The sequence below is a fragment of the Vreelandella indica genome (genome assembly GCF_037070225.1).
GTDB classification, from domain to species: domain Bacteria; phylum Pseudomonadota; class Gammaproteobacteria; order Pseudomonadales; family Halomonadaceae; genus Vreelandella; species Vreelandella arctica.
The window spans coordinates 57,422-171,019 of the sequence record NZ_JBANSO010000001.1 but is presented as its reverse complement, the minus strand read 5'-3'; the positions used below and the strand labels follow the sequence as shown (position 1 = coordinate 171,019).

107 protein-coding genes (2 of these 107 only partly in view) are annotated in these 113,598 nt (G+C 54.8%); 83 read left to right on the top strand and 24 right to left on the bottom strand.

Annotated features, from left to right (window positions below; translation table 11 throughout):
• From murG to lpxC, 7 genes are all read left to right on the top strand, one after another.
• Positions 1-402, top strand: the 3' portion of a protein-coding gene (gene murG, locus V8L71_RS00810) for an undecaprenyldiphospho-muramoylpentapeptide beta-N-acetylglucosaminyltransferase (protein ID WP_336273033.1). It extends 693 nt beyond the left edge of the window; the window shows 402 of its 1,095 coding nt (coding positions 694-1,095); its start codon lies beyond the left edge, outside the window; its stop codon occupies positions 400-402.
• A gap of 17 nt (positions 403-419) precedes the next feature.
• Positions 420-1,868 (top strand): UDP-N-acetylmuramate--L-alanine ligase, encoded by a 1,449-nt coding sequence (gene murC, locus V8L71_RS00805; protein WP_101146289.1) that lies wholly within the window; start codon positions 420-422, stop codon positions 1,866-1,868.
• Positions 1,865-2,806, top strand: coding sequence for a D-alanine--D-alanine ligase (locus V8L71_RS00800; RefSeq protein ID WP_101146221.1), 942 nt, complete (start codon positions 1,865-1,867; stop codon positions 2,804-2,806). The genes murC and V8L71_RS00800 overlap by 4 nt, the downstream gene beginning before the upstream one ends.
• A gap of 24 nt (positions 2,807-2,830) precedes the next feature.
• Positions 2,831-3,544 carry a cell division protein FtsQ/DivIB gene (locus V8L71_RS00795; RefSeq protein WP_101146220.1) on the top strand — a complete coding sequence of 238 codons (714 nt, stop codon included), beginning with the start codon at positions 2,831-2,833 and terminating at the stop codon, positions 3,542-3,544.
• Positions 3,545-3,858: 314 nt separating this feature from the next.
• Positions 3,859-5,148 carry a cell division protein FtsA gene (gene ftsA / locus V8L71_RS00790; RefSeq protein ID WP_101146219.1) on the top strand — a complete coding sequence of 430 codons (1,290 nt, stop codon included), beginning with the start codon at positions 3,859-3,861 and terminating at the stop codon, positions 5,146-5,148.
• A gap of 34 nt (positions 5,149-5,182) precedes the next feature.
• Entirely contained in the window at positions 5,183-6,358 is a 1,176-nt protein-coding gene (ftsZ, locus tag V8L71_RS00785) for a cell division protein FtsZ (RefSeq protein ID WP_101146218.1), read from the top strand.
• A 133-nt stretch (positions 6,359-6,491) separates the two neighbouring features.
• Complete coding sequence (gene lpxC / locus V8L71_RS00780; protein ID WP_101146217.1) at positions 6,492-7,403, top strand: UDP-3-O-acyl-N-acetylglucosamine deacetylase; 912 nt, start codon at positions 6,492-6,494, stop codon at positions 7,401-7,403.
• A 178-nt stretch (positions 7,404-7,581) separates the two neighbouring features.
• Here the strand turns inward: lpxC and V8L71_RS00775 are convergent, their stop codons facing one another.
• Positions 7,582-8,046, bottom strand: coding sequence for a DUF721 domain-containing protein (locus tag V8L71_RS00775; RefSeq protein WP_176303110.1), 465 nt, complete (start codon positions 8,044-8,046; stop codon positions 7,582-7,584).
• Positions 8,047-8,159: 113 nt separating this feature from the next.
• Here V8L71_RS00775 and V8L71_RS00770 point away from each other — a divergent pair, with 113 nt between their 5' ends.
• The 4 genes from V8L71_RS00770 (at position 8,160) to V8L71_RS00755 (ending at position 13,715) form a co-directional block, all read left to right on the top strand.
• Positions 8,160-8,522, top strand: a complete 363-nt coding sequence (locus tag V8L71_RS00770) for a hypothetical protein (RefSeq protein WP_101146215.1) — start codon at positions 8,160-8,162, stop codon at positions 8,520-8,522.
• A 104-nt stretch (positions 8,523-8,626) separates the two neighbouring features.
• The gene (gene secA, locus V8L71_RS00765; RefSeq protein WP_336272935.1) at positions 8,627-11,353 is read left to right on the top strand and encodes a preprotein translocase subunit SecA; all 2,727 of its coding nucleotides are present in this window, start codon (positions 8,627-8,629) and stop codon (positions 11,351-11,353) included.
• 54 nt (positions 11,354-11,407) lie between these two features.
• On the top strand, positions 11,408-12,637 hold the full coding sequence (argJ, locus tag V8L71_RS00760; protein ID WP_101146213.1) for a bifunctional glutamate N-acetyltransferase/amino-acid acetyltransferase ArgJ: 1,230 nt from the start codon (positions 11,408-11,410) through the stop codon (positions 12,635-12,637).
• Between the two features lie 121 nt (positions 12,638-12,758).
• Positions 12,759-13,715, top strand: a complete 957-nt coding sequence (locus V8L71_RS00755; RefSeq protein ID WP_101146212.1) for a Nudix family hydrolase — start codon at positions 12,759-12,761, stop codon at positions 13,713-13,715.
• 92 nt (positions 13,716-13,807) lie between these two features.
• On the opposite strand, the gene V8L71_RS00750 is transcribed toward V8L71_RS00755, so the two are convergent.
• Both V8L71_RS00750 and V8L71_RS00745 read right to left on the bottom strand, forming a co-directional pair.
• Positions 13,808-14,710: a carbon-nitrogen hydrolase gene (locus tag V8L71_RS00750; protein ID WP_101146211.1), complete on the bottom strand. Its 903-nt coding sequence runs from the start codon at positions 14,708-14,710 to the stop codon at positions 13,808-13,810.
• Positions 14,711-14,720: 10 nt separating this feature from the next.
• Positions 14,721-15,788 carry an agmatine deiminase family protein gene (locus V8L71_RS00745; RefSeq protein ID WP_101146210.1) on the bottom strand — a complete coding sequence of 356 codons (1,068 nt, stop codon included), beginning with the start codon at positions 15,786-15,788 and terminating at the stop codon, positions 14,721-14,723.
• A gap of 180 nt (positions 15,789-15,968) precedes the next feature.
• On the opposite strand from V8L71_RS00745, the gene V8L71_RS00740 reads away from it, so the two are divergent.
• The gene (locus V8L71_RS00740; RefSeq protein WP_101146209.1) at positions 15,969-17,210 is read left to right on the top strand and encodes a lipoprotein-releasing ABC transporter permease subunit; all 1,242 of its coding nucleotides are present in this window, start codon (positions 15,969-15,971) and stop codon (positions 17,208-17,210) included.
• A 25-nt stretch (positions 17,211-17,235) separates the two neighbouring features.
• A complete protein-coding gene (locus tag V8L71_RS00735; protein WP_101146208.1) occupies positions 17,236-17,964 on the top strand; it encodes an ABC transporter ATP-binding protein in 729 nt (242 codons plus the stop codon).
• A gap of 23 nt (positions 17,965-17,987) precedes the next feature.
• Here V8L71_RS00735 and V8L71_RS00730 read toward each other — a convergent pair whose 3' ends face one another.
• The gene (locus V8L71_RS00730) at positions 17,988-18,539 is read right to left on the bottom strand and encodes a DUF2062 domain-containing protein (RefSeq protein WP_008956819.1); all 552 of its coding nucleotides are present in this window, start codon (positions 18,537-18,539) and stop codon (positions 17,988-17,990) included.
• 97 nt (positions 18,540-18,636) lie between these two features.
• Between V8L71_RS00730 and V8L71_RS00725 the strand changes: the two genes are divergently transcribed.
• Genes V8L71_RS00725 through murB form a run of 7 tightly spaced genes read left to right on the top strand, consistent with a single transcriptional unit; the run spans position 18,637 to position 26,270 of the window.
• Positions 18,637-20,904: a DNA internalization-related competence protein ComEC/Rec2 gene (locus tag V8L71_RS00725; RefSeq protein ID WP_101146207.1), complete on the top strand. Its 2,268-nt coding sequence runs from the start codon at positions 18,637-18,639 to the stop codon at positions 20,902-20,904.
• A gap of 56 nt (positions 20,905-20,960) precedes the next feature.
• Complete coding sequence (msbA, locus tag V8L71_RS00720; RefSeq protein ID WP_101146206.1) at positions 20,961-22,697, top strand: lipid A export permease/ATP-binding protein MsbA; 1,737 nt, start codon at positions 20,961-20,963, stop codon at positions 22,695-22,697.
• Complete coding sequence (gene lpxK / locus V8L71_RS00715; RefSeq protein ID WP_101146205.1) at positions 22,694-23,722, top strand: tetraacyldisaccharide 4'-kinase; 1,029 nt, start codon at positions 22,694-22,696, stop codon at positions 23,720-23,722. The genes msbA and lpxK overlap by 4 nt, the downstream gene beginning before the upstream one ends.
• Positions 23,723-23,735: 13 nt before the next feature.
• On the top strand, positions 23,736-23,981 hold the full coding sequence (locus V8L71_RS00710) for a Trm112 family protein (RefSeq protein WP_101146204.1): 246 nt from the start codon (positions 23,736-23,738) through the stop codon (positions 23,979-23,981).
• Positions 23,981-24,757, top strand: coding sequence for a 3-deoxy-manno-octulosonate cytidylyltransferase (gene kdsB / locus V8L71_RS00705; protein ID WP_101146203.1), 777 nt, complete (start codon positions 23,981-23,983; stop codon positions 24,755-24,757). The genes V8L71_RS00710 and kdsB overlap by 1 nt, the downstream gene beginning before the upstream one ends.
• An 18-nt stretch (positions 24,758-24,775) precedes the next feature.
• Positions 24,776-25,240, top strand: coding sequence for a low molecular weight protein-tyrosine-phosphatase (locus V8L71_RS00700; RefSeq protein WP_101146202.1), 465 nt, complete (start codon positions 24,776-24,778; stop codon positions 25,238-25,240).
• 1 nt (position 25,241) lies between these two features.
• Complete coding sequence (murB, locus tag V8L71_RS00695) at positions 25,242-26,270, top strand: UDP-N-acetylmuramate dehydrogenase (protein ID WP_232774781.1); 1,029 nt, start codon at positions 25,242-25,244, stop codon at positions 26,268-26,270.
• Between the two features lie 103 nt (positions 26,271-26,373).
• On the opposite strand, the gene rne is transcribed toward murB, so the two are convergent.
• Positions 26,374-29,640, bottom strand: coding sequence for a ribonuclease E (gene rne, locus V8L71_RS00690; RefSeq protein WP_336272934.1), 3,267 nt, complete (start codon positions 29,638-29,640; stop codon positions 26,374-26,376).
• 731 nt (positions 29,641-30,371) lie between these two features.
• Between rne and V8L71_RS00685 the strand changes: the two genes are divergently transcribed.
• Genes V8L71_RS00685 through sppA form a run of 3 tightly spaced genes read left to right on the top strand, consistent with a single transcriptional unit; the run spans position 30,372 to position 33,145 of the window.
• Positions 30,372-31,313 carry an RluA family pseudouridine synthase gene (locus tag V8L71_RS00685; RefSeq protein WP_336273032.1) on the top strand — a complete coding sequence of 314 codons (942 nt, stop codon included), beginning with the start codon at positions 30,372-30,374 and terminating at the stop codon, positions 31,311-31,313.
• A 35-nt stretch (positions 31,314-31,348) separates the two neighbouring features.
• Entirely contained in the window at positions 31,349-32,002 is a 654-nt protein-coding gene (locus V8L71_RS00680) for an HAD family hydrolase (RefSeq protein WP_176303125.1), read from the top strand.
• A gap of 24 nt (positions 32,003-32,026) precedes the next feature.
• The gene (sppA, locus tag V8L71_RS00675; protein WP_336272933.1) at positions 32,027-33,145 is read left to right on the top strand and encodes a signal peptide peptidase SppA; all 1,119 of its coding nucleotides are present in this window, start codon (positions 32,027-32,029) and stop codon (positions 33,143-33,145) included.
• A 48-nt stretch (positions 33,146-33,193) separates the two neighbouring features.
• On the opposite strand, the gene V8L71_RS00670 is transcribed toward sppA, so the two are convergent.
• On the bottom strand, positions 33,194-33,811 hold the full coding sequence (locus V8L71_RS00670) for a Maf family protein (protein WP_336273031.1): 618 nt from the start codon (positions 33,809-33,811) through the stop codon (positions 33,194-33,196).
• A 231-nt stretch (positions 33,812-34,042) separates the two neighbouring features.
• Here V8L71_RS00670 and V8L71_RS00665 point away from each other — a divergent pair, with 231 nt between their 5' ends.
• From V8L71_RS00665 to V8L71_RS00595, 15 genes are all read left to right on the top strand, one after another.
• On the top strand, positions 34,043-34,573 hold the full coding sequence (locus tag V8L71_RS00665) for a YceD family protein (protein ID WP_336273030.1): 531 nt from the start codon (positions 34,043-34,045) through the stop codon (positions 34,571-34,573).
• A gap of 36 nt (positions 34,574-34,609) precedes the next feature.
• Positions 34,610-34,780 (top strand): 50S ribosomal protein L32, encoded by a 171-nt coding sequence (gene rpmF, locus V8L71_RS00660; RefSeq protein WP_008956805.1) that lies wholly within the window; start codon positions 34,610-34,612, stop codon positions 34,778-34,780.
• 43 nt (positions 34,781-34,823) lie between these two features.
• Positions 34,824-35,876 (top strand): phosphate acyltransferase PlsX, encoded by a 1,053-nt coding sequence (plsX, locus tag V8L71_RS00655; RefSeq protein WP_336272932.1) that lies wholly within the window; start codon positions 34,824-34,826, stop codon positions 35,874-35,876.
• Positions 35,877-35,984: 108 nt separating this feature from the next.
• Entirely contained in the window at positions 35,985-36,944 is a 960-nt protein-coding gene (gene fabD / locus V8L71_RS00650; RefSeq protein ID WP_336272931.1) for an ACP S-malonyltransferase, read from the top strand.
• Positions 36,945-37,002: 58 nt separating this feature from the next.
• Entirely contained in the window at positions 37,003-37,746 is a 744-nt protein-coding gene (fabG, locus tag V8L71_RS00645; RefSeq protein ID WP_101146194.1) for a 3-oxoacyl-ACP reductase FabG, read from the top strand.
• Positions 37,747-37,870: 124 nt separating this feature from the next.
• Entirely contained in the window at positions 37,871-38,104 is a 234-nt protein-coding gene (gene acpP, locus V8L71_RS00640; protein WP_008956801.1) for an acyl carrier protein, read from the top strand.
• Positions 38,105-38,296: 192 nt separating this feature from the next.
• Positions 38,297-39,535 carry a beta-ketoacyl-ACP synthase II gene (gene fabF / locus V8L71_RS00635; protein WP_008956800.1) on the top strand — a complete coding sequence of 413 codons (1,239 nt, stop codon included), beginning with the start codon at positions 38,297-38,299 and terminating at the stop codon, positions 39,533-39,535.
• A 6-nt stretch (positions 39,536-39,541) separates the two neighbouring features.
• Positions 39,542-40,354 carry an aminodeoxychorismate lyase gene (gene pabC / locus V8L71_RS00630; RefSeq protein ID WP_336272930.1) on the top strand — a complete coding sequence of 271 codons (813 nt, stop codon included), beginning with the start codon at positions 39,542-39,544 and terminating at the stop codon, positions 40,352-40,354.
• 47 nt (positions 40,355-40,401) lie between these two features.
• Positions 40,402-41,409, top strand: a complete 1,008-nt coding sequence (gene mltG, locus V8L71_RS00625; protein ID WP_336272929.1) for an endolytic transglycosylase MltG — start codon at positions 40,402-40,404, stop codon at positions 41,407-41,409.
• Between the two features lie 46 nt (positions 41,410-41,455).
• Positions 41,456-42,109, top strand: coding sequence for a dTMP kinase (tmk, locus tag V8L71_RS00620; protein WP_336273029.1), 654 nt, complete (start codon positions 41,456-41,458; stop codon positions 42,107-42,109).
• Positions 42,100-43,086 (top strand): DNA polymerase III subunit delta', encoded by a 987-nt coding sequence (locus tag V8L71_RS00615; RefSeq protein ID WP_101146190.1) that lies wholly within the window; start codon positions 42,100-42,102, stop codon positions 43,084-43,086. Before tmk ends, V8L71_RS00615 begins: the two co-directional genes overlap by 10 nt.
• Positions 43,087-43,129: 43 nt before the next feature.
• On the top strand, positions 43,130-43,465 hold the full coding sequence (locus tag V8L71_RS00610; protein ID WP_101146189.1) for a PilZ domain-containing protein: 336 nt from the start codon (positions 43,130-43,132) through the stop codon (positions 43,463-43,465).
• A gap of 69 nt (positions 43,466-43,534) precedes the next feature.
• Positions 43,535-44,365: a TatD family hydrolase gene (locus V8L71_RS00605; RefSeq protein ID WP_101146188.1), complete on the top strand. Its 831-nt coding sequence runs from the start codon at positions 43,535-43,537 to the stop codon at positions 44,363-44,365.
• Positions 44,366-44,402: 37 nt separating this feature from the next.
• The gene (locus V8L71_RS00600; protein ID WP_101146187.1) at positions 44,403-44,966 is read left to right on the top strand and encodes a DUF1285 domain-containing protein; all 564 of its coding nucleotides are present in this window, start codon (positions 44,403-44,405) and stop codon (positions 44,964-44,966) included.
• Positions 44,963-47,176 carry an ATP-dependent helicase gene (locus tag V8L71_RS00595; protein ID WP_336272928.1) on the top strand — a complete coding sequence of 738 codons (2,214 nt, stop codon included), beginning with the start codon at positions 44,963-44,965 and terminating at the stop codon, positions 47,174-47,176. Before V8L71_RS00600 ends, V8L71_RS00595 begins: the two co-directional genes overlap by 4 nt.
• A 105-nt stretch (positions 47,177-47,281) precedes the next feature.
• Here V8L71_RS00595 and V8L71_RS00590 read toward each other — a convergent pair whose 3' ends face one another.
• Positions 47,282-48,946 carry an electron transfer flavoprotein-ubiquinone oxidoreductase gene (locus V8L71_RS00590; RefSeq protein WP_101146185.1) on the bottom strand — a complete coding sequence of 555 codons (1,665 nt, stop codon included), beginning with the start codon at positions 48,944-48,946 and terminating at the stop codon, positions 47,282-47,284.
• A 473-nt stretch (positions 48,947-49,419) separates the two neighbouring features.
• On the opposite strand from V8L71_RS00590, the gene V8L71_RS00585 reads away from it, so the two are divergent.
• From V8L71_RS00585 to V8L71_RS00505, 17 genes are all read left to right on the top strand, one after another.
• The gene (locus V8L71_RS00585; protein WP_101146184.1) at positions 49,420-50,169 is read left to right on the top strand and encodes an electron transfer flavoprotein subunit beta/FixA family protein; all 750 of its coding nucleotides are present in this window, start codon (positions 49,420-49,422) and stop codon (positions 50,167-50,169) included.
• Positions 50,170-50,225: 56 nt separating this feature from the next.
• On the top strand, positions 50,226-51,152 hold the full coding sequence (locus V8L71_RS00580) for an electron transfer flavoprotein subunit alpha/FixB family protein (protein ID WP_101146183.1): 927 nt from the start codon (positions 50,226-50,228) through the stop codon (positions 51,150-51,152).
• 201 nt (positions 51,153-51,353) lie between these two features.
• A complete protein-coding gene (locus V8L71_RS00575) occupies positions 51,354-51,965 on the top strand; it encodes a superoxide dismutase (RefSeq protein WP_101146182.1) in 612 nt (203 codons plus the stop codon).
• Positions 51,966-52,218: 253 nt separating this feature from the next.
• The gene (gene nrdH, locus V8L71_RS00570) at positions 52,219-52,440 is read left to right on the top strand and encodes a glutaredoxin-like protein NrdH (protein WP_008956787.1); all 222 of its coding nucleotides are present in this window, start codon (positions 52,219-52,221) and stop codon (positions 52,438-52,440) included.
• A 9-nt stretch (positions 52,441-52,449) separates the two neighbouring features.
• Positions 52,450-52,884 (top strand): class Ib ribonucleoside-diphosphate reductase assembly flavoprotein NrdI, encoded by a 435-nt coding sequence (gene nrdI / locus V8L71_RS00565; RefSeq protein ID WP_083832196.1) that lies wholly within the window; start codon positions 52,450-52,452, stop codon positions 52,882-52,884.
• Positions 52,866-55,046: a class 1b ribonucleoside-diphosphate reductase subunit alpha gene (gene nrdE, locus V8L71_RS00560; RefSeq protein ID WP_269801094.1), complete on the top strand. Its 2,181-nt coding sequence runs from the start codon at positions 52,866-52,868 to the stop codon at positions 55,044-55,046. Before nrdI ends, nrdE begins: the two co-directional genes overlap by 19 nt.
• Positions 55,047-55,126: 80 nt before the next feature.
• A complete protein-coding gene (nrdF, locus tag V8L71_RS00555) occupies positions 55,127-56,098 on the top strand; it encodes a class 1b ribonucleoside-diphosphate reductase subunit beta (RefSeq protein WP_035566164.1) in 972 nt (323 codons plus the stop codon).
• 138 nt (positions 56,099-56,236) lie between these two features.
• The gene (locus tag V8L71_RS00550; RefSeq protein ID WP_101146181.1) at positions 56,237-56,824 is read left to right on the top strand and encodes an HNH endonuclease; all 588 of its coding nucleotides are present in this window, start codon (positions 56,237-56,239) and stop codon (positions 56,822-56,824) included.
• A gap of 90 nt (positions 56,825-56,914) precedes the next feature.
• Positions 56,915-57,109 carry a hypothetical protein gene (locus V8L71_RS00545; RefSeq protein WP_101146180.1) on the top strand — a complete coding sequence of 65 codons (195 nt, stop codon included), beginning with the start codon at positions 56,915-56,917 and terminating at the stop codon, positions 57,107-57,109.
• Positions 57,110-57,113: 4 nt separating this feature from the next.
• The gene (locus V8L71_RS00540) at positions 57,114-57,314 is read left to right on the top strand and encodes a hypothetical protein (protein WP_157826476.1); all 201 of its coding nucleotides are present in this window, start codon (positions 57,114-57,116) and stop codon (positions 57,312-57,314) included.
• Between the two features lie 118 nt (positions 57,315-57,432).
• A complete protein-coding gene (locus tag V8L71_RS00535) occupies positions 57,433-57,837 on the top strand; it encodes an NUDIX hydrolase (RefSeq protein ID WP_101146179.1) in 405 nt (134 codons plus the stop codon).
• Between the two features lie 209 nt (positions 57,838-58,046).
• Complete coding sequence (locus tag V8L71_RS00530; protein ID WP_101146178.1) at positions 58,047-58,829, top strand: DUF3450 domain-containing protein; 783 nt, start codon at positions 58,047-58,049, stop codon at positions 58,827-58,829.
• Positions 58,826-60,172 carry a MotA/TolQ/ExbB proton channel family protein gene (locus V8L71_RS00525; RefSeq protein ID WP_101146177.1) on the top strand — a complete coding sequence of 449 codons (1,347 nt, stop codon included), beginning with the start codon at positions 58,826-58,828 and terminating at the stop codon, positions 60,170-60,172. Before V8L71_RS00530 ends, V8L71_RS00525 begins: the two co-directional genes overlap by 4 nt.
• A gap of 1 nt (position 60,173) precedes the next feature.
• Entirely contained in the window at positions 60,174-60,716 is a 543-nt protein-coding gene (locus V8L71_RS00520; RefSeq protein ID WP_101146176.1) for a MotA/TolQ/ExbB proton channel family protein, read from the top strand.
• Positions 60,709-61,116: an ExbD/TolR family protein gene (locus V8L71_RS00515; protein ID WP_101146175.1), complete on the top strand. Its 408-nt coding sequence runs from the start codon at positions 60,709-60,711 to the stop codon at positions 61,114-61,116. Before V8L71_RS00520 ends, V8L71_RS00515 begins: the two co-directional genes overlap by 8 nt.
• Positions 61,113-61,886, top strand: a complete 774-nt coding sequence (locus V8L71_RS00510; protein WP_101146174.1) for an energy transducer TonB — start codon at positions 61,113-61,115, stop codon at positions 61,884-61,886. Before V8L71_RS00515 ends, V8L71_RS00510 begins: the two co-directional genes overlap by 4 nt.
• 4 nt (positions 61,887-61,890) lie before the next feature.
• Positions 61,891-62,961 carry a tetratricopeptide repeat protein gene (locus tag V8L71_RS00505; protein ID WP_336272927.1) on the top strand — a complete coding sequence of 357 codons (1,071 nt, stop codon included), beginning with the start codon at positions 61,891-61,893 and terminating at the stop codon, positions 62,959-62,961.
• 139 nt (positions 62,962-63,100) lie between these two features.
• Here the strand turns inward: V8L71_RS00505 and xthA are convergent, their stop codons facing one another.
• The gene (gene xthA / locus V8L71_RS00500; protein ID WP_101146172.1) at positions 63,101-63,928 is read right to left on the bottom strand and encodes an exodeoxyribonuclease III; all 828 of its coding nucleotides are present in this window, start codon (positions 63,926-63,928) and stop codon (positions 63,101-63,103) included.
• Positions 63,928-64,182, bottom strand: a complete 255-nt coding sequence (locus V8L71_RS00495; RefSeq protein WP_101146171.1) for a hypothetical protein — start codon at positions 64,180-64,182, stop codon at positions 63,928-63,930. The genes xthA and V8L71_RS00495 overlap by 1 nt, the downstream gene beginning before the upstream one ends.
• 144 nt (positions 64,183-64,326) lie before the next feature.
• Between V8L71_RS00495 and rhlB the strand changes: the two genes are divergently transcribed.
• Together rhlB and dinG are read left to right on the top strand one after the other, a co-directional pair.
• Positions 64,327-65,601, top strand: coding sequence for an ATP-dependent RNA helicase RhlB (gene rhlB, locus V8L71_RS00490; protein WP_232774769.1), 1,275 nt, complete (start codon positions 64,327-64,329; stop codon positions 65,599-65,601).
• A gap of 5 nt (positions 65,602-65,606) precedes the next feature.
• On the top strand, positions 65,607-67,736 hold the full coding sequence (gene dinG / locus V8L71_RS00485; protein WP_336272926.1) for an ATP-dependent DNA helicase DinG: 2,130 nt from the start codon (positions 65,607-65,609) through the stop codon (positions 67,734-67,736).
• A 57-nt stretch (positions 67,737-67,793) separates the two neighbouring features.
• On the opposite strand, the gene V8L71_RS00480 is transcribed toward dinG, so the two are convergent.
• A complete protein-coding gene (locus V8L71_RS00480; RefSeq protein ID WP_101146168.1) occupies positions 67,794-68,870 on the bottom strand; it encodes a 3-deoxy-7-phosphoheptulonate synthase in 1,077 nt (358 codons plus the stop codon).
• A gap of 391 nt (positions 68,871-69,261) precedes the next feature.
• Between V8L71_RS00480 and rpoE the strand changes: the two genes are divergently transcribed.
• From rpoE to V8L71_RS00455, 5 genes are all read left to right on the top strand, one after another.
• Positions 69,262-69,861 carry an RNA polymerase sigma factor RpoE gene (gene rpoE / locus V8L71_RS00475; RefSeq protein ID WP_008956771.1) on the top strand — a complete coding sequence of 200 codons (600 nt, stop codon included), beginning with the start codon at positions 69,262-69,264 and terminating at the stop codon, positions 69,859-69,861.
• 297 nt (positions 69,862-70,158) lie between these two features.
• On the top strand, positions 70,159-70,884 hold the full coding sequence (locus tag V8L71_RS00470) for a sigma-E factor negative regulatory protein (RefSeq protein WP_336272925.1): 726 nt from the start codon (positions 70,159-70,161) through the stop codon (positions 70,882-70,884).
• A 55-nt stretch (positions 70,885-70,939) separates the two neighbouring features.
• The gene (locus tag V8L71_RS00465) at positions 70,940-71,977 is read left to right on the top strand and encodes a MucB/RseB C-terminal domain-containing protein (protein ID WP_101146166.1); all 1,038 of its coding nucleotides are present in this window, start codon (positions 70,940-70,942) and stop codon (positions 71,975-71,977) included.
• Positions 71,961-72,461: a SoxR reducing system RseC family protein gene (locus V8L71_RS00460; RefSeq protein WP_332870628.1), complete on the top strand. Its 501-nt coding sequence runs from the start codon at positions 71,961-71,963 to the stop codon at positions 72,459-72,461. The genes V8L71_RS00465 and V8L71_RS00460 overlap by 17 nt, the downstream gene beginning before the upstream one ends.
• Positions 72,462-72,594: 133 nt before the next feature.
• On the top strand, positions 72,595-74,019 hold the full coding sequence (locus V8L71_RS00455) for a DegQ family serine endoprotease (protein ID WP_336272924.1): 1,425 nt from the start codon (positions 72,595-72,597) through the stop codon (positions 74,017-74,019).
• 140 nt (positions 74,020-74,159) lie between these two features.
• Here V8L71_RS00455 and V8L71_RS00450 read toward each other — a convergent pair whose 3' ends face one another.
• Entirely contained in the window at positions 74,160-74,660 is a 501-nt protein-coding gene (locus V8L71_RS00450; protein WP_336272923.1) for an MgtC/SapB family protein, read from the bottom strand.
• Positions 74,661-74,944: 284 nt separating this feature from the next.
• On the opposite strand from V8L71_RS00450, the gene lepA reads away from it, so the two are divergent.
• The 7 genes from lepA (at position 74,945) to acpS (ending at position 81,264) form a co-directional block, all read left to right on the top strand.
• Positions 74,945-76,759: a translation elongation factor 4 gene (lepA, locus tag V8L71_RS00445; RefSeq protein ID WP_336272922.1), complete on the top strand. Its 1,815-nt coding sequence runs from the start codon at positions 74,945-74,947 to the stop codon at positions 76,757-76,759.
• 15 nt (positions 76,760-76,774) lie between these two features.
• Positions 76,775-77,578, top strand: a complete 804-nt coding sequence (gene lepB / locus V8L71_RS00440) for a signal peptidase I (RefSeq protein WP_336272921.1) — start codon at positions 76,775-76,777, stop codon at positions 77,576-77,578.
• A 67-nt stretch (positions 77,579-77,645) separates the two neighbouring features.
• Positions 77,646-78,338 carry a ribonuclease III gene (rnc, locus tag V8L71_RS00435; protein ID WP_035566125.1) on the top strand — a complete coding sequence of 231 codons (693 nt, stop codon included), beginning with the start codon at positions 77,646-77,648 and terminating at the stop codon, positions 78,336-78,338.
• Positions 78,335-79,234 carry a GTPase Era gene (gene era, locus V8L71_RS00430; protein WP_336272920.1) on the top strand — a complete coding sequence of 300 codons (900 nt, stop codon included), beginning with the start codon at positions 78,335-78,337 and terminating at the stop codon, positions 79,232-79,234. Before rnc ends, era begins: the two co-directional genes overlap by 4 nt.
• An 8-nt stretch (positions 79,235-79,242) precedes the next feature.
• On the top strand, positions 79,243-79,938 hold the full coding sequence (gene recO, locus V8L71_RS00425; protein WP_176303157.1) for a DNA repair protein RecO: 696 nt from the start codon (positions 79,243-79,245) through the stop codon (positions 79,936-79,938).
• Between the two features lie 52 nt (positions 79,939-79,990).
• Complete coding sequence (gene pdxJ, locus V8L71_RS00420) at positions 79,991-80,821, top strand: pyridoxine 5'-phosphate synthase (protein ID WP_336272919.1); 831 nt, start codon at positions 79,991-79,993, stop codon at positions 80,819-80,821.
• 62 nt (positions 80,822-80,883) lie between these two features.
• On the top strand, positions 80,884-81,264 hold the full coding sequence (gene acpS / locus V8L71_RS00415; protein WP_336272918.1) for a holo-ACP synthase: 381 nt from the start codon (positions 80,884-80,886) through the stop codon (positions 81,262-81,264).
• 55 nt (positions 81,265-81,319) lie between these two features.
• Here acpS and V8L71_RS00410 read toward each other — a convergent pair whose 3' ends face one another.
• Positions 81,320-84,052, bottom strand: a complete 2,733-nt coding sequence (locus V8L71_RS00410) for an ATP-binding protein (protein ID WP_336272917.1) — start codon at positions 84,050-84,052, stop codon at positions 81,320-81,322.
• 91 nt (positions 84,053-84,143) lie between these two features.
• Between V8L71_RS00410 and cysM the strand changes: the two genes are divergently transcribed.
• From cysM to V8L71_RS00370, 8 genes are all read left to right on the top strand, one after another.
• The gene (cysM, locus tag V8L71_RS00405; RefSeq protein ID WP_336272916.1) at positions 84,144-85,052 is read left to right on the top strand and encodes a cysteine synthase CysM; all 909 of its coding nucleotides are present in this window, start codon (positions 84,144-84,146) and stop codon (positions 85,050-85,052) included.
• 2 nt (positions 85,053-85,054) lie between these two features.
• Entirely contained in the window at positions 85,055-86,458 is a 1,404-nt protein-coding gene (rlmD, locus tag V8L71_RS00400) for a 23S rRNA (uracil(1939)-C(5))-methyltransferase RlmD (protein WP_336272915.1), read from the top strand.
• Positions 86,459-86,535: 77 nt separating this feature from the next.
• Positions 86,536-88,812, top strand: coding sequence for a GTP diphosphokinase (relA, locus tag V8L71_RS00395; RefSeq protein WP_336272914.1), 2,277 nt, complete (start codon positions 86,536-86,538; stop codon positions 88,810-88,812).
• Positions 88,812-89,651 carry a nucleoside triphosphate pyrophosphohydrolase gene (gene mazG, locus V8L71_RS00390; protein ID WP_336272913.1) on the top strand — a complete coding sequence of 280 codons (840 nt, stop codon included), beginning with the start codon at positions 88,812-88,814 and terminating at the stop codon, positions 89,649-89,651. The genes relA and mazG overlap by 1 nt, the downstream gene beginning before the upstream one ends.
• Before the next feature lie 38 nt (positions 89,652-89,689).
• A complete protein-coding gene (ppc, locus tag V8L71_RS00385; protein ID WP_336272912.1) occupies positions 89,690-92,338 on the top strand; it encodes a phosphoenolpyruvate carboxylase in 2,649 nt (882 codons plus the stop codon).
• A gap of 44 nt (positions 92,339-92,382) precedes the next feature.
• On the top strand, positions 92,383-92,928 hold the full coding sequence (locus V8L71_RS00380) for a DUF924 family protein (RefSeq protein WP_336272911.1): 546 nt from the start codon (positions 92,383-92,385) through the stop codon (positions 92,926-92,928).
• 36 nt (positions 92,929-92,964) lie between these two features.
• A complete protein-coding gene (gene rluF, locus V8L71_RS00375; RefSeq protein ID WP_336272910.1) occupies positions 92,965-94,026 on the top strand; it encodes a 23S rRNA pseudouridine(2604) synthase RluF in 1,062 nt (353 codons plus the stop codon).
• A gap of 26 nt (positions 94,027-94,052) precedes the next feature.
• The gene (locus V8L71_RS00370; protein ID WP_336272909.1) at positions 94,053-94,328 is read left to right on the top strand and encodes a DUF1294 domain-containing protein; all 276 of its coding nucleotides are present in this window, start codon (positions 94,053-94,055) and stop codon (positions 94,326-94,328) included.
• 30 nt (positions 94,329-94,358) lie between these two features.
• On the opposite strand, the gene V8L71_RS00365 is transcribed toward V8L71_RS00370, so the two are convergent.
• The 3 genes from V8L71_RS00365 to V8L71_RS00355 are packed head-to-tail and all read right to left on the bottom strand — an operon-like array spanning position 94,359 to position 96,747.
• Positions 94,359-95,039, bottom strand: coding sequence for an anthranilate synthase component II (locus V8L71_RS00365; RefSeq protein ID WP_336272908.1), 681 nt, complete (start codon positions 95,037-95,039; stop codon positions 94,359-94,361).
• Positions 95,036-96,454 (bottom strand): anthranilate synthase component I family protein, encoded by a 1,419-nt coding sequence (locus tag V8L71_RS00360; protein WP_336269220.1) that lies wholly within the window; start codon positions 96,452-96,454, stop codon positions 95,036-95,038. The genes V8L71_RS00365 and V8L71_RS00360 overlap by 4 nt, the downstream gene beginning before the upstream one ends.
• Positions 96,451-96,747 (bottom strand): Trp family transcriptional regulator, encoded by a 297-nt coding sequence (locus V8L71_RS00355; protein WP_336272907.1) that lies wholly within the window; start codon positions 96,745-96,747, stop codon positions 96,451-96,453. Before V8L71_RS00355 ends, V8L71_RS00360 begins: the two co-directional genes overlap by 4 nt.
• Positions 96,748-96,869: 122 nt before the next feature.
• Here V8L71_RS00355 and V8L71_RS00350 point away from each other — a divergent pair, with 122 nt between their 5' ends.
• Positions 96,870-98,762, top strand: coding sequence for a monovalent cation:proton antiporter-2 (CPA2) family protein (locus V8L71_RS00350; protein WP_336272906.1), 1,893 nt, complete (start codon positions 96,870-96,872; stop codon positions 98,760-98,762).
• Here V8L71_RS00350 and V8L71_RS00345 read toward each other — a convergent pair.
• From V8L71_RS00345 to V8L71_RS00305, 9 genes are all read right to left on the bottom strand, one after another.
• Positions 98,759-99,322, bottom strand: a complete 564-nt coding sequence (locus V8L71_RS00345) for a hypothetical protein (protein ID WP_336272905.1) — start codon at positions 99,320-99,322, stop codon at positions 98,759-98,761. The two genes, V8L71_RS00350 and V8L71_RS00345, sit on opposite strands and share 4 nt — an antisense overlap.
• Positions 99,323-99,382: 60 nt before the next feature.
• Positions 99,383-100,207: a class I SAM-dependent methyltransferase gene (locus tag V8L71_RS00340; RefSeq protein WP_336272904.1), complete on the bottom strand. Its 825-nt coding sequence runs from the start codon at positions 100,205-100,207 to the stop codon at positions 99,383-99,385.
• 6 nt (positions 100,208-100,213) lie between these two features.
• Positions 100,214-101,917 (bottom strand): AMP-binding protein, encoded by a 1,704-nt coding sequence (locus V8L71_RS00335; RefSeq protein ID WP_336272903.1) that lies wholly within the window; start codon positions 101,915-101,917, stop codon positions 100,214-100,216.
• A gap of 87 nt (positions 101,918-102,004) precedes the next feature.
• On the bottom strand, positions 102,005-102,910 hold the full coding sequence (locus V8L71_RS00330; protein WP_336272902.1) for a hydroxymethylglutaryl-CoA lyase: 906 nt from the start codon (positions 102,908-102,910) through the stop codon (positions 102,005-102,007).
• 9 nt (positions 102,911-102,919) lie between these two features.
• Positions 102,920-104,974 (bottom strand): acetyl/propionyl/methylcrotonyl-CoA carboxylase subunit alpha, encoded by a 2,055-nt coding sequence (locus V8L71_RS00325; RefSeq protein WP_336272901.1) that lies wholly within the window; start codon positions 104,972-104,974, stop codon positions 102,920-102,922.
• Complete coding sequence (locus tag V8L71_RS00320) at positions 104,971-105,795, bottom strand: enoyl-CoA hydratase/isomerase family protein (protein ID WP_336272900.1); 825 nt, start codon at positions 105,793-105,795, stop codon at positions 104,971-104,973. The genes V8L71_RS00325 and V8L71_RS00320 overlap by 4 nt, the downstream gene beginning before the upstream one ends.
• 12 nt (positions 105,796-105,807) lie before the next feature.
• Positions 105,808-107,415 carry a carboxyl transferase domain-containing protein gene (locus V8L71_RS00315; protein WP_336272899.1) on the bottom strand — a complete coding sequence of 536 codons (1,608 nt, stop codon included), beginning with the start codon at positions 107,413-107,415 and terminating at the stop codon, positions 105,808-105,810.
• Between the two features lie 10 nt (positions 107,416-107,425).
• Complete coding sequence (locus V8L71_RS00310) at positions 107,426-108,595, bottom strand: isovaleryl-CoA dehydrogenase (RefSeq protein WP_008956737.1); 1,170 nt, start codon at positions 108,593-108,595, stop codon at positions 107,426-107,428.
• Positions 108,596-108,687: 92 nt separating this feature from the next.
• Complete coding sequence (locus tag V8L71_RS00305; protein ID WP_336272898.1) at positions 108,688-109,155, bottom strand: MerR family transcriptional regulator; 468 nt, start codon at positions 109,153-109,155, stop codon at positions 108,688-108,690.
• Between the two features lie 336 nt (positions 109,156-109,491).
• Here V8L71_RS00305 and V8L71_RS00300 point away from each other — a divergent pair, with 336 nt between their 5' ends.
• The 5 genes from V8L71_RS00300 to V8L71_RS00280 form a co-directional block, all read left to right on the top strand.
• Positions 109,492-110,298 (top strand): ABC transporter ATP-binding protein, encoded by an 807-nt coding sequence (locus V8L71_RS00300; RefSeq protein WP_336272897.1) that lies wholly within the window; start codon positions 109,492-109,494, stop codon positions 110,296-110,298.
• Positions 110,295-111,038: an ABC transporter ATP-binding protein gene (locus V8L71_RS00295; RefSeq protein WP_226249569.1), complete on the top strand. Its 744-nt coding sequence runs from the start codon at positions 110,295-110,297 to the stop codon at positions 111,036-111,038. The genes V8L71_RS00300 and V8L71_RS00295 overlap by 4 nt, the downstream gene beginning before the upstream one ends.
• Positions 111,039-111,183: 145 nt before the next feature.
• A complete protein-coding gene (locus tag V8L71_RS00290) occupies positions 111,184-112,407 on the top strand; it encodes an ABC transporter substrate-binding protein (protein ID WP_336272896.1) in 1,224 nt (407 codons plus the stop codon).
• Positions 112,408-112,507: 100 nt separating this feature from the next.
• The gene (locus V8L71_RS00285) at positions 112,508-113,395 is read left to right on the top strand and encodes a branched-chain amino acid ABC transporter permease (RefSeq protein WP_336272895.1); all 888 of its coding nucleotides are present in this window, start codon (positions 112,508-112,510) and stop codon (positions 113,393-113,395) included.
• A gap of 5 nt (positions 113,396-113,400) precedes the next feature.
• Positions 113,401-113,598, top strand: the start of a protein-coding gene (locus V8L71_RS00280) for a branched-chain amino acid ABC transporter permease (RefSeq protein ID WP_290702762.1). The gene runs 795 nt beyond the window's last position; only the first 198 of its 993 coding nucleotides appear in the window; its start codon is at positions 113,401-113,403; its stop codon lies beyond the right edge, outside the window.

Here is a 113,598-nt window from a genome sequence, read left to right as displayed (position 1 = left end):
GAAAATTATCAGCAGCACGGCGTAAACGCTGAGGTTAGTCCCTTTATTGATGATATGGCTGCTGCTTATGAGTGGGCCGATTTAGTGGTATGCCGCTCTGGTGCGCTCACCGTGGCCGAGCTGGCCGCCGCCGCCAAGCCTGCATTGCTGGTGCCTTTTCCCTTTGCGGTCGATGACCATCAGCGTATCAACGCGCAGGTGTTGGTTAAGGCGGGGGCCGCCAAGTGCGTTGTACAGTCTGAGCTGACGGTTGAGCGGTTAAGTGAATTTTTAAATGAATTGCTCGTCCCCAATACCCTGGCTGCGATGGCGGCGAAAGCACGTCAGGCCGCGCATTTGGATGCGACTCAGCGCTTGGCTGAAGGGTGTTTGGCGATGATAAAGCTAGGAGACTCTGCGTGATCGATAAAGACAAACCCATGACTCCCTCACGTGGCACTCCCGCTGGCCCAGGTATGCGTCGCATTCGGCGCATTCATTTTGTGGGTATTGGTGGCGCAGGTATGTGCGGTATTGCAGAGGTGCTGGCTAACCAGGGCTATATCGTCAGCGGTAGCGACATGAAAACCTCTTCAGTCGTAGAGCGGCTGCGCCAATGCGGTGTATGCGTGGCGATCGGTCATGCTGAAGAAAACGTGGAAAATGCTGACGTGGTGGTGGTGTCCAGCGCCATTGATGAAACCAACCCTGAAATTCGCTGGGCCCACGAGCATCGTGTACCGGTCGTGCGCCGGGCTGAGATGCTCGCCGAGCTGATGCGCTTTCGTCACGGGATTGCCGTGGCGGGTACCCATGGCAAAACCACCACGACCAGTTTGACGGCGACCCTGCTGGCCGAGGGAGGATTAGACCCGACCTTTGTGATCGGCGGTAAGCTAACCAGCGCCGGTACCAATGCTCGCCTGGGCGAGGGCGACTACCTCGTTGCCGAAGCCGATGAGTCCGACGCCTCGTTTCTGCACCTGCAGCCAATGGTATCCATCGTTACCAATATTGATGCTGACCATATGGCGACCTATGGTGGTGACTTCGAGCGGCTGAAAAGTACCTTTATCGAATTTCTGCATAATCTACCGTTTTATGGCCTAGCGGTACTGTGTATTGATGACCCGCATGTCCGCGTACTGTGCGATCAGGTGAAGCGGCAGTTTGTGACCTATGGTTTTGATAGCGATGCTGACTATCGCATTGTCGATTTTGCCCAGCGAGAAGGAGAGGTCTCGTTTACTGCGTTACGCCCAGGCGGCGCTGAGCCGTTAACGGTACGTTTGGCCATGCCGGGTCGCCACAATGCTCTTAACGCCATGGCGGCGATTGTTGTGGCTACTGATGCGGGTGTCAGCGATAGTGCGATTTTGAGTGGGTTGGCGAGCTTTGCAGGCGTGGGTCGGCGGTTTCAGGTGCATGGGCATTTCCCTGCACCAAAAGGCGGCGGCGACATCATGCTGGTGGATGACTATGGTCACCACCCACGTGAAGTCGACATGGTTATTCAGGCCGTTCGCGCTGGGTGGCCCGAGCGCCGTCTGGTGATGCTTTACCAACCCCATCGCTATAGCCGTACCCGCGATTTGTATGAAGACTTTGTACGCGTACTTTCCCAAGTCGATACGTTGGTGCTGCTTGATGTTTACAGCGCCGGTGAAGCTATTATTCCTGGTGCCGAGGGGAGAACCCTGGCTGGGTCGATTCGCCAGCGTGGAGAAGTCGATCCGCTCTTTGTCGAGCATAAGCACGAGTTGCCGGTGCTGTTAGCCAATGTGTTACGGCCAGGCGATATTTTAATTACCCAGGGTGCTGGTGATGTGGGAGGGATTTCCCAGCGTCTTGCACAGGCACAGCTAGCGATGAACGAGGTAGATCTGTGAGCGTTGACGTAACAAACCCTGAGTCGCACGGAAAAGTCGTTGTCGTTTACGGCGGTACGTCTGCTGAACGCGAGGTATCGCTTAAAAGCGGGGCGGCAGTACTTGAGGCCCTTCAGCGTAAGGGCATCGATGCCTGTGGTTATGACCCCCGCGACAACGGCCTGGTGGGATTAGAGCAGCTGGCTCCTTCGGTGGTCTTCGTTGCCTTGCATGGACGCGGCGGTGAAGACGGCACGCTTCAGGGGGCGCTGGAGCTGCTCAATATTCCCTATACCGGCAGTGGCGTGCTTGCCTCAGCGTTGGGTATGGATAAGCAGCGCACCAAGCAAGTATGGAGTGCGGTTGGCTTGCCGACGCCAGAGAGCATCATGCTGGATGCCGGTTCGGATTGGTCAGCCGTGGTCGCTCAGCTTGGCTTGCCGCTGATTGTGAAACCCGTGCATGAAGGCTCAACGCTAGGTATTAGCATTGTCAAAAGTCAGGCGGCGCTTGAAGCTGCGTATCACGAGGCGGCGCAGTTCGACGCACGCGTAATGGCAGAGCGCTTTATCGTCGGCGACGAGTACACGGTCGCGCTGCTTGGTAGCCAGGTATTGCCAGCGATTCGCGTTGAAGTGCCGGGCGGTTTCTACGACTACGAAGCGAAATATATCGCTAATACCACTCAATATCATTTGCCGTGTGGACTGCCCTCGGAGCAGGAAGCTGCGCTTGCGGATCTATGCCAACAGGCGTTTGCCGCGATTGGCGGCGTTGGCTGGGGGCGGGTGGATGTCATGCGCGATAGCGAAGGACGTTTCTGGCTACTGGAAGTTAATACGGTGCCTGGGATGACCGACCATAGCTTGGTTCCTCAGGCAGCGGCACATGCGGGTATCTCTTTTGACGAGCTAGTGATGGAAATATTGAATACCGCTGGCAGGCAGTTATCGCTATGACGAGTTTGTTATGAAGGGTGCCTTATGAAAAGGCGTAATGCTTGGTTGGGCGTTATTCTATTAGCCTTGCTGATGGGCGCCGGTGGCCGGGCGCTTTGGCTGTGGCTAGACCGCCCGATTGAGCGGGTTTCAATCCGCGGTGAATGGGAGTATGTCAGCGCTGACTATCTGCGTACCCAGCTGGCGCCCTTGGTGGTCGATGCCACTTGGCTTTCGGCGGATCTGGGTGAGCTGCGCGACCGCGCTCTAAAAGTGGGCTGGTTGAATGAAGTGCGTATTACCCGTGAGTGGCCCAATGCACTAGTCTTTGAACTAATTGAACAACAGCCGGTCGCACGCTGGAATGATGATTTTTTACTTAACCCAGAAGGGGAGCCTTTCGCATTTGCCCCCTTAAACCCGCCCTCAGGTTTGCCTGATCTGGCTGGCCCCGGCGGTAGCAGTGAAGAAGTGTTAACCTACTATCATCGGCTTAAACGTCACTTTGAGCAGCTATCACTTGAGCTTACACAACTTCGTTTAGAGCCGCGCGGCGCATGGAGGCTGCAGTTAAACGAAGGCGCTTGGGTGATGTTAGGACGTCGGCAGCATGAAGTCCGTTTGGCACGTTTATCGGCGTCATGGCAACGCGAGTTGAATTCGCTAAGCGAGCAAATTCGCTATATAGATCTGCGTTACCCTAATGGTGTCGCTGTTGCTTGGCACGGAGAAAGTGAATTTGCTGTGCAAGATGAGTAACTCTTCTATTACTTGACGCAAATAAGGTGTAAAAGTGAGTGACTGCCATCGTTGAAAAAGCCAGTAATCGGCTTTAAATTGCTTTCTATGCCTATTATTGTGGGTTCGTGCTAGTCGTATTGCGACTATTGTTTCTATACTATGGGCCAGACGCTGGTTAAGTGGTTTTTAATTTCAGCTATTTGTACTTAGTGAGTGTCAGAAAACAACCACTGTTTATTTTGGATAGCACGCTTTCAATGTTAAGCGTTGGATTAAGCGGCTCCCAATTAATATTTATTTTTTAACAATGACGCAAGGAGATTTCCCGACTCATGGCAGGCTCACCCAACGCATCCAATATGGTGGTCGGGCTGGACATTGGAACGTCCAAGGTCGTCGCGATAGTCGGTCAACCCACCGATGACGGCGGAATTGAAATTGCCGGTATTGGTTCGCACCCTTCGCGCGGTATGAAGCGTGGTGTTGTAATCAATATTGAATCAACGGTGCAGTCTATCCAGCGCGCAGTTGAAGAAGCCGAGTTGATGGCTGGCTGTGATATCCATTCAGTGTATGTTGGCGTGGCTGGTAGTCATATCAGTTCAATGAACTCTGACGGTGTTGTGGCTATTAAAGAGCGTGAAGTGACACCTTCTGATATTGAACGCGTTATTGATTCTGCTCGGGCGCGTGCTATTTCTGAAGGCCAGCGTGTATTGCATGTATTGCCTCAAGAGTTTTCGATTGATGCTCAAGGGGGGATACGCGAGCCACTAGGCATGTCTGGGGTGCGCTTGGAAGCTCAAGTGCATTTAGTGACGGCCGCCTTAAACGCGGTGCAGAATATAGAAAAGTGTGTACGTCGCTGTGGGCTGGAGGTAGATGCTATTATTTTAGAGCAGCTAGCCTCAAGCATGGCGGTGCTGACCGAGGATGAGCGTGAGCTGGGCGTCTGTATGGTGGATATTGGCGGCGGCACTACTGATATGGCGATTTTCAGTGAAGGCGCCATACGTCACACGGCGGTTATACCTATTGCCGGTGACCAAGTCACTAACGATATTGCCATGGCCCTGCGTACGCCGACCCAACACGCTGAAGAGATTAAAGTTAAATACGCTTGCGCGCTCACTCACTTAGCGTCAAGCGATGAAATGATTAAAGTACCTAGCGTAGGTGATCGACCTGCGCGTGATCTATCGCGCCAAGCACTGGCTGAAGTGGTAGAGCCGCGCTACGAAGAACTGTTTACGCTAGTAAGAGATGAGTTGCGCCGAAGTGGCTATGAAGACATGGTGGCTGCTGGGATTGTGCTTACCGGTGGAACCTCGCGCATGGAAGGGGTTAGTGAATTGGCGGAAGAGATTTTTCATATGCCAGTTCGCATCGCATGTCCACAGAATGTAAGAGGTTTGGCGGACGTCGTACGCAACCCAATTTATGCGACGGGCGTTGGGCTGCTGCATTATGCCTTGCAAGAAACGCGTCATGGGCAAGGCCTAAAAAGCCACGGGGGAGTGGTTGCTGCCCATAAGGGCCGCAATGAGCTTGCCCGGCGTGATATCAAGGAAGACCATTCGGCGCTAGCTAGAATTAAAGGCTGGTTCAAAGGAAATTTCTGACAGGGCCGCAAGCGCGGTTCAGGAGACGGGGCTTATGTTCGAATTGGTAGATAACGCACCCTCGAGCAGTGCGGTCATCAAAGTGGTTGGTGTTGGCGGCGGTGGCGGCAATGCTGTTAACCACATGGTCGAAAGCAATATTGAAGGCGTTGAGTTTATCTGCGCTAACACTGACGCCCAGGCGCTTAAGCGCTGTTCAGCAAAAACCGTGTTGCAACTGGGTAGCGAAATCACTAAAGGATTGGGCGCAGGTGCCAATCCCGACGTGGGTCGTCAGGCAGCAATGGAAGACCGCGAGCGTATTGCGGAATTGCTGGTAGGCGCTGATATGGTGTTTATCACTGCCGGTATGGGCGGTGGGACCGGCACCGGTGGTGCTCCTGTAGTGGCACAGGTCGCCAAAGAGCTAGGGATTCTCACCGTCGCGGTGGTGACTCGCCCCTTCCCATTTGAAGGGCCGAAGCGAATGCGTGCCGCCGAGGAGGGTATGAAAGAACTCTCCGAGCATGTTGATTCGTTGATCACGATCCCCAACGAGAAGCTGCTTTCTGTGTTGGGCAAAAATGCGACACTGCTAACGGCTTTCAGTGCGGCTAATGACGTGCTGCTAGGCGCTGTACAAGGTATCGCAGAGCTGATTACCAGCCCAGGTATCATCAACGTCGATTTTGCTGATGTGCGCACCGTGATGTCTGAAATGGGCATGGCGATGATGGGTACCGGTGGGGCGACGGGCGAGAATCGTGCTCGTGAAGCTGCCGAGAAGGCCATCCGCAGCCCGTTGTTGGAAGATATCGATCTTCATGGCGCGCGGGGTATTCTGGTCAACATCACTGCTGGTCCTGATTTGTCCATCGGCGAATTCAATGACGTCGGTGCCACTGTTCAAGAGTTTGCGTCTCCGGATGCGACTATCGTGGTGGGCACCTCCATTGATATGGAAATGTCCGACGAGCTGCGTGTGACCGTTGTGGCTGCTGGTTTAGATGGGCAAAAACCTAAGACGGCCGCGCGCGAGCCTGCCCGCCGGTCAGCTGCAGAATCCTCGGATTACCGCAAGCTGCAACAGCCAACGGTAATGCGTCAGCAGGCGACAGCACGCGCTGAAGCAACCGAAACAGCCGCTAAACCTCGTCCTGAAAAGCGTCGCTCTACTGAAGCCGATGACTATTTGGACATCCCCGCGTTTTTACGCCGTCAGGCGGATTGATTCTACAAAACAGCTTTATTGCAACAGTCGGCGAGCGTTTTATTGGCTAAAACGCTCGCTTGCTGTTAAAGTGAACACTGTTTGATAACTTTTTTCTACGGTCACTACCGTCACCAGAGTACGATTACTGCCCATGATCAGACAACGCACCCTACAAAACGTCATACGCGCCACCGGAGTGGGCCTGCATTCTGGCAAAAAAGTCCACTTAGCGCTGCGTCCGGCGCCCGCCAATACTGGGATTGTGTTTGTTAGAACCGATCTGGATCCTGTCGTACACGTGCCAGCGCGCGCTGAATTGGTTGAAGATACCAAGCTATGCACAGCACTCTCCAGTAACGGGGTTAAGGTCGCTACCGTTGAGCACCTTATGTCGGCTTTTGCAGGGTTGGGCATTGATAACGCTTATGTGGACGTAAGCGAACCTGAAGTGCCGATTATGGATGGTAGTGCTAGTCCATTTGTTTTTTTGATTCAGTCAGCGGGTATTTTGGAACAGAATGCCGCGAAGAAATTTATTCGCATCAAGCATCGTGTAGCCGTTACCGATGGTGATAAAGAGGCCGTTTTCTTGCCCCATCAAGGGTTTAAAGTCTCGTTTGCGATTGATTTTGACCACCCCGTTTTTGAACAGCAGAAACAGACGGCGTTGATCGATTTTTCGACCACATCTTTTGTCAAAGAAGTGTCACGTGCGCGTACCTTTGGTTTTATGCGTGATTTAGAGTTTTTACGCTCTAACAATTTGGCATTAGGCGGTAGTTTGGATAATGCGATCGTGGTAGATGATTACCGCATTGTTAACGAAGGTGGTTTGCGCTACGAAGATGAATTCGTCAAGCATAAAGTATTAGATGCCATCGGGGATTTATACCAGTTGGGCTATAGCTTGATTGGCGAGTTTCGTGGTGTTAAGTCAGGGCATGCGCTGAATAATCAGCTGTGCCGTGAGCTGATGGCTCAGCCTGACGCTTATGAAATAGTGACGTTTGAAGAAGATAAGGCCGTGGCGCCGATTTCTTATGCTGCACCCGCAATGGCATAGTACAGCCGCTAATAGACAAGCTGTTATTGGCTAATAGGGTAGACCGAAGGGTTGTCGTAGCAATGGTAATATCAATAAAGCATCGCTTAGGCGGTGCTTTATGCATTTTGCCGCCAGCATTCACTTTACGCCTAGAGCGTTAATAGCCGGTAAGTTTGCCTAACCCTTATGGCAGCTATTACTCGTTGGGTGGCCGAGCATGAGAGGCAAGCCGTTCAAGGGCGCGCTTTAACGTGGGATTGGTCGTATCTTCAGCGCATTCAGCCAGGGTTTTGCCTGCATCTGCTGAAAGACTGCGTGTATTACGTGGCGGGGCGACGATAGGGTGCACAGGGCGCACTTTAAAGGTAAAACCGCTCACGCTTTCAAAGCCAGGCAACTGATGAAGCAGCTCTAATAGGCGACGCTGCTCAAAACGTAACCAGGTTAGCCAGCCCGCTTGACCACTGATCAATGTTAAGCGACCTTCGCGAAAGCCACCGACAAAAATATGTGCTCGCATCTCTTCGGGCAGATGCGCGCGAAGATGCTGCTGCGCCTGGTCAATTAAACGAGATAGGCGCATTAACTGACTAATATCGCCGGACTTTGAGAGTAGGCGGGCAATGGGCTGTGCGCGAGAACGCTTAACCTTTATACTCATACGCTTAATTCCTAGGGCACCGCTATCCTAGGGTGCCGCTAATGATGATGTCGGAGACATTAACCGATCTCAACTTTAGCAGATTTTACCACGCTCAGGAGCCGGTCTACAGCATGTCACCTACGCTTGATGTTCAATCAGCTTTGCCGCGGCGCCATCGCCGGTATGGCTTAGCGCGTTGGTGGCTGGCCGGCTTATTAGTAAGTTGCCTATTACCCGCGAGTTTAAGCCCTGCGGATGCTTTTCGCAGTGGCGAACGCAGCGTTACTATCTGTTTATGGGTACCCGCGATTTTACGTGCGCAGTCGCACTGGATTGCTAAACGGCAGCGCGCTCTGCGCCGTTGGGCTCAACGCCCTAGGCGCTTTGCCCCGATGCGGCGTCTCAGCAGTTGGCTTGCGCCGATGGCCCTGCTGGTGGCGGCGCGTGATGTTTTGACCCAGCGCGGCCCTCCTGCCCATCAAGTATGCCGTTAAGATACTTACTTTGTCCCTACGCTGGTAGGTAGAAGACCTGCAGAAAAAGGTCTGCCGTATATAGGCAAAGTCCGATGGGTTGTTCGTGAATACTTGGATATTTCATGCTTAATAATTTATTACGTAAAGTCGTTGGTTCTAAAAATGACCGCGATGTAAAACGCATGCATAAAAATGTGCCTCAGATTAATGCCCTAGAAGCAGAATTTGAGGCATTAAGTGACGCTGATTTGCAGCAAAAAACAGCGCAATTGCGCGAACGTCTCGCGTCAGGTGAGTCCCTAGATGCGCTGTTAGCTCCCGCCTTTGCAATCGTCCGAGAGGCCAGTAAGCGCGTGATGGGCATGCGTCACTTTGACGTGCAGATGGTGGGTGGTATGACCCTGCACCGTGGCCGTATTGCAGAAATGAAAACCGGTGAAGGTAAAACCCTGGTGGCAACGCTGGTGGTGTATCTGAATGCGCTAACGGAGAAAGGCGTTCACGTGGTGACCGTGAACGACTATTTGGCCCGTCGTGATGCTGAGTGGATGCGCCCGCTGTATGAATTTCTAGGCCTTTCCATTGGTGTTATTTTCTCCGGTCAGTCTGGCGAAGAGAAGCGCCATGCCTATCAGTGCGATATTACCTACGGCACCAATAACGAGTTTGGCTTTGATTATCTACGCGATAACATGGCGTTTTCGTTAGAAGACAAAGTGCAGCGTGGCCTGCATTTTGCGATTGTCGATGAAGTTGACTCGATTCTTATCGATGAAGCGCGTACACCGCTGATTATTTCGGGCGCGGTAGACGAAAATACGGATCTCTATAAAGTCGTTAATCAGTTGGCCCAGCAGCTTGAGAAAGGCGAAGAGAGTGAAGATGAAGATGCCCCGGTGGTCGGCGACTTCTTAGTTGACGAAAAGCAGAAACAGGTAGAGCTAACGGAGCAGGGTCATAACAAAGTTGAAGAGCTAATGCGCGGCGAGGGTTTATTGGGTGATGAAGAATCACTCTATGCAGCGCAAAACCTCAATTTGCTCCAGCATATGCATTCGGCCCTGCGCGCCCGCTACCTCTATAATCGTGATGTCGATTACATCGTTTCTGAAGGTCAGGTAGTCATCGTCGACGAACACACTGGCCGTTCGATGCCAGGGCGCCGCTGGTCGGAAGGCTTGCACCAGGCTGTAGAAGCCAAAGAGGGCGTTACGGTACAGCGCGAAAGCCAAACGCTTGCCTCCACCACCTTCCAGAATTATTTCCGTCTGTATGAGAAGTTAGCCGGTATGACCGGTACAGCGGATACTGAAGCCTTTGAATTTCGTCAAATTTATGGCCTCGACGTGGTGGTTATTCCTACCAACCGTCCATTGGCACGTAAAGACCTGAACGATCTAGTCTATTTGAGCGCTGAAGAAAAATACGAAGCGATCATTAAAGATGTCAAAACTGAGACGGAAGCTGGGCGCCCTGTGCTGGTTGGTACGGCCTCAATTGAAACATCGGAGTACCTTGCCAATCTGATGCGAGAGGCAGGCCTCGCGTTCAACGTGCTTAACGCCAAACAGCACCAGAGTGAAGCCGAAATTATCGCTCAGGCAGGCCGCCCAGGGGCAATTACCATCGCCACCAACATGGCTGGACGGGGTACCGATATCGTGCTGGGCGGCAATTGGGAGGCTGAATCGGCCAAGCTACAAAACCCAAGCCAAGAGCAGGTTGATGCGTTAAAGGCTGAGTGGCAGGCACGCCACGATGCTGTGTTGGCCGCCGGCGGCTTACATGTGGTGGGGTCTGAGCGCCATGAGTCTCGGCGTATCGACAATCAGCTGCGTGGCCGTGCTGGTCGCCAGGGCGACCCTGGCTCCACGCGGTTCTTCTTGTCGCTTGAAGACAGCCTAATGCGTCTGTTTGGCTCTGATCGCGTTAAACGCTTGATGCAGGCGTTAGGGCTTGAGCATGGTGAAGCCATTGAGCATAAAATGGTCTCCAATGCGGTTGAGCGTGCCCAGAAAAAAGTCGAAGGACGTAACTTCGATATTCGTAAGCAGCTGCTTGAGTACGATGACGTTGCCAACGACCAGCGACGGGTGATCTACGACCAGCGTAATGAAATTCTCGCCGCAGACGATGTGGCTGATGCCGTTATCGGTATTCGTGAAGAGGTAATGGAAACGGCAATTAGCAGCTATGTTCCTCCTCAGAGCCTGCCCGAGCAGTGGGATTTGCCCGGTTTGGAAGCGCACCTGAAAACAGAGTTTAATCTTGATGCGCCCGTGGTTAAGTGGGCTGCTGAGGATGATCGCTTTAGCGAGGAGCAGTTGCGTGAGCGGCTGCAGACCATGCACCGTGAAGCCTATGCGGCAAAAGTGGCTGCAGCGGGCGAGAAACTGATTCGTCGCTTTGAGAAGCAAGTCATGCTGCAGGTGCTGGATACGCGTTGGAAAGAGCACCTTCAGTCAATGGATCATCTACGCCGTGGTATTCACCTGCGTGGCTATGCCCAGAAAAACCCCAAGCAGGAGTACAAGCGTGAATCGTTTGAGCTCTTCCAACACCTGCTTGACCATATTAAAGAAGATGTAACGCGCATTCTGAGCCACGTTCAGGTTCGCCAGCCCGAGGAAGTGGATGCCCTTGAGCGTCAACGCCGAGAAGCGCTGGAGCGTGAAACCGCCGCCAGCCGCCATGACGCCCCGGCCCCTGAGCAATCTGAGAGCGATCAAGAAGCGCCTGGCAATGAAGGGCGTCCAGTGCGCCGCGAAGGCCCCAAAGTGGGCCGTAACGATCCCTGTTTTTGTGGTTCAGGTAAAAAGTACAAGCAGTGCTGTGGAAAATTAAGCTAACGGCGATTGTGTCTGAGATAACGTCTGATCAAGGTTTGCCTAAAGGAGAGAATCATGGCGGTGGGAAATACTCCCTTTCCAGAGTTGCCACCCCTGCAAGGGGTGCGCCTTGGGGTTGCAATGGCGGGTATCAAAAAGCCGGATCGCCGTGATGTGGTGGTGATTGAACTGCCCGACACAGCGACGGTATCGGGGGTTTTTACCCGTAATGCCTTTTGTGCAGCGCCGGTAGTAGTGGCCAAGCAGCACCTTGAACAGTGCCGTGCGGAGCACCGCTCGCCGCGTTATTGGTTGATCAATACCGGCAACGCGAACGCGGGCACTGGCGAGGCAGGCTTGCGCGATGCGCGGGCATGCTGTGCTGAGCTTGCCAAACAGGTTGGAGTTGCGGCTGAAGATATAATGCCATTCTCAACCGGTGTGATTGGTGAACCGCTGCCAATGGAAAAACTGCTAGCGGGATTGGCACCGGCGCTTGAAAGTTTGTCCAGCGACAGTGTTGCCTGGGAACACGCAGGCCAAGGCATTTTAACCACCGACACCCGGGCCAAAGGGGCCAGTGTCACGGTTGAAATAGGTAATCAGCAGGTAACAATTAACGGCATCACGAAAGGGTCTGGCATGATCAAGCCCAACATGGCGACCATGTTGGGCTTTGTGGTGACCGATGCAGCTATCGAGGCACCGCTACTGGATCGGCTACTGCGTGAAACCGTCGATCGCTCTTTTAACTGCATCACGGTGGATAGCGATACCTCTACCAATGACGCCTGTATGTTGGCGGCGACTGGTACAGGTCCTCGAATCGCCGATGAAGCGCAGATAGCCGCGTTCAGTAACGCTTTACAACGGGTAATGACCGAGCTGGCGCAAGCGATCATTCGCGATGCTGAAGGGGCGACTAAGTTCGTTACTCTGCAGGTTGGCGAAGCGCAAAGTCGTCAAGAAGCACTTGATGTAGCCTTCACCGTTGCTCATTCGCCCCTGGTCAAAACAGCGCTGTACGCTTCTGATGCCAACTGGGGGCGAATACTAGCAGCCGTCGGGCGGGCGCCAGTGAACGATTTTGACGTTAACCGCGTGGTGATTGATCTGGGCGATGTGCGTTTAGTCGAACAAGGCGGGCGCGCGGCTGGCTACACTGAAGCAGCGGGAAGTGCTGTGATGGCACAGTCAGAAATTACCATTCGCATTAGCTTGGGGCGCGGCGAAGAGAGTGCCACGGTGTGGACCTCTGACCTCTCTCATGACTATGTGTCTATCAACGCGGATTATCGTAGCTAATCAGTCGCTCTCAGTTGGGGGCGTTGGTTGGTAGGGGTAATGGACACACGCAGCGAGATAGCGCCGATGGCAGAAGCGTTGGTGCGCGCAGTGGATCAAGACGTAACGAGTATATGAGTATATGAACATAAAGGTAAAACGACGGGTTCATGTCGCGGCAGCTGCGATTATCAGCGCCGATCAACAGCAAGTACTGATCGCTCGTCGGCCGTCAAACGTTGATCATGGCGGACTGTGGGAGTTTCCGGGTGGCAAACTAGCACCTTATGAGACCGGTCTTGAAGGATTAAAACGTGAACTGCATGAAGAGCTAGGCGTCGAGATTGTTTGTGCTCAGCCATTGATTCGCGTTCACCATGAGTATCCTGACAAGCATATTCTGCTTGATGTGTGGCAGGTGCATGAGTTTGCCGGAGAGCCTTTTGGCCGTGAAGGTCAGGCCGTGCGCTGGGTGCCTATGAGCGAACTCTCCAACTATCCTTTCCCGGCAGCAAATTTACCGATACTGCAGGCAGTAAGGTTGCCTACCGAGTATTTGATCACCGGTGAAGAGACTGATGAAGCGCGTTTTGATGCGTTTCTGGAGCGCGCGCTGCGTGAAGACAAGATTCGCTTGGTGCAGCTGCGTGCCAAGCAGCTGGACGAAGCGGCTTATCTCGCCCGTGCTCGGCGAGCTCTGACGCTATGCCGTGAGCACGGCGCACGGCTGCTGCTTAATGGTGAACCCACCCTGCTGGATCATATTGACGCTGATGGCATTCATTTGACCAGCGAGCGTTTGATGCAGCTTGAGCGTCGTCCGATTGCTGAAAATAAATGGCTTTCCGCATCGACGCACAACCAGAAGCAGCTTACCCAAGCAGCCGTATTAGGCTGTGACTTTGTCAGCCTGTCGCCGCTGCGCACCACGCCTTCACACCCTGAAGTCGCTCCGCTCGGTTGGCATGACTTTCAACAGTTGGTCGAACGTGCCGGTATGCCGGTGTTTGCATTAGGCGGTATGACGCGCTTTGATGCCAATCACGCCCGTGCCGTAGGCGCTCAAGGGATCGCCTCCATTCGTGATTTCTGGAAGTAATACGCTGCGTTAATCGGTCGTGGGTCATCAAAAACGCCTGCCTGAGTATTTATCCCAGGCAGGCGTTTTGTTTTCTTGGGGGGGATGGGGGGTTAGTCGCGGTAACGACGAGTTAAGTCCCCATAGGCATCTACTCGACGATCCCTCAGGTAGGGCCAAATGCGGCGGGTGTTTTCACTGCGCGCCATATCAAGCTCAACGACTAACTGCTCGGTCTCTTCCCCCGCATGGGCCAATAGCTCACCTTGCGGCCCACAGACAAAACTACCACCCCAGAACTGAATGCCATCGCCGACTTCGGAGTGATCCGCCTCAAAACCAACCCGGTTAGCCACCAGCACAGGTAAGCCGTTGGCGACACCGTGGGCGCGCTGAATCACCGTCCAGGCATCTTTCTGACGTGCCTTTTCAGCGGCATCGTCATTGGGATCCCAACCAATCGCAGTGGGGTAGAGCAGTAAGTCCGCACCGGCCAGGGCCATCAGCCGGGCGGCTTCTGGATACCACTGATCCCAGCAGACCAGCACGCCGAGACGACCTACGGATGTCTCAATGGGCGTAAAGCCTTCTCCGCGGGAGCTGTCATGATCGCCTGGCGTAAAATAAAACTTCTCATAAAACCCAGGATCATCGGGGATATGCATTTTACGGTACTGCCCAACGCGCCCTTTGGCGCGGTCATAGACCACAGCGGTATTGTGGTAAAGCCCCGGTGCGCGACGTTCAAACAGTGAACCGACCAGGACAATGTCCAGCTCCTTAGCGAGTGCTGCAAGACGCTGCCCGGTCGGGCCATCCAACGGCTCTGCTAGATCAAACAGCGAAGGGTCTTCGAACTGGCAAAAGTAGTGAGTGGCATGCAGTTCTTGCAGTAGTACCAACTGAGCGCCTTGTTCAACGGCACTGCGGATACCTGCTTCACTGGCGGCTAGGCTTTGCGCTTTATCAGGCCACGCGGGTTGCTGCACAACAGCGACGGTTAGCGTTGTCGACATGGTGACTCCTTTAGCAAATAGCGGTCGCGGAAAGCGTACCCTGGGTAAGCGTGCCTTGTGGAAGCTGCATCGTTAAGCAGTGCAGGCTGCCATGTTGGCGAATAACGCTAACGCACTCAATCGGAATTAGGGTGTGTTCTGGAAATGCACTTGCCAGTGCGCGTAGCGCGGTGACATCCGCCGGGTCGCCGTATGTAGGGACTAGTACGGCTTGATTGATGATCAAAAAGTTCGCATAGGTGGCGGGTAGGCGGTGGCCGTCATCAGGGTCGAAGCAGGCCTGGGGCCAAGGCAGCGCGATCAAACGGTAGGGTTCACCATTGCGTTGTCGAAACGCCTGTAACTCCTGCTCCATCGCCGCCAGTGCCGGATAATGAGGATCATTGGGATCATCGCAGCGTACATAGGCGATGGTGGTTGGGTCGCAAAAACGGGCAAGCGTATCGATATGGCTGTCGGTATCGTCGCCTTCTAAATGCCCATTGGCCAGCCATAATACGCGGTCAACGCCAAAATCTTGGGCGAGCTGTACTTCTATATTCTCTCGCGATAGCGTGGGGTTACGGTTGGGATTAAGCAGGCATGCTTCTGTAGTGAGTAGTGTGCCTTCTCCGTCGGTTTCGATACCCCCACCTTCCAGCACTAAATTCCGTGTCGCTACCGGGCAAGCCCAAACGCCCGCCTCGGCAAGCCACTGGGTAAGCCGATTATCACGCTCAGCGGGGAACTTACCGCCCCAGCCGGTAAAAGTGTAATCGAGCATCATCATCTGGCCCTGCTCATCGATAACACTTATCGGGCCATGGTCTCTCGCCCAGGTATCATCAGTGGGTGCGACAATAAGCTGCAGCCGGGAAGCAGGCACGCCGTAAGCGTCAAATGTAGTGGCTAAGCGTTGTTGTGTTGACTCATCGGGCACGCAAATCAGCACGCGCTGAAAGCGTGTCGTGGCGATCACAATACGTTCCAGGGTGGCTTCGATGCGAGCAAGCATGGGCGCCCAATCGCCATCAGGCCGCGGCCAGGTCAACTGTATCCCGTCTTGGGGATACCATTCGGGTAGCAAACGATAAGTCATAAAAGCGCAGGCCCACGGTCAGCAGTAAATCGGCGCAATGTAGGTGGTGGCGGGGCAAGTTGCAAGCGTAACGTTTTTAATCTGAACGCTCGCAGGGCTGATCGCTCTAATGGCCGTTTGGAACATGCAGTGAGACTAAAAAAACCGTACCATGAGCGCTTATTGATAAGGAATGACGCCATGCTTGATCGTTTGCCTTTTCTGGTGGGGCTGCGCTACGTGCGCGCTAAACGCCGGAACCATTTTATTTCGTTTATTTCGCTTACCTCAATGCTGGGGTTAATGTTAGGGGTCGCCGTACTTATTCTGGTGTTGTCGGTAATGAACGGCTTTGACCATGAGCTGAGGACGCGCATTTTAGGCATGGTTCCCCACGCTAAAATTGAGTCCCGTGTGGGAATGGTCGAATGGGAGTCTCTGGCCGAAGAGTTGATGCAGCGAGAGCGGGTCATTGGCGCGGCGCCTTTTGTCGAACAACAGGGCATGTTCTCGGTCGGTGGCCGCAATCAGGGGGCCATGGTTAATGGCATCAACCCTGACTGGGAAGACCGAGTCTCTATCATTGGCGAACACATGACGCAGGGGGAGCTAGCTGATCTCGTACCCGGCGAGTGGAATGTGGTGCTGGGGTCGATGTTGGCGCGCAGCCTGGGCGTTGGGGTTGGGGACCGGGTGACGCTTTTGGTGCCTGAGGCTTCGATTACCCCGGCGGGGGTGTTTCCTCGCTTAAAGCGCTTCACCGTGAGCGGTATTTTTAGCGTCGGCGCTGATTTAGACGCTAACTTGGCCTATGCCAATATAGAAGATATGCAGACGCTTGCCCGCTTGGGCGAGGCCATTGGCGGGCTTCGCCTTCAGCTCGACGACCTGTTTGCTGCTAGTAGCGAAACTCAGGCCATTCTCAACGAACTTGGCCCTGAGTACCTCGGCAGCGACTGGACGTTCTCTCATGGCAATTTGTTTCAAGCAATACAGATGGAAAAGCGCATGATTGCGCTGCTTTTAACCGTCATTATCGCCGTGGCAGCATTTAATATCGTCTCCACGCTGGTCATGGTAGTGACTGACAAGCGCGCCGATATCGCTATTCTGCGCACCATCGGGGCCACGCCGCGCTCTATCATGGGCATCTTTATTGTTCAGGGCATGGCCATTGGCTTGATTGGCATTGCGATTGGTGTGGCGGTGGGCGTGCTGCTGGCACTCACTATCGCTGATCTGATTGGCTGGGTCGAAGGGACATTGGGCATTCAGTTCTTGGATGCTGGGGTTTACTTCATTAGCGATTTACCTTCTCGCTTACAGTGGGATGATGTTAGCCGTATCGTATTGGCAGCCTTTGGGCTGACATTCCTGTCCACGCTCTATCCTGCTTGGCGTGCGGCGCGGGTTCAGCCAGCGGATGTATTGCGCTATGAATAATGGCTTCAGGAATAAGGATGACATGATGTCTACGAATACGGTGTCTACCCACGCACAACCAGACGCAGCCATTATGCTCGATTGCCAAGCGCTGACTAAGACTTACAGCGAAGGCCCACAGGATCTAACGGTGCTCGATAAGCTCAGCCTGCAAGTGCGCGCTGGAGAGCGGGTGGCTATCGTCGGCAGTTCGGGCTCCGGTAAGACCACATTGCTGAATCTGCTGGGAGGGCTCGACCGCCCCAGCGAAGGCAGTGTGGTGATCGCTGGTGAGCCGCTATCGGGTTTGAATGAAGCGGCGCTGGGCAGCTTTCGGAACCGCTACATTGGGTTTGTGTATCAGTTTCACCACCTGCTGGCGGAGTTCACCGCCGTAGAAAATGCGGCGTTGCCGCTGATTATTCGCGGCCAGTCGAAAAAGGCGGCCGAGCAGCGGGCGATGCAGATATTGGAGCGAGTGGGCATGCAGCCGCGTGCCGACCATAAGCCAGGTGAGCTTTCTGGTGGTGAGCGTCAACGCGTGGCGATTGCCCGGGCACTGGTTACCGACCCCAGCTTGGTGCTGATGGATGAACCCACGGGCAACCTTGATCAGACCACTGCAGCGACTATTTTGGCGCTGATGGATGAGCTGGCCAAAGAGAGCGCCTGTGCCTTTGTGATTGTGACCCACGATGTGAGCCTTGCCGCTCATCAGGATCGTGTGCTTAAGCTGGATGCAGGTAGGTTGGTCGAGCAAACGCCAGCGCGTTAACGATGGAGATAGGCTCTTAAAGCTTAATCATCAAATTCTGCTTCAATCTGCGCACGCCGCTGCCGACGTTTTTGGCGGCGGCGTTTCCAATTATGGGAGACGTGCCAGCGCCAGATTAAGCGGATACCGATATTGACGACGATCGCTAATATCAACGCTGTCACCAGCGAGCCAACGATCAGAGGCGGCATAATGTCGTGCATCTGTTCGGCAATCCAGCGCGTTGAAATACGCGAGGGGGCTTCTCGTACAGGCGCACCGAGTATGAAAGTGCCAATCCGATAATTGCCGTAAAAAATGAGCGGCATTGTTAAAGGGTTAGTGATCCATACCAAACCGATTGAAAGGGCTAAGTTGCAGCGCGTTAAGCGAGCACCCAGCGCAGCGACCACCATCTGAAAAGGGATGGGGAGCATGGCGCAAAACACACCCACGCTAAACGCATTGGCAACGCTTCGGCGAGTTAGTAGCCACAAACCCGGGTCTGCAATCAGCGGTGCCATAAAGCGTAGCGAGCGCTGTTTTCTGATGGTGTCGGGTTTGGGCATGTAGCGCTGCAGGAACCTGCGCGGCATGACGGATACTCTTACCTATCGATGCTGCCCATTATCCATATAGCGCTGCCCTTCGGCTATGCTAGGCCATCAATGAACATTCGCCAGGGAGAGTTCTATGCGGTTAGGGGTCGCCATGCCCGCTGCACTTGCAGCTCTCGCTGGAGGGATTTTGGCATGGTACAGCCATGCTGTAGGGATGACCTCAAATGCGTTTGGGTGGGTGCTGGTCGCCGCGTTGTTGATAGTGGCGTGGCAACCCCGCCGAGGTATATGGCTACTGATGGGTCTATGGGTATTTGCAGGCGTTCAGCATGAATGGGCGAGCCGTTTGCCGACAGGCCTGAGTGGTGAGGATATAGTCGTTGAAGCCACTGTGCTGAACGCTCAGCCGTCGGGAGACGCAACGCGTCTGATGCTGCGTGTTGATAGCTGCCAAGGCCCGGCACAACGACCACGTTGCTCGGTGATAAACAAGGTGCGGGTAACGGCTTATAGCGATGAAGCTTTTTATCCCGGTGAACAGTGGCGAATGACGCTACGTTTGCGGCCTCCCAGTGGTTTTGCCAACCCCGGTACGTTTGATTATGAGCAGTGGCTATGGCGTGAGGGAATTCACGCCACTGGGTATCTGCGCCAAGATCCACCGCCGGTTCGGCTAGCTTCCGCCGGGCCATCGCTGCGTCAGTTGGGGGTGGGTTTTTTAGCCCGGCAGGCGCTGGATGAGCGCACTAAACGCTGGTTGGCGGCGCTGACACTGGGTGATAGCGAACAGCTTACCCAAGATGACTGGTCATTGTTGAATGCGACCGGTACAACCCATCTGGTCGTTATTTCAGGCTTACATGTTGGGCTGGTGACATCATTTGTATTGATGCTTGCCAAGCTCGGAGCGCGCTTAACGACGCCTACCAACTGGCGCATGCGCGCTTGGCCTTGGTGGGTGGCGGCGGTAGCCTGCATCAGTTACGCCACGCTTGCCGGGATGGCACCGCCCGCTATGCGTGCCATGGTGATGACGTTGATTGGCCTGTGGGTGCTTAGTGGTCGACATGCACCAAGCCCATGGCAAGGATGGTGGCTGGCCATTGCGCTGGTGCTTCTCGTTGATCCGTTGGCTCTGTGGCGGCCCGGTATGTGGCTTTCCTTTTTGGCGGTGGCATGGTTAATCACTATTTGGCAGGGGCGGCGGCGGCCCCAGGGTATTAAAGGCTGGTGTTGGGCGCTGGTCAGATCGCAGTTGCTGCTTGCACCGCTAATGGCCGCCGCTGTGCTGGTAGCATTTGGGCGCATAGCGCCCGCCGCTCCACTGATTAACCTGGTGGCCGTGCCGTGGGTGAGTTCCATCATGGTGCCTACGGCGTTACTGGGTTGGTTATTATCGCCGGTGCCTTTTCTAGGTCATGCTTTGTGGTGGCTGTTTGAGGCCGCACTTAATATTTTCCATTTACTGTTGAGCCTCTCTGTTCAGCATTGGCCGCTATGGGAGCCTGATCGGCCATTAACCTATCCGCTGGCCTTTGCGCTGTTGCTACTGTCACTCTGTTGGGGATTGCCTGCGGTGCTGCCGGGGATGCGGCTAGCCGCTACAGCATTGGTGGTGGCGCTGCCTTGGTGGTCGCTATCGTCGATGACTCCCCAGCAGGGGCTTCGAGTGAGTGTGCATGATGTGGGGCAAGGGCAGCTGATAGAGCTGCGCAGTGAACATTATCGACTGCTTTATGACACTGGACCGCGCTTTCGCGGCGGTTTTATGCCGCTGGAAACGCTGTGGTCGCCGGGTCAGCGCTTTGATCAGGTGATCGTTAGTCACGCCGATAACGACCATGCGGGTGGCGTTAATGCGCTATTAGCGGAGCATCAGGTTACTCAGTGGACTGCCCCTGCGGGTGAAACGCTGCCAATAGCGAGTCGGGCGTGCCAACAAGGTCAAACTTGGCAGCGTGATGGTGTTAATTATCGCTTTTTATGGCCGCCAGCAGGCGCTAATGCGTTATCACCCAATGATCGATCCTGCGTATTGGAAGTCAGTGTAGGCGAGCATCGGCTGCTCATCACGGGGGATGTAAGTACCGAGATAGAGCGACGCTTTTTGCTAGAAGTGGATTCGCCTGTTTCTATGCTTGTCGCGGGGCATCACGGCAGTGGAACGAGTTCGGGTATTCAGTTCGTACGTCATACCGCCCCTGAACATGTTGTTTTTAGCGCAGGACGTGATAACCCTTTTCAGCATCCGGTAGATGCCGTCGTGCGCCGTTTTCGTGATCAGGAAAGCTGTTTGTGGAGTACGGCTCAAGACGGCGCACTGCGTTTCTGGCTGGAAGCTGCTCGTCCTTTAGAGGTTAGAACGACGCGACCAGGGTCAAGTCGACGCAATCGGTGTTGAACCACGTCGCCATCAGGTAGAATTCACCGCATTGCACACTATTGCCGGGAGCGCGTGTGGCTGATTCAAGTTGGGGTATTTACAAGCGGTTATTGGGCTATGTTAAGCCACATTGGCGCGCGTTTTCGTTGGCGCTGGTGGGGTTTGTGGTATACGCCGCGTCGAGTACCGCACTGGCGGAAATGATGAAGCGGCTGATTGATGGCATTCAAAACCCGGATGCGGCCTTCCGGTTCTTCTTGCCACTGTTTGTCATTATTATGTTCTCCGCCCGCGGGGTAGGTACTTTTTTAAGTACTTACTTTATGGCTTATGTGGGTCGCTACGTGATTCATACTCTGCGCTGCGATGTATTTGCTCATCTTCTTCATCTGCCTGGCCGGTTTTTTGACCACCACTCCAGCGGTCAACTGGTATCGCGGGTGACCTACCACGTCGAGCAAGTGGCAGGGGCGGCCACCAAGGCGGTGACGATTATTTTGCGTGAAGGCTTGTTCGTCGTCGGCCTGGTGCTTTATCTGCTCTGGACCAACTGGATGCTCACGCTACTGTTTTTAGGCGTGACGCCGATTATTGCTGTCGTAGTGAGTTACGTCAGTAAGCGCTTTAGGCGTATCTCCAAGCGCATTCAGCACTCTATGGGCGATGTGACCCATATTGCGTCGGAAGCGTTGTCTGGCTATCGCGTAGTGCGCACCCATGGCGCAGAAGATTATGAAAAGCACCGCTTTGAGCGAGTGAGTGAAGAGAATCGTCGCCAAAGTATGAAAGAGGCCATGACCCGGGCGGTTAGCTCGCCGGTAATTCTGATGCTGGTGGCGATCTCAATGGCGCTGCTGGTATGGCTGGCGATGGCGCCCTCCCTGATGGAGAACATGACCCCCGGTGAGTTCGTCGCCTTTATTACGGCCGCCGCCCTGATGATCAAACCGGTGCGCCAATTGACTGAGATTAACGGTGAGATTCAGAAGGGGTTGGCGGCAGCTTCAGAGCTTTTTGGTCTACTGGATATGACGCCGGAGCAGGATAACGGTAAGCGTATTGCCAGCCGTTTAAGCGGTGAGGTCGTTATCGATAAGGTTAGCTTCCGCTACGCCGACGACCAACCCGAAGTACTGCATGAAATTAATCTACGGCTGGCGCCAGGTGAGCTGGTGGCGATAGTCGGTCGCTCGGGAAGTGGCAAATCTACGCTGGTGAGCCTATTGCCGCGCTTCTACCGGCCTAGCCAAGGCATTATCACCATTGATGGCGTCAATGTTGATGAGTACGCGCTTGGGCCGCTGCGCCAGCAGATTGCCTTGGTCTCCCAGCAGGTGACGCTATTTAATGCCTCAATTGCCGATAACATTGCCTATGGGGTGGCTAATCCTGACCCACAGGCTATTCAAGCGGCGGCTGAAGCGGCCTATGCCCACGAGTTTATCGATAAACTACCCGATGGTTATGCGACCACCGTAGGCGAAAACGGCGTGATGCTCTCGGGTGGGCAACGTCAGCGGCTAGCGATTGCCCGAGCTATCTTCAAAGATGCACCGCTGCTGGTACTGGATGAGGCCACCTCGGCGCTGGATACGGAATCCGAGCGCTATATTCAGAAAGCGCTGGAACGCGTTTGTGAGGGGCGCACTACATTGGTGATTGCCCACCGCCTGTCCACCATCGAACGGGCCGACCGGATCGTGGTGATGGATCAGGGGCGTATTATTGAAGAGGGCACCCATCAGGCCTTGTTGGATGCCGATGGCGCCTATGCAGCGCTGCATCAGTTGCAGTTTCAAGAAGCATTATGACCTTGCCTAAAAAAGGGCAACAGAGCCGGACACTGGCAGAGCGTTGGCTGCAAGGAGCCTATCAGGGCAGCCGTTGGCTTTGGCCGCTGAAGCCCTTAGGGGCGCTTTATCAATGGGGAATGGCCCGCCGTGAACAGGCCTACCAGCGTGGTAAGAAGGCTACGTGGAAGGCCCCCGTGCCGGTAATTGTGGTCGGCAATATTACCTTAGGCGGGACCGGGAAATCGCCGTTAGTGGCGTGGTTGGGCAATTGGCTGGTGGCGCAGGGCTGGTCGCCAGGTATTGTTACCCGCGGCTATGGCGGAACATCCTCGCACTATCCCTTGTTTGTCACCGCCGCCACTAATGTTACCGAAAGCGGCGATGAACCCTTGATGCTCGCGCAGCAGACAGGGCTACCGGTAGTGGCAGACCCCAAACGGTCACGCGGCGTGCAGGCGCTAGTGGCGGCGGGTTGCGATATTATTTTGAGCGACGATGGCTTGCAGCACTTGGCACTGGCGCGGGATATTGAGCTAGTCGTGGTTGATGGTGCCCGCGGTTTAGGTAATGGTCGCTGCTTACCCGCCGGGCCGCTGCGCGAATCGCCCAGCCGGTTGCAACGCGTTGATGCCGTGATTGTCAATGGTGATTCACAGCAGGCGTTGCCGGTTGGCTCTGTTACCACTATGCAGTTAGCACCGCGATATTGGCGCCGCTTAGATGACGGTGCTCGGTTTTCGCTAGCGCCGCTGCCGTTTACGCTGCCAGTGCACGCAGTGGCGGGGATTGGCAATCCCGGGCGTTTTTTTCGCACGCTTTCCAATTTGGGGGTCAGTGGTGACTGGCACCCGTTGGCCGATCATCAGCATTACAGCGCTGACGCGCTAAAATTTGCAGATATCCGTCCGATTATCATGACAGCCAAAGATGCCGTTAAATGTTATGCCCTGGCACCGCCGAATAGTTGGGTACTAGATGTGGAAGCAGCGCTTCCACCCGAATTTGAACACTGGCTGGCAGCGCGGCTGTCGGCACTTTCCTAAAGGAGTCACGCGCATGGATAAGGAACTGCTGGCAATGCTGGTCTGCCCGTTGTGTAACGGCAAGCTGAAATATGACCGCGATGCCCAAGAGTTGCGTTGCCACTACGATGGCCTGGCCTATCCCATTCAAGAGGGGATTCCCGTCATGCTGCCGGAAGAAGCCCGTGCCATGGATGCCGATGAGAAGCTGCCTACTTCCCCTGGTCGCGCGCCAGGGAGCGCTTCGGGACGCGCTTCAGGACAATCCGGAGGCGTTTAATGGCTTCTTCTGACGTCGCCGTACCTGAATTTACGGTTGTAGTACCCGCACGCTATGGCTCCACCCGCTTGCCCGGCAAGCCGCTGTTAGAAATTGCCGGTGAGCCGATGGTCGCCCACGTATGGCGTCGCGCATGCCAAAGCCATGCCAGCCGGGTTGTGGTGGCCACGGACGATAGCCGCATTCGGGATGCCATGCTGCCCTATGGTGCTGAGGTGATCATGACGCGCGACGATCATCCTTCGGGCACTGACCGCTTAGCCGAAGTGGCTGATATCTTAGCGCTAGCGGATGACGCTCTGTTGGTTAATGTGCAGGGCGATGAGCCTTTGATTCCGCCTGCCTTGATTGATCAAGTGGCCCTTCGCTTGGCCGATGACCCCGAGGCATCGATTGCCACGCTGGCGGAGCCGATCAACGATGTCGACACGCTGTTTAATCCCAACGTGGTCAAGGTGGTGCGCACCCTGCAGGGTCGAGCGCTGTATTTCTCGCGTGCACCCATTCCCTGGGATCGGGAGCATTTCAAACAGGCGCCCACGCTACTGGCGACCGATGCTTGGCTGCGCCATATCGGCCTCTATGCATACCGCGCGGGTTTTCTAGCGTCTTACCGTGACTGGCCCGCCTCTAGCCTGGAGCAACTTGAACAGCTTGAGCAACTGCGTGCGCTACAAAACGGCCACGCGATACAGGTAGCCTTAGCCTGTGAGGTAAATCCCGCGGGTATTGATACTGCCGGGGATTTAGCCCGTGTGCGTGCGCTGTTTGTCTAGCGCCTAAGGAGATTTGTTGTGAAAGTGTTATTTGTGTGTCTAGGCAATATTTGCCGTTCGCCCACCGCAGAAGGTGTTTTTCGCCGAGCCCTTGAGCAAGCAGGGCTAGTCGACGACGTTGAAATAGACTCCTGCGGGGTCGGCAGTTGGCATGTTGGCAAAGCGCCGGACTCGCGCGCCCAGCAAGCGGCCTTATGCCGTGGTATCGATTTAAGTGGCCTGCGTGCCCGCCAGTTAAATGTACAGGATTTTGCTGAATTTGATTACGTGCTGGGTATGGATCAGAACAATTTGCGAGCCATACTTGAACTGAAACCCGCCAATAGCCAGGCTCATGTCGGCCTGTTTTTAGATTTTGCCGGGACGCCTGGTACAGAGGTGCCTGATCCTTATTATGGCGGGGATGAGGGCTTTGAAAACGTTCTAAATATGATTGAAGCCGCATCAAACGGGCTCATTCAACACCTCAAACGTGAGCGCTGAGGTGGCGGCTTTTAATCTGCAGACCAATATTGATTTAACCCTTGCCAATACGCTGCGGCTACCTTGTCACGCCGAGCACTATGCAGCGCCGGGCACGCTGTCAGCACTGCGCACTGCACTCGCTTATGCGCACGCTCAGGGCTGGCCCGTGACGTTGCTGGGCGGTGGCAGCAATGTACTGCTGCCTGAGCAGTTGCCGGGCCTGGTGCTACGCCCAGCCTTAAAGCAATGGTGGTTGAGACATCCAAAAGGCGCTCAACAAGGGGATGTGTTTGCCCAAGTGGGCGCTGGGGTTAATTGGCACGCCTTAGTCATGGCGACTGCCGCACGGGGGTTGTGGGGAATCGAAAACTTGGCGCTAATTCCTGGTAGTTGCGGGGCGGCACCGGTGCAAAATATTGGCGCCTACGGCGTTGAGCTTGCTGACACGCTGCAAGCGGTGCAGGTCATGGAGCTCGCCACTGGACACTGTTATTGGTTAAGTACTCAAGAGTGCGCGTTTGCTTACCGGGACAGTATCTTTAAAGGCGAGTTAGCCGATAGTGTTGTGATTACCCAGCTAATATTGCGTTTATCACGCATGCCAGCGCCGCAACTGAATTACGGCGACCTTGCCGCGCGGTTATCTGCCACACCCTCGCCGCTTGAGGTTGCTGAAGCCGTTTGTGCTATTCGCCGCGAGAAGCTACCCGACCCTGAGGTGCTTGCCAACGCGGGAAGCTTCTTCAAAAATCCTCTAGTAAGTGATGAGCAGGCAGCACAGCTTTCGCGTCAGTATCCTGCGATGCCCCATTTTCCCCAGGCGGGAGGGCAAACAAAGTTAGCGGCAGGTTGGTTGATCGACCAGTGCGGTTTAAAAGGAATGCGCGACGGCGCCTTTGGCGTACACCAGCATCAAGCGCTGGTGCTGGTGCATTTTGGTGGCGGTGATCGCCTCGGCTTGATGAAAATCGCCAACTATATCGCCGCTCAAGTAAAAACACGCTTTGGCGTGCTGTTAGAACCCGAGCCACGTTTTATTAATCCTTAACACCCTTTTCCAGCGAATCCTTCTGCCGTTTTTAAAAGGCGTCTCCTAAACAGCAAAATCCCCGCTTAAGCGGGGATTTTGCTGTTGCAACACGCTACCGATTTTACTCGGAGTGGGTGTCCTGTTGCGCCTGTTTACGCTTTTCACGCGGATCGTTGTGAGCCCGTGTGCGACGGCGACGTGGCTTAGGTGTTTCTTCAGTGACTGCGTCTTCAGCGGGTGCTTCGCTAGCAATCGGCTGAGCAGGCTGAGGCTCTGCTTCAGTCGCCTCTAGGTCGCCGCTATTCTGTGCGACGCTCTTTTCTTCCTCGTCTTGCTTTTCCTCAGATGGCTTTTCCTCAGCTTGCTTTTGCTCGCTGTTGGAGTGCTCCTCAGTTGAAGAGGCCGCATCGTCATGCTCAGAAACGCTGGGCGTTGCTGCTTCCTGGCTAGTTTCCAGGGCGTTAGTTGACGCTTCAGGCTGGCGCTGTTCGCTGCTTTGATCCGTATCAGCGCTACTGAGAGGCTCAGAAGCAGCTTCTTCAATAGTGGCCGCCGGATCGACCGCGTTGGCCGCAGGCGGTTCGATAGCTTCAGGTGCTACCGATTCGCTAGCACTTGGCTGGTTATCAGCAGTTTGCTCAGTTTCAGCAGGCTCCGAGTTAGCTTCGGTTGTTTCTGAGTTCACCTCAGGTGGCGCTGATGTAGTCTTACGCTCTTCAGAATGAGGTTCCGTTGTTTCAGAGGCAGCAGCAGGTGCGGGCTCTTCGCTGGTGACGGGTTCACTCGGCTTGGCAGCGGCTTCCTGCTCAGCGGTCTCAGAAGCAGGTTGAGTGGATTCATCGGCAGAGGCGGCGACGTCAGCATTCTGTGTCTCGGCAGTTGGTGCTTCTAAAGCCGGTTTTTCTGAAGCTGGTGCTTCTACTTCCGGTGCCGAAGCTTTCGCGTCTGACGCTTCGGTTGTCGGTGCGACAGGCGCTTCATCCGCAGGTTCAGCGGTTTCTGGCGCTTCATTTGCCACTTCTGCCTGCAGCTTTAACTGCTCGGCTTCTGCTTTTGGGTTGATCGCCTGGGTACGTGTGCGGTTACGCGGGTTGTTACGCGTACGCTTCGGCTTGCCGTCATCCTGCTTGGCTTCTGGCTGTTTGGCAGTTTCATCGGGTTGGCTGTCTTGGCTAGCCTCGCGACGCGACTCTTTCGGCGCTGCACTTTTGCCGTTATTGCTCTTTTTAGAGCTGTCTTTTCCAGAACTGTCTTTGCCAGAGCTATCTTTGCCAAAACTATCCGACTGGCTCTCTTTACGAGGCGCTTTGTTGGCCGACTCTTCGGTGGCATCGTCTTGCTGGGGATGACGACGACGATTGCGAGTGCGGCTGGGGCCGCTGCGCTTGTCGCTGTTATCGTCACCGGCAGGACGCGGAGCAGTGGTGGGTTGCTCGCTTTTTTGCTCGGCTTTTTGTTCAGTTTTTGGCTCAGACCGGGTGCTGTTGTCGCTGCGCGACTCGTTACGGCTAGTGTTGTCGCCACGCTCATTGCGTGAGGGCTTCTGCCGCGACTCACTGCTGCGCTGATTGGTTTTACGCTCGCTTGGCTTGCGCGGTGCCGGGGTTTCAGTCTTGGGCTCTGGCGTAGCTTCAGCATTACTTTCGTCGCTGCCTAGCAGCTTGGCGAAGCCACGGATAAAGCGGCCAATGACGCTGGGTTGCTCGCTGGTCGCCGGTACTACTTTCGCCGCTGGGGCAGCAGCAGGCGCTTTCTCTTCGGTTTGCAGCGATGCCGGCGCAGGGGCGTTATGCGTAACGCTTTTCACTGCTGCTTCGGCGCGTTGAGCGGGCGGTACGAAGCTGGGTGTTGGCTCTTTGCCTACTTCGGTATCCGTGGAGAGCTCAAAGCTCGAAAGGCTTTGAGTGTCATCCTCGTCTAAATGATCATCGCGCAGGCGCTGAACGTCGTAGTGGGGCGTATCCATATCAGGATTGGGTAGCAGCACAACGCGAACATTTTGGCGGGACTCTAAATCGGCCAGCACACTGCGTTTTTCATTGAGCAGGTAAGTCGCCACGGGTACCGGCAGAATAGCGCGAATCTGCGCGCTGTTCTCTTTCATGGCCTCTTCTTCAATCAGGCGCATGATCGACAGCGACAGCGAACGCACATCGCGAATGGTGCCTTGGCCATTACAGCGCGGGCAAACCACGCCGCTGGTTTCGCCCAGCGAAGGACGCAGGCGCTGACGGGACATTTCCATCAAGCCAAAGCGTGAAATACGGCCGATCTGTACCCGCGCGCGGTCTAGCTTAAGCGCATCGCGCATGCGGTTTTCAACTTCACGCTGGTTCCGCGCTGGCCCCATGTCGATAAAGTCGATGACGACTAAGCCGCCGATATCGCGCAGGCGTAGCTGGCGGGCGATCTCGTCGGCGGCTTCAGAGTTGGTCTGTAGGGCGGTTTCTTCGATATCGCTGCCGCGGGTGGCGCGGGCCGAGTTGATATCGATGGAGACCAGTGCCTCAGTGTGATCGATCACAATCGAGCCACCGGAAGGAAGCTTTACTTCGCGCTGGTAGGCCGTTTCGATTTGCGATTCGATCTGAAAACGCGAGAACAGCGGTACTTCATCAGCATAAAGTTTAATCTTCTGCTGATACGAGGGCATGACCTGGCGAATAAAGCCCAGTGCTTCGGCGTGAATCTCGGGGCTGTCGATCAATACTTCGCCGATGTCCTGGCGCAGGTAGTCGCGCATGGCGCGAATGATGACGTTGGATTCACGGTAGATCAGGAACGGGGCAGGGCGCTTGGCGGCTTCAGTGGTGATCGATTCCCACACCTGAACCAGGTAATCCAAGTCCCACTGCAGTTCTTCCGGGTTACGGCCAATGCCAGCGGTGCGCACGATCAGGCCCATTTTGTCCGGCACGGTCAATTGACCCATGGCATCTTTGAGCTGACTACGCTCATCGCCTTCGATACGGCGAGAAATACCGCCTGCACGCGGGTTGTTGGGCATCAACACCAAAAAGCGGCCAGCCAGGCTGACAAAGGTGGTAAGCGCGGCGCCTTTATTGCCACGCTCTTCCTTGTCGACCTGAACGATGACTTCTTGGCCCTCTTTGAGTACTTCTTTAATGCTGGGACGTCCGGAAACGTCTTTTACAAAGTACTCTTTAGAGATCTCTTTGAGCGGCAAAAAGCCGTGGCGGTCAGCGCCGTAATCGACAAAGGCAGCTTCAAGTGAGGGCTCTACACGGGTGATTTTTCCGCGATAGATGTTGGCTTTTTTCTGTTCTCGAGCGCCGGATTCGATATCTAAATCGTACAGGCGTTGTCCATCAACTAAAGCGACGCGCAGCTCTTCGGGCTGTGTCGCATTAATAAGCATCCGTTTCATGTTGTCTCGCATAGCGTTGCGTACCGGCGAACTGCCTATGGGGTGACGTAGGCGAACCGCTGGGTGCTGCGTGCTTGTGCTCGGCGCATTGCAATGCTGACGCGTCAAGCCGGGAAGGCATCATAGCCAACCCGGCCAGTAGGGCGTTGAGTACGTGGCGGAGGCAGGACGTGTTCCGGTGGTTGTCACATCCATCCGGCCCTGCTGACACCGCCGACACCTGGCATTCATCGATTCACCAACGCCGGCCACCGGCACAGCGTTGAACTTGTCGCCCGGAGTCAGCCAGCGCCTTGTGACGAGAAAGGAGGGGGCTGCTCAGGGCGTGGCGTTGTTAAGTTACTGCCTGCCGTTAAGGGCTAGGCTTATGTTCATCTGCCGGCATAAAAAACGGGCGGCAGATTTACTGCATTTTTTAAGATCAGATATTGGTACTGGAAAAACGAGCAATGCGTACACTGACGTCGTCTTTCGTGTTCAGGCCTGCGTGTTAGTCGGGCAGGCGCATTAACCGAGCTCAGCGTTGACGTTTTCTGCTAACCAATTTAACGAATTAGCTATCTATCAGCTAGTCACTAGCGATAGACAAGAAAGCTTTCTGTGCTTGGCTGGTGAACGTTTTGGAATATAACAGTAAAGACAACGACCAGCAATTGACGCAATGCCCTTGGGTCTACGCTAGAATGCCGTTTTTAGCTGATGTCACCGAACTACAGCAGGAGCAAGCGGCAATGTCCGAAGGGCGTGAAGTACAGTGGGTGGATATTGCCCCAGAGCAGGCTGGGCAGCGAATTGATAATTTTCTCATGACGCGGCTCAAAGGAGCGCCACGGGCGCTTATCTATCGCATCGTGCGTAAAGGCGAAGTGCGCGTTAATAAAAAGCGCGTAAAGGTGGATTACCGTTTGCAAGCAGGCGATTTAGTTCGCGTTCCGCCGCTGCGCTTGGCGCCCCGTGAGGCGGTCAAGGAAGTGAGCGATAATTTACGCGACCTGTTAGTGGGCAGCGTTATCATGGAAGGCCCTGATTGGATGGTGCTCAACAAGCCTTCAGGCTTGGCGGTGCATGGTGGTAGCGGGGTTAAAATCGGTTTGATCGAGGCACTGCGCCAGGTGCGCGATGATTTGAGCTTCCTGGAGTTGGTTCACCGTTTAGATCGCGATACGTCTGGTTGCTTGTTGCTGGCCAAATCCCGCGATGCGTTGGTGACGCTTAATGAGTCACTGAAAAAACACGGCATGGATAAGCGCTATCTGGCCTTGGTGAGCGGGCGCTGGCCAGCGCGTAAAACCTACGAAAGCGCGCGTTTGGATCGCTTTGATGCGGGCAATGGCGAGCGTCGGGTAAGGGTTGATCCCAATGGTAAAGTGTCGCGTACTCATTTCTCGGTGGTCGAGACGTTCGAAAAAGCCACCTTGATTGAAGCCGAACCAGTGACAGGGCGCACCCACCAGATTCGTGTGCACGCTGCCCATGCAGGCCATGCACTGCTGGGCGACGATAAATACGCCACCCGTGAAAGCGGTTTTCTTACCAAGCAATTAGGGCTGGGGCGTTTGTTTCTGCATGCGCGTGCGCTTACCTTTCCCGAGCCCACCAATGGTCGACCGGTGACCGTCAAAGCGCCACTGCCAGAGGCGCTGGAAGAAGCGCTTAAGCGTGCTCGCCAATAAGCCGTTTACTAATCCGCCCTTGATATGGAGCTGCCATGCAGTACGAGCTGATTATATTTGATTGGGATGGCACCTTGATGGACTCGGTGCCGCGGATAGTGTCGTGCATGCAGGCGGCTGCGCTGGAAGCCGAGTGGGGAGAGCTCTCGGCGGCGGAGGTGGAAGATATTATTGGATTAGGGCTGCCTGAGGCCATTGCCCAGCTTTGCCCAGGTATTTTACCAGCTCAGGCCGAACGCCTACGTGAGCGTTATTCGCACCATTTTGTGACGGCGGATGCGACGCCGATGCTGTTTTTTGCCGGGGTTGAGGCGCAGATCGCCCGTTTGCGCGGTCGTGAACAGCAGCGGCTAGCGGTTGCGACCGGCAAAAGTCGCCGTGGCCTCGACCGCATTTTTGCTGAGACCGACAGCGGTGCCTGGTTTCACGCCAGCCGCACGGCGGATGAAACCCGCTCGAAGCCACATCCTCAAATGCTTTCGGAACTGTTGGCTGAGCTTGAAGTGCCCGTCGAGCGAGCGGTGATGGTCGGCGATACAGAGTACGACTTGGAAATGGCGCGAGCGATTGGTATGGATCGAATAGGCGTGACTTACGGGGTGCATACGCCAGAGCGTTTGGCACTGAGTCGCCCCAAGTGGATTGCCCATAGCATCGATGAGCTTTTTGATCGGTTGTACGGTGAGTAGCCAGCGTTTACATAAGGACATTTTATGAGCGACGACCCAATCCGCCCCGGTGGCACAAACGACGGACGTGACGGCCCGACCAATGATGATCGCAATGAGGTGAGGAAGGATCGTTGGACACAGGGATCAGAGGTGCCTTCTAGTAAGGGCGCTAAGCCGGTGTCGGGTGCGCCAGACGATGATGCCGAAACTCTGCGCGAACGCCAGCGGCTGGCGCAACTGGAGATGATGGATCACTGGATAGGCGGTGTGTTAACGGAACAGCGCCGCACTCGCCGCTGGAAGCTGTTTTTCCGTCTGATGATGCTCACTATTGTATTGTTGGTGCTGTTTACCACCCTTTATAGTCTGTTTTGGGATTCGCCTAGTGCCACCGCGCCCACACAGCGCCACTTAGGTATTGTTGAGGTCAATGGGGTAATTGCCAGCGATTCTCCTGCCAATGCGGAGCGTATTATCGAGGGGCTGAATAACGCCTGGGAGGCGCAAGACGCTGCGGCCGTGGTGCTGCACATTAATAGCCCAGGTGGTAGCCCGGTGCAGTCTCAGCGTATCTATGCAGAAATCATGCGCCTACGCGAACAAGGCGATAAGCCGATTATCGCAGTGATCGAAGATATCGGTGCCAGCGGCGCTTATTATATTGCCGCGGCGGCGGATGAGATTGTTGCGTCGCCCGTGAGTCTGGTGGGTTCTATTGGCGTTATTTACGCAGGCTTTGGGTTTGAGGAGGCGATAGCGCGCATTGGCGTGGAGCGCCGCGTGCTAACTGCTGGTGAAAATAAAGCCTTTCTTGACCCGTTTCAGCCGCTTGATGAAGAGGCGGAGCAGTTTTGGCAAGGCGTGCTCAGCCAAACCCATCGCCAGTTTATTGACGACGTAAGAGCAGGACGAGGTGAAAGGCTTAGCAATAGTCCCGACATCTTTTCAGGCCTTGTCTGGAGCGGTGAACAGAGCATTGATCTAGGCCTGGTTGACCAGTTAGGCAGCCTTGAGCAGGTGGCACGCGACCGCGTGGGTGACACCCGCTGGGTGGACTATACGCCGAGCCTTGATCCGTTTGAGCGCCTGACGCGCCGCTTTACCCAGGTCGTCGCCGAGGTGTTGGGCGTCAGCGCACCGGCTACCCCGCTGCGCTTCTAAGTTATAGCTGTCAGTTATTAGTTATTAGCTGTCAGACTCTATTGATAATCAGGAGGCGCCAAGTGGGTCTAAACCCGCTTGGCGCAGCATGTCGCAAAGCGCAATCAGCGGTAGCCCAATCAATGCGTTGGGGTCGCGGCCTTCAAGCTTTTCAAACAGTGCTATGCCTAAGCCTTCCATTCGAAAGCTACCGGCGCTGTCGAGTGGCTGTTCTTTGGCGACATAGTTGTCAATTTCCTGGGTGCTCAAGTGGCGAAAAACCACCTCGAATGGCTCGACGTGAACCTGATGGCGCTGGTGGCGTGTATCCAGCAGTGCTAAACCGGTCAAAAAGGTGACATGCTGGCCGGAGAAGCGGCTAAGGTTAGCGCGCGCTTTGGCTTCCGTATGCGGTTTGCCAAGAATGTCGCCTTCAAACACCGCCACCTGGTCAGAGCCGATAATGCAGTGATAGGGGAAATGGTGCGCAACGGCGTTAGCTTTGCTGAGCGCTAGACGATGGACCAGAGCGTGGGGCGTTTCGCCGCTATGAGGCGTTTCATCAATATCAGGAGAATAGCACTGATAGGGTAGCTGCAGCCGGTCCAGCAGCTCGCGCCGCCAACGTGAGCTGGAAGCCAGTACCAGCTCGGTCGTTGATGCCTGAGTGCTTGATGGCTCGGTCATTGAGGATGAAGTCACAAATAGCTCCTGGCTGGTAGTGGCGCCTGTTATTGGAGATGCGTGTGCAAAGTGGCGCACAAGCAATTTCAAAGCAGTAGAGTGTAGCGAAAGCAGCTAAACCTGCCTATGTTGGCTGTTTATTGAGGCCGCGGTTGGTTATTTATTGAGGAAGGCATGAAGAAATCTACCGACAGCTTTGACACCAGCAGGGGGAGTGCCTATCATTGCGCGCCTATGTTGACCTCACAACTCCCCAGTCGGGTTGAGCCTTATAAGCTCGCAGCCCGCCACGAACGAATCGAAGGCTTGGTAGCGCTAGATAAACTACCACGTCTTGCCGAAGAAGCGGGTGTCCAAACCGGCGACTGTCATGTCATGCTTGAGTTTGGCGTCGATGCTCAAGGTCGTCGTGAAATTCGTGGCCACTTGCAAGCGACGTTGGCGCTTGCCTGCCGACGCTGCCTGGTGCCGCTGCCTCAAGAGGTGAGCAGTGACTTTTTGCTTGGAATGGTCACTGACGAAGCCTTAGCGGCCGAGTTGCCTGCTAGTCATGAACCGGTGCTGGTGGAAAAGGAACAGCTGGATCTTTTGACGGTGGTTGAGGATGAATTGATTCTTAGCCTGCCTCAAGTGGTCTATCACGATGAAGCCGAATGTCATGTCTCGGCGGAGCAGCTGGTCAGCAAAACAGAAGGCGCGGCGGCAGAAACAACGCCAGCGACGAATCCATTCGCGGTGCTCAATGTCTTAAAAGGCAAAAAATAAGCACCCTTTACCTTAAATACCTTGGAGTAAACACCCATGGCAGTTCAACAGAACCGTAAAACTCGTTCCAAGCGCGGCATGCGTCGTAGCCACGATGCACTGACCGCTCCGACGCTGTCTCAAGACAAAGAAACCGGTACGACTCACCTGCGTCACCACATTTCTCCAGACGGTTTCTACCGTGGTCGTAAAGTGATTGAGGTATAAACCTCAATTGCGTTATTAAGCGGCTAAACGGACTCAGTGCGGTATGCGCCTAGCGATAGATGTGATGGGGGGTGACCAAGGCCCTCATGCGATTATCACAGGTGCTGCAAAGGCAGTGGTGGAACACCCAGACCTTGAGCTGATTCTGTTTGGCCCGCGTCAGCAGATTCTTGCTGAGCTTTCACGCTTGCCGCAGCCTCTGGCTGCGGCAACGTCACGTTTGGTGGCGCGTGAAGCACCTGACTGCATTATGCCATCGACAACCGCTGCCTGGGCGCTGCGCAGGGGGCAGGCGACCAGTATGGTGCGCATGCTGCGAAGTGTCGCCCAGGGCGAGGCGGTTGCCGGTGTAAGTGCGGGTAATACGGCAGCGCTAGTGGCATTAGCAAGGCGCGAGCTGGGGATGGTCGAGGGTATTTCTCGGCCAGCGATCAGTACCGCGATTCCAGCGCGCCAAGGGCGTCGCTGTTATTTGCTGGACTTAGGCGCCAATGTGGACTCTCCCGCTCATCGGCTGGTGGATTTTGCGCTAATGGGCGCGGCGATGGCGCAGTGTGTCGATGGCACGGCTATGCCATGTGTCGCGCTGCTCAATGTTGGTGCTGAGGCCACTAAAGGATGCGCCAGCGTTCGCGAAGCTGATCGTATGCTGCGCGAGCATGCCAATAGTGGTGCTTTTGATTATCAAGGTTATGCCGAGGGTGGTGACCTGTTTAAAGGCCAGCTTGACGTCGTGGTATGCGATGGCTTTGTGGGTAACGCTGTGCTCAAGGCAAGCGAAGGTTTGACAAGTATGTTGGTTGAACGCGTACAGATGGCGTTTGAATCGCGCTTAAGTGGTCGTTTAGCAAGCCTACTGGCCAAGCCTGTGTTGAGGCGTTTAAAGCAGGAGTTAGATCCTGTGCGCTATAACGGGGCCAGTTTGTTGGGGTTGCGCGGTATCGTGGTGAAAAGTCACGGCAGTACCCATGCCGATGGTTTCTACTACGCTATCCAGCGTGCTCTTCAGGAAGTAGAACATAATTTACCTGCGCGGATCGCAGGCCGTTGGCAGGCGCCATTAAGTGAAGCAGTGGCACCTGCGAGCCATGATTAGATAATAAATAGTTTATTTTTTGCGAGTTTATAGGTGGCATCAGGATGTGCCAATAATCTCGCCTATCGCTCATATGAGCAAATGCCTACAAGTGCAAAGGTGAACGACATGTCTCAACCCCTTGCCCTCATTTTCCCCGGGCAAGGCTCTCAGCAGGTTGGAATGCTGCGAGAGCTGGCCGAGCGCTATAGTGTGGTGGGAACGACATTTGAGGAAGCGTCGGATGCTTTGGGCTACGACTTATGGAAAGTCGTCCAAGAGGGTCCTGAAGCATCGCTTAATGCAACCGCGTGCACCCAGCCCGCATTACTTTCTGCCAGCGTCGCTATTTGGCGCGTTTGGCAGGAGCTAGAAGGGCCTCGGCCTACTGTAATGGCGGGCCATAGCTTGGGCGAATACAGCGCGATGGTGTGCGCTGGCGTCATGAGCTTTGCCGAAGGCGTTAACTTAGTGCGTCTGCGCGGTGAGGCCATGCAGGAAGCCGTTCCCGCGGGTGAAGGTGGTATGGCAGCCATCCTTGGTTTGGCAGACGAGGCGGTTGAAGCCGCCTGTGAAAAAGCCGCCCAGGGCGACGTGGTGTCTGCTGTTAACTACAACTCCCCTGGGCAGGTCGTAGTGGCAGGCTCAAAGGCGGCCGTGGAGCGGGCTATCGTTGCCTGCCAAGAAGCGGGGGCCAAGCGCGCTATGTCATTGCCCGTTTCCGTTCCTTCGCATTGTGCGTTAATGCGCCCGGCCGCCGAGCGTCTAGCGGAGGCTATGCAGGCGATTAAATTGCGAGCGCCACGCTATACCGTGATTCAAAATGTTGACGCCAAGGCGCATGCGGATACCGCGACACTGCGTACACGCCTCATCGAACAGCTTTATCAGCCAGTGCGCTGGAGCGCCTGCGTTGAGGCAATGGCCAGTCAAGGTGTTGAAGTATTTATTGAGTGCGGGCCTGGAAAGGTGTTGACCGGCCTCAATAAGCGTATCGTGAAGGGTAGCAAGGGGTTGGCAGTAAATGATCCTGACAGCCTGAATGCTGCGCTTGAGCTGGCGCGTGAAACGTTGGCTGATAAAGCGTGACCAAGGGTTGTGTTATTCCGCTATCCTTGCTTGATTACACGGTTAGAGGCAGAACGTTATGACCCAAGAAAGTAGAGTTGCCCTGGTAACAGGGGCCAGTCGCGGTATTGGCCAGGCCATTGCTCGTGAGCTAGGTCGTCAAGGCCGTATCGTCATTGGCACAGCGACTAGCGAGTCCGGTGCTGAGAAAATTGATGCTGATTTAAAAGAGAATGGCATTGAAGGCGCAGGTCTGTGTCTTAACGTGACCGACCAGGCCAGCATTGACAGCGTATTGAAAACCATCACTGAGCGCTTTGGTGCGCCGACCATTTTGGTTAACAATGCCGGTATCACGCGAGACAATTTGCTGATGCGTATGAAGGAAGATGAGTGGGATTCCGTGATGGATACCAACTTAAAATCTGTCTATCGTGTTAGTAAGGCGTGTTTGCGGGGTATGACCAAGGCGCGTTTTGGGCGTATTGTGTCGATCAGCTCTGTAGTGGCAACCATGGGCAACCTGGGCCAAACTAACTATGCTGCAGCCAAAGCCGGTATGGAGGGGTTTAGCAGAGCCTTGGCGCGTGAGGTATCCTCGCGAGCAATCACGGTGAATGCGGTGGCGCCGGGCTTTATTGCCACCGATATGACCGAGGCGCTGCCTGAGGCCCAGCATGAAATGTTACTTAAGCAAATTCCTTTGGCTCGCTTAGGAGCACCGGAAGAGATCGCCGCAGCGGTTGGCTTTCTGACCAGTGATGCAGCCGGTTACATCACCGGTGAGACGCTTCACGTAAATGGCGGCATGAATATGCGTTGATGGCCTTGGGGATGGCGGTTGCGTCGACCCAAGGGCGTCTATAAACTACCCCGCAGCTTTTGGCTTGCGGTTTCCAAATAGCTGGTTATCAAAAACGGCTAATGTGAACGACTGGAGTACGTTAATGAGTACTATTGAAGAGCGCGTTAAGAAAGTGGTAGCAGAGCGCCTGAACGTTAAAGAAGAAGACATCCAAAACAGCTCTTCTTTTACAGAAGACTTGGGTGCTGATTCGCTCGACACCGTTGAGCTGGTCATGGCTTTGGAAGAGGAATTCGATACTGAAATTCCTGATGAAGAAGCTGAGAAAATCACCACGGTTCAAGAAGCCATCGATTACGTGAACGCCCACCAGTAAGGGCTGCGTCGATGCATCGAACCAGGGTGGGGTGCTAGTCACCCGCCTTAAGAGCCGTCCTTTCGCAGGGCGGCTTTTTTGCTTTGCTGCCACAATGCTTATAACGTTCAATCTCCGTTATACTGTTGACCAAATTTAAGCAGCGAATGACCCAAGTGGGTCGCGTCACCATGGATGCCTGGAGGAAAGCTAATGGCACGGAAAAGGGTAGTGGTAACTGGGTTAGGCCTGGTGACCCCAGTGGGCAATAGCGTAGATGAATCGTGGGCCAACATTGTTGCTGGTAAAAGCGGTATTACGCCTATTGAGCATTTTGACACCAGTGGCTTTAACACGCGTTTTGGTGGGTCGATCAAGAACTTTGATATTAGTCCGTACCTGAATCCTAAAGATGCTCGCAAGATGGATCTCTTTATTCAGTACGGTATGGCGGCGGGCGCTCAAGCGGTTGAAGATTCCGGTATCGAGTGCACTGAAGAGAATGCGGATCGCATCGGTGTGGCTATCGGTTCAGGCATTGGTGGTCTACCCATGATTGAACATAACCACAACGCGCTCAACAAGGGTGGGGCTCGTAAGGTGTCGCCGTTCTTTGTGCCGGGTTCCATCATTAATATGATTTCGGGCAATATGGCGATTCAGCACGGCTTTAGAGGGCCGAATATCGCGATTACCACTGCCTGTACCACCGGTACCCATAATATTGGCTATAGCGCGCGCACGATCGCCTATGGCGACGCAGACGTCATGGTCTGTGGTGGTGCCGAGATGGCGACAACCCCCCTAGGTCTGGGCGGCTTTTCAGCTGCACGCGCGCTCTCAACGCGTAATGATGACCCTCAGGCGGCCAGCCGCCCGTGGGATACTGATCGTGATGGCTTTGTGTTATCGGACGGTGCGGGTGTGTTGGTGCTAGAAGAGTATGAGCATGCCAAAGCGCGCGGAGCTCACATCTATGCCGAGCTGGTCGGCTTTGGCATGAGCGATGATGCTTACCACATGACATCGCCACCGGAAGATGGTCGCGGCGCGGCGCTCTCTATGCGCAATGCCATCAAAGATGCCCAGGTTGACGTTTCTGAAGTGCACTATATCAATGCCCATGGCACTTCAACCGCGGCAGGCGACCTGGCAGAAAGTCGAGCCATTGAGAACGTACTGGGTGATGCAGCCAATAATGTGGCCGTGAGCTCTACCAAGTCGATGATCGGCCACCTGTTGGGTGCCGCTGGTGCGGTAGAGGCAGTGTTCAGCATTCTGGCAATTCGTGACCAGATCGCACCGCCGACCATCAACCTGGATAACCCGCAGCCGGGTTGCAATCTGGATTATGTGCCGCACACCGCGCGGAACATGCGGATTGATATGGCGCTTTCCAACTCCTTTGGCTTTGGTGGCACTAACGGTTCGCTGTTATTCAAGAAGGTGTAATTGACGATGTTGCCGCCCGCGTTATCTGACGAACAAACTGTGCCGTTTGATGATCGCGGGCTAGCGTATGGTGATGGTCTCTTTGAAACGGTACTGTTGCGTGCAGGTGCACCGGTGCTGTGGCGCTATCATACAGACCGCCTAGCGAAGGGGTGTCGGCGCCTAAATATACCGTTACCTTGCCAAGCAGCACTAGATGCCACCTGGCAGGGTGATTGCACCGCTGAGCTGGAAGTACTCAAGCTTATCCTGACGCGTGGCAGTGGCGGGCGGGGTTATGCGCAGCCGGATGAAGTAACACCGCGTTTACTTAGTCGCCGAACGCCATTTCAGCCCTCGATTCAGCGCTGGCAGCAGGGTGTCACAGTTAGGCTTTGTGATTTGCGCCTTAGCCGCCAGCCGCGGTTGGCCGGTATTAAGCATCTTAATCGGCTGGAGAACGTACTGGCCCGGCAGGAGTGGAGCGATGCCGCGATCGCCGAAGGTCTGCTCGCTGATAGCGAAGGCCGGGTCATAGAAGCCACCAGTATGAATATTTTTTGGCTGCAGGCGGGGCAAATGTTCACGCCTTTTGTTGACCAATGCGGCGTAGCAGGCACACTGCGCGCTGGATTAATTGATCAAGGTGTCGTTGCCCAGGGGGCGCTGTCGCTGGATCACCTTGCTGAGGTCGAGCGGCTATGGGTGGCAAACTCTGTGCAGGGAGTGTGGCCTGTGACGGCGCTGCTAGCAGCGGATGGTTCGTTGCTGCAGCGCTGGGCTGTGAGTGAGTCTGATCCCTTCCAACGCTTGGCTCATCAGTTATTAGGCTTTGCCTAAACGCCAGCCTTCTTATCAATATCACCCCGCAATTATTTTGAGGTGTCATGGTGAAACGGTTATTAACCGCTTTGTTAGTCGTAGTCATAATCGGGGCTGCCGGTGCAGCAGGCGGTTATTTTTATTGGCAGAGCCGCTTAGAGGCACCGCTAGCGCTTGATGAGCCAACGCTTTACCAAGTGACTTCTGGTGCGGGGTTTAATCAGGTGGTGGCGGAGCTGGAATCCCAGGGCATATTGGAAGATGCTTGGGCGTTTCGCTTATTAGCGCGCGTGGAGCCTGAGCGCGTGCCGCGGCTGCGTACTGGCGAATATCAGCTTTTGCCGGATATGAGCGGGCTGGAAATGATGGCGCTGCTAGGCAGTAATAACGTTGTCACCTATCCACTGACGATTCCTGAAGGGTGGACCTTTCGTCAAATGCGCGACTTGCTCAATGCCGCGCCAAAACTTGACCATCGCACGGCAGATTTGAGCGACGAAGAGGTGATGACGCTACTTGATCGCGAAGGCACCTTTCCTGAAGGATGGTTCTTTCCCGATACCTATCGCTACCACCTGGGAATGAGCGACATCGATCTACTACAGCAGTCGCTTGAGCGTATGGAACGAATTTTGGACAGTGTCTGGGAAGAGCGTGCCGACGACCTGACCATTGAGTCACCCTATGAGGCGCTTATTATGGCCTCTTTGATTGAGCGCGAAACGGGGGCGCCGGAGGAGCGTCGTGAAATCGCCGGGGTGTTCAAGCGACGCATGGAGCAGGGAATGCGCTTACAGACCGACCCGACGATTATTTATGGCATGGGCGAGCGCTATGAAGGCCGCATCACCCGTGCTGATCTACTTGAAGCGACGCCCTATAACACTTATGTGATTGATGGCATGCCGCCCACGCCGATCGCTTTGCCGGGGCGTGCGTCCTTGGAAGCGGCGGTAAACCCGCTACCCGGCGAAACGCTCTATTTTGTTTCCCGGGGTGATGGCACGCATCACTTCTCGCGTACATTACGGGAGCATAATAATGCCGTTAATCGCTATATTCGCAACCGGTAATCGCCATGACCTATCATCAACGTCATCATCACAGTAAGGGAGCATGATGAGTAAGCGGGGACGCTTCATTACGCTGGAAGGCGGCGAAGGCGTGGGAAAGTCTACCAATGTGGGCTTTGTCGCCGAGTGGCTGGAAGCCCAGGGGCTGGAAGTGGTGCGCACACGTGAGCCGGGGGGAACTGAGCGAGGCGAAGCTATTCGAGCACTGCTGCTGGACCCCGCCCCCCAAGAGCCGCTGCATGTGGACGCAGAACTGCTGCTTATGTTTGCCGCTAGGGCGCAGCATTTAGCGGAGAAAATTCTGCCTGCCCTGGCAAGAGGGGCTTGGGTCGTGTGTGATCGTTTTACTGACGCTACCTTTGCCTATCAGGGCGGTGGCCGAGGCGTTGCCAAGGAACGTATTGCCGTACTGGAAGATTTTGTTCAGCAGGGATTCGCGCCCGATTTAACGCTTTTGCTCGATATGCCCAAAGAGGCGGCCAAGCAGCGGTTAGAAGCCCGCCTGCGCGATCGTCACGAGCAGCGTGACCGTTTTGAGCAAGAGCAGGCCGATTTTTTCCAGGCTGTACGCGACGCCTATTTGGCGCGAGCGGAAGAAGACCCCGAACGTTTTGCGGTGATTGATGCTCAGCATCCCCTTGAAGAAGTACAAGTGCAGCTTCGTAAGACCCTTTCGGCGCGAGTAACCGCATGGCGTTAAGCGGCGTTATGCCGTGGCACCTTGCCACTTGGCATCAGCTAACCCGTCTGGCCGATGGAGGGCGGATGCCCCATGCGCTGCTCATTCATGGCGCCCATGGGGTAGGTAAGCAACAGTTGGCGGAAGCGTTAATCGCCCGGACACTATGCGCCGCCCCCGCAGACCAGGCCTGCGGGCATTGCCATAGCTGCGCGATGTTGGCATCGGGATACCATCCTGATTTGCTGCGGGTCTCGCCGGAAGATGGCAAGCGCCAGATTCGTATTGACCCTATTCGCGAGGTTAACCGCTTTGTTTCACAAACGGCTCAGCAGGGGGGATACCGGGTCATCGTCATTTCACCGGCTGAGGCAATGAACGTTGCCGCTGCTAATGCGCTGCTCAAAAGCCTTGAAGAGCCCGGCGATAAGACGCTATTTATCCTACTTTCTGATGTGCCTTCACGGATGCTGCCAACGATCCGCTCGCGCTGTCAGCAGTGGTCCCTGCCCAGTGTTGCCTTTGAAGCGTGTCGTGGTTGGCTGATTGAGAAACTCAACAGTGCCGACGAAGCCTACTTCTGGTGGCAGGTAGCGGGTGGCCTGCCGCTACTGGCGGTGGAATTGGCCGCGCCCGAAGAGCGCGCTTTGCGCCACCAAATTCACGACAGTTTTGAGCAGTTGGTGCGTGGCGCAGAGCCTGTCTCTGAGGCCGCGCGGCTGGATCGCCAGGCGATTGATGCCATCTTGTGGTACGGTATCGCCTGGCTGGAAGACCTGATTCGTCTCGGTTTATCCGGTGAAGCAGCAGTGCTGCACAACCCCGATCTTGAGCCGCTTTATCGCCAGGCGGTCAAAAATGGCCGGGTGCAGGATTGGTTTCGCCTGCTGGATTATGCCCGTGAACAGCGGCGTCTGTTGGCGGTGGGAGCTAACCCAAATCCCCAGTTGGTGCTTGAGGCGTGGTTGGTTCGCTGGGCGGCTCTGCTGCGCTCCTAGCGGAATGTGTTCTCCCTATTTACAGCAATCTAGCGAGGTTGTTATGGCAGCCCAAAAAGCGCTCTCTCTTAACATTCCCGATGTGCCGACACTGCTCTCCGCCTATATGCCATTTCTGGACCGTGGGGGGATTTTCGTGCCCACTCAGACTCCCTATGCACTGGGCCAGCAGGTGTTTTTACTGCTGACGCTGCCGGGTGAAAGCGAACGTCTTTCAATCACCGGCCAGGTGGTGTGGGTCTCGCCTGAGGGTGTCAGCGGCCGCCGCATACCTGGTATTGGTCTACATTTCAGCCAGCAAGATTACCCTGTGCGTGACCGCATTGAGACGCTGCTTGCCGGACAGTTGGATAAGGCAGCCCCGTCGTTCACGCTCTGATTAAACCGTCGTTGATACCTTTAAAGTAAGCACCATGGTGTTAACGGCCTACCCGTTGTCGAGACCTGCATGTTTGTTGATTCGCACTGTCACCTAGATCGTTTATCTGACCAGACTCACGGGGGCGACCTCGCTGCCACGCTGATGGCTGCGCGCGCGGCCCACGTTAGCCAATTTCTTGCGGTCGCCGTCACTTTGGAGGAGTTGCCGCAACTCGCAGCCATTGCTCGAGCGCATCACGATGTGGCGATCTCTGCTGGTTTGCATCCTTTGCATCACAGTGAGAGCGAGCCCAGCGTTGAGGATATAAAAGAGGCTGCCGAGCAGTATGACGTGGTAGCCATTGGTGAAACCGGACTGGATTATCACTATCGAGACAGCGTGCCGGTAGATGTGCAACACGAGCGTTTCAAGCGTCATTTGATCGCCGCGCGTGAGTTAGAGCTGCCAGTGATTGTACATACCCGTGAAGCCAAAGAAGAAACACTGGCGCTGCTGCGTGAATATAGCGACCCTCGCGTGGGCGGTGTATTACACTGTTTTACTGAAGACTTAGCGATGGCCCGTGAAGCCGTAAGACTGGGCTTTTACATTTCGTTATCGGGGATTATCACCTTTCGTAACGCTGCACCGCTGCGCGAGCTAGCCCGCCAGCTGCCGCTGGATCGCTTGCTAATCGAAACCGATAGCCCTTACCTTGCTCCTGTTCCTTATCGCGGCAAGCCCAACGAGCCGGCCTGGGTAGTGGAAGTGGCGGAGTGCATCGCTAACGAGCGGGGGATCAGTGTTGACGAGGTCGCCATGCAGACCACAGCCAACTTTTATCAGCTCTTTCTTGCCGCCGCGCCTGATGCTCCGCACCATGTCAAAGAGGCGTTAGAGCAGTCTGGACTTCTATAACCGTGTGAGTTGAATGCGCTTAAGCAAGGAGGGCGAGATGAATATCGATAGATTGCTGCTGCAGCGTGACGAAGTGGGAGGCACTATTCCTCCCCTTGACCAATGGCAGCCTCCGCTCTCTGGAGATATGAACCTGCGTATTCACGCCGATGGCAGTTGGTGGCACGAAGGGCGGACCTTTGCCCGTCCCAAGGTGGCGCGTTTATTGGCCACGCTGCTACGCCTTGACGAAGATGGTTACTGCTTAGTCACGCCGGTAGAGCGTTGGCGGATAGAGGTGGAAGACCTACCGCTGGTCGCGGTAGAGGCTGACTTTCACGACGATGCCTGGTGGTTCACCACCCAGTTTGACGATGTCGTTCGCTTGGATGCTGAGCACCCGCTTTCCGTCACTTTAACGCCTCAAAGCGAGGCAGTCCCGCAACTGCCGGTACGCTTTGGGCTGGCCGCCAGGCTGCACCGTAATGTGTATTACCAGCTTGTTGACGCAGCCGAAGCCCGTGAAAACGACAATGGCACTACTGAGATTGGGTTAATGAGTGCCGGTCAGTGGTTTGCGCTCGGTCAGCTTGACGATGAAGCATCAGGCGAGACGCCGTGAAGTTAACTGCTGAACAGCAGGCCGTTGTGAATCATACCGCCGGTCATGCGCGGGTGGCGGCCGTCGCAGGCGCAGGTAAAACCACCACTATGGCCGCTCGGGTGCTACACCTGTTGGCCAGTGGTGTGCCGCAAAAGCGCATTCTGGTGTTGATGTTTAACCGTTCCGCCAAGGATGATTTTCAGCGCCGTTTAGCGTCAATGGCGCCTGCCGGGCAGGCGCTGCCGGATGTGCGCACGTTTCACTCGCTGGGCCACCGCTTAACCCAAAGCCTATGTCGCTGGGGGGCGCTTGCGCCTCGTCAGCTATTATCCGCCGATTGGCAATTAGAGAGGCTGCTTCGTCAAGCGAGCCTTAATGTGCTGCGCGACTCGGTTGAGCGCCGCGATGCTGCTCTTGAAGGTGATAGGCTTGAAACCTTGGCCCACTTCTGCGGCTTGGTTAAAGCAGAGATGATTACCCCTGAATCGCTCTATGAGCGACTCAATTTTGACCCGGATACCGACTATTTTCCGGCCGCTTTTGCCGAGGCGGAGCGGCTACTAGAGTCGGAAGGGGTGATGACCTACGCTGATTTACTTTATCGCCCTTTGCAGGCGTTAGAGGAAGATAGCGCCCTGCGTGGTCGCGTCGAGGGGTTTCTGGATCATGTCATTATTGACGAGTATCAAGATATTAATGCCGCTCAGCAGCGTCTTTTATCTGTGCTGGTGGGCAGCCGTGCCGAGGTAATGGCGGTCGGCGATGCTAACCAATGCATCTATGAGTGGCGTGGCGCCAAACCCGATACGATGCTGGAAAATTTTACCGCCACCTTTGGCGAGGCCACCGACTACCCGCTATCTACCACGTTCCGTCATGGCCATGCCTTGGCGCTTACCGCTAATCATGCCATTGCCGCCAATCAGCGCCGCCCCAATCAGCTGTGTCTGGCCGCGCCCAATAACCCTGAGACGCGCGTTTCGGTAGGGCAGGGCAGTCGGCTGTTACTGGATGCCCTGATGGATTGGCAGGCCCAAGGACGTGCGTTTAACGAGGCCAGTTTACTGGTGCGTAGTTGGGCGCTATCGGTGCCGTTTCAACTGGCGCTTTTGCAGGCGGGCATTCCATTTCGACTTCAGCGTGAGGATCGTTTTGTCTTTCGTCTGCCGTTGGTACAGGCACTCGCCGGGTACTTGAAGCTGTCGCGTCGTCCCGATCTGCTACGCGATCCACAGCAACTATTACTATTGCTTTCCCAGCCGACTCCCTTTGTTGCTCGTGAGCGACTGCAGCGATTAGCCTATCAGCTGGCGACTACCCAGCAGTGGCCTGAGCGGCATGACCCTATGTTGACGGCATTAAAGCCGATCCAACGGCGTACGCTTAAAAAACGCTGGTTGCTGCTATGTGAATTGCCGCAGCTGAGTGCATGGCCGCCCGCCAAGCTGTTAAGGCATGTAGTGGAAACCATTGAGGCGGAAAAAACACTTAAACGGGCAGCGGCGCGGCGGGATAAAGGCGAAGAGGATGTACGCTTACTTGATGTATTAATCGAACAAGCCCAAAGCGTTCAAGATCCAGATGCCTTCATCGAGCTGCTGGAGCGTCCGGTTGAAAACCAGGCGGGCGGCGTGCTGATTAGCACAGTGCACGGTGCCAAAGGGCTTGAGTGGCCACTGGTCGCAGTAGCCGGTGTCAATGAAGAGGATTTTCCCCACTACAGCCGCGATAATCCGCTTAGCGATGAGCGCTTGGAGGAGGAGCGGCGGTTGTTCTACGTAGCCATCACTCGTGCCCAAGAACAGCTATTAGTGCTCCATGACGGGGGCGCGCATCGTCCTAGTCGCTTTATTGCCGAAAGTGCCTGGCAAGACAGTATGCGTGTGGCCTCTTGTCTAGCTAACCCCAGTGCACCAGAAGCATCGCTGCAAGTGACATCGGTGGGACTAGTTGAGCGTTATCTGGCGCGTTTAGGACGTGAAGACATTGTGCTTGCAGCGGCACACGTGGAAGAGTATAAGGCAACTTATTCGGCCGATACGCGCTTTTATCCCGGTCAGCGTCTGCACCATGCGGTATTTGGTGAGGGTGAAGTGGCGGCAGTAGAGGGAAATGCGAGCGACCCAGTGATTGATGTGCGCTTTGATCAGGCTGGCCGACGCAGGCTTATTGCCCGCCGAGCGCCCATTCAGCTATTGGAAGGCTCACAAAGCGCTATTCTCTCGTAGCGTATAAGTTGAATGTGAAAGGGGGGATGCTACGGCCAGTAGGAATGCTTGCTCCCTTCTAGCCGTAACATTCATGCGGCTGACTTACATATTAGAGTGGTTGGCTTACATATTAGGATAGTTGGGGCCGCCGCCGCCTTCCGGTGCTACCCAAGTGATATTTTGCGCTGGGTCTTTAATATCACAAGTTTTGCAGTGTACGCAGTTCTGGAAGTTAATCTGAAAACGCGGCTGTCCTTCGCTATCTTCAATCACTTCGTACACACCCGCCGGGCAGTAGCGCTGTGCTGGTTCTGCATATTTAGGCAGGTTCTCACGGATCGGTAGCTCCGGATCTTCCAGGCGTAAATGGCACGGCTGGTTTTCTTCATGATTGGTATTCGACAGAAACACTGATGACGGTTTGTCGAAGGAAAGCTTTCCATCCGGCTTGGGATAGTTAATCTTTTCAAACTCGTCCGCAGGCTTCAGGGCGCCGTGATCGGTAGTGGTGTCATGCACGTTGGGTAACTTGTTGCCCAGCAGCTGGTGGGCAAAGTTATACGCGCCGCCACCGATGGTGCCATATTTATGGATAGCCGGACCGAAGCTGGCGCTCTCTTTAAGCTCTTGATACGCCCAGCTGGCTTCCCACTTCTGATTAAAGCTTGTCAGTTCCTGAGCGCCCTCATCACCTCCTTTAATTGCCTCAAACACGCTCTCGGCAGCTACTAAGCCCGACTTCATAGCGGTGTGTAAGCCCTTAATTTTGGAAAAGTTGAGCGTGCCCGCATCGCAGCCGACCAGCAAACCGCCGGGAAAGGTCATTTTTGGCAGGCAGTTGAAGCCACCTTTGGTAATGGCCCGGGCGCCGTAAGCAACGCGTTTGCCGTCTTTAAGGTATTGGCTAATAGCCGGATGATGTTTCATGCGCTGAAATTCATCAAACGGTGAAAGCCACGGGTTTTGGTAGCCAAGATCCATAATAAGACCCACCACCACCTGCTGATTTTCCGCATGGTATAAAAACCACCCGCCGTGGGTGTTTTTATCTAAAGGCCAGCCTGAACCGTGAACTACCAAGCCAGGCTCATGCTGCTCGGCAGGTACATCCCACAGCTCTTTGAGGCCAATACCGTAGTGCTGGGGGTCGCGACCTTCATCCAGCGAGAAGTCTTTAATTAAGCGCTTCCCAATATGGCCGCGCGAGCCCTCAGCAAATAGCGTGTATTTGGCACGCAGTTCCATACCCGGCATGTAGCCATCTTTGGGTGTACCATCGGCGGCGACGCCCATATCACCAATCAGAATGCCGCGCACAGCGTTGTCTTCAATGATAACGTCCTGGGCGGCAAAGCCTGGGAAGATTTCAACGCCGAGTGCTTCTGCCTGCTCAGCCAGCCAGCGGCAGAGGTTACCGGCACTGATCACGTAACGTTGCTGATCGCCGCTGGTGTTGTGCATACTTTTCGGCACAAGTGCGTTAGGCACTTTTTGCGCTTTTTCAGCGTCCTTAAGTAAAACAACGTCATCGCGAATGGCGGGCGTATTGAGCGGCGCGCCGCGTTCTTTCCAGTCAGGGAAGAGTTCGGTCAGTGCGCGGGGCTCAAAAACCGCTCCTGACAAGATATGAGCGCCAACTTCTGAGCCTTTCTCAACCACACAGACCGTTAACTCTTGCTCCGCCTCGTTAGCTTGCTGCATGAGTCGGCAGGCGGCGGAAAGCCCGGATGGGCCAGCGCCGACAATGACGACATCAAAGTCCATTACATCGCGTTCAACAGTTTCCACCCGGCTTCTCCTTATTCTCTTTAAGCGCCAATATCTGCAAAAGCTAGTGAATGCCTACGTTTTAGGTACTAGCTTATAAACAGATGGCCTTAATTTAAAACGGTCGTTTGCTTCTGGTTATGCCCCATGATAGGCATAATACCTGTGTCAGGTCACGCCTACGATGGTGCAAACCGCATTTCTTGGCTGTATGTGTTGCTAGCGATAGATCAATGCTAAGACCAAGGCAGTAGCTAGCAAGTATTGTCACTAACTGGCAGGCTATGGCAAATTGATAGGGTTTTTCAATCAGGTACCTATCAAACGCTTGAATGAATTTGACGGCACTGCCAATTTGGGCAGTGCCCAAGCAAGACTTTTTGCTCATAACGTATGCAGTAATTCTATTATTAGTCGCTATTTAATAAGGGGTACTCGCGAAGCGGGTGCCGTCCCAGGTTAACGGCTTTTATTACAAGCCAAGCGAGGAACCTATGAAAGTACTCGTCGCGGTGAAACGCGTCATCGACTACAACGTCAAAATCCGCGTGAAAGCGGACCACTCCGATGTGGACTTGACCAACGTCAAAATGGCCATGAACCCTTTCTGCGAAATTGCTGTGGAAGAAGCGGTGCGCCTGAAAGAGAAGGGCGTGGCGACCGAAGTCGTCGCCGTCACGGTCGGCCCTAAAGCCGCCCAAGAGCAGCTGCGCACCGCGCTGGCGCTGGGCGCGGATCGCGCCATCCATATTGAAACCGACGAGCGCGCCGAATCGCTGGCCGTGGCCAAACTGCTGGCGAAGGTAGTGGATGAAGAACAGCCCGGTCTGGTGATTCTCGGCAAGCAAGCCATCGACACCGACAACAACCAGACCGGCCAGATGCTTGCCGCGCTGACGGGCCTGCCACAAGGTACTTTTGCCTCGGAAGTGGCGGTGGACGGGGAGAAGGTTAATGTTACCCGTGAAATCGACGGCGGCCTGCAAACCATCGCTCTCACGCTCCCGGCGATTGTCACCACCGACCTGCGCCTGAACGAGCCGCGCTACGCCAAGCTGCCGGACATCATGAAGGCCAAGAAAAAGCCGCTGGATGTAAAAACTCCTGCCGACTACGGCGTGGAAGTGGCCTCTAAGGTGAGCCTGCTCAAGGTGGAATCCCCTGCCGAGCGCAAAGGCGGTGTCAAAGTGGCCTCGGTCGACGAGCTGATCGACAAACTGAAAAATGAAGCCAAAGTTCTTTAAGGTCGGTTCTTGACTCTCCGTACTTTGAGATAAACGCTTTGAAAGGAGCTGATGCTATGAGCATTTTGGTACTTGCCGACCTACATGAAGGCCAACTGGCTGGCGCCACCGCCCACGTCGTGGCGGCCGCCCAGGCCATTGGTGGCGATATTGATATTTTGGTCGCCGGTGAAGGCGTTCAAGCGGCAGCAGACGCTGCGGCGAAACTCGACGGCGTTAATAAAGTACGCGTGGCGGACAACGCTGTTTACGCCCACCAGCTTGCCGAGCCCATGGGCGCGCTGCTGGTAGAACTGGCCGATGGCTACAGCCACGTACTGGCCAGCGCTTCTACCACCGGCAAGAACGTTCTGCCGCGCCTAGCCGCGCTAAAAGACGTCAGCCAGCTATCGGATGTGCTGGGTGTCGAGAGTGCCGATACCTTCCTGCGTCCGATTTACGCCGGTAACGCCATTGCAACGGTGAAAAGCGATGATGCGCTGAAAGTGATCACCATTCGTACCACCGGCTTTGATGCCGTCGGTGAAAGCGGCAGCGCCACGATTGAAGCGGTGGATTTTGTCGCCGAAAACAGCCAATCCAGCTTCGTCAAAGAAGAGCTGGCCCAGAGCGACCGTCCAGAACTAGGCGGCGCCAAGGTGGTGATCTCCGGAGGCCGCGGCATGGGCAACGGCGAGAACTTCAAGCTGCTGGACGGCATTGCCGACAAGCTGGGCGCTGCTATCGGCGCCTCCCGTGCAGCGGTAGACGCCGGTTTCGTACCCAACGACATGCAGGTGGGTCAGACTGGTAAGATCGTCGCACCCGACCTGTACATTGCGGTGGGTATTTCAGGCGCGATTCAGCACTTGGCGGGCATGAAGGACTCCAAAGTCATCGTCGCTATCAACAAAGACGACGAAGCACCGATCTTCCAGGTGGCCGACTATGGCTTGGTGGGGGATCTGTTCGAGATCCTGCCGGAGCTTGAGAGCAAGTTGTAAGCATTTGAATGATCTATAAACATTGAGCCGACTTCGCCAGAAGTCGGCTTTTTTGTGATGGGTACATTAGGTAAACTGCCAATAGTTGACTAAAGTACTGGGGCAAAGGGTAAGAAAAACCACCCCGGTGGTTGAAAAAGCTGCGGGCTGACCGCACATAGGTAAATGAACGCAACGAAAGCCACTCAAGGAGATGATGATATGGCACATACACTACCCGAACTGCCGTACGCATATGACGCTCTCGAACCACACATTGATGCAATGACGATGGAAATTCACCATTCTCGTCACCATCAAACCTACATCAACAACCTGAACGCCGCGCTGGAAGGCACAGGTCTTGAAGATGTACCTGTCGAAGAACTCATCGCTAATCTGGATCGTGTTCCGGAAGCCAAGCGTCAAGCCGTTATCAATAACGGCGGTGGTCACGCCAACCACTCCATGTTCTGGCAGATGATGTCGCCCAACGGCGGTGGTAATGCTCAAGGTGATGTTGCAAAAGCAATTGATGCCGAGCTCGGCGGCCTTGAAGCTTTTAAAGAAGAATTCAAAAAAGCGGCCGTTGGTCGTTTTGGTAGCGGTTGGGCATGGCTCTCCGTTACACCTGAGAAAAAGCTGGTCGTCGAAAATACCCTGAACCAAGACAGCCCGCTGATGCACGGTAATACGCCGCTACTCGGTTTGGATGTTTGGGAACATGCGTACTACCTGAAGTATCAAAACAAGCGTCCTGACTATATTGCTGCGTTCTTCAACGTGGTCAATTGGGAAGACGTAGAGCGTCGTTATCAGGCAGCGATTAGCTAATACGGCTATGACCCGCTAATGGCGCCAGTTCTAGCGCTGTGAAAAAAACCGCCCGCTTTTTTAGTGGGCGGTTTTTTTATTGACTGGGATAGCCTTGGGCATTAGCTGTCAATATCCTGTGGGTAAAAAAATACCACATATGCTTGAATTGATTTTCCAATGGTCTATATATAGTATGCGTTGTGTCTTTTAGTGAGGGCGGGCACTAGATGTGCTCTACCCGAAAAATGCCGCTATGAAAAGGGAATTACCCATGGAAATTCAGATTTATAGCAAGCCAGCTTGTGTTCAATGCACCGCTACTTACCGTGCGCTCGACAAGCAGGGGCTCGATTACACCGTTATCGATATTACCGCAGAGTCCGGTGCCCAAGAAGAAGTAGAAGCGCTGGGCTATCGGCAGCTTCCCGTCGTAGTCGTCGGCGAAGATCACTGGTCGGGTTTCCGTCCGGATCGTATTCAAGCCCTGGCGTAAGCCGACAACATGCTGGCAAGTTGCTCACACACACCGATGGCCGGCAATTTGGTGTACTTCTCTACTAAATCAGGTAACACCCATCGTTTTGTAGAAAAGCTTGGTTTTGTCGCGACGCGGCTGCCGCTAAATCGAGATGAGCCTGCGCTACGTGTTTCCCAGCCTTATATTTTAGTTACCCCTACGTATGGTGGGGGAAGTTCACAGGGTGCCGTACCCAAGCAGGTCATTCATTTTCTCAACGACACGCATAACCGGAACCTCCTGCGGGGAGTCATTGCTGCGGGAAACACCAATTTTGGCGAAGCATATGGTCTTGCTGGCCGCATCATTGCGAAAAAATGCCACGTACCGCTGCTGTATCGATTTGAATTATTTGGCACTGACGATGACGTGGTCAACGTGCGCAAAGGAGTAGAAGAGTTTTGGAAACGACTAACGTAGCTACCCAGAATGTGTCAGAAACAAAACGGCCTGCGGCGGCTCCTGAGGCGCGTACGCTGGATTACCACGCCCTCAATGCCATGCTCAATCTATACGGGGCCAACGGCGAGTTACAGCTGGATAAAGATCGCGAAGCGGCTCGCCAGTACTTTTTACAGCACGTTAACCAGAACACGGTGTTCTTCCACTCGTTAGAAGAGAAGCTCGATTACCTCGTGGAAGAGCAGTACTACGAAGCGGAAATGCTGGGCCAGTACAGCTTTGCCTTTATCAAAGCGTTGTTCGAGCAGGCCTATGCGTATAAATTTCGCTTCCCAAGTTTTTTGGGCGCTTTCAAATACTACACCAGCTATACGCTGAAGACGTTTGACGGCAAGCGCTATTTAGAGCGCTATGAAGACCGTGTCTGCATGGTCGCGCTGACCTTGGCGCGGGGCGATGAAACGCTGGCCAAATCACTGGTCGATGAAATCATCTCCGGCCGTTTTCAGCCTGCGACACCGACCTTCTTGAACTGTGGCAAACAGCAGCGCGGCGAACTAGTATCTTGCTTCCTGCTACGCATCGAAGACAATATGGAGTCGATCGGTCGCTCCATTAACTCGGCGCTTCAGCTTTCCAAGCGGGGCGGTGGCGTTGCCTTCCTGCTCTCCAATATTCGAGAGTCTGGCGCGCCCATCAAGCGCATCGAAAACCAGTCCTCGGGCATTATCCCGATCATGAAACTGCTGGAAGACGCGTTCTCCTACGCGAACCAGTTGGGCGCACGCCAGGGCGCGGGTGCGGTCTACTTGAATGCTCACCACCCGGACATTCTGCGCTTTCTCGACACCAAGCGGGAAAATGCCGACGAGAAAATTCGTATCAAAACGCTCTCATTGGGCGTGACGATTCCGGATATTACCTTTGAACTCGCCAAGCGCAACGACGACATGTACCTGTTCTCGCCCTACGATGTCGAGCGGGTTTACGGTGTTCCGTTTGGTGATATCAGCGTTACCGAGAAATACCAGGAGATGGTCGCGGATGCGCGCATTCGCAAGCACAAGATCAATGCGCGCGCCTTCTTCCAAACGTTGGCAGAGCTGCAGTTTGAGTCGGGTTACCCGTATATCATGTTTGAAGATACGGTAAACCGCGCTAACCCGATTGCTGGCCGTATCAATATGAGCAACCTGTGCTCGGAAATCCTCCAAGTCAACACACCGACTGAGTATGACGACGACCTCGGTTATCGCCATATCGGCCAGGATATCTCCTGTAACCTGGGCTCGATGAACATTGCCAAAGTGATGGACGCAGGGGATATCGGTACCAGCGTGGAAATTGCCATCCGCGGTCTTACCGCTGTTTCGGAAATGAGCAACCTGCGCAGTGTGCCTTCTATTGCCGAAGGCAATGCCCAGTCGCGGGCGATTGGCCTTGGCCAGATGAACCTGCACGGCTATCTGGCGCGTGAGCACATCTACTACGGCTCCGACGAGGGGTTGGATTTTACCAATCTCTACTTCTACTGCGTTGCCTTTCATGCGATCCGTGCGTCGAACCGCTTAGCGATTGAGCACAAGGAGTCGTTTGCGGGCTTTGCAGATTCTACCTACGCTTCGGGTACCTTTTTCGATAAGTACACCGACCAGGCGTGGCTGCCGCGCACCGATAAAGTACGTGGGCTGTTTGAGCGCAGCGGTATCGCGCTGCCGACCCAGGATGATTGGCAGGAGCTGAAAGCCTCGGTCATGGCCCACGGTTTGTATAACCGTAACCTGCAGGCAGTGCCGCCGACGGGGTCGATCTCCTACATCAATAACTCCACCTCCAGCATTCACCCGGTGGCGGCGAGAATCGAGATTCGTAAAGAGGGCAAGTTGGGGCGTGTTTACTACCCGGCGCCTTTTCTGGATGAAGCGAATTTTGACTACTTCCAGGACGCCTACGAAATCGGTCCGGAAAAGATCATCGATACCTACGCGGAAGCCTCGCAGCACGTCGACCAAGGCTTATCGCTAACGTTGTTTTTCCCAGACACCGCAAGCACGCGCGATATCAATAAAGCGCAGATTTACGCCTGGCGCAAAGGTATCAAAACGCTTTACTACATTCGTCTGCGCCAGAGTGCGTTAGAAGGTACCGAGGTAGAAGGCTGCGTTTCTTGCACGCTGTAATCAGCAAGCGCTTTGTAACTGTTATTGAATGCCCGGTGTTGATCGCCGGGCATTGAACGCTACGTTTTGAGAGCAATGCCATGAACACCATGCAACGTTTATCGCGAGTAGATGCGATTAACTGGAATCGACTCCAGGATGATAAAGACCTGGAAGTGTGGAACCGTCTGACCAGTAATTTTTGGCTACCCGAAAAGGTGCCCTTGTCTAATGATATTCAGTCCTGGAACACCCTGACTGAAAAAGAAAAGCAGCTGACGATTCGTGTGTTTACGGGGCTAACGCTGCTGGACACTATTCAAAGCAGCGTGGGCGCGCCGGTATTAATGGAAGATGCGCGCACTCCCCACGAAGAGGCTGTTTACACCAACATCGCCTTTATGGAGTCGGTGCATGCGCGCTCCTACAGCTCGATTTTCTCGACACTCTGCACCACACGTGATGTAGATGATGCCTTTCGCTGGAGCGAAGAGAACCCTACGCTGCAGGCAAAATCGCAGCTGATCTTAGAGCGCTATCGCTCTGATGATCCACTGATGCGCAAAGTGGCCAGCGTTTTTCTTGAGTCGTTTCTGTTCTATTCCGGCTTCTACCTGCCGATGTACTGGTCAAGCCATGCCAAGTTGACTAACACCGCCGACCTGATCCGCTTGATCATTCGTGACGAAGCTGTGCATGGCTACTATATTGGCTACAAGTTCCAACAGGCACTGGCGGAAGCGACGCCAGAGCGGCAGCAGGAAGTCAAAGATTACGCCTACGAGCTGCTACTAGAGCTTTACGACAACGAAGTGCGCTACACCGAGTCACTGTATGACGAAGTTGGCCTAAGTGAAGACGTGAAGAAATTCCTTCACTACAACGCCAACAAAGCGCTGATGAACCTTGGCTACGAGCCACTATTTCCCAGCAGCGTTACCGATGTGGATCCAACTATCATGGCGGCGCTTTCACCCAACGCCGATGAAAACCACGACTTCTTCTCCGGCTCCGGCTCTTCCTACGTGATCGGCAAAGCCGTCGCCACCGAAGACGACGACTGGGCGTTTTAAGGTAAATATAGTTTATTACCATTAAGCGCGGTGAGAGGGGTTTACTCATCGCGTGCTTTAAGACTGCTTAATCAGATGACAGATTTATTCAATATTAAATTTTTTGTCTAGCTTGCTGTTACTGATAAGGAGATTCGTATGCCTCGAGAATCAATTCCTAAAGGCCTGAGGGAAAAGGTTCTTAATGAATACGATCATCGGTGTGCATTTTGTGCAGGTGATAGGCCTCATCTGCATCACGTTGATGAGGATGCGACAAATAATACACAAGAAAATCTCCTTCCTCTTTGTCCGAATTGCCATCTCAGAGATCAGCACAACCCAACAAGAAAAGTTGATATTCCGAAGTTAAAGCTATTCAGGGAGCATAAAGATCCGAGTATTCTTAAGCCACAGTTTCATCCAATATATCTTCGTCAGGCGTTCCTAGATGATATTCAGATCAATATTGACTCTGTCGATTCATTGGAGAAGAAGGCAGGTGAGTTGATTGAATTTGTGGCAACTTTGGAAATGGGAGGTTTCTATAGTAAGCGTTTAAATGAATTAATTGGGCGACCAAGTATGGCCTTTATGTTTAGTCTTTCTAGTGGTCATAATCCTGAGTTTGAACGACAGATGAACAGATCTAGGGAGAGCTACCGAAAGCAATTGGTAGAAAATAATAAACATGCAAAGAAGCTTTTGATTGAGCTTTTAAGATATCAGTCGTGGGCAAATGGTTAACGATATTAACTGCATGGAATTTGTTCATTTGACTCTGTATTCTAGCAAGATATATGTGATGGCTCAGTTAAGAGCTATCGGGGGCCACTCATGAATAGATTTGATGTCGAAATTGAGAAAGACGGAAAATTCTTCATAGGGCAAGCATCCATTTTAGGGGGAATATTGACTGTTAACTCTATTGAGCTTGGCTCAAAGTCAGCGTCAATATCTTCAAATAATGAGTTTTTAGCTAAAATTCTCTTGTATGAGCTACTGAATAACACACTCAATAAGGGTTGGTAATGTTATGTCTGCAGAAATAACAAATCTAGAAAACCTCATCAAGAAAAAAGAAGCAGATCTCAGTCGTGCGGAAGGTGAAAGCCAGTCACTTAGTTTCGGAAAGTACAAGTCTTCATCAAACTCAGCAATATCAAAAATTCTTGTTAATTCTCTGCGTAGAGAAATCAACGATCTATATAAGCAGCTTGAGGAATTGAGGGTTTAAATATTGTTAATAAAGGTAGGTGCAATCAAACTCCTCACCTCCTAAACGTTAAAAACGTACTCGGTTTTCCAATGTGTGCTATAGGATGCTAAATTTATCAGGAAGAAAAGGAATATGTATGACAGCCAACCCTGCTAACGTATTGAAAATTGCCGCTGCTGTGGTGAGTGACCCAGATGGGCGCTTGCTATTGGTGCGTAAGCACAATACGTCTTTCTATATGCAGCCAGGCGGCAAAATCGATGCAGGTGAGAGCGCGCTAGAGGCGTTGTGCCGCGAGCTGCAAGAGGAGCTTGGCTTGCATGTTAGCGAGGATCAGCTGATACCCCTCGGAATGCATTCCGTGCCAGCGGCTAATGAGCCGGACGTGATGCTTGAAGCGCATCTGTTTAGCCTTGTTATTGACGAGCCTGTCGAGGCGGCCGCTGAAATTGCCGAAGCAATATGGGTGACCCGTGAAGAGGCTTGGCAGCTTCCGCTAGCGCCGCTGACGAAAGAGTATGTAGTGGCAAAGCACACATAGTGATGTTTGTGATGAAAGGGCGCTGATAGGCGCCTTTTTTTATGCGCGCTCGATGAGAGATAACGCCTGATTGTTAATGATAAATATTGTCATTTATTATATTAGTGGTAGGCTAGACGCGTAAAAGTTAAACGCAAATCGTTCTAATACCTAATTAGTTTTTAGCCGGGCGGTGACAGCCGCTGGCTACTCAGTGACGGAGAGTCGACGTGCTGAACAGGCCTTTTTTTGCCTTGCGTGGATGGTGGCTGGCGGGGGTGCTGGCCAGCGGCACGCTGCTGGCAAGTGAACAAGCAGTGGCTCAAGCGGCCGAAAGTGTAGAAGCCCAGCAAACCCAGGCCGCACTTCAGGCGCAAATTGATGCTGCCGATGAACAAACGCGTGAGCAACTGCAAGAGCTACGCCGCTTAGAGCGCGAAACACGCCAGTTAGACGCTGAAAATGCCTCACTGTCCGGGCGCTTGGCGGAAGAAGCCGAACGCCAGCAGCGTCTGGCGACTGCCCTGAATACGCTTGAAGAGACGCGCGCAGCGCTGCCTGTGATTGAACAAAATATGTCTGTTCAGCTCAGTCAATGGATTGAACGTGACTTGCCGTTTCTACGCGAGGAGCGGCTGGCACGGGTTGAGCGTCAGCCTGAGGAACAGGGCGAAAACACCATTGAACGCATTAATGGGCTACTCGAAGCCTGGCGCGTCGAGCTCGATTATGGCCGTGAGATGGATAGCTGGCGGGGTCGTTTAAGCCAGGATCGCCGCGAACGTGAAGTGGATTTTTTACGTGTGGGTCGTATCGGTTTTTATTATCTAACCCCTGATGGGCGTGAAGGTGGGGTGTGGAATGCTGAAAGCGGTGGATGGCAGCCACTTGATGACGAATACCTGCGTGAAGTGCGCAATGGGCTGCGTATGGCGAAAGATCAGCGCGCGCCGGATTTATTAACCTTGCCGCTCTCAATCAGTGCGAATGACCAGCAGGGAGAGCAACCATGAGTCGACCAACTCTCCGTCAACTTTTTTATGCCTGCTTGATGTTAGGGCTGGTAGCGATCAGTGGCGCATCAATGGCACAAACTGAAAGCGCAACGTCGCTGCGTGAAGCACGAGAAGCGGCTGAAGCGCGTGACCAGCAGCGTCTAATGGGCTTTTTAGACGACCAGCAAGCATTAGAGTCTGCGCTGGAGCAAGCCCGCACTGATCACGAAGAGGCTCAGCAGCAGCACGAAGCGTTAGAGATCCAGCAGGCAGAGCAAACCGATCAAGCCAGCGAGTTAAGCGAGCGTCAGGCGGAGCAGGGCGAGGCACTGACAGGGCTGCTGTCTAACCTTGCCCGGCATAGCTCAGAAATTCGCAATGCACTGGGTGAAGAGAGTTTGCTTTCCCTAGAAGAAGGGTCGCTGCCGCCACGTTTGGATGAAGTCGAAGTGCTCGAACGCCATCAATTGGAAGAGGTGGTGGATCGCTTGGCGGCATTAACGGCGCGTACGGGCCGCGCTGAGCGCCTTTCACTGCCCGTCGCCGATGCTAACGGCGAAGTAGCCGCCCGTAAGTTGGTGCGGCTTGGAGATTTCGCGGCTTTTACTGAAAACGAGCTTTTAGAGCGCGGAGAAAATGACGGCAACCTAGTGGTATTGCCGCGTACACCTGATGCCATTGGTGGGTTGCTAGCGGATTACTACCAGGGCGAGAGCCATGTCTTCGCTGTTGATCCTACTCAGGGCAGCGTGCTGGAAGCCCTAGCCCAGCAGCCCAGTCTGTGGGAGCGTTTCCAGCAAGGCGGTTATGTCGGCTATGTGGTCGTTGCATTAGGCATTTTAGGCCTGATCATTGGGTTAGGGCAGTACCTCTATTTAGTGCTCGTTAGCCTGCGTGTTAATCGACAGCGTCAGTCGCTCAGCCAGTTAAAACCTAACAATCCACTAGGGCGTGTATTGCTGCGTTTTGAAGGCATGGATAAACACCAGACCCCTGAAGCGTTGGAAGCACGATTGGACGAGGCGGTACTGGCTGAGCTGCCAAAACTGGAGCGTAGCCAGCCGATGGTCAAATTGCTGGCCGCGATTGCGCCGTTGCTTGGATTGTTGGGTACGGTCACCGGCATGATCGTAACTTTCCAGGCGATTACCGTGTTTGGCACCGGCGACCCGCAACTGATGGCGGGCGGTATTAGCCAAGCACTGGTAACCACTGTACTCGGTTTGATTACCGCCGTGCCGCTGCTGTTCGTGCAGACAGCCCTGTCGGGTCGTAGCCGCTATTTGACCCATGTGATTGAAGGGCAGGCGAGCGCGACATTAGCGGATCATCTCGAATCTCACACGCCCGCGGTGAACTGATATGTCCACTCTTCCTCTCTGGCTCGAACCCGTTGAGCGCTTAGTGGAAGCGGGTGGCGCGGTATTGGTCGTGCTGGCAGTGGTGGCTGTGCTGGTATTTGCCATGGCCATGGAGCGCTGGTGGTACTACCGAATTACCTGGCGTACCGCGCGGCGTCAGTTATTGCGACGTTGGGCGGCGCGCAGCGACCACACCAGTTGGAGCGCCCGTACGCTACGTCATGTGTGGGCGGAGGCGCTGGTCGCTAGACTGCGTAAGCCCTTGCCATGGCTGAAACTGCTGGTCGCGCTGTGCCCTTTATTGGGCTTGCTAGGCACGGTGACTGGCATGATTAGCGTGTTCGATAGCCTCTCGCTAAGTGAAACCCATCAAGCGCGCGCCATGGCGGACGGTGTCGCCCGAGCGACGCTGCCGACCCTAACCGGTATGGCCATTGCCGTGGTGGGGCTTTTATTTATTAGTCGTTTAGAGCATGTCATTCGTCGTGAAGACCAGCGGCTGCAAGATCGCTTGGCGCGGGCACTGGAGGAAAGTGATGCGTAGACGCCGTTCTATAGAAGCTACTGCAGAGAGTAATGAGGTGAATCTTACCCCCATGCTCGACGTGGTATTTATCATGCTGATTTTCTTTATCGTCACTACTAGCTTTGTTAAAGAGAGTGGCGTGGAGATTGATCGCCCTGAATCCAGCGCCGCGACGCCGCGCCCAGACGCCCAGGTGCTCGTGGCAATTTCCCCAGAAGGCGCCGTATGGGTGGATGGTAGTCCGGTGGATACTCACCGGGTTGGCCAACAGGTCGCCGATATGCTCAGTGACGATGGCTCGGTGGTTATTCAGGCGGACCGTGAATCCACCACGGGCCTGCTGATCGAGGTAATGGATCGCCTGCGTGAAGCGGGCGTTGAGCAAGTGGCGGTGGCGGCGAGTCGGAGCGGGTCATGATGCGCCACCTGCTGTCGTTATTGGGAGGCGTGGTGCTAGCGGTGGGCTTGTTCTGGCTGCTGGCGCAGCTGGTTGCGCCCCCCGAGCGGGAGCCCGAAGAGCTGACCATGAGCATGGCGATGACGATGGTTGAAGCGCCGGAGGTCGCCCCTGAACAAGAGGCGCCTACGCCTCAACCTGTAGAAGCAGCGCCACAGCAAGCGCCGCCTCCTATGCCCGCGCCAGAGCCGCCTCCGGTAGCGGAAAGCACGATTAGTTTACCGGAAGTAGAACTGCCGGATGAGCCCGTTGAGCCTGTCGAAATGGACAGTGAGCTCCCCGAACTTACCGAAGTTGAGCCGGAACCTGAGCCACAGCCTGAACCTGCTCCAGAACCAGCCCCAGAGCCTGCGCCGAGAGAAGCGCCTGCCGAGCCAGCCCCTGCGGCAACCACTGCTGCGCAAAGTGAACCTGCCGTGCGTGAAGCTGCGCCACAGGCTGAGCCAGCGCCCTCTAACGAGCCGGTTAGTGTAGGTCAGGCGACCCCCACCAGCCGGGTAAATCCAAGTTACCCTGCGCGCGCTCAGCGCCGTGGCATGGAAGGGTTTGTAGAGGTCGCCTTTATGATCCGGCGTGATGGCAGTGTGGATGCTTCTTCAATACGGATTACCAATGCGCAGCCGCGTCGTGTTTTTGACGATGCCGCACGGGATGCAATTAGCCAGTGGCAATTTGAACCCAGTGATCGGTTACGCAATGCCACCCAGCGGATCGAGTTTCAGTTGAGGTAGCAATATGAAGCGTCTTTTAATTTTATTGCTAAGCGTCTGGTCGTTTTCAGCGCAGGCGAGTCCCGCATTGCCTGGGGATATTATTGCCGACCTCAACGCGCTGCAGAGCCAATTGCAAGAGGGGGAGCTAAGCAGCGTTGTCGAGCGTGCCACCGCCCAGGCTGAGCGGCTAGCCTCGGGTAATCAATCGGATCAATGGGCTAGTGCGCTCTATCAACAGCTGGCTGCAGGCGCCTTGGCGCGCCAGGATCAGCCTGCTGCGGCAGCGGATCGGCTGGCGATTGCCCGTGGCTTAGACGGTGTCGATAGTGCCCAAGCAGCCCGTTGGCTACGTGAGGAGGCCTCGCTGCGCCGTGCTGCCGACCAGCATGATCAGGTCATTGAGCTACTCAGGGAGTGGTTAACCAATCAGCAGGATATCGATACGACTTGGCAGTTAATCCGCTTGCTGGCGCAACAGGAGCATTGGGAAGAAGCCGCCGACTGGCTTGAGCAGGCGCTTGATGAGACGCCAGAACTCAACGAAGCACAGCAGACGCTGGCGCTTGCTGTGTATCGCAATGCAGGGCAAGGCGATCAGGCGTTGGGCTGGCTGCTAGATGGCTTGAGTGCGCAAAGCGACGCTGCCGATTGGCGCCAAGCCGCCGGGCTTGCCCAGCAGGCTGGTCAGGCAGGGATGGCTGCTGGGCTGTGGGAAACGGCGTGGCAATTAGGCAAATTAACCGAGCAGGAAGATTTTTGGCTGTTGATTCAGCTTCATCTCGCTGGCGGAACCCCCGCTAGAGCAGCAGAGCATCTAGAGCGGGCTCTAAATGAGGGCGATATTGTCCGCGATGAAACCCACCAGCGTTTGCTTGCCAATGCCTGGCGGCAGGCTAAAGACGTTGAGAAGGCTTTGAATGCTTGGCAAGCGTTGGCGCTGCATACGCAGACAGCCGCCGACTGGCGAGCCTATGGTCAGCTCGCTTACGCCTGGGGTGAGGATGAGCAAGCGAAACAAGCCTTTGCCCGCGCCTCGTCGCTAGGTGATAAGGAGGCGGAGCAGTGGCTGGTCAGCTTTAATTGGTCAATTTAACTTAGGAAAAAACGTTTGTTCAGTTCTATGAGTCGGCGATAGGGTAGAGCGAGGGTCTTTTTCCAGGGATGGAAAAAGTAGCGCCCATGGATGGGTTTACAGCGCCCTCGCGGCGCCCTAACGCCGCAGGCAGGGAAGGCTAGGTTTTAAGCGCAATATCAAAGTCACTCCAGGTAGGCGCGTGATCAGAGGGGCGTTCCATGCCGCGCAGATCGTAGTCGATACCCGCGCCGGTGGTCTGATCGGCTAACGCCTTGGTGACGAGAATATAGTCAATGCGCAGGCCGCGCTTGGGCTCCTGGTTAAACCCTTTTGAGCGGTAGTCAAACCAGCTAAAGCGGTCATCGGTTTGTGGATAGCTGAGGCGATAGCTGTCGGTAAGCCCCCACGCTTTGACCCCTTCGAGCCATTCGCGCTCAATGGGTTGAAAGCTGGTTTTACCTTCGCGCAGCCAGCGCTTGCGGTTGGCCTCGCCGATGCCAATGTCCTGGTCTTCTGGCGATATATTAAAATCGCCCATGATGGCGAGCCGCTCGTCAGGGCGGTACTGCTCGTTGAGCAGCCGCGCTAGCTGACCATAAAAGCGCTCTTTGTTTGGAAACTTAGTGGGATGGGTGACGTTTTCGCCCTGAGGGAAATAGCCGTTCCATACCGTCACGGCTTCCCCATCTTCCGCGAGTAGGCGAACGCCGATCATACGGCACTGGGCATCTTCTTCATCATCGGGGAAGCCATAAAACACTTCTTGAGGTGCCTGACGGCACAGTAGGGCAACCCCGTAGTGGCCTTTTTGGCCGTGATAAAAGACGTGGTAGCCCATGGCTTCCACGTCAGTAATCGGGAACTCGCTATTCTGCACCTTGGTTTCCTGAAGCCCAATCACGTCCGGCTGCTGAGTGTCGATCAACGCCTGTAATTGGTGAAGCCGTGCTCGGATGCCATTAATGTTGAACGAAACCAAACGCATTATGAATCGCTCCCCTTGGGATTGTTGGATTCACTGCCTTTGTCAGGGTGAATGGCAATATCCTGCCCACTCTGCTGGCGAGCGAGTTTTCTCACTGCCTGGAGTTTGCGCTGCTGTTGCTTTTTTGCCACAAAGCGGCGCGATGGAGCCACTTGGTCAGGGTTGTCGTGGCGCCATTTTTTATAATCTTTACGCCGGCCGGTACGAATAGTTACTTTGTCGGCCAGTGAACGAGTTTTTTTCTTACGCGTCATGTCGCGCTCCTTACGTCGATTTGACGGCTATTCTAACAGGCCTTGGGACTCCTTCGACAGCAGGACGCGCTCTTATCGCCAAGCCCTGGTACAATGCGCACGTCAAGAAGCCAACTTCCACAGCAATGGACAGATAGACAGCCTATGAGCGAGTCGGAACAGACCACAGCCCCGGCCCAGAATCGCAAGCCAAAACGCCGCCGTCGTAAACCGCGTCGTCGCCAGTCGAACTGGGATCTTCGTCAGTTTCAGGTGCCCGCCGTGGCCGGCAAGTGGCGCTTTCATGACTTTGATCTGCCGCTGCCATTAATGCGCGCTATTCACGCCCAAGGGTTTGAATACTGCACACCTATTCAAGCCGAGGCCCTGCGCCAAACGCTATTAGGTGGCGATATTGTCGGCAAGGCGCAAACGGGAACCGGTAAAACCGCGGCCTTTTTGATCTCTGTGATGGCCTACTTCCTGGAAGAGCCAGCACCCAATGGTCAAAAGCCAGGTGCACCGCGCGCGTTGATCATAGCGCCTACTCGCGAGCTGGCGCTGCAGATCGAAAAAGATGCTAAAGCGTTAGCACGATTTACCCAGCTCAATGTGGCGAGTGTGGTCGGCGGTATGGACTACCAGAAGCAGCGTGAAAGTCTGGGCAGCAAGATCGATATTCTAGTAGCAACGCCAGGGCGCCTGCTGGATTTCCATCAGAAGCGTGATATCGACCTTAATGAGGTTGAAGTATTGGTGTTAGATGAAGCCGACCGCATGTTGTCGATGGGCTTTATTCCCGACGTGAAGCGGATTATTCGCTACACGCCGAAAAAAGAGGAGCGCCAGACCTTCCTCTTTTCGGCCACCTTTACTGACGACATCTTGAATCTCGCCAGTCAGTGGACGCTTGATCCTGCCCACGTCGAGATCGAAGTGACCGTCGAGAATCAGGCGGATATCGATCAGCGTGTGTATTTGGTGTCTGATGACGATAAGCAGCGCTTGTTGGTTAATCTACTCCAGCAAGAGAGCTTTGAGCGCGTTATGGTCTTTGGTAACCGCCGTGACTTGGTGCGCAAGCTTGACGATCTACTCAAAAAAGCTGGCGTAAGCGTGGCGATGCTGTCAGGTGATGTGCCTCAGGGTCAGCGTATTAAAACCCTGGAAAGCTTCCGCGAAGGCGAGATTCAGGTGTTGGTAGCCACTGACGTTGCAGGCCGCGGGATCCATATTGAAGACGTTAGTCACGTCATCAACTATACCCTACCGGAAGATCCAGAAGACTACGTACACCGTATCGGTCGTACCGGTCGAGCTGGCGCTAAGGGTGTCTCGATTAGCTTCGTTGGCGAAGAGGATGCGTTCTCACTGCCGGAAATCGAACGCTATATCAACGACAAGCTGCCCTGCGTGCATCCGCCGGAAGGTATGCTCTAAGCCGCATGCTGGATGATGCCCTCAAAAGCGAGATTCAAGACGCTTACCGTCGCGTGGTGGATACCCTTGAGCTAACACCACGCTACGGCCAGCGCATGATGATCGCCGAAATCGCCAGGACCCTCGGTAATATCGAGAGCGACAGCGAAGGTAAGCGCACAAGCGATACCCACGTGTGTGTGCTTGAAGCGGGCACCGGCACTGGAAAAACGCTGGCCTATCTAATCGCCGCCTTGCCCATCGCGAAAGCGCGCGGCAAGCGGCTGATTATTTCCACGGCCACGGTCGCTCTCCAAGAGCAGGTGCTGAATCAGGACTTACCCTCGCTGGCTAGCCACAGTGGCATTCCCTTTCGCTACGCATTAGCCAAAGGGCGTGGTCGCTATGTGTGCGTGGCGCGTCTGGATCAGGCGCTCGAAGGCACTGAACCCAACCCAACGCTCTCGTTGTTTGAGCAGTCGCTGCAAACGCAAAGTAGTGACTTTACGGTCATTGCCAGCGATATGGCGCAAGCTTATGGCCAGGGCGAATGGGAAGGGGATCGCGATAATTGGCCAGAGTCGATAGACGATGCGCACTGGCGAAGACTCACAGTAGATCATCGCCAGTGTACGGGCAGGCGCTGCGGGCACTTTGGTGCCTGCGCGTTTTTCCGTTCCCGTCGTGAACTTGAGAATGCGGATGTTATCGTCGCCAATCACGACCTTGTGCTGGCTGACTTGGCCTTGGGCGGCGGCGCTATTCTGCCCGACCCGGCGGACTGCATCTTTGTGTTCGACGAAGGCCATCACTTGCCCGAAAAGGCGCTTTCCCATTTTGCTCACCGCTTTGCAGTGCATGGTTGCTTGCGTTGGCTGAAAACGCTAAAAAGCAGTTTGACCGATCTTCACCAGGCGTTGGCTATTCAGCCAACGGTGGCGCGGCTTTTGGTCAGCTTGCCAGAGCTCATTCATAACCTGGAACCCGCACTAGGCGATGTGTTTAGCATGGGTCATCAGTTGGCGGAGCGGCCAAATGGTTTGGCTGACGAAGAGGCCACTCATCAATCGCGTTTTGAGAAGGGCCAAGTGCCCGACGCTCTGCGGGAACAGGCGCAGCAATTGTTGGTGATGTTCGCCTCGCTGTCGCGCTGCTTGGAGAGCATTAGCGACATCCTGCGTGAAAGCCTCGACCCTGATAAACAGACCGGCCTTGATCGTGAGCAGGCAGAAACCTGGTTGCCGCTTGTTGCGTTGCTTCATGGGCGGGCGTTAGAGGCCCATGCCTTGTGGCAGGCGTTCAGCGAGCAGGATGTTGCTAATGAAGCACCCAGCGCTCGCTGGATTACCCTAAGTCGTGTAGCGGGGGAGCCGGAGGTTGAGTTTTCGGCTAGCCCGGTATCAGCCGCGCACACGCTTGCCAAGCATTTATGGGGGCGCTGCCATGGGGCGGTAGTCACCTCAGCGACCCTGACGGCCTTGGGTCGCTTTGAGCGGCTACAAGAGCGGGCAGGCTTGGCCAATCGCTATCGCTATCAGGCGTTGCCGAGCCCCTTTGATTACGCCAATGCGGTGCTGCGCGTACCCAAAGAGGCCACCGACCCTGGGGATAGGGATGCCCACGAGCGGGCGATTGTGACTTTTGTCTCGCAGTTGGCCGACAAAGAGGCGGCGCTAGTGCTGTTCTCTTCTCGAGCTCAGCTTCGCGCGGTCGATAAAGCACTGCCCGCCAGTGTGAAAGAGCGCGTGCTCGCACAGGATGCGTTGCCAAAGCGCGAGCTTATCGAGCGACACCGTGCGGCGGTGGATAGGGGTGAGGGAAGTATCATCTTTGGCTTAGCGAGCTTTGCCGAGGGGATCGATCTTCCCGGCGATTATTTGACGCACGTGGTGATTACGCGACTACCCTTTGCAGTGCCCGATGACCCGGTGGGCGCTACGTTAGCTGAGTGGATAGAGAGCCAGGGCGGTAACGCGTTTATGCGCATTAGCGTGCCTGATGCGTCTATTAAACTGGTGCAGGCCTGCGGGCGCTTGATTCGTAAGGAGAGTGATCGGGGGACGATCACCTTGCTGGATAAGCGGGTGATTACCCGTCGATATGGGCAAGCGCTGCTGGACGCACTGCCACCATTTCGGCGTGAAATTAGTCGCTAACGATTATCCAGTGTGCTGGGAAACAACAAAAAACCCCGCCGAAGCGGGGTTTTCGACCTACTTGGCGATGCGCTTGGCTAGCGTGGCGGCAAGTTTATCGTTCATGCGGTTGAAGGTTTCCACCGTGGTGTCCCAGTCGATGCAAGCATCGGTAATCGAGACGCCATACTGCAGCTGGCTAAGATCCTGCGGCAATTTTTGATTGCCCCAGCCAATGTTGGATTCAACCATCAGGCCTATGATGGAAGTGTTGCCTTCCAGGATTTGGTTGGTAACGTTTTCCAATACTAACGGCTGTAGCGCTGCGTCCTTGTTGGAGTTGGCGTGGGAGCAGTCGATCATAATGTTGGGCGAGAGCTTGGCTTTCTCGAGCTCTTTCTCCGCCAGGGCAACGCTTACGCTGTCGTAGTTGGGCTTGCCGTTGCCGCCACGTAGAACAACATGGCCGTAGGCGTTGCCTCGGGTGCGAATAATGGCCACCTGGCCTGCTTGGTTAATCCCCAGGAAATTGTGCGGGCTGGCCACGGACTGAAGCGCGTTAATCGCCACATCCAGGCTGCCGTCGGTACCGTTTTTAAAGCCGACCGGGCAGGAAAGGCCGGAAGCCATTTCCCGGTGAGTTTGCGACTCGGTCGTGCGGGCGCCAATCGCTGACCAGCTAATGCAGTCTTGCATGTACTGAGGAGAGATGGGATCGAGTGCTTCGGTAGCGAGCGGTAAGCCCATTTCAGCGAGGTCGACCAGCAGCTTTCGAGCGATGTGCAAGCCTTCATCGATCTCAAAAGAGTCGTTGAGGTGCGGGTCGTTGATCAGGCCTTTCCAGCCCACCGTTGTGCGCGGCTTTTCGAAATAGACGCGCATCACTATATACAGGCTGTCGCTGACTTGATCGGCAAGTTTGCGAAGACGGCGGGCATAATCAAGCGCTGCTTCCACGTCGTGAATAGAGCAAGGGCCGACCACTACCAACAGGCGTGGATCGCTGCCATCCAGGATGTTCTGGATGGTTTTACGCCCCTCTATTACGGTGCGCTCTGCTGCCTCCGTTAACGGTATGGCATTCTTGAGCGCTTCTGGCGTTGTGAGAACGTCTTGAGCGAGGACGTTAAGGTTATTAACCTGCTGTTCTGACATCTTGCTACCTGTGCTTGCGTAATGGCTGAAAAAGTGAGGGGACGATAAAAGTGGCGTCTACTATCGCTTGCCGGGGAGGTAAAAATCAATTGTTGTGGAACTATAGCAGCATTAAAAGTGTCAGCCGCAGGGTTTTGTGAAAGGAGCTAAGTGCTTGATGCCTTGCACGGAACGCGCAACACTGAGGCTCTGTTTTAACTGGGCCCTGTCTTTAAAATTCGGTACCGTTATAAAATGCAACAACATATACGGGCGATGTATTCGCTCTTTTATTCACTCTATTATTAATCAATGCCCAAGGGACGCTATGCTGCTTGCTGTGAACGCCCACTTGTTAGGGCTAATAGGAATGGGGCTCGGCGCACGCCGTACGAGCTGGAGGAGCGTGTGAATGGGCACTCGGGAAACAGACCAACAGCTTGTGGAACGTGCCCAAAAAGGCGATACGCGCGCTTTCGATTTGCTGGTAAAAAAATACCAGCACAAAATTATCGGCTTGATCGGTCGTTACGTTCATGATCACTCTGAAGTGCAGGATGTTGCTCAGGAGGCATTTATCAAGGCGTATCGCGCCTTGGGCAAGTTTCGCGCCGAAAGCGCGTTTTATACCTGGATGTACCGTATTGCTATCAATACTGCCAAAAATTATTTGGTCTCACGGGGCAGGCGTCCTCCGGGCAGCGATCTAGATATTGTTGATGCTGAAATTATCGATCAAAGTGGTCGATTGGCCGATTCAGAATCGCCGGAAGCGGCCATTGCCAGAGATCAGCTTGAAGCAGCGGTTTACCAAGCTATTGCCAATTTGCCTGATGATCTGCGCACGGCGATAACCTTGCGAGAACTGGATGGTCTTGCTTACGAAGATATCGCTCAGGTAATGCAGTGTCCGGTGGGTACCGTTCGCTCACGAATTTTCCGCGCTCGGGAAGCGGTTGATGAGCATATTCGTCCGTTAGTATCGACGGCCAGGAACAGTCGCGATGAATAACGGTCACTAATAAAAGGGCTAGGTGATTGCTTTGAATCGCCATCACAATAAATGAAGGTTTTACTTTTTTTGTGAACTGTCTGGCACGTTTAGCGTCATAAAGCATGACTATCTTGATGAGCACAATGGTTGTATCAATGTGCAAAGCGTCATGAGCTTAGCGTTGTAACCTGGTTAGGTAGATAGCCTAAGTAGTGTGTAACGGAGTCTTGGCCTTGGAAGTCGTCGGCGTGATGGTGCTTGTTCTGAGTGGCCACTATGCCAGTACTTCTTTTAAACAGTGTGAGGGTGTGAAGTATGAGTCAAAACACACGGGAATCACTTTCGGTGTTGATGGATGGCGAAAGTGATGAGCTAGAGCTTCGCCGAGTGTTGAAGGCGCTGCCTAACGATGATGACGCCGCCGATACTTGGCGCCGCTATCATCTTGCGCGCAGCATGATGCAACGTGAGCAGGGTGTCGATGTAAGCGTTGATCTTTCTGCTGGCATCATGGCCCGATTGCGTGACGAGCCTGCTCCCATAACGCAAGGCTCAGACCAAGTGGCCTATCGCACTGGAGGGATATCGTTTGCCCGTGGTGCTGGCGTTGCTGCTGCTGTCTCCTTGATGGTTATTACAGGTGTGCAGTTCTTTGGCAGCGATTCGCCGGTTGGTCAAGGTGGCGACATTGCAACGACTGCTTCCAGTACTAATGGGGGGACTCAAGTGCAACCCGTTAGTTTGGCGTCTCAGCCGGCAGTTGCTGGGCGTGCAGATATGCCGATGTTTGAACCTACGCCGTTTAGGCTTAGCGGGCAGTCAGGTCAAAGTGGTTTGATGAATATTAGTGAAGCTGGCTTCTCAGCGCAGGCTCCTCAGGGAGTCACCGCTTCACAAGGCACTAACATTGATGTTGATCAGATCGGCTTATTGCAATCTTACTTAAAACAGCACACCCAAAGTGCCGCTTACGGCAGTGGTGACAGCTGGATGCCGCTGATGCGTCCTTCTGCAGTAACTGAGCCACTAGGGCAGCGCTAAGCCTCAATGACGGGTTTTTTCATAGCGCCTATTAGGTGAGCAGGGAGTGCGCGAGATGGAAGTGCGCAATATGATGTTTGCCCTGCGGACTAAGCGAGCATGGGGGCTAGCAACTGCAGCTGTGGCTTGTATGCTCTCTTTTGATGTCTATGCAGAGAGCATAAATAAACAATCAGAAAGCCACGCTGGTTATGAATGTGCAGCGGTTTCGCAGCAGGCGCCTAGCAGCGCAACACAGTGGCTTGAGCGTGGTTTGTGGGCCAGCCACTGTTACGCCTTTCAAGCAAGAGCCGTCGCTATTGATTCAATCGGGGTTCGCACTCTTGCGCTTTCGCACCGAATTCAAGACGGTATTCGACAGCAGGTAGTTCAGTATTTAGATGGTCCCTCTGTCAGTATCGAGCGACGCTCGCCAGTCGGGCGGTTAGCCTGGACAGAAGAGGACAGCACTGGTGAGCTGCCTTCTCCAGCGCGGTGGGCCGCTCACCTTGAGCAGTTCTATTCCATTGAGCTTGAAGATAACGCGCGTGTTGCTGGTCGTGAAGCGGTTAAACTAATGTTTGAGCCTCGCGATCAATGGCGTTTTTCCCATGAGTGGTGGCTAGACCAAGACACTGGCCTGTTGCTGAAGCATGTACTCATTGACCAGCAAGGGCGAATCATAGAAACTTTTCAAATCACTCAGCTTCAATCGCCTCGAAAGTATACTGGAATCGTTAGGGTAGATGGTTCAAAGGTCGTGCTGGGCACTCCCTGGCAAGTTACCTGGTTGCCCGAAGGTTTTGTTACTCAACCGATTAATTTTACCGGCAATGATCGGCATCAACGAGTTTATAGCGACGGTTTAGCGACGGTAAGTATCTTTGTGGAACCTCTTTCCTCTGATGCTACTACCGCTTTAAAAGAAGGCGTCCAGCAACTGGGTGTTTCTGCTGTCGCCATTGAGCATACAATGAGCGCTAAAGGTCGTTGGCAGGTGGTGGCCATTGGTGAGCTGCCTGTAGCAACACTCCAACGGATCGTCCGCTCAATCAATTTTGATTTGCTTGAATCTCAGACCAGTAGTGATAGCCACGATGAGGATGAGCCTTAGTGTTTTCGTTTTACGTATGTCAAGAAATGAAATGACGGCCTCTACTGCATGCTCCACTCTGCTGCGCACTGGCACTGTTGTAGGGTTTAAGCCCCAGCATCTTATTATAGAAATGTCTGCCCAAGAGAATTGTGAGCAGTGCGCGCAGGGAAGAGGGTGCGGTTTAGGATTGTTATCGCGTCGGCGCAGCCAGCACATTGCTATAGCACTTCCTGAGTCAGCCCTAGATATTGAGCAGCGCTATCCATTAGGGAAGTTGGTCACCATAAGCTTGCCAAGTGCGTCCGTCACGCTACTCGCTTTTTTTGTTTATGGGCTCCCTTTACTGCTAGCGCTGTTGCTATCCGGCATAGTCTCGCGTGTTAGTGATTTAATTTGGCTGCCGCCACTGATCTTTTTTATCGCCTTGGTGGGCGGTGCGCTAAGTATTAACTCCCTATTGCGTGGGCGAGGGGAACGCTTTCGTCCACGCTTGGTCAATTAGAAGGTTAATTTAGTTCTCCGGCACTTTTCAATGAACTGTTTCTATAAAAAATTTCTATAAACAGTTTCTATGAACGTTGCTGTGAGTCATTGATCTGCCTTCGATTACTATCACCTTAAGTAGGAGCTCTTGCATGAAGCGCTTGATTCTCCCCTCCACCCTATGGGTATGTGTGGTGGCATTGCTAACCTTTGGCCAAGCGGCCAGCGCACAGGGTTTGCCTGATTTTACCGAGCTGGTAGAGGATGCCGCCCCTGGGGTGGTGAATATTTCTACCAGTAGAACGGTTCAGCGTAGCAGTGTCCCTGGTTTTGAAGGGTTCGGTGGTCAGGAAATCCCAGAAATTTTCCGCCATTTTTTTGGTGATAACTTTGGCGATAGCTTCCCCGAGCCGCCTAGCAATGGGCAAGGACGTAGTGAAGAGCGTCAATCCTTAGGTTCCGGCTTCGTTATTAGCGAGGATGGCTACGTGATGACTAACGCACACGTTGTTCAAGACGCTGATGAAATTCTTGTGCGGCTCAATGATCGACGTGAGTTGAGTGCCCAAGTGATTGGTAGTGACCCACAAACCGATGTGGCACTCCTTAAAATAGAGGCCAATGACCTACCAACATTGACGCTGGGCGATTCTGACGACCTCAAAGTTGGCGAATGGGTCGCTGCGATTGGCTCGCCTTTCGGTTTTGATCACTCCGTCACGGCGGGTATCGTCAGTGCAATCAATCGCACATTGCCGCGTGATGCGTATGTTCCCTTTATTCAAACGGACGTGGCGATCAACCCCGGTAACTCCGGTGGTCCGCTGTTTAATCTTGATGGCGAAGTGGTCGGCATCAACTCACAAATCTTTACTCGTAGCGGCGGTTTCATGGGTGTTTCATTCGCGATTCCCATCAACGTGGCTATGGATGTGGCCGAGCAACTGCGTGAAGATGGCCGAGTTAATCGCGGCTGGTTAGGTGTCATGATCCAGCCGGTCTCCGAAGATTTGGCTGAGTCGTTTGGCATGGAGAGTGCGATTGGTGCGCTGATTGCTGATCTTGATCCCGAAGGCCCCGCCGCGCAGGGTGGCCTCCAGGCTGGTGATGTCATTCTTGAAGTCAATGGTGAAGAGGTTGAGCGCTCAAGCTCGCTGCCGCGTCTGATTGGCAAAGGTGAGCCCGGGACCGAGGTAGAGCTTACCTTGATGCGTGATGGTGAACAGCTGACCGAATCAGTAGAGCTGGGCAGTTGGCCGGACGCCGAGCAGCAGACTGCTCAAGCCACTAGCGAAAACCAAACACGTCTTGGCGTAATGGTCTCTGAAATTGATGATGCTATGCGTGAGCAGCTGAATATCTCAGGTGGCGTGGTAGTTCGCCAAGTTGAGTCAGGTAGCGTGGCAGCTAAAGCAGGAATTCGGCCTGGGGATGTATTGGTAAGTATCGATCATCGCAGCGTCTCTTCTTCAGAGGAATTAATGAGCATTGTCAAAGAGTTGCCTACTGATCGTGCCATTCCGTTGCGCCTGTTCCGCGAGGGTCGTTCGCTGTTTGTAGCGCTTCGCCTAGAATAATCCATCTATTGTTACCCATAGTCCGGCGGTTCTCGCCGGACTATGGCTGCTAGCCTGCCTCACTCGATAATTAAGCTCGCTAGGCTGTATTTCCTACCTCTATTTCCTCCGACCACTTTATTTCCTCTTGCCTCTTTTGATCACTCCTCATTCTTTTTTTCACGTTCTTTACTCTTACCTTTTTTATCAACAAGGTTCTTTATAATGTCGTGCTCGAATCGGCCTAACATCACCATGATGATTAATCCTAAAACGGTGACCATAACGGCTAATGGGAAATTATTGATGCCTGCGGCAACGCCAACGGCACCGGCCAGCCAAATCGAGGCGCCAGTGGTAATCCCTTCGATGTGGGCGCCACTGCGAATAATACTGCCAGCACCCAAAAAACCTATGCCACCAATGACGCCCTCAACAACACGATTCGGATCGATACTTGCCGCGTGATCCCCTTCACTCGTGGCAAATAGCACGCTCATGCCAACAATGATAAATGCAGACGAGCCAAGTGACACCAGCATATGGGAGCGGAGCCCCGCGGGTTTGCCACGAAGCTCCCGTTCCAAGCCAAGGCACAGGGCCAGGCCGGAGGCAACAAGCAGGCGGGCTAGCATATCCAGGATGGGGATTTCGGTTTCCATGACATTCCTTTTCAAGCTCATCCAATAAAAAAACCTAGTATAGGAATAAGCAAATACCATGAAATAGTTAAAGTTGGCTTGCCCCTATGCCTGCACAAGGGGTGAAAAATAGTACGTGTAGAACCTTAGTAAGGTGATTAGGTAGCGGTTATTTTTGGCATTTTTTGATGAACATAGCACCGGAACCCCGCTAACGGTACAATGACACCAAATTTCGACTGCGCATTTCAAGGTACTTTTTTTAATCGTACTCGATTGCCTACATACCCGGATTAAATCGGCAAATGACCCAAGAAAACGATAGTAAAATCAATCATATACGAAATTTCTCTATTATCGCACATATTGACCATGGTAAATCGACGCTCTCTGATCGTTTGATTCAGACCTGTGAAGGGTTAACGGAACGTGAGCTTAAAGAGCAAGTGCTCGATTCCATGGACATTGAGCGTGAGCGTGGTATTACCATCAAGGCTCAGTCGGTGACGCTGGATTATACGGCTGCCGATGGCCAGGTTTACCAGCTCAACTTTATCGATACGCCGGGGCACGTTGATTTCTCTTACGAAGTGTCGCGTTCGCTCTACGCCTGTGAAGGTGCACTGCTGGTAGTCGATGCAGCGCAAGGCGTGGAAGCCCAGTCGGTGGCCAACTGCTATACCGCGATTGAACAAGGCCTAGAAGTTCTGCCGGTGCTTAACAAAATTGATTTGCCACAGGCGGATTGTGACAAGGTTTCTCAGGAAATCGAGGAGATCATCGGGCTTGATGCTACCGATGCCTGCCGAGTGTCGGCTAAAAGCGGTATTGGAATCGACGCCCTGCTTGAACGCTTGGTGCGTGATATTCCGCCACCCAAAGGCGATCCCGATGCACCCCTGCAAGCGCTCATTATCGACTCCTGGTTTGATAACTATCTCGGCGTAGTCTCACTGGTGCGTCTATTTGATGGGACGCTGCGCAAAGGCGATAAGATCCGTATTAAATCGACGGGCCGCGACTGGGGCACGACAGAAGTGGGTATTTTTACCCCCCAGCGTAAACAGACTAATATCCTGCGTGCCGGTGAAGTTGGTTTTATTGTCGCTGGCATTAAGGAGATTCACGGGGCACCGGTGGGCGATACGATTACCCATACGAAAACCCCTGACGTCGCGCGCTTACCTGGTTTCCAAAAAGTGAAGCCACAGGTTTATGCCGGTATGTTCCCGGTCAGCGCGGATGATTACGAAGACTTCCGCGATGCGCTAGAAAAACTGGCGCTTAATGATGCTTCGCTTGAATATGTGCCAGAGAACTCCGATGCCCTTGGCTTCGGTTTCCGTGTGGGCTTTCTTGGCACGCTACACATGGAAATTGTGCAGGAGCGCCTGGAGCGTGAGTATAATATTGACCTACTCACCACGGCGCCAACGGTTGTTTATGAACTAGCGATGAAAAACGGCGACGTTAACTACGTCTCCAACCCCTCCAAACTGCCTGACATGGCCGACGTAGATGAAATGCGCGAGCCGGTTGTCCGCGCCAGCATCCTGGTTCCCCAGGAGTATGTAGGCAACGTGATTACCGAGTGTGAACAGCGCCGGGGTACACAGCGGGATATGCAGTTCTTAGGCAACCAGATTCAACTGGCCTATGAGCTACCCATGTCAGAAGTGGTCATGGACTTCTTCGATCGCTTGAAATCTATATCGAAAGGGTATGCATCGCTTGAGTACAACTTCGAGCGATTTGAAGAGGCTAAATTGGTGCGTTTAGACGTGCTCATTAACGGTGATAAAGTTGATGCATTAGCCGTCATTATCCACCGTGACCATGCCCACCCTCGTGGCCGTTTACTGGTGGAAAAAATGAAAGAGCTAATTCCACGGCAAATGTTTGATGTGGCCATCCAGGCCGCTATCGGTGGTCAGGTAGTCGCGCGCTCGACGGTCAAGGCACTACGCAAAAATGTGACCGCCAAGTGTTACGGTGGCGATGTCAGCCGTAAGAAGAAACTGCTCGAGAAACAGAAAGCGGGTAAGAAACGCATGAAACAAGTGGGGCGTGTGGAAATTCCCCAGGATGCCTTCCTTGCTGTGCTCAAGGTAAACGACTAGGAAAGAACACCACCCATGGATTTTTCATTACTTTTGGTACTCGCCGTTGCGCTTTCGGGCGTTGTTTACCTGTTGGACGTGCTGGTATTAAAACCCAAGCGCCGACAACGTTTCGCCACAGCAGAGGCCAATACCAAGGAAGGACTTGACCCTGCTACCACTGAAAAACTGCTTAAAGAACCTTGGCCGGTCGACTACGCACGTTCATTTTTTCCGGTGCTATTGGTTGTGCTGTTGGTGCGTAGTTTTGTCATTGAACCCTTCCAAATTCCCTCGGGTTCAATGCGACCAACGCTCGAAGTAGGCGACTTTATTCTAGTTAACAAATTCGCTTACGGATTACGATTACCCGTGGTGAATACTCGCTTTATTGAAGTAGATGATCCCGAGCGTGGCGACGTGATGGTGTTTCGTTTCCCAGGTGAACCGTCGGTGAATTTCATCAAGCGTGTGGTTGGCATGCCAGGGGATCGTATCCGTTATGAAGGCAAACAGCTCTTTATCAACGGTGAAGCGGTGGCTAAAGAGTTGATTGAAGAGGGCCCCGAAGGTTCTCCCCAGCAGCTATTATTAGCTGAACGCCTTGGCGACGCTGAGCACTTTATTTATAACAACCCACGAGACCCAGGCCCGCAGATGCGCGAAGTAGAAGTGCCGGAAGGGCACTATTTCATGATGGGTGATAACCGAGACCACTCCAACGACAGCCGCTATTGGGGCTTTGTGCCGGAAGAGAATATTGTTGGCCGTGCGTTTGGAGTATGGATGCATTGGGATGGCGGGTTGCCAAGTTTTACCAGCGTGCGGCGTATTGAATGAAGCACCTGCTTAGATTGTGGTTAGTCAGTTATGTCACTTTAGTTAACGTCAATGACGTAGGAGAGCTGTGAGTAATTCCTTGAACGCTTTTTGCCGACGAATCGGCCATACCTTTGGCGATGATACGTTATTGGAATTGGCCTTGACCCACCGCAGCTTCGGTGGTCGTAACAATGAGCGCCTGGAGTTCCTGGGTGACTCCATTGTCAATTTTGTGATCGCCGAGGCGCTGTTTCAACGCTTCCCCCAGGCTCGTGAAGGTCAGCTTTCACGCCTGCGTGCGCGGTTGGTGAAAGGCCAAACGCTGGCGGAGCTTGCCCGGGAAATGGAGTTCGGTGAGTGCTTACGGCTAGGCTCTGGTGAGATGAAAAGCGGTGGGCATCGCCGTGAATCGATCCTGGCGGACGCGGTTGAAGCCATCATTGGGGCTATCTATCTGGATGCTGGCATGGATGTGGTGCGTGACCGTGTATTGGATTGGTATGCAGAGCGATTGGAAAATATCTCGTTGCAAGATACCCAAAAGGACCCCAAAACGCGTTTGCAGGAGTTTTTGCAGTCGCGTCAAGCCGCCTTGCCGCGCTATGAAGTTGTCTGCGTGAAGGGCGAGGCGCATGCCCAGACCTTTACCGTGGAGTGCTACATTGACCTGCTGGTTGAGCATACCACTGGTAAGGGCCCTAGCCGCCGTCATGCTGAACAGCAAGCAGCAGAAGAAGCACTATCGTACCTCGAAAAAAGCCCTGGAGAAAAATCATGAGCCAAACCTGCGGATTCGTTGCCATCGTCGGCCGACCCAACGTGGGCAAATCGACCCTCATGAACCGTATTTTGGGGCAGAAAATATCGATTACCTCACGGCGCCCGCAAACCACGCGCCACCAGGTAATGGGTATTAAAACGGAGAATGAGACCCAGTTCATCTACGTCGATACGCCGGGCATGCACATCATGTCCAAGGACCGTAACAAGGCGATCAACCGCTTTATGAACCAGGCGGCTACCCAGGCACTGCGTGACGTAGATTGTGTGGTGTTTATTATCGACCGCACTCGCTGGACCGAAGAAGACCAGGCGGTGTTGAAGCGCCTGGAACACGTCAAAGCGCCGGTTATTTTGGCGGTCAATAAAGTCGACCGTCTCGGCGAGAAAGGCGATCTTTTACCGTGGTTGGCTGAGGTGGGTGCTCGACGCGACTTCGCTGCCATCGTGCCAATTTCAGCTAAACATGGCACCCAGGTGGATACCTTGGAAGAGGAGGTGGCCAAGCATCTCCCTGAAAGCGTTCACTTCTTCCCAGAAGACCAGATTACCGATAAAAGTCTGCGCTTTATGGCCGCTGAGCTGGTACGTGAAAAAGTAATGCGCCAGTTGGGCGACGAGCTTCCTTACCAGATGACCGTTGAAATTGAAGAGTTCCGCGAGACCGAGCGTGTGACACATATCAGCGCACTCATCCTTGTTGAGCGGCAGGGTCAAAAAGTTATTTTGATTGGCGAAAACGGCGAACGACTCAAAAGTATTGGTCGTGAAGCACGCCTTGATATGGAGCGCGCGCTGGGCACCAAAGTCATGCTGAATCTCTGGGTGAAAGTGAAGCGTGGTTGGTCGGATGACGAGCGCGCCTTGAAAAGCCTGGGTTACGACCTCGATTGAGTGTAGCGATGGCGCCTGAGCCGGCTTTCTTGCTTCATCGTCGGCCTTACCGTGAAACCAGTGCGCTGGTAGATCTACTAACCCTTGACCACGGCAGAGTGCGTGCTGTCGCCCATGGCGGACAACGGCCCGGCTCAAAATCTCGCCAACGTTTGCAGCCTTTTACACCGCTATTCGTGACGTGGCAGGGCAGCCGTGATTTAAAGCGGCTGACGCTGATGGAATCACGCGGCCAAACGGCATTATTAGCGGGTGAAGGCTTGCTATGTGGGCTTTACGCTAACGAGATCGCCACTCGACTATTGCCGCTAGAGTTACCAGCCTCTGATGTATTCGCCTTTTATACGGCGCTACTGGAAGCGTTGCCAGCACCCGCTGAGAGGGCGTTGGCGTTGCGCCGTTATGAGTGGGCGCTATTGGAAGCGCTTGAAGCAACACCGCAGTTTACAACACCGGAGGGCAGCGTCTTGGACCCCCAACTGCGCTATCGTTTTGATGCAGCGACGCGCGCTTTTTCCCCGGCCGAACGCGGTTTAGATGGCCGCACGCTGCGTTATATTGAACAGGGTGACTGGCAGCATGAAGGGCTCGCTAACGCTTTGAAGGCAGTGATGCGTGCCGCACTGGCACCGCACCTGGGTTCCACCGTCTTACGCTCGCGGGAATTAATGCTCGATTTAGCGCGACGTCGCCATCGTCCTTAATGGTTGAATTTCTTGCTCACAAACTCTTTCTTATCGCTGCGCTGGAGGCACTATGCACCCCCCTCGGATACTGTTAGGCGTCAATATTGACCACATTGCGACACTTCGCCAAGCCCGAGGTACCCGCTACCCTGATCCTGTTCAAGCCGCGCTAGTGGCGGAAGAGGCGGGGGCTGATGGTATTACGGTGCATTTGCGTGAGGACCGTCGTCATATTCAGCCTCGTGATGTGCGTATTCTGGCCGAAGTGCTTAATACCCGCATGAACCTGGAAATGGCGGTTACCGAGGAGATGCTGGCGCTGGCTGAAGACGTGCGTCCAGCCCACGTTTGTCTGGTACCTGAGAAGCGTGAAGAACTGACTACTGAAGGTGGCCTGGATGTGGTCGGCGGCTTTGACGCTATTGCCAGCGCCTGCCAGCGATTGAGCGCAGCGGGCTGCGACGTCTCTCTGTTTATCGATCCTGACATACAGCAGATCGATGCTGCCCAGCGTGCGGGGGTTCCTACCATCGAGCTGCACACGGGCGCTTACGCAGAAGCTCGGCCAGGCAGCGATGCGGCGAATGCGGAGTATCACCGCTTAACAGCTGCCGCTACGCATGCTGTCTCACTAGGATTGGTGGTCAATGCTGGTCACGGCTTGCACTACCATAACGTTGAAGCCATTGCGGCATTGCCAGGCGTCAACGAGCTTAATATTGGTCATGCCATTATTGCCCGTGCGCTGTTTGTTGGCCTGAAAGAGGCCGTACAAGAAATGAAACGCTTGATTGTCGCAGGCCAAGAGGCAGGGCTAATGGCAGCTCTCGATGCCCACGATCATGAGCACGACCATGAGCATACAGAGGACCATGTGCATAACGGATGCTGCGGGCATTGATCAAAGATTGGCTCTTCACGCGTTGACTATTCAGGAGTTCATATTAAGAGGTTTTTTAGGCGATGATTGTTGGTATTGGCTCCGATATAGCGCGTATTGAGCGCTTTACGCGGGCCGTGCAGCGGCACGGCCCGCGCTTTGCGCAGCGAATTTTAGGGCCTGAAGAGCATACACTTTGGCTCAAGAAATCCCAGCCTGCCGCCTTCCTCGCCAAACGTTTCGCTGCCAAGGAGGCGTTTGTTAAAGCGCTAGGGCTTGGCCTGCGCCACGGAATGCAGTGGTGTGATATCCAGGTGCTTAATGATGCCTTGGGTAAGCCTTACTTCGTGCTTGACGGTAAAGCAGAGCGGCTACTCCAGGCGGCAGGCGTCACGGCGAGTCATATCACCTTGAGTGACGAAGCCGAGTACGCGGTTGCTTTTGTGGTGCTGGAACGCTCATAGCCAGCCAAGACCGGACGAAGCTTTGGTCTTTGGTCTTTAGGAATTAGTTATTGGCTTAGGACCTGAGTAAAAACGGGCGGTGTGCTTTTAGTCGTGCCATTGCACGATATAAGTCCTCCAGTAGCCCCTCTACATGGTCTAAGCCGCTGGTCCGCAGCCGTGTCTCCAGCGTCTCTACAAGCAATGCCAGCTCCGGCGCGCCGCAGTAACGGCTGGCGCCATTCAATCCGTGGACCCAATCGAGCAGCATCGGCAAATTTTGTTGCGCAAAAGCGCTACGCATGTGTTGTTCGCTTTCATCCAAGCTGTCGATCAAACGTTTTAGCTGCTCCCGTGCGAGGTACTCTTTACCGCCTGCTAGGCGTGCGCCTATCTCAAGATCCACAACGGGTAGCTTGGCGGGCGTCGTGTGGCTAAATGACTTAATAGTGGTTTTGCTACTGCTCGTTGCAGAAGGCGTTGCATTGCTGTCGGCTAGCTGATGGGTAATCCCCAAAAAGCGATGCAGCAGTTGATGTAGCTGAGCCTCATCAATGGGCTTTATCAAGACGTCATCAAGGCCTTCGGCGAGCCACTTTTGGCGTTCACTGCTAAGGACATGAGCGGTGACCGCTATAATGGGGCAGCGAGCCCATGTACTGCTGAGTCGGCGCAACGCTTGGGTGGTTTGTACACCATCCATGCCAGGCATACGAATATCCATCAGCACCATATCTACGTTGCTGGTTCTCGCAAACTCTAGTGCTTGGTGGCCACTTTCTAATGCCGTGATATGCAGGGCGGGATCTTCAAGCATATTTTTGAGCAGCTCACGGTTCGGCGTATTGTCATCCACAATCAACAACTTGACGGGTTGAGACGACGCTGGCAGAGCGGCTAACGGCCCAGGCTTCTTATCGGACACGAACGCCGGCAGCAGTAATTGCTTAAGCGATGCCACCAATTGAGCGCGTGAAAAGGGTTTGTAAAGCGTTTCACCGCCCTGGGGTAATCGTAAAGGGGGCAGGTCAAAACTGTTGCCGTTGGCTAAAATCAATACAGGGCAAGGCGTTTGATCAATGACTTTTTGCCAGTAGCGGTGGCGCTCGGGCGTATAATCACTGTGCTCCAACCCCAATATCAGCAGTTGTGCCGGCTCAGGGGCATCAAACGCAATCGGTTGCGCTTCCCAGCGTTGCAGCAAATGCTCCAACACATGGCGAGTAGGCGCATGTGTTTCATAGAGGCAAATAGTGGGGTTGGCTAGGCTAATCTCCGCTGGTCGTTCGATCGCTTTGTGAGCCAGCAGGGGCAGTGTAAAGGAGAAAGTGGTGCCTTGGCCCAGTACACTCTCCAGCTCAATCTCGCCGCCCATGCGCTCAATGAGCTGGCGGCAGATAGTAAGCCCCAGGCCACTGCCGCCAAACTCACGCGAATGGCTGGGTTCAGCCTGGGAAAAGGCGCTAAATAAGGCCTTCTGATGGGCATCGCTAAGACCAATTCCGGTGTCACTAACGCTGAGGTTAAGCACGACATGCTGGCCTTCCTGGTTATCCAGCATAACACGCACAATCACGTCACCTTCATGAGTGAATTTGAGCGCATTACCAATCAAGTTATTTAACACTTGATGAATACGCAACGGATCACCGCTCAGTGGTGTAGGGACATCGTCATACACCATCGCCACTAGGTGTAACTGCTTGCGCTGGGCTTCAGGCGCGTGAAGCCCTATCACTTCATCAACCAGTGCGACGATATCAATATCCGCTTCTTCAAGGGTAAGGCGATTGGCCTCAAGCTTGGAAAAGTCGAGCACGTCGTTAACCAACATAAGCAGGTTGTCGCAAGCGCGATGCACGTGCTGCAACCATTCCTGCTGGCGGGTATCCAGCGATGAACGGCCCAGCAGTCGGCAAAACCCAATAATGCCGTTGAGTGGGGTGCGAATCTCATGGCTCATGTTGGCTAAGAATTCGGATTTCACCGCATTCGCCCGCAAAGCGCTGCGGTGGGCCAAATCGAGCTTTATATTCTGCTCCTCAATGGTTTCCATGGATTCTTGCAGTTCGCTGGTGGCCTGCTCAATTTGCGTTTGCATATCCCGCTGGGCCTGCTGAAAGTGTTCAGCGAGGGTATTAATGTGGCTAGTCAGGTGGTTAAGTTCCGCCGCATTAGAAGGCATCAGATGCAGCCGATAGTCACCGCGGGATAGGCGATAAAGCGCTTGGTTAGCTTCTTCGATAGGGCGGGTGGCATAGCGACTGATGGCGAAGGCGATTAAAAACATCAGCAGGCCAAGCAACATGCCGCCTAAGCTAAGACTAGCAATCAATTTATAACGACCCAGGGTGAGCGCTCGGGTGTCCATTTCAATAACCAGCCAGCCTGCGCTACTACTGACCGCACTGACTAAGCTTGTATTGGGCTGGGTAACCGCTAACGGTAAGCGCAGTCGCCAAGCCTCTTCTTCCATGAGCAGTTGGCTGCTAGCAGGCGCTTCCAGAGTGGGTTGCGCAGCGTTGCCCAGTAATAAAAGACGATCGCCTTGCGCATCAAAAAGCGCAACCGCCCGCAATCCTCTCATGGTGAGAAGTTGGCGGGCCAGGGCCTCAAGACGCTGAGAATCACTCTGTGCGACTGCGTCAGCAAAACTGGGCAACAGCAGCTCGCCAGCATTTTCCAAGCGTTCTTGCTGTGCCGCCTGAGCTTCCGTATCACTATGTATGACCAGTAATACAGCCATCATGGCGTACACCAGGAGCGGAAAACCGAGTAGGGCAAATAGAAGACGGGTATTCAATGACATGAAAAGAAGCTCGCTGATTCAATGAGGTTGCCTGTCCAGGTCAAGGCAGCACCGATATAATGCAGCATAACGGTTACGATAAGGAATTTTCATGAACGATCTTAAGGGCTATCCCACGTTGGAAGAGATTGTTGGCAACACGCCATTAGTGCGCCTGAAGCGCATTAGCGCCGGTCGCAACAATACCCTGCTGGCCAAGCTTGAAGGCAATAACCCAGCGGGTTCGGTCAAGGATCGTCCCGCACTCTCCATGATCAGCGAGGCGGAAGCCCGTGGTGATATTACCCCCGGCGATACCCTGATTGAGGCAACCTCAGGTAATACCGGTATTGCGTTGGCTATGGCGGCGGCGATCAAAGGCTACAAAATGGTACTCGTGATGCCGGAAAACGCCTCGGAAGAGCGTAAGCAGGCGATGGCAGCCTATGGGGCCAAACTCATTTCGGCCAGTAAAGCCGGTGGCATGGAGGAAGCTCGGGATATAGCGGATGACATGATCGCCAGGGGCGAGGGAAAACCGCTCAATCAGTTCGCCAACCCGGACAACCCGTTGGCGCACTATCGCACCACCGGCCCTGAAGTATGGCAACAAACCGGTGGCGAAGTGACTCACTTTGTAAGTTCAATGGGTACCACAGGCACCATCATGGGCGTGTCGCGCTATTTAAAAGAGCAAAACCCGGCTATTCAGATTGTCGGCTTGCAGCCCGCCGATGGCGCCAGTATTCCCGGAATTCGTCGCTGGCCAAAAGAGTACCTTCCCGCCATCTTTGAAGCGCCTCGGGTGGATGTCACGCTTGATATCGGCCAGCAAGAAGCCGAAGAGCATATGCGTCGTCTTGCCCGCGAAGAGGGTATTCTGGCCGGAGTTTCATCAGGTGGTAGCTTGGCAGGCGCGCTGCGCATTGCCGAGCAAACTGAAAATGCGGTCATTGTGTTTATTGTCTGTGACCGCGGTGACCGCTATCTCTCTACTGGCCTATTTGCCCCAGGAGTATAACCATGGCCATGTTGGGAAAAAGGCGGCCGTCTAGGCCCGCGTCAGGTCATTCTGGGCTTGCTGGAACGCCAGGCGGCAAAACGCGTCATACGGCTACAGATGATGATACGTCGCCCTTGGTGATTGAGCGCTTAGCGCACGATGGTCGTGGCGTCGCCCACTCAGCCAACGGTAAAACCGTGTTTGTTGATCAGGCGTTGCCCGGTGAACAGGTTGAGGTGGCGATTCATCTGACGCGTAAACGCTTTGACGAAGCGCATGTTAAATCACTGCTAACGTCCTCTGATCAGCGTGTTACGCCCCCGTGCCCGCATTTTGGCCACTGTGGCGGCTGCGATTTACAACATTTAAATATTGATGCCCAGCGCACCCACAAGCGTGAGGTGGTGCGTGACCTGTTTGCGCGTCAAGGCATCACGCTAGGCGAGATTGGCTCGATTCAGGGCGATGCCCAGGGTTATCGGCGTCGTGCACGGCTAGGCGTCAAGGTAGATAGCCAGGGCAATACGCGCCTCGGCTTTCGTGCTGCCCATAGCCATCGCTTAGTCGATATCGAGCGCTGTCCGGTATTGGTTGATTCCTTACAGCAGTTGTTAACGCCACTACGCGAGTTGCTCCAACGCTTAGATGCTCCGCGACATGTGGGTCACATAGAATTGCTGGCAACGGCGACCACCCAAGTAGTACTGGTTCGTCAACTCAAAGAGCACCTTCAGGATGCCGAGCGCTGGCAAGCTTTTGCCCAGCAGCATCAAGTGGCTTTAGGCACCTGGTTGGGGCGTGAAACACCCACGCTGCACTGGCATGGCGCGCCCCCGGTGCTGGAAGAGTCGCTAACACTCAACGACCAGCCACCGCTAACGCTAAGTTTTGCCCCAGGCGATTTTTTACAGGTCAACGCCCAGGTTAATCAGCAAATGGTTGCCCAAGTGATGCAATGGTTGGCGCCCAAGCCAGGGCAAAAGCTGCTCGATCTGTTTGCAGGTATCGGGAATTTCAGCTTGCCCATCGCCGCGGCGGGTGCTGAAGTGCACGCGGTGGAGGGCAATCCTGCCATGGTGGCGCGGATTGCGATAAATGCTAAAAACAACGCGCTGATGGTTAGCGGCCAACAGGCCGACTTGAACGACTCCGCCAGCGTTAAAGAGCTGCTATATGATCATCGTGATAGTGATGCGCTAGTGCTTGATCCGCCGCGCAGCGGTGGGGAAGCAATTTGTCAGGCGCTGGCGCGCCACCCGGTGCCCAGAGTGGTCTATATTTCTTGTGACCCAGCAACGCTTGCCCGGGATGCGGCACATCTTGTGCATGCAGGTTACCGGGTTAAGCAAGTAGCAGTGGCAGATATGTTCCTTCACACTGCGCATATGGAAACACTAATGTTGTTTGAAAATGATGCTGTTTGAAGCTGATGCAGCTAAATGCGTCAAGCCACGGTGACAGCCGTGTGGAGATCGTCCCCCAGAATGGATGAGTGATAGTCATGGTAAAAGTGCGTGAAGACCAGCCGCTAACCGCTAGCGGAAAGGTGGATATACAACAATGGTTAACGCGCCTGCAAGAAGATGTGCGCCTACGTGATCCCGAGCGTTTAGTCGAGGCCTGTGAGCTTGCTGAAACGTTAGAACTAGAAGCCCCTCGCACGCATCGTGTATGGCTTTCGCCGGGTTCCAGCTTCCGCATGGGCCTGGAAATGGCCGATATCCTTGGCGATTTGAAGTTGGATCAGGCCACGCTGGAAGCCGCTGTTCTCTACCGTGCGGTGCGGGAAGGCTTACTGAGCCTTGAGGCGGTGTCAAAACGCTTTGGAGAAGAAGTCGCGAGCCTAATCGATGGCGTTCTGCAAATGGCCGCGATCAGCTACCCGTTAGCGCCTGACCATGGCATGGGCCAGCATAATCAGCAGGAAAACCTGCGCAAGATGCTGGTCAACATGGTGGGCGATGTACGCGTCGCCTTAATCAAAATTGCCGAACGTACCTGTGCGCTGCGACAGGTAAAAGATGCTCCTCGGGAAAAATGTTTACAGGTGGCCAGAGAGGTCGCAGATATTTACGCACCCCTGGCTCACCGTTTGGGTATCGGTCAGCTCAAGTGGGAGCTGGAAGACCTATCGTTTCGTTACTTGCACGAAGACGAATACAAAGCGATTGCCAAGCTGCTGGCGGAAAAACGTCTCGACCGCGACCGCTATATCCACGATGTGGTAGAAACCATCAAGGGCTTGATGGAGGCCCAGCATATTCACCGCTACGATGTGGATGGGCGGGCCAAGCATATCTACTCGATCTGGCGCAAAATGAAGCGTAAGCGGATCGATTTTTCACAAGTTCACGACGTGCGCGCAGTGCGGATTCTGGTGCCGGAAGTGGCCGACTGCTACACCGTGCTGGGCATCATCCATTCGCGCTGGCACCACGTGCCGAACGAGTTTGATGACTACATCGCCAACCCCAAGAAAAATGGCTACCAGTCACTGCACACTGCCGTGATGGGGCCGGAAAACAAGGTGCTCGAAATCCAGATTCGCACCTTTGCCATGCACGACGAAGCTGAACTGGGCGTCTGTGCCCACTGGCGCTACAAGGGCCACGATACCAACGCTAAAAGCCGTAGCTATGAAGAAAAAATCGCCTGGCTGCGCCAAGTGTTGGAGTGGCAGGACGAAGTGGGTGGCTTTGGCGACCTGCGCGAAGGGCTCTCCAGCGATGTCGCGCCTGACCGCATCTACGTGTTCACCCCCGATGGCCATGTGATCGATTTACCGCGGATTGCCACGCCTATCGATTTTGCCTATCGAGTGCATACCGAAATTGGTCACCGCTGCCGGGGCGCCAAAATTAACGGTCGTATCGTGCCGCTGACCTATAAGCTCAAAACGGGCCAGCAGATCGAGATTTTGACCGCCACTAAAGGCGGGCCTAGCCGTGACTGGTTAAACCCCAGCTTAGGCTATGTGCGTACTTCCCGGGCACGGGCGAAAATCCAGGCGTGGTTTAAGCACCAGGCGCGGGATCAAAACCTGGATGAGGGGCGGGCGCTATTTGATCGTGAGATGCGCCGCCTGGATGTCGAGGGGCTTGATCTACCCAAGCTAGCCAAGGCGGTTAACTACCTCAATGCTGACGATATGTACGCCGCCATTGGCGCCGGTGACCTGCGCATTGGCCAAGTGTTGCATCAGGCCCAACAGCTGTTCGGCGAAACCGACGACCAGGAGCAGCTTAATCGCCTGCTAGCCAAGCCTCAGCGGCAATCCAGCAAAGCCACCAAAAGTGATATCACGGTGCTTGGCGTCGGCAACCTGAAAACCAGCATGGCGAACTGCTGTCGGCCAGTGCCTGGCGAACCGATCATTGGCTTTATCACCCAGGGGCGTGGCGTCACCGTGCACCGCCAGGACTGTAGCAATATTCTGCAATTGCGCCTGGACGAACCCCAGCGCATTATCGAAGTAGAGTGGGGCGAACGCGCCCAGACCCGCTATCCGGTGACCATTGAGATTCAAGCCTGGGACCGCTCCGGGCTGCTGCGCGATGTGACAGGGCTGCTCGGCAATGAAAAAGTCAACGTACTCGCCGTGAACACATTGACCGATACCGACGAGGGCATCGCCCGTCTGCGCATTACCTTGGAAGTTGACGGCTTAGAGTCGCTGGGAAGGCTATTTTCACGCATCCAGCAATTGCCAAACGTCACCGAAGTTCGCCGTTTGCGCAACGCCGACCCGGAAAAGCAATCACGTAAGGGAGGGGCATAATGCGCCATGGTATGGACGACCTGCTGACCCTGATGCAAGTGCTGCGTGACACCGAACAGGGCTGCCCATGGGACTTACAGCAGGACTGGGACAGCATCGTGCCGCACACCCTGGAAGAAGCCTACGAAGTTGCCGATGCTATTGAACGGCGGGCCTTCGACGAGCTACCCGGTGAGCTGGGTGATCTGCTCTTTCAGGTGGTCTATTACGCCCAGTTTGGTGCTGAAGAGCAGCGCTTCGACTTTGACGATATTGTCGATACGCTGACCGCCAAGATGCTGCGCCGCCACCCGCACGTCTTTCCGGAGGGCACTCTGGCTTCCCGCCGCCCGCCAGGCGTAAGCGCCGAAGAGGTGCAAACTCAGCAGGTCAACAGCCGTTGGGAGTCGTTGAAGGCTGAAGAGCGTGCCGAGCGTACGGCCAGAACGCTCTCGGTACTCGACGATGTACCGCGCACACTGCCTGCACTGAGCCGGGCTGCCAAGCTGTCTAAGCGCGCTGCACGGGTTGGGTTTGATTGGCCGGATGCCAAAGGCGTGCTCGCCAAAATTCGTGAAGAGCTGGCCGAAGTGGAAGAGGCGCTCGCCGCTGGTGATCAACTGCACGCTCAAGAGGAAGTTGGCGATCTGCTGTTTGCGGTGACCAATCTTGCCCGCACATTGAACGCGGACCCTGAACAGTGCCTACGCGCCACCAATGCAAAGTTTGAACGCCGCTTTCGCTATGTCGAAGGCGAGCTTAACGCTGCCCAGCGACCGCTGGCGGAGGCCTCGTTAGACGAGATGGAAACCCACTGGCAGGCAGCTAAAGCACAAGAAAAACAACCTACCCATTCCTGAATTATTATTGATGCGACCCCTGCAAGGAGGCCATGCCAATGAGTCACGACCTACACGAATCTCTGCGCGATAATGTGCGTATTCTGGGCGATAGCCTGGGGCGAACCATTGCCGACGATTTGGGCCAAGCATTTGTCGATAAGATTGAAACCATCCGTGCTCACGCCAAGCGCGGGCGGCAGGGCGATTCTCTGCAGCAGCGCGAATTGATCGAGTACCTGCGAGATCTGCCTGAGAAAGATCTATTGCCGGTCACCCGGGCGTTTAACCAGTTCTTGAACCTCGCTAATATTGCCGAACAGCATTACCGGGCGCGCTTTCGCCGCGTAGAGGATTACAAGCCAGGTTCCCAACCGGTGCTCGGAGAGCTGCTTGAGCGGGCTCAGCAGGCGGGTAACTCGCCACGCAAGCTGGTCGAAACCCTCGCCAATATGCGCGTTGAACTGGTACTCACCGCTCACCCCACCGAAGTTATCCGGCGTACGCTGATTCAAAAATATGACGCCATTGATGAGTGCCTGACTGCTATTGAAAGCTCCGAAGATTACCCTGAACGCGGCACTCGCGCCCAGGGGCGTCTGGAAGAACTGATCAGCCAAGCATGGCACACCGATGAGATTCGACACGAACGTCCCACGCCGGTCGATGAAGCCAAGTGGGGCTTTGCCGTCATTGAAAACTCACTCTGGCAGGCAGTGCCGGACTTCCATCGCGATTTGGATAACCTGCTGCTGGATACCGCCGGTGAGCGCCTACCCCTGGATGCCGCGCCGATTCGCTACGCCTCCTGGATGGGCGGGGATCGCGACGGTAATCCCAACGTGACCGCCCGGGTCACCCGCGAGGTATTGCTACTGGGCCGCTGGATGGCCGCCGATCTTTACCTGCGCGACCTGGAACAGTTGAAGACCGAGCTCTCCATGTGGAAGGCCAACAGCGCGCTTAAAGCCGAGGCGGGCGATGTGGCCGAACCGTATCGCGAAGTGCTAAAGCGCCTGCTGACGAGAATGGAGTCAACCCGGGATTGGGCCAAGGCCGAGCTTGAGGGGCGTAACTATGACGGCGGGCCGATTATTGAAACCCGTGATCAGCTCTACTCACCGCTGCTCGCTTGCTATCGCTCACTTTGCGATGTTGGTCTCGATACCATCGCTAACGGCGCGCTGCTGGATACCCTGCGCCGGGTCGCAGTATTCGGCGTTACGCTGACCAAGCTCGATCTGCGCCAGGAGGCCAGCCGCCACGCACAGGTGATTGAAGAGCTGACCAGTACGCTTGGCCTTGGCCACTACCGCGAATGGGATGAAGCCCAGCGTCAAGAGTTCCTGCTGGCCGAGTTGGCTTCCCGTCGCCCGCTGATTCCGCGCCGCTGGGAATGCTCCGCCGAGACCCGGGAAGTGCTGGATACCTTTAAGGTGATTGCCCAGGAACACTCCGAAGCGCTGGGAACCTACATTATTTCCATGGCCGCTGAACCGTCGGACGTGCTCACCGTGGCACTATTGATGAAAGAGGTAGGAGGGCAGGTCACGCTGCCTATCGCACCGCTGTTTGAAACCCTCAACGACCTGGATCACGCAGGCGATGTGGTGGACCAACTGCTGGCGATACCGAGCTATCGTTCGCTGATTGATGATCGCCAGGAAGTGATGATCGGCTACTCAGATTCAGCCAAAGATGCCGGTCAGTTGGCCGCCGCTTGGGCGCAGTACCGCGCCCAGGAGTCGCTGGTCAATGTGTGTAACCGGCACGGCGTCGATCTAACCCTGTTCCACGGCCGCGGTGGCACCGTAGGCCGTGGCGGCGGCCCGGCCCATGCGGCGATTCTCTCCCAGCCTCCCGGCTCGGTGAACGGCAGCCTGCGGGTGACCGAACAGGGCGAGATGATTCGCTTCAAATTCGGCCAGCCTGATATTGCCCTACGCTCCATGGAGATTTATGCCTGCGCGGTGCTGGAAGCCACACTGTTGCCGCCTCGCGCGCCGGAACTGCATTGGCGTGAAGAGATGGATCAGCTCGCCAAGGTCGCGCATGGTGCTTATGTCGGCGTGGTGCGGGAAGACCCCGATTTTGTCCCTTACTTCCGGGCAGTCACGCCGGAGGGCGCTTTAGGAAGGTTGCCGCTAGGCTCACGTCCTACCAAGCGCCGCCAGGATGGCGGCGTAGAGACCCTGCGCGCGATTCCATGGATTTTCGCCTGGACGCAGATTCGTCTGATGCTGCCAGCGTGGCTGGGCAGTGGTGAAGCCTTCTCGACCCGCTTAGAGCAGCCCGGCGGACGCGAGGTGCTGCAAGAAATGCGCACTGAGTGGCCCTTCTTCGGCACTTATCTCGACATGCTGGAGATGCTGTTGGCCAAAGCCGACGTGGCCATTGCCGCCTACTACGAGCACCGCCTGGTCGATGAACCATCGCTTAAAGCGTTGGGTAAAAAACTGCGTGAGCGTTTTGCACGGCTCGAAGATGCGGTGCTCGATATTCTCCAGCAGGAGAAGCTGCTGGAGAACACACCGCTGATTCGGCAGGCCATTGATGTACGCAATCCGTACATCGATCCGTTGCATGGCCTTCAGGCCGAGTTGCTGCAGCGTAACCGCGATGCGGACGGGGCAATCAGTGCTGATTTGTCACGTGCGTTAATGGTGACAATGGCGGGCATCGCTGCGGGTCTGCGTAATACGGGTTAAACAAGACCGGCCAGCCTGTTAATGATGCTAACAAGGAGGCGTCAATGCCCTCAGATGCTCAAGCGGTACTCGACTTTTGGTTTGAAGCGTTGACGCCTGCTCAGTGGTTTAAAAAAGACCTTGAGATGGATAGCACTATTCAGTCGCGTTTTGGTGAACTGCATACCCAGGCGGCGCAGTGTGAATGTTATACCTGGCGGCAAACGGCTCAGGGGCGGCTGGCGGAAATCATCGTGCTGGATCAGTTCTCGCGCAATATCTTCCGCGATGATGCGCGCGCTTTTGCCACCGATGCGCTAGCGCTGGCTCTAGCTCAGGAGGCAGTGGCTGCGGGTGCCGACGCTGAGCTAACCCCTCAGCAGCGGGCATTTTTGTATATGCCCTATATGCATAGCGAGTCTGCCGCCATTCATGAAGTGGCAATACAACTGTTCGACCAGCCGGGATTAGCGAATAACTACGACTTTGAAGTGCGTCACAAGGCGATCATTGATCGCTTCGGGCGCTACCCACACCGCAATGCACTGTTGGGGCGGGCCTCTACCGACGAGGAGCTGGCTTTTCTAAAGCAGCCCGGCTCCTCTTTTTAACTTTTTTGTTCACTCCTTTTAGCCACATGGCGTTTTATGTCATTACGAAAATCTACCCGTATCAATAAATACATTAGTGAAAGTGGAATGTGCTCTCGCCGTGAAGCAGACCGCTTCGTTGAGCAGGGCAACGTGTGGATTAACGGTCGCCGCGCCACTACCGGCGACCAAGTGGTAGCGGGGGATCTGGTCAAGGTCAATGGCCAGGAGATCGAGCCACAGGAAGAGGAAGATCTGGTTCTTATTGCGCTGAACAAGCCGGTGGGCATCGTTAGCACCACCGAGTCCAGCGAAAAGGACAATATCGTTGAGTTTGTAAAACACGGCACGCGCATTTTTCCCATCGGTCGGCTCGATAAAGACTCCCAGGGGCTGATTTTTTTAACCAATAACGGTGATTTGGTTAATAAAATTCTGCGTGCCAATAACAACCACGAAAAAGAGTATCAGGTGACGGTGAATAAGCCGATCACCGACGAGTTTATCGAGGGCATGCAGGGCGGTGTGCCGATTCTTGGCAAGGTGACCAAGCGCTGCAAAGTGCAAAAAGAGTCCACCTTTGTGTTCACTATTACCTTGGTGCAGGGACTCAATCGGCAAATTCGCCGTATGTGCGAATACTTCGGCTATGAAGTTACCCAGCTTATTCGCACGCGCATTATGAATGTGCCCCTTAAAGGATTAGCCCTGGGGGATTGGCGCGATCTCACCCCTAAAGAGATTGACACCATTATCGCGCTGACCGAAAAATCAGAAGCCGTGCCAGAGAAGAAGAGTAACGCTAAGCCTGAAAGGCCCAACTACAGCTCAGGCGCTGGCAAGGCAAAGCCGCCCGCTGCCAACAAAGGGCGCCCGAAACCGGCCAAAGCGGGCACCAAAGCCACCGGGGCTAAACCTAAACCACTTCCCAAAGGTAAAAAGGCCGCTAGTGGAAAAGTTAGCACCGGCCCGAAAAACAGTGCTGGTAAACCTCTCCCCAAGGGTAAAGCGCCCGGCAAGCCCAGTGTTAAAAGCAAGCCTAGTGCAAAAGGTAAGCCCGTTGGCAAAGGCCGCGGTAAGCCAGCGGTTGCGGGCAAGCCTTCTCAGCGACGTAAGTAGCTCCTCCTCCTTCAAGAGTCCTTACTGTGATCCCAATCGTCGCTTTTTATGCTGTGATTAGCATGCTCGCTTACATTACCTACGCCATCGACAAAAAGGCGGCTATCAATAACCGCCGTCGAGTGAGCGAGAAAACGCTACATCTGCTTGGAGTAATGGGTGGCTGGCCAGGTGCTTTCCTGGCTCAGCATCGGCTGCGGCATAAAACCCAGAAAACCGCCTTCCAGGTTACGTTCTGGCTGACGGTTGTTGTGAATCTGGCCTGTGCGGGGTGGCTAGCTGTTTCATTGAACCTCATTTAGCCACCCGTTTAGCCACCCTATGCTGCGTGCCTACGCTCTGGCTTGCTCGTTGGGCGCGAAAAGAAAGTTGGCTATCAACTCCTTACCGCCTTCGGTCGCGAACGATTCCGGGTGGAATTGAATGCCGTGAATCGGGTACTCCCGGTGTTTAACGCCCATAAGCTCAAATTCACCCATTGCCTGCCAGCGGCTGCGCTGTTCAAAATTATCCGCTTCCAGGGCACCCACGGTGGCGGTTACTTCCAGGCACTCGGGTAGAGTGGTCGCATCGGCAATCAGTGAGTGATAACGCATCACCTCAAGCTGGTCGGGCACGCCGTTAAACACCGAGCAATTGTCGTGATTGATCGGGCTGATCTTGCCGTGCATGGGTAGCGGCGCTTTAACCACCTTTCCGCCGAACACATGCACGATGCCCTGCATGCCCAGACAAACCCCTAGCAGCGGGGTGGTCTTACCCAGTTTTTCAATTACCTCGGCGCACACGCCAAAGTAGCGTGGGTCATCCGGCGAGCCGGGGCCGGGGGAAATAATGATGCGATCCGGCGCCAGAGCCTCAATGGCGTGGTAATCGATCTGGTCGTTACGTTTAACGATGATCTCAAAATGAGGCAACCCGCCGCGATTCTTCTCCGTGGTCAAGATTTCACCAATAAACTGGTAAAGGTTATAGGTGAAAGAGTCGTAGTTATCGATGATCAGCACCTTCATGCGGGGCTCTCCATATCCGTGCTCATAAAAGGGGCCAGGGCCTTGCGAGTGCCAGCGAATTTGCGGCGAATTTCTTCGTATTCATCCTCGGCGTTGCTATCGAACACGTTGCCGCCGCAGGTTTGTACGTAGGCGCGCTCGCCGTTCACAAACACCGTGCGAATGGGGATGGCAAAGGTGCAGTCGCCGTTAAACGAGAACTGGCCCACCGCACCGCCATAGGGACCGCGACCGTCGGTTTCCAGATCATCGATAATCTTCATTGCCTCAATCTTGGGCGCGCCGGTGAGCGTGCCCGCCGGGAAGTTACTCGCCAGCGCCGTAAACATGTCTTCGCCTTCGGCAATAATTCCGACAATTTCGCTGGAGATATGCTGTACGTGGCTAAAGCGTTTGATATCCATCAAGCTGCGCACTTTTACCGTGCCAAACTGGGCCACCCGGCCAATATCGTTGCGGTGCAGATCCACAATCATATTGTGCTCGGCGATCTCCTTGGGGTCGTTGAGCAGCGCCCGGGCTAGCTGGGTGTCTTCCTGGGGCGTTTGGCCGCGGAGGGTGGTGCCTGCCAGTGGGAAGGTTTCCATCTCACCCTGGCGCAGGCGGAACAGCAGCTCTGGGCTTGCGCCGATCAGCTTCTGCTCGCCGAATTTGACATAGTACATCTGGGGCGACGGATTGATGGTGCGCAACTGATCATAAAGGGCCAGCGTATCGCCCTCAATTCGAAAGCGCTTTTTAAAGCCGACCTCGCACTGAAACACCTTGCCGTTGATGATGTCCTGCTTCACCTTGGCCACCGCCTCGGCGTGCTCGGCTTTGCTCATTGTGTCGCCCAGCGCGGTGATGTGCAGTGGGCCTGCGGGTTTTTCGTCGGCGTCGATCAGCGTCTGCAGAAACTCGTAACGGCTATTGTCGTAATAGAAGTAGGTAACCTCCCCGGTCATCTTGTCGAGGATCAGGCCATCTTTGTAGAGCCCAAAGCGAAAGGTATCGAAATCGTCGCTGGCTTTTAGGGTCAGCGAGGGCTCGAAGTACTGCATGGCATCGTAACCGAGGTAGCCGCTTAAGCCACCCGCGTACTTACGCGAAATAATATTTTGGGGGATCAGGCTACGCAGTAGTTCATAAGGGTTATCGCTTGGGTACTCGTTTGCATTGCCGTCACGGTCTTCGATAGTTAGCGTGTTGCCATTGGCATACAGCGTGTATTCGGGGTCAAAGCCGATGATCGAATGGCGTGCAATATGGCTATCTTCGCCAAGCGACTCCAGCATGTAGCAGGTATCAAACTGCCGCTCGATTTTTTGAAACAGGGCAAAGAAGTCGCAGTCCGCCGCCAGCGTCACGTAGTGAGGTTTGCGTGGCAGCGTAAACGGCTGTGGGCCCGAGGCATGCGTATTGGCAATGGTCATGGTGCATCATTCCGTGAAGAAGCTTGTGAAGAGGATAGCGGTGTTGAAGCGTGCAAGGTGGCCAACGCGCGCGAACCGCGGGAAACCGTGGCGATACCCACCCCTATGGTTTCGGCAATTTTGCGGTGCGGCACTCCTTCACGCAGCAGTTTAAAAATCTGTAGTCGTTTACTGATTTCTTGATACTCTGCGGGAGTCAGCAGGTCGGCCAGTGCTGCGTCCATTGCCTCGGGTGAGTCTATGGCGAGCAAGTGGCGAATAAGCTCAGCCTGGTAGTGATCGTTTGTCGTCATGATGTGTAAGTTGTGAAACCATCGAAGAATGCCATCGGTTAATAAGTAATGTACTAGCGTACTAGTACGCTACATTATTGCTCAGGGAAGTCAAGCAGCTCGTTCTATTTTGAGGAAACACGATGACCGGCTATTTTATTCAAGCCTTTATTTATCTTGTCGCCGCGGTAATTGCGGTTCCCCTTGCCAAACGGTTTGGGCTGGGCTCAGTGCTGGGTTATTTGGTCGCCGGGGTAGTGATTGGCCCGATCCTGGGGCTGGTGGGCCAGGAAACCACCACCATTCAGCATTTTGCCGAATTTGGCGTGGTGATGATGCTGTTTTTGGTCGGCATGGAGCTCGACCCGAAAGGGTTATGGGCGATGCGCGTGCGACTGCTGGGGCTAGGGGGGCTTCAGGTAGTGCTAACCGCTGCTGCAGGCACCGCTATTGCCTTGTGGCTAGGGCTAGTGATGCAAACTGCCCTGGCGGTGGGGCTCATTTTTGCGCTCTCTTCCACGGCGATTGTGCTGCAAACGTTGAACGAGAAGGGGCTTGCCAAAACCGAAGGGGGCCGCAGCGCCTTTTCGGTGCTGCTGTTCCAGGATATTGCCGTTATTCCCATGCTGGCGCTAATTCCGTTGCTGGCACTTCCCGAGTTAATGGGCGACGTTAGCGATGATGGCCACGCCAGCTTAAGCCTGGTCGCACAATTGCCCGGCTGGGCACATGCCTTGGTGGTCGTGGCGGCCATCGCGAGCGTGATAGCGGCAGGCTACTATTTAGTGCCCCTGCTGTTTCGCTATGTGATTAGTTCTGGCCTGCGCGAAGTATTTACCGCCACGGCCCTGATGCTGGTCATCGGCATTGCCGCGCTAATGAGTTTGGTTAATTTATCGCCCGCCCTCGGCGCGTTCCTGGCCGGGGTGGTACTTGCCAACAGTGAATTCAAGCACGAGTTGGAAGCTAATATTGAGCCCTTTAAAGGACTGCTGTTGGGGTTGTTCTTTATTACCGTGGGGGCAGGTATTAATTTCTCGGTGCTGGCGGCGGAGTGGGGCACGGTTCTCTCGTTAGGCTTGGCCGTGATCGTGGTAAAAGGCATGATTCTGCTTGGTTTAGCACTGTTGTTTCGGGTGCGTGGCAGCAATGGCTGGCTATTCACCCTGAGCCTTGCCCAGGCGGGTGAATTTGGTTTTGTGCTGCTGACCTATAGCGTACAGAACAGTGTCATTCCAACCGACATCTCCCAGATTCTCTCTCTAGTGGTGGCGCTCTCAATGTTTTTGACACCGCTACTGTTTATTGCTTACGACCGGTTGGTTCTGCCGCGCTACCGCAGTGCCAAGAATGACGGTCGGGAAGCTGACGCAATCGAAGAGCAGGCCCCGGTGATCGTTGCGGGCGTAGGGCGGTTTGGACAAATTATTTGTCGTCTGCTGCGCGCCAATAGTATTCCCATTGTGGCGCTGGACCATGAGATCGAACAGATTGAAAACCTGCGCAAAATTAACATCAAAAGCTACTTTGGCGACGCCAGCCGCTCCGATTTGCTTGAAACCGCTGGTATCGAGCATGCTAGATTAATCGTTATTGCCTTGGACGACCGCGACCGCGCTGTACACATGGTTAAACACGTAAAACAGTACTATCCCCATGTCTGGGTGCTAGCCCGCGCCTTTGACCGTGGCCATGGCTACCAACTGCGTGATGCAGGGGCTGATGACGTTGTCAGTGAAACCTATCATTCCGCTCTGGAACTGGGCGGCCACGCGCTAACGGCGATGGGTGTCCATCCCATGCGGGCCAAGCAAATGACCTGGGCGTTTGTGCAAAATGAGGATGCCCATGAGGACGAGCTGTTTGAAGCTTGGAAGGAGATCGAGGGGAGTATTAGCTTCAGCCCCCGCTACGGCGAGCTGTTTATGAAGCTGGAAGAAGCGCTGAACAGTGCAATGCAACAAGAGTGGCAAGAGCCCCAGCGCGAAGACGTGCCGATCTGGACGCCTCCCGACCAGCACCGTGATAACGTTTAAAACGGCAGGTGCAACGAGGCGCTTAGCATAGTGAGGTGTTCAAGGGTGGGGGAGTTGATACGTTCGTATTCCAGTCGGCTAACAAGCCGATTGACCGTTACGGTGGCACCGAAGCCTTGCAGCATCGCGGTGCCACTTTCATCGGCACCTTCTACATCGCTTTCACCGCGCCATTCGGTGATGCCGGACTTCGCATAGACGCTAAAGGCGCCCATGCGAACACCGGCGACAATGGCGCCGCCTAAACTTAAGGTATCCATAATCAGCGGATTGACACTGGACGAGGTGGAGATTTCTTCGCTTTCCCTGTAGGCGATTTCCGCGCCAATATCCAGTTGAGGAAGCCGCCAGGGACTGAATCCCGCTGTTACGCGAAAGCCGCTGGAGTAGTTGTCCAGGCTTTGCAGGTCGCTACCTTCCAGGATAACGCCGTTTTCAAGCTGCATGAGTTCGCTGTCGGGGGCGGTATAAGCCATCACCGGCGGGTTATCGTCGGCGTAGCTGCTAAACCAGGGAACAGCACAGCACAGCAGAGTGCTTGCCAAGCGTTTCATTGGCATTTCTCGTACACCTATTGTCATATACGTATGGGTAGAGAGAGAAAGCTATTCCTAATCAGGTTAGCAACTGACTTGGATTTCCACCACTTTAATTGCGCCCTTGGCTAGGTTATCGACTAAATTTTTCCCCATGGTGATAAAGCGCTCGCCGAACACCCATTGAGGGGAGAGCACCGCTTGGCGTGGCGTCTGCTCTTTTTGGCGCTGACGTTGACGCCACTCCAAGGCTATTTCGCTCCAATCTTCAACATGTTCAAGCACAAAGCCGCCCGTTTCGAGCAAACGGGTTAGTGCCGCTAAGGTTAGTAGGTGCGAGTGCTCAGGAGAAGCCGCCCAAGGCACTGGGTAGTGAAGTTGTTCCACGTGGGGGCCGCTGACAACCTCGTGCATGACTAGCTGCCCGCCAGGGCGCAGAACCCGTCGGCTTTCTGCGATTACCCTGGCAGCGCCAGGCATATTCATCAGGCTGTGTTGAAACAGCACGGCGTCAAAACTGTTATCCGCAAACGGCAGGGCATTGGCATTGCCGGTGACCCAGGCAAGAGGTGGTGCGTTAGGTTGCTTAACACGTGAGCTCAGCGCTCTGTTTAATGCACTAAACCCATGAGTAATATCCAGCCCGGTCATTTGAAACCCTAGCGCCGCGCCTTGGCGCATCAATCCACCTAGCCCCGCGCCAATATCAAGCACTTTGCCATGAGTGGCTGGATTGAGCCGTTCAAGCAGTCGTGTGGAAGCCGCTACGCCGCCGATATGCAGTTGATCCAGCGGCGCCAGTTGGTAAAGCGTTGGGCCGTCGGGGTAGTGGGCGTCAATCTGCGCCAACACATTATCAGCGCGTAGGCCGCGCTGATAATGGTCTGCCAACGGATGGGAGGTAGGCATGGCCAGTTACGGCTCTTGATCCAGGCCTAGCTCCTGAATCGAAATCTCGCGCATTTTGAATTTCTGAATCTTACCGGTGACGGTCATGGGGAATTCATCAACAAACTTGAAGTAGCGCGGAATTTTGAAGTGGGTGATTTTGCCTTTGCAGTACTCGCGCAGCTCTTCACCGGTGACTTCGCCCGCGGTACTGTTGAGTTTCACCCAAGCAATCAGCTCTTCACCGTACTTTTTGTCGGGCACGCCGGTGACCTGGACTTCTGAAATCGCCGGGTGGGCGTACAGAAATTCCTCGATCTCTTTGGGATAAACGTTCTCGCCGCCGCGGATGACCATATCTTTAATGCGGCCCACGATCTGGATATAACCCTCTTCATCCATGGTGGCCAGGTCGCCGGTGTGCATCCAGCCCGATTCATCGATGGCTTCAGCGGTGGCTTTGTCGTTGTTCCAGTACTTCAGCATCACGCTGTACCCGCGGGTGCACAGCTCACCGATTTCACCCCTGGGCAAAATACCGCCATTGCCGGGGTCGACGATTTTATTTTCCAGGTGGGGCTGAGTGCGGCCCACGGTAGAAACGCGCTTTTCAATGCTGTCGTTGGCGCCGGTCTGGGTAGATACCGGGCTGGTTTCGGTCATGCCGTAGGCGATTTGCACGCCCTTCATGTTCATTTTGCTGATCACCTGCTTCATGATTTCAGCGGGGCAGATCGATCCCGCCATGATCCCGGTGCGTAGCGACGAGAGATCGGTGCCAGGGAAATCCGGGTGATCAAGCTCAGCGATAAACATGGTTGGCACACCGTAAAGCGCGGTAGCTTTTTGCTCGTGCACTGCCTTGAGCACCTTACCGGGATCAAAGCCTTCATCTGGGTAGATCATGGTGGCGCCGTGGGTCATACAGCCCAGGTTCCCCATGACCATACCAAAGCAGTGGTACAGCGGTACCGGGATCACCAAGCGATCTTCACTGGTGAAGCCCATGCTTTCCGCCACGAAAAAACCGTTATTGAGAATATTGTGGTGAGAAAGGGTCGCGCCTTTAGGGAAGCCTGTGGTTCCGGAGGTGTACTGAATATTAATGGCGTCATCAAATTGCAGCGTTGCTTGCAAGTCATCAACGTCGGTTTGGCTAACCTTGGTGCCTTCGTTCATCAGGTCAGACCAGCGCCACATACCGCTCAGTTTTTCGCTGCTTAAATTAATAATGCACTCAAGGTCAGGCAGTTTTTGCGACTTGAGTTGGCCTTCAGTGCACGCGTTAAGTTCTGGCGCTAATTCATACAGCATGGCGCTGTAGTCGGAGCTTTTGAAACTGTTGGCGGTGACCAGAAAACGCGCGCCGGATTGGTTCAGCGCGTACTCCAGCTCATGGGTGCGGTAAGAGGGATTGATGTTGACCAGAATGGCGCCAATTTTGGCGGTGGCAAACTGTGTTAACGTCCATTCGCTGCAGTTAGGTGCCCAAATGGCCACCCGGTCACCTTTATTGACGCCGATGGAGAGCAGGGCGCGGGCGCAGCGATTGACCTCTTCCTGAAGCTGGCGGTAGCTCCAGTGAATATTCTGGTGTAGCACGATCAGCGCATCGTTATCGGCATGTAGGGTGGCAATTTGATCGAATTTGTCGCCAATGGTCATGCCCAGAAGGGGCTTGTCCGCCATGCTGCTGGAGTAGCTGGGTTGGGTAAGAGCAGGTGATGCCATGTTAAGTCTCTCCGATGTCTTTTTCTTATCTAAACGGGAAGGCAGAGAATCGTTAGCCGTAGTGTTTTTTATTATTAATGACTAATATTAACTTCTAGGGCCTTTAGCCAGGGCGACTCTGGAGCTGGGTTTACGGCCGAGCTCATGAGTAATCCAAAACCCGGTATCAATCACGGCCTGTAGATCGATACCCGTTTCGATGTTCAGCCCTTCAAGTAGATAGAGCACATCTTCTGTCGCCACATTGCCTAATGCCCCTTTTGCATAAGGGCAGCCGCCTAGCCCAGCGGCGGCTGAATCAATCACGCTCACGCCCTCTTCAAGCACGGCATAAAGATTGGCCAGCGCCATGCCGTAAGTGTCATGAAAGTGGGCGGCCAGAAACTCAATGGGCACCTGCTGGCGCGTTGCTTCGATCATGCGTTTAGCAGCCAGTGGCGTACCGACGCCAATGGTGTCGCCCAGGGACACTTCGTAGCAGCCCATCTCATAAAGTGCTTTGGCCACCTCAGCCACCTTGGCCGGGGCGATCTCGCCTTCGTAAGGGCAGCCCAACACACAGGAAACGTAGCCACGCACGCGCACGCCCGCCTCTCGGGCACGCTCTAACACAGGCTCAAACCGTGTCAGTGACTCGGCAATCGAGCAGTTGATGTTCTTTTGTGAGAACGCTTCTGAAGCCGCACCAAACACCGCGACTTCTTCAACACCCACGGATAGGGCGTTTTCAAGCCCTTTTAAATTGGGCGTTAGTGCAGAGTACACAACGCCAGGGTGACGTTGAATGCCGGCCATGACCTCAACGGCATCGCCCATTTGCGGCACCCATTTGGGAGACACGAAGCTGGCCGCTTCAATATGGGTGATCCCCGCTTTAGCGAGCCGCTCGATCAGCGCAATTTTAGTCGCGGTGGGCACGATGTCACCCGGCTCGTTTTGCAGGCCGTCACGGGGCGACATTTCAAACAGCTTTACAGAAGTAGGTAATGGCATCGAGGACTCCTATTCGTTGGCCGCAAAATCGAGTAAAATGGCGCCCTGGCTAACCGTGTCACCCGCCTGAAAGTGGAAGGTCTCCACGCTGCCATCGGCGGGGGCGGTCATGGTGTGCTCCATTTTCATCGCTTCCATGACCATCAGCGGCATGCCTTTCTCAACCGCCACACCGGGCTCCACGAGTAGGGCGACTACCGTGCCGTTCATCGGTGCCGTGAGCGTGGATTCCGCCTCATGGTGACCGTGGTCAATGGCATCGATGCGCCGCCAGAACAGGCGCGTTTCACCGCTTGGATCAGCCATGACCACCACATGACCATCGCGGCGGGCCTGCAGCCGACGGCGGTGGCCGTTCAGGGTGACGGCGACCGCATCGCCGGTCAGCGGCTGTAGGCTCGCGGTGAGGGTCTCATTGCCGATAGTCAGGTTCCACAGCGCCTCGCCAGCGTTGCGTTTACCTTCGACAATCACGACTGTTTCATCACTGTCAGCGGCCTTTACATCTGATGGGTCACACAGAGCAATGCGAATGGTATGGGGTGCATTCAGGCGGAAGCCATCGTGGCGATCCCAGGGGGAGTCACTTTCGCACTCCTGGGCGAGTTGGTTCAGGCCAATCAGCGCGGCGCTGGCGTAGGCCTCCATGCCATAGGTGCGCGGTGCGAACAGGGTGGCTTCGTTACGCTCAATAAAGCGCGTATTCAGTTCGACATTTTTAAAGCCAGGGTGAGTCGCCAGGCGCATTAAGAAGGCGCGGTTGGTGACGACCCCCTGTACGTCCAGCGCTGCCAGAGCGCGGTTTAGGGTCGCCAGTGCCGCATCGCGGTCAGCCCCATGCACGATCAGCTTGGCGAGCATGGGGTCGTAGTGCATTGACACCGCATCGCCGCTCTCTACACCGCTATCCAAACGTACTTGGTCGCCGCTTAGACCAGCACCTTCTAAATCCAGCGCGAAACGGTTGAGCAGGCCGGTAGCGGGCAGGAAATCCTGATCCGGGTCTTCGGCGTAGATACGCGCTTCAAAGCTATGGCCGGTAATCGTCAGCTCATCTTGAGAGCAGGGCAGTGGTTCACCCATGGCGACGCGCAACTGCCACTCGACCAAATCCTGGCCGGTGATCATCTCAGTGACGGGGTGTTCGACCTGGAGGCGAGTGTTCATCTCCATAAAGTAGAACGAGCCATCCGCATCTAGCAGAAACTCGACGGTGCCTGCGCCCACGTAGCCGATCTCCTGAGCGGCGCGTACGGCGGCATCGCCCATGGCGCTGCGCAGCTCCGCTGTCATGCCGGGGGCGGGGGCTTCTTCGATCACTTTTTGATGGCGGCGCTGAACGCTGCAGTCCCGCTCGAATAGATAAACGCCGTTGCCATGACGGTCGCAGAATACCTGGACTTCCACATGGCGTGGCTGCACCAGGTATTTCTCGATCAGCATGCGGTCATCGCCGAAGGCGGCTTTTGACTCACGGCGGCAGCCATCTAACGCGGCCTGAAAACCATCACCGCTTTCCACAACACGCATCCCTTTACCGCCGCCGCCCGCGCTGGCTTTGAGCATGACGGGGTAGCCGATCTTGTCGGCTTCACTGCGCAGCAGGGCGTCATCCTGGTCGTCGCCGTGGTAGCCGGGCACTAGCGGCACGCCCGCATTGGCCATCCGTGCTTTGGCGGCGGATTTATCACCCATGGCAGCAATGGCTGAAGCCGGCGGGCCAACGAAGGTGATACCCGCTTCTTCAAGGGCTTTGACGAAGGTACCGTTTTCGGAAAGAAAACCGTAGCCGGGATGAATAGCGCCGGTGCCGGTACGCTTGGCAGCTTCGATGACGGCATCGATATTGAGATAACTTTCCCGCGCGGCGGCGGGGCCTAAACGCACGGCCTCGTCAGCTTCGCGTACATGGCGGGCGCTGGCATCGGCATCGGAATATACCGCGACGGTTTTCAGGCCCATGCGGCGGGCAGTGCGCATCACGCGGCAGGCGATTTCGCCGCGGTTGGCGACCAGTAGGGTATCAAAAGGCGTCGTGCGAGCGGCTTTTTCGTGTTTTTTCATGAGCGACGCTCCGAAGCGTGGGGTGTGTTATTAGAATCGGCCCAGACGGGGCGGCGCTTTTCAAAGAAACTGGATAAACCCTCTTGTCCTTCTTGGCTTACCCGCAGCTTGGCGATCACCTGGCAGGTATGCTCGCGGGTCTCGTCACTGTCAGGCGCTTTAGCAACCGCGGCCATCAGCGCTTTGGTGGCGCGCTGGGCCTGTGGCGAGCCGGCCAATAGGGTGGCCAGCAGGGTGTCCACTTCGTCGTCTAGCTTGTCGTGTTCCACCACCAGATGGACTAAACCCAGCGCGAGCGCTATTTCGGCGTCCATTACTTCTGCGGTTAACGCATAGCGGCGCATCTGTCGCTCGCCCAGGGCTCGCTGCACGTAAGGGCTGATGACCGCGGGCGATAGGCCGATTTTGACTTCCGAAAGGCAGAATTTGGCTTTACCCGAGGCGATTACTATGTCGCAGCAGGCGGCCAAGCCCACCGCACCGCCAAAGGCTGCGCCTTGCACGCGGCAGACGGTCGGGCAGGGCAGTGTATCCAGGCCGTGCATCAGGGCTGCCAGCTTGCGGGAATCGGCGACATTATCGTCAAGGTCGTAATCGACCATGCGCTTCATCCAGTTCAGATCGGCACCGGCCGAGAAGCTTTTGCCTTCTGAACCCAGCACTACCGCGCGCACTTCGCCCGCTTCGGCTTGCCTATGCAGTGCTTCAAGGTGTGCGTTTAGCTCGGCAATCAGGCCGTCGTCAAAGGCGTTATGAACCTCGGGGCGGTTTAAGGTCAGACGGGCGACGCCGCCTTCAATGATCAGTGTTGAGTAAGCCATGGTGATTGCCCCTTACATCCGGAACACGCCGAAGCGCGTCTCTTCGATTTCTGCATTCATCGCGGCGGCAAGTGACAGGCCGAGCACATCACGGGTTTGCAGTGGATCGATCACGCCGTCGTCCCACAGTCGCGCACTGGCGTAGTAGGGGTGGCCTTGGTGCTCGTACTGCTCGCGAGTGGGCTGCTTGAAGGCTTCCTCTTCCTCTTTGCTCCACTCGCGGCCTTCGCGCTCATGCTGCTCGCGCTTAACCTGCGCCAGTACCCCCGCCGCCTGTTCGCCGCCCATCACTGAAATACGCGCGTTGGGCCACATGAAGAGCAGGTTAGGATCATAAGCTCGCCCACACATACCGTAGTTGCCGGCGCCGAAGCTGCCGCCAATCAGTACGGTGTATTTTGGCACCTTGGCGCAGGCCACAGCGGTCACCAGCTTGGCACCGTGCTTGGCAATACCTTCGTGTTCGTACTTGGAGCCGACCATAAAGCCGGTGATGTTTTGCAGGAAGATCAGTGGAATCTTGCGCTGAGCGCAGAGCTCGATAAAGTGCGCGCCTTTCACCGCACTTTCTGAAAACAGCACGCCGTTGTTGGCTACGATGCCTACCGGGTAACCGTGAATATGCGCAAAGCCGGTGACCAAAGTTTCACCGTAGTAGCGCTTGAACTCATCAAAGTCGGAGTCATCGACGATGCGGCCAATTACTTCGCGCACGTCATAGGGCTTTTTAAGATCCGTTCCCACGATGCCATACAGCTCGGCAGGGTCGAGCTTGGGTGGTTTGGGCGCCTGCATGGCCAGTTGGCCGCGCTTTTGCCAGTTCAAGCGGGATACACAAGCGCGGGCAAGCTGCAGCGCATGAGCATCGTTTTCCGCGTAGTGGTCGGCCACACCGCTGACTTTGGCGTGCACATCGGCGCCGCCTAAATCTTCCGCACTAATGCTTTCGCCGGTGGCAGCTTTTACCAAGGGCGGGCCACCCAGGAAAATCGTGCCCTGCTCTTTAACGATGATCGACTCGTCTGCCATGGCGGGCACGTAGGCGCCGCCCGCGGTGCAGGAACCCATCACCACGGCAATTTGCGGAATGCCTTCAGCCGACATGGTCGCCTGGTTATAAAAGATACGCCCGAAGTGGTCGCGATCGGGAAATACTTCGTCCTGGCGGGGTAGGAAGGCGCCGCCTGAATCGACCAAATAGATGCACGGCAGGCGATGTTTACGGGCGATTTCCTGAGCGCGAATATGTTTTTTTACCGTCAGCGGAAAGTAAGTGCCGCCTTTTACCGTGGCGTCGTTAGCAACGATCACGCACTCGACGCCAGAAACCCGACCAATGCCGGTGACCACGCCCGCCGCAGGAATCTCGCTGTCGTAGATCTTGTGCGCCGCCAGGGCGGAAAATTCTAAAAACGGCGAACCTTCATCGATTAGATGATCGATGCGGTCGCGGACAAACAGCTTGCCCCGGTTTTCATGGCGCTCGCGGGCTTTAGCACCGCCACCCTGGGCGACGGCAGCGGTCAGTTCACGCAGTTTGTGAACTTCACCGAGCATTGAGGCTTCGTTGGCTTGGAACACATCGCTGCGCGGGTTGATCTGGCTATTCACAGTGCTCATGGCGCGACCTTTATTTGCTTTCGGTGAAGAGTTCGCGGCCAATCAGCATCCGGCGAATCTCGCTGGTACCCGCGCCGATTTCATACAGCTTGGCGTCGCGCAGCAGGCGCCCGGTGGGGTACTCATTGATATAGCCGTTGCCGCCGAGTAGCTGAATGGAGTCCAGGGCTACCTGAGTGGCCTTTTCGGCACAGTAGAGGATCACCCCAGCGGCGTCTTTACGTGAAGTTTGGCCACGATCACAGGCACCCGCTACGGCATATAGGTAGGCCCGGCAAGCGTTCAGGGTGGTGTACATATCCGCCACTTTGCCCTGCACCAGTTGGAACTCACCAATCGATTGATTGAACTGCTTGCGCTCGTGGATATAGGGCATCACCACATCCATGGCGGCCTGCATAATGCCAATCGGACCTGCGGCCAATACGGTGCGCTCGTAATCCAAACCACTCATGAGTACGCGTACGCCTTTGCCTTCCCCGCCTAGAATGTTTTCAGCGGGAACGGCGCAGTCCTGGAAGACCAGTTCACACGTGTTGGAACCGCGCATGCCCAGCTTGTCGAGCTTCTGGGCGGTAGAGAAACCGGGCATGCCTTTTTCGATAATAAAGGCGGTGATGCCTTTGGAGCCCGCTTCGGGGTCGGTTTTGGCGTATACCACCAGCACATCGGCATCCGGACCGTTGGTGATCCACATTTTGTTGCCGTTAAGGATGTAGTGGTCGCCATTCTGCTTGGCACGCAATTGCATCGAGACCACATCAGAGCCTGCGCCGGGTTCCGACATGGCCAAAGCGCCCACGTGATCGCCGCTGATCAGCTTGGGGAGATACTTGGCTTTCTGTTCGGGGGAGGCGTTGATCTTGATCTGGTTAACGCACAGGTTGGAGTGGGCGCCGTAAGAGAGCGCTACCGATGCACTGGCCCGCGAGATCTCTTCCATGGCGATACAGTGGGCTAGATAGCCCATACCGCTACCGCCATCCTCTTCAGAGACGGTGATGCCGAGCAGACCCATATCACCAAACTTCTTCCACAGATCATTAGGGAACTCGTTATTGCGGTCGATTTCGGCAGCGCGGGGAGCAATCTCGCTGGCGGCAAAGGCGTTGACCTGCTCGCGCAGCATGTTCAGTTCGTCATCAAGACCGAAGTTGAGTTCTGAGTAGTGTGAAAACATGGTCAATCACCTGTTGTTAATTGTACTGGCTAATAATGTTGGCTAGCGGCGTCGGCAAGTCGAGCTGGCGGCACGAATAACCGGATGCCAAATCAGTGCATCGTGGCGGAAGAGGGGGTAGACGCTTTGTCGGTCGAACCCCCACGATCCTCTTCGTTCTGCTTTTCCTGGGGCTCTTTTTCAAGTAGTTCTTCAAGCGCCTGTCGGCAGCGTATTTCAGCGCTTTCAAGCTCTAACTGCACCATCTTGATGTCTTTCATTTGCTGGTCGAGTGCCGCCCGGCGCTCGCCTATCTTGCTCAGCATCAGGTGCAGCTGCTTCTTACTGCCGCTGCGGGTTTCGTCCCATAGCTCGAATAGTTCGCGGATCTCGGCCAACGAGAAGCCTAAGCGCTTACCGCGGATGGTGAGCTTTAGTCTTACCCGGTCTTTGCTGCTATACACCCGGGTTTGGCCACGGCGCGTGGGGTGAAGCAATTCCTGGTCTTCGTAAAAACGGATGCTGCGGGTGGTCAAGTCAAACTCGCTGGCCAGTTCACTAATCGAGTAGGTTTTGCTCATGGTGACGTTCTCTTTAAAAGGCGTTGTTCCTAAAGGTTGTCACCTATGGAACACTGCCAATGAGGCTAAAACAAGTTTACGTTAACGTAAAGCGATTGTTGCTAGCAGTTGAAAAGCGTTGAAATATAGTAAGTCATTGATATAGCTGTTTTGAAAGCGCTCGTTAATGCAATGGATTTCCAGTGATAGACCAAAGTTGTAATTGTATTGCCATAGCGAGAGTTGATAGTTTGCACATGCACCTTACGTTCAGGTAAGCCATTGGTGGACGATTTCACTACTAGCCGATTACCTGCAATAGAGTCAGCACTACAACAATAAGAGGCTTGCCACTCTATGAGTGCAAACGATGTCCTTCAGGGACCTGTCCTCGAAACCCGAGGGCTAACCAAAGAGTTCCGTGGGTTTACCGCTGTGGACGACGTTAATCTTCAGGTACAGGAAGGGCATATTCACGCGCTGATCGGCCCCAATGGCGCCGGTAAAACCACTGTGTTTAACCTGCTGACCAAGTTTTTGCCGCCTACCCGTGGCGACATTTTGTATCGTGGCAAGTCGATCACCAGTAAAAAATCCAACGAAATTGCTCAGTTAGGCTTGGTGCGCTCATTTCAGATCTCTGCGGTGTTTGCTCACATGACGGCCCTTGAGAATGTGCGGGTAGCCCTGCAGCGCAAGTTGGGTACATCGTTTCATTTCTGGAAGTCTGAAAAATCCCTGGATCACCTTAATGAGCGCGCCCTTGAGCTACTGGAAGAAGTGGGGCTGCGGGAGTATGCCGATACCTTAACGGTAGAGATGCCCTATGGGCGCAAGCGAGCGCTTGAGCTAGCCACCACCTTGGCGCTCGATCCCACCATGATGCTGCTTGATGAACCTACTCAGGGCATGGGCGCGGAAGACGTTGACCGTATCGTGGCGTTGATTAAGCGTGTCTCCCAGGGGCGTACTGTATTAATGGTGGAGCATAACTTAAGCGTCGTGAGCCGCCTGTGTGATCGCATCACCGTGTTGGCGCGAGGCGCTGTTCTGGCCGAGGGCGATTACGATGCTGTTTCCCGGAACCCACTGGTGCGCGAGGCCTATATGGGCAGCGACGCCGCGGAAGAGGATGGTTCTGAAAAAGAGGGAGCTGCTGTATGAACATCGCTGAGGCCGAAGCGCCTGTTGAGAACACGCAAAGTCTAGAAATGTTGCGCGTGCAGGATCTACACGCCTTTTATGGCGAGTCTCATATCCTGCACGGCGTCAATTTTGATGTGAAGCGTGGCGAGCTGGTGACGCTGCTGGGGCGCAACGGCGCCGGGCGTAGCACCACGCTCAAATCGATCATGAACATGGTGGGGCGCCGTACCGGCTCTATCGTGATTAACGGCAATGAAACGCTGCATATGAAGCCGCACCATATTCCACGGTTAGGCATCGGTTACTGCCCTGAGGAGCGCGGTATTTTTGCCAGCTTGGATGTGCATGAAAACCTGCTGCTCCCGCCTACCGTGCGTTCCGGCGGTATGAGCCTGGACGAAATCTACGCCATGTTTCCGAACCTCTATGAGCGGCGTCGAAGCCAGGGCACGCGACTTTCCGGTGGCGAGCAGCAGATGCTGGCCATGGCGCGCATTCTGCGTACAGGTGCTCGCATGCTGCTACTCGATGAAATTACCGAAGGGCTTGCCCCAGTCATCGTACAGAAACTTGCCGAGGTGCTGGTTCAGCTAAAAGAGCGCGGGATGACCATTGTGCTCGTAGAGCAAAACTTTCGCTTCGCGGCGCCGCTGGCGGATCGCCACTTCGTAATGGATCACGGGCAGATTGTCGAAGAAATCAGCGCCGCGCAGCTACCGTCGCGGCGGGAACATCTCAACTCAATGCTAGGGGTATAGCGCACCATTAGACGTACCTGACGACACGCTCGCTGTTCATAAGAACAATAAATGCATCATTTACTTGGTAGATCGTTACACAACCGCTCAAGCACACCATAACCGCTATATCACAACAACAAGGCCCCAGGGCCAGGAGACGAACATGACCTTTATGAAAAAAACGCTGGCTGCCAGCATCGCCGTGGCGGCAGCTTCAAGCATCGCTGTGTCCACCGCCCAGGCAGATATGAGCGATGGTGAAGTCCGTATTGGTTACCTCGCCGATATGTCCGGCACTTATCGCGACCTTGCAGGCCCAGGCGGCTTGACCGCCATGGAAATGGCGGTGGCCGATTTTGGCGGCAGCGTAAATGGCGCCCCCATCGTTATTTCCAGTGCTGACGATCGCAACAGCGCTGACGTGGGGGCTAATACCGTGCGTGGTTGGATCGATCAGGATAACGTCGATATGGTGGGCGGCTTGGTAGCGTCTTCTGTGTCTATTGCGGTAACCAAAGTACTGGAAGAGAACAACGGTCTGGGGATCGTTTCCGGTTCAGCGGCTTCAAGCATTACCAACGAGCACTGCACGCCTAACCACATCCACTGGGTCTACGATACCTACCCACTGGCGAATGGTACTGCTAAAGCGGTCGTCGAGCAGGGTGGCGACAGCTGGTTCATGCTGACCGCGGATTACGCTTTTGGACATGCGCTTGAAGCCGATGTCACCAAGGTAGTGGAAGAGAGCGGCGGTGAGATTGTAGGCGGCGTGCGTCACCCGTTCCCAACCAGCGACTTCTCCTCTTATATTCTTCAAGCCCAGGGCTCGGGTGCCAAGATCGTGGGCCTGGCCAATGCGGGCGCGGATACTGTTAACGCGATCACCACGGCCAGCCAGTTTGGTTTGACGCAATCCGGCCAGCAGCTCGCGGGTCTGTTAATCTTCCTGAATGACGTTCACGCGCTTGGTCTTGAAGCTACGCAGAACCTGCTGCTAACGACCGGCTGGTACTGGGATATGGACGAGCAGTCTCGTGAATGGTCGCAGCGCTACTTCGATGAAGTGGGCCGTATGCCGACCATGGTACAAGCCGGTATCTACTCCAGCACCATGCACTACCTGAAAGCCGTAGAAGCCGCGGGCACCGACGATCCTGAAACCGTGCGTGCGCAGATGGCTGACATGCCCATCGAGGACTTCTTTGCCCGCAACGGCAGCATTCGTGAAGATGGCCGCATGATTCACGATATGTACCTGGCTCAGGTAAAAACGCCTGAAGAGTCCACCGGTGAGTGGGACCTTTACGAAATCCTCAGCACCATTCCCGCCGCAGAAGCCTACCGCCCGCTTTCTGAGAGCCAGTGCAAACTGGTACAGAACTAATCTCAGGCAGCACTTGCGCTAGGAAGTCATCGCAAGAGATGTGCAAAACCGGTTGGCGGCAAGTTGCCGCCAACTGTTTGATGGCGAGGAGAGTCGCGTTATGACGATGATATTCGGCGTGCCAATGGCCGTCTTCATGGGCCAGCTGACGCTAGGTCTTGTGAACGGCGCCTTTTACGCACTGCTTAGCCTGGGCCTGGCGGTCATCTTCGGCCTGTTGAAGATCGTCAACTTCGCCCACGGGGCGCAATACATGCTGGGGGCCTTCGCCGCGCTGTTAGGCTTTCGTTATCTGGGCATTAACTACTGGCTGGCGCTGCTGCTAGTTCCCCTTGTGGTGGGTGCTTTCGGCGTACTGCTGGAGCGCTTTCTGCTGCGCCGAATCGCCCATTTGGATCATCTTTATGGGCTGCTGCTGACCTTTGGTCTGGCACTGATTTTTGAAGGCACGCTGGTCAACTTCTTTGGGGTGTCCGGCGCGCGTTACGCAACGCCTGAGATACTGCAGGGCGGCTTGAACCTGGGTTTCATGTTCTTGCCCACGTATCGTGCCTGGGTGTTGGTGGCAGCACTGGCGATGTGCCTGTTTACTTGGTTCATGATCGAGCGGACGCGGTTAGGAGCCTACCTGCGGGCGGGCACTGAAAACTCCCAGTTGATGCAGGCGTTTGGCGTTAATGTGCCGCTGCTGATTACCCTTACCTATGGCTTCGGCGTGGCCCTGGCAGCGTTCGCAGGTGTGCTTGCCGCGCCGCTCTATCCGGTTTCACCCACCATGGGTTCCAGCCTCTTGATCGTGGTGTTCGCGGTCGTGGTGATTGGCGGTATGGGCTCGATACTGGGCGCCATCATTACCGGCCTGGCGATGGGCATCATCGAAGGCCTGACCAAGGTGTACTACCCGGAGGCCTCAAATACGGTGATCTTCTTCGTCATGATCGTCGTGCTCATGTTGCGCCCAGTCGGGCTGTTCGGTAAGGAGGCATAAGCATGATGACCGAATCTCAACCAATGGCGGCACCCTCAGCGGTGATGGAGCGCCAAAAGCGCGCCAAGTTTCGCCGTAATATGTTTTATCTAGCACTGATCGTAGTGGGGCTGGTAGCACCCTTTCTTGCCTACCCCGTGTTTCTGATGAAAGTGCTCTGTTTTGCGCTATTCGCCTGCGCGTTCAACCTGCTACTTGGCTAT

What these genes read in the sequence shown, in the direction of transcription:
- murC (WP_101146289.1), top strand. Translation starts at nt 420, where the DNA reads ATGACTCCCTCACGTGGCACTCCCGCTGGCCCAGGTATGCGTCGCATT.
- V8L71_RS00795 (WP_101146220.1), top strand. Translation starts at nt 2,831, where the DNA reads ATGAAAAGGCGTAATGCTTGGTTGGGCGTTATTCTATTAGCCTTGCTG.
- ftsA (WP_101146219.1), top strand. Translation starts at nt 3,859, where the DNA reads ATGGCAGGCTCACCCAACGCATCCAATATGGTGGTCGGGCTGGACATT.
- ftsZ (WP_101146218.1), top strand. Translation starts at nt 5,183, where the DNA reads ATGTTCGAATTGGTAGATAACGCACCCTCGAGCAGTGCGGTCATCAAA.
- lpxC (WP_101146217.1), top strand. Translation starts at nt 6,492, where the DNA reads ATGATCAGACAACGCACCCTACAAAACGTCATACGCGCCACCGGAGTG.
- V8L71_RS00775 (WP_176303110.1), bottom strand. Translation starts at nt 8,046, where the DNA reads ATGAGTATAAAGGTTAAGCGTTCTCGCGCACAGCCCATTGCCCGCCTA.
- V8L71_RS00770 (WP_101146215.1), top strand. Translation starts at nt 8,160, where the DNA reads ATGTCACCTACGCTTGATGTTCAATCAGCTTTGCCGCGGCGCCATCGC.
- secA (WP_336272935.1), top strand. Translation starts at nt 8,627, where the DNA reads ATGCTTAATAATTTATTACGTAAAGTCGTTGGTTCTAAAAATGACCGC.
- argJ (WP_101146213.1), top strand. Translation starts at nt 11,408, where the DNA reads ATGGCGGTGGGAAATACTCCCTTTCCAGAGTTGCCACCCCTGCAAGGG.
- V8L71_RS00755 (WP_101146212.1), top strand. Translation starts at nt 12,759, where the DNA reads ATGAACATAAAGGTAAAACGACGGGTTCATGTCGCGGCAGCTGCGATT.
- V8L71_RS00750 (WP_101146211.1), bottom strand. Translation starts at nt 14,710, where the DNA reads ATGTCGACAACGCTAACCGTCGCTGTTGTGCAGCAACCCGCGTGGCCT.
- V8L71_RS00745 (WP_101146210.1), bottom strand. Translation starts at nt 15,788, where the DNA reads ATGACTTATCGTTTGCTACCCGAATGGTATCCCCAAGACGGGATACAG.
- V8L71_RS00740 (WP_101146209.1), top strand. Translation starts at nt 15,969, where the DNA reads ATGCTTGATCGTTTGCCTTTTCTGGTGGGGCTGCGCTACGTGCGCGCT.
- V8L71_RS00735 (WP_101146208.1), top strand. Translation starts at nt 17,236, where the DNA reads ATGTCTACGAATACGGTGTCTACCCACGCACAACCAGACGCAGCCATT.
- V8L71_RS00730 (WP_008956819.1), bottom strand. Translation starts at nt 18,539, where the DNA reads ATGCCGCGCAGGTTCCTGCAGCGCTACATGCCCAAACCCGACACCATC.
- V8L71_RS00725 (WP_101146207.1), top strand. Translation starts at nt 18,637, where the DNA reads ATGCGGTTAGGGGTCGCCATGCCCGCTGCACTTGCAGCTCTCGCTGGA.
- lpxK (WP_101146205.1), top strand. Translation starts at nt 22,694, where the DNA reads ATGACCTTGCCTAAAAAAGGGCAACAGAGCCGGACACTGGCAGAGCGT.
- V8L71_RS00710 (WP_101146204.1), top strand. Translation starts at nt 23,736, where the DNA reads ATGGATAAGGAACTGCTGGCAATGCTGGTCTGCCCGTTGTGTAACGGC.
- kdsB (WP_101146203.1), top strand. Translation starts at nt 23,981, where the DNA reads ATGGCTTCTTCTGACGTCGCCGTACCTGAATTTACGGTTGTAGTACCC.
- rne (WP_336272934.1), bottom strand. Translation starts at nt 29,640, where the DNA reads ATGAAACGGATGCTTATTAATGCGACACAGCCCGAAGAGCTGCGCGTC.
- V8L71_RS00685 (WP_336273032.1), top strand. Translation starts at nt 30,372, where the DNA reads ATGTCCGAAGGGCGTGAAGTACAGTGGGTGGATATTGCCCCAGAGCAG.
- V8L71_RS00680 (WP_176303125.1), top strand. Translation starts at nt 31,349, where the DNA reads ATGCAGTACGAGCTGATTATATTTGATTGGGATGGCACCTTGATGGAC.
- sppA (WP_336272933.1), top strand. Translation starts at nt 32,027, where the DNA reads ATGAGCGACGACCCAATCCGCCCCGGTGGCACAAACGACGGACGTGAC.
- V8L71_RS00670 (WP_336273031.1), bottom strand. Translation starts at nt 33,811, where the DNA reads ATGACCGAGCCATCAAGCACTCAGGCATCAACGACCGAGCTGGTACTG.
- V8L71_RS00665 (WP_336273030.1), top strand. Translation starts at nt 34,043, where the DNA reads ATGTTGACCTCACAACTCCCCAGTCGGGTTGAGCCTTATAAGCTCGCA.
- rpmF (WP_008956805.1), top strand. Translation starts at nt 34,610, where the DNA reads ATGGCAGTTCAACAGAACCGTAAAACTCGTTCCAAGCGCGGCATGCGT.
- plsX (WP_336272932.1), top strand. Translation starts at nt 34,824, where the DNA reads ATGCGCCTAGCGATAGATGTGATGGGGGGTGACCAAGGCCCTCATGCG.
- fabD (WP_336272931.1), top strand. Translation starts at nt 35,985, where the DNA reads ATGTCTCAACCCCTTGCCCTCATTTTCCCCGGGCAAGGCTCTCAGCAG.
- fabG (WP_101146194.1), top strand. Translation starts at nt 37,003, where the DNA reads ATGACCCAAGAAAGTAGAGTTGCCCTGGTAACAGGGGCCAGTCGCGGT.
- acpP (WP_008956801.1), top strand. Translation starts at nt 37,871, where the DNA reads ATGAGTACTATTGAAGAGCGCGTTAAGAAAGTGGTAGCAGAGCGCCTG.
- fabF (WP_008956800.1), top strand. Translation starts at nt 38,297, where the DNA reads ATGGCACGGAAAAGGGTAGTGGTAACTGGGTTAGGCCTGGTGACCCCA.
- pabC (WP_336272930.1), top strand. Translation starts at nt 39,542, where the DNA reads ATGTTGCCGCCCGCGTTATCTGACGAACAAACTGTGCCGTTTGATGAT.
- mltG (WP_336272929.1), top strand. Translation starts at nt 40,402, where the DNA reads ATGGTGAAACGGTTATTAACCGCTTTGTTAGTCGTAGTCATAATCGGG.
- tmk (WP_336273029.1), top strand. Translation starts at nt 41,456, where the DNA reads ATGAGTAAGCGGGGACGCTTCATTACGCTGGAAGGCGGCGAAGGCGTG.
- V8L71_RS00615 (WP_101146190.1), top strand. Translation starts at nt 42,100, where the DNA reads ATGGCGTTAAGCGGCGTTATGCCGTGGCACCTTGCCACTTGGCATCAG.
- V8L71_RS00610 (WP_101146189.1), top strand. Translation starts at nt 43,130, where the DNA reads ATGGCAGCCCAAAAAGCGCTCTCTCTTAACATTCCCGATGTGCCGACA.
- V8L71_RS00605 (WP_101146188.1), top strand. Translation starts at nt 43,535, where the DNA reads ATGTTTGTTGATTCGCACTGTCACCTAGATCGTTTATCTGACCAGACT.
- V8L71_RS00600 (WP_101146187.1), top strand. Translation starts at nt 44,403, where the DNA reads ATGAATATCGATAGATTGCTGCTGCAGCGTGACGAAGTGGGAGGCACT.
- V8L71_RS00585 (WP_101146184.1), top strand. Translation starts at nt 49,420, where the DNA reads ATGAAAGTACTCGTCGCGGTGAAACGCGTCATCGACTACAACGTCAAA.
- V8L71_RS00580 (WP_101146183.1), top strand. Translation starts at nt 50,226, where the DNA reads ATGAGCATTTTGGTACTTGCCGACCTACATGAAGGCCAACTGGCTGGC.
- V8L71_RS00575 (WP_101146182.1), top strand. Translation starts at nt 51,354, where the DNA reads ATGGCACATACACTACCCGAACTGCCGTACGCATATGACGCTCTCGAA.
- nrdH (WP_008956787.1), top strand. Translation starts at nt 52,219, where the DNA reads ATGGAAATTCAGATTTATAGCAAGCCAGCTTGTGTTCAATGCACCGCT.
- nrdI (WP_083832196.1), top strand. Translation starts at nt 52,450, where the DNA reads ATGCTGGCAAGTTGCTCACACACACCGATGGCCGGCAATTTGGTGTAC.
- nrdF (WP_035566164.1), top strand. Translation starts at nt 55,127, where the DNA reads ATGAACACCATGCAACGTTTATCGCGAGTAGATGCGATTAACTGGAAT.
- V8L71_RS00550 (WP_101146181.1), top strand. Translation starts at nt 56,237, where the DNA reads ATGCCTCGAGAATCAATTCCTAAAGGCCTGAGGGAAAAGGTTCTTAAT.
- V8L71_RS00545 (WP_101146180.1), top strand. Translation starts at nt 56,915, where the DNA reads ATGAATAGATTTGATGTCGAAATTGAGAAAGACGGAAAATTCTTCATA.
- V8L71_RS00540 (WP_157826476.1), top strand. Translation starts at nt 57,114, where the DNA reads ATGTCTGCAGAAATAACAAATCTAGAAAACCTCATCAAGAAAAAAGAA.
- V8L71_RS00535 (WP_101146179.1), top strand. Translation starts at nt 57,433, where the DNA reads ATGACAGCCAACCCTGCTAACGTATTGAAAATTGCCGCTGCTGTGGTG.
- V8L71_RS00525 (WP_101146177.1), top strand. Translation starts at nt 58,826, where the DNA reads ATGAGTCGACCAACTCTCCGTCAACTTTTTTATGCCTGCTTGATGTTA.
- V8L71_RS00520 (WP_101146176.1), top strand. Translation starts at nt 60,174, where the DNA reads ATGTCCACTCTTCCTCTCTGGCTCGAACCCGTTGAGCGCTTAGTGGAA.
- V8L71_RS00515 (WP_101146175.1), top strand. Translation starts at nt 60,709, where the DNA reads ATGCGTAGACGCCGTTCTATAGAAGCTACTGCAGAGAGTAATGAGGTG.
- V8L71_RS00510 (WP_101146174.1), top strand. Translation starts at nt 61,113, where the DNA reads ATGATGCGCCACCTGCTGTCGTTATTGGGAGGCGTGGTGCTAGCGGTG.
- V8L71_RS00505 (WP_336272927.1), top strand. Translation starts at nt 61,891, where the DNA reads ATGAAGCGTCTTTTAATTTTATTGCTAAGCGTCTGGTCGTTTTCAGCG.
- xthA (WP_101146172.1), bottom strand. Translation starts at nt 63,928, where the DNA reads ATGCGTTTGGTTTCGTTCAACATTAATGGCATCCGAGCACGGCTTCAC.
- V8L71_RS00495 (WP_101146171.1), bottom strand. Translation starts at nt 64,182, where the DNA reads ATGACGCGTAAGAAAAAAACTCGTTCACTGGCCGACAAAGTAACTATT.
- rhlB (WP_232774769.1), top strand. Translation starts at nt 64,327, where the DNA reads ATGAGCGAGTCGGAACAGACCACAGCCCCGGCCCAGAATCGCAAGCCA.
- dinG (WP_336272926.1), top strand. Translation starts at nt 65,607, where the DNA reads ATGCTGGATGATGCCCTCAAAAGCGAGATTCAAGACGCTTACCGTCGC.
- V8L71_RS00480 (WP_101146168.1), bottom strand. Translation starts at nt 68,870, where the DNA reads ATGTCAGAACAGCAGGTTAATAACCTTAACGTCCTCGCTCAAGACGTT.
- rpoE (WP_008956771.1), top strand. Translation starts at nt 69,262, where the DNA reads ATGGGCACTCGGGAAACAGACCAACAGCTTGTGGAACGTGCCCAAAAA.
- V8L71_RS00470 (WP_336272925.1), top strand. Translation starts at nt 70,159, where the DNA reads ATGAGTCAAAACACACGGGAATCACTTTCGGTGTTGATGGATGGCGAA.
- V8L71_RS00465 (WP_101146166.1), top strand. Translation starts at nt 70,940, where the DNA reads ATGGAAGTGCGCAATATGATGTTTGCCCTGCGGACTAAGCGAGCATGG.
- V8L71_RS00460 (WP_332870628.1), top strand. Translation starts at nt 71,961, where the DNA reads ATGAGGATGAGCCTTAGTGTTTTCGTTTTACGTATGTCAAGAAATGAA.
- V8L71_RS00455 (WP_336272924.1), top strand. Translation starts at nt 72,595, where the DNA reads ATGAAGCGCTTGATTCTCCCCTCCACCCTATGGGTATGTGTGGTGGCA.
- V8L71_RS00450 (WP_336272923.1), bottom strand. Translation starts at nt 74,660, where the DNA reads ATGGAAACCGAAATCCCCATCCTGGATATGCTAGCCCGCCTGCTTGTT.
- lepA (WP_336272922.1), top strand. Translation starts at nt 74,945, where the DNA reads ATGACCCAAGAAAACGATAGTAAAATCAATCATATACGAAATTTCTCT.
- lepB (WP_336272921.1), top strand. Translation starts at nt 76,775, where the DNA reads ATGGATTTTTCATTACTTTTGGTACTCGCCGTTGCGCTTTCGGGCGTT.
- era (WP_336272920.1), top strand. Translation starts at nt 78,335, where the DNA reads ATGAGCCAAACCTGCGGATTCGTTGCCATCGTCGGCCGACCCAACGTG.
- recO (WP_176303157.1), top strand. Translation starts at nt 79,243, where the DNA reads ATGGCGCCTGAGCCGGCTTTCTTGCTTCATCGTCGGCCTTACCGTGAA.
- pdxJ (WP_336272919.1), top strand. Translation starts at nt 79,991, where the DNA reads ATGCACCCCCCTCGGATACTGTTAGGCGTCAATATTGACCACATTGCG.
- acpS (WP_336272918.1), top strand. Translation starts at nt 80,884, where the DNA reads ATGATTGTTGGTATTGGCTCCGATATAGCGCGTATTGAGCGCTTTACG.
- V8L71_RS00410 (WP_336272917.1), bottom strand. Translation starts at nt 84,052, where the DNA reads ATGTCATTGAATACCCGTCTTCTATTTGCCCTACTCGGTTTTCCGCTC.
- cysM (WP_336272916.1), top strand. Translation starts at nt 84,144, where the DNA reads ATGAACGATCTTAAGGGCTATCCCACGTTGGAAGAGATTGTTGGCAAC.
- rlmD (WP_336272915.1), top strand. Translation starts at nt 85,055, where the DNA reads ATGGCCATGTTGGGAAAAAGGCGGCCGTCTAGGCCCGCGTCAGGTCAT.
- relA (WP_336272914.1), top strand. Translation starts at nt 86,536, where the DNA reads ATGGTAAAAGTGCGTGAAGACCAGCCGCTAACCGCTAGCGGAAAGGTG.
- mazG (WP_336272913.1), top strand. Translation starts at nt 88,812, where the DNA reads ATGCGCCATGGTATGGACGACCTGCTGACCCTGATGCAAGTGCTGCGT.
- ppc (WP_336272912.1), top strand. Translation starts at nt 89,690, where the DNA reads ATGAGTCACGACCTACACGAATCTCTGCGCGATAATGTGCGTATTCTG.
- V8L71_RS00380 (WP_336272911.1), top strand. Translation starts at nt 92,383, where the DNA reads ATGCCCTCAGATGCTCAAGCGGTACTCGACTTTTGGTTTGAAGCGTTG.
- rluF (WP_336272910.1), top strand. Translation starts at nt 92,965, where the DNA reads ATGTCATTACGAAAATCTACCCGTATCAATAAATACATTAGTGAAAGT.
- V8L71_RS00365 (WP_336272908.1), bottom strand. Translation starts at nt 95,039, where the DNA reads ATGAAGGTGCTGATCATCGATAACTACGACTCTTTCACCTATAACCTT.
- V8L71_RS00360 (WP_336269220.1), bottom strand. Translation starts at nt 96,454, where the DNA reads ATGACCATTGCCAATACGCATGCCTCGGGCCCACAGCCGTTTACGCTG.
- V8L71_RS00355 (WP_336272907.1), bottom strand. Translation starts at nt 96,747, where the DNA reads ATGACGACAAACGATCACTACCAGGCTGAGCTTATTCGCCACTTGCTC.
- V8L71_RS00350 (WP_336272906.1), top strand. Translation starts at nt 96,870, where the DNA reads ATGACCGGCTATTTTATTCAAGCCTTTATTTATCTTGTCGCCGCGGTA.
- V8L71_RS00345 (WP_336272905.1), bottom strand. Translation starts at nt 99,322, where the DNA reads ATGCCAATGAAACGCTTGGCAAGCACTCTGCTGTGCTGTGCTGTTCCC.
- V8L71_RS00340 (WP_336272904.1), bottom strand. Translation starts at nt 100,207, where the DNA reads ATGCCTACCTCCCATCCGTTGGCAGACCATTATCAGCGCGGCCTACGC.
- V8L71_RS00335 (WP_336272903.1), bottom strand. Translation starts at nt 101,917, where the DNA reads ATGGCATCACCTGCTCTTACCCAACCCAGCTACTCCAGCAGCATGGCG.
- V8L71_RS00330 (WP_336272902.1), bottom strand. Translation starts at nt 102,910, where the DNA reads ATGCCATTACCTACTTCTGTAAAGCTGTTTGAAATGTCGCCCCGTGAC.
- V8L71_RS00325 (WP_336272901.1), bottom strand. Translation starts at nt 104,974, where the DNA reads ATGAAAAAACACGAAAAAGCCGCTCGCACGACGCCTTTTGATACCCTA.
- V8L71_RS00320 (WP_336272900.1), bottom strand. Translation starts at nt 105,795, where the DNA reads ATGGCTTACTCAACACTGATCATTGAAGGCGGCGTCGCCCGTCTGACC.
- V8L71_RS00315 (WP_336272899.1), bottom strand. Translation starts at nt 107,415, where the DNA reads ATGAGCACTGTGAATAGCCAGATCAACCCGCGCAGCGATGTGTTCCAA.
- V8L71_RS00310 (WP_008956737.1), bottom strand. Translation starts at nt 108,595, where the DNA reads ATGTTTTCACACTACTCAGAACTCAACTTCGGTCTTGATGACGAACTG.
- V8L71_RS00305 (WP_336272898.1), bottom strand. Translation starts at nt 109,155, where the DNA reads ATGAGCAAAACCTACTCGATTAGTGAACTGGCCAGCGAGTTTGACTTG.
- V8L71_RS00300 (WP_336272897.1), top strand. Translation starts at nt 109,492, where the DNA reads ATGAGTGCAAACGATGTCCTTCAGGGACCTGTCCTCGAAACCCGAGGG.
- V8L71_RS00295 (WP_226249569.1), top strand. Translation starts at nt 110,295, where the DNA reads ATGAACATCGCTGAGGCCGAAGCGCCTGTTGAGAACACGCAAAGTCTA.
- V8L71_RS00290 (WP_336272896.1), top strand. Translation starts at nt 111,184, where the DNA reads ATGACCTTTATGAAAAAAACGCTGGCTGCCAGCATCGCCGTGGCGGCA.
- V8L71_RS00285 (WP_336272895.1), top strand. Translation starts at nt 112,508, where the DNA reads ATGACGATGATATTCGGCGTGCCAATGGCCGTCTTCATGGGCCAGCTG.